At 63.6% G+C, this 114664-nt stretch carries 98 protein-coding genes, 1 tRNA gene and 2 other RNA genes (2 of these 101 only partly in view); 39 read left to right on the top strand and 62 right to left on the bottom strand.

Translation table 11 applies throughout. The features are described from left to right. The 4 genes from zwf to IF10I1_RS06970 all read left to right on the top strand — a co-directional run. On the top strand, window positions 1-844 hold the 3' portion of the coding sequence (gene zwf / locus IF10I1_RS06985) for a glucose-6-phosphate dehydrogenase (RefSeq protein WP_186392031.1). It extends 629 nt beyond the left edge of the window; only the last 844 of its 1473 coding nucleotides appear in the window; the start codon falls outside the window, past its left edge; the stop codon is at window positions 842-844. A gap of 193 nt (window positions 845-1037) precedes the next feature. Then, window positions 1038-2858 carry a phosphogluconate dehydratase gene (gene edd, locus IF10I1_RS06980; RefSeq protein WP_186392032.1) on the top strand — a complete coding sequence of 607 codons (1821 nt, stop codon included), beginning with the start codon at window positions 1038-1040 and terminating at the stop codon, window positions 2856-2858. A 27-nt stretch (window positions 2859-2885) separates the two neighbouring features. After that, complete coding sequence (locus IF10I1_RS06975) at window positions 2886-3524, top strand: 2-dehydro-3-deoxy-phosphogluconate aldolase (protein WP_050474179.1); 639 nt, start codon at window positions 2886-2888, stop codon at window positions 3522-3524. A 189-nt stretch (window positions 3525-3713) separates the two neighbouring features. Continuing rightward, window positions 3714-4661, top strand: coding sequence for a calcium/sodium antiporter (locus tag IF10I1_RS06970; RefSeq protein WP_186392033.1), 948 nt, complete (start codon window positions 3714-3716; stop codon window positions 4659-4661). 33 nt (window positions 4662-4694) lie between these two features. Here the strand turns inward: IF10I1_RS06970 and IF10I1_RS06965 are convergent, their stop codons facing one another. Next, window positions 4695-5102 carry a rhodanese-like domain-containing protein gene (locus tag IF10I1_RS06965; RefSeq protein WP_050474278.1) on the bottom strand — a complete coding sequence of 136 codons (408 nt, stop codon included), beginning with the start codon at window positions 5100-5102 and terminating at the stop codon, window positions 4695-4697. Between the two features lie 206 nt (window positions 5103-5308). Between IF10I1_RS06965 and pgi the strand changes: the two genes are divergently transcribed. The 3 genes from pgi (at window position 5309) to IF10I1_RS06950 (ending at window position 7737) form a co-directional block, all read left to right on the top strand. Continuing rightward, complete coding sequence (gene pgi / locus IF10I1_RS06960; protein ID WP_186392034.1) at window positions 5309-6934, top strand: glucose-6-phosphate isomerase; 1626 nt, start codon at window positions 5309-5311, stop codon at window positions 6932-6934. Window positions 6935-7106: 172 nt separating this feature from the next. Further along, window positions 7107-7376, top strand: a complete 270-nt coding sequence (locus IF10I1_RS06955) for a glycine zipper domain-containing protein (RefSeq protein WP_019964496.1) — start codon at window positions 7107-7109, stop codon at window positions 7374-7376. Between the two features lie 76 nt (window positions 7377-7452). Next, the gene (locus IF10I1_RS06950; RefSeq protein WP_050474181.1) at window positions 7453-7737 is read left to right on the top strand and encodes a hypothetical protein; all 285 of its coding nucleotides are present in this window, start codon (window positions 7453-7455) and stop codon (window positions 7735-7737) included. A 56-nt stretch (window positions 7738-7793) separates the two neighbouring features. Here IF10I1_RS06950 and ald read toward each other — a convergent pair whose 3' ends face one another. Continuing rightward, window positions 7794-8912 carry an alanine dehydrogenase gene (gene ald, locus IF10I1_RS06945; protein ID WP_186392035.1) on the bottom strand — a complete coding sequence of 373 codons (1119 nt, stop codon included), beginning with the start codon at window positions 8910-8912 and terminating at the stop codon, window positions 7794-7796. A gap of 144 nt (window positions 8913-9056) precedes the next feature. Here ald and IF10I1_RS06940 point away from each other — a divergent pair, with 144 nt between their 5' ends. Together IF10I1_RS06940 and IF10I1_RS06935 are read left to right on the top strand one after the other, a co-directional pair. Then, window positions 9057-9539 carry an Lrp/AsnC family transcriptional regulator gene (locus IF10I1_RS06940; protein WP_050474183.1) on the top strand — a complete coding sequence of 161 codons (483 nt, stop codon included), beginning with the start codon at window positions 9057-9059 and terminating at the stop codon, window positions 9537-9539. Between the two features lie 78 nt (window positions 9540-9617). Then, window positions 9618-10496 (top strand): SMP-30/gluconolactonase/LRE family protein, encoded by an 879-nt coding sequence (locus IF10I1_RS06935; protein WP_186392036.1) that lies wholly within the window; start codon window positions 9618-9620, stop codon window positions 10494-10496. A gap of 312 nt (window positions 10497-10808) precedes the next feature. Here IF10I1_RS06935 and IF10I1_RS06930 read toward each other — a convergent pair whose 3' ends face one another. The 11 genes from IF10I1_RS06930 to IF10I1_RS06880 all read right to left on the bottom strand — a co-directional run bounded on the left by IF10I1_RS06930 (window position 10809) and on the right by IF10I1_RS06880 (window position 18253). Next, the gene (locus tag IF10I1_RS06930; RefSeq protein ID WP_186392037.1) at window positions 10809-11600 is read right to left on the bottom strand and encodes a rhodanese-related sulfurtransferase; all 792 of its coding nucleotides are present in this window, start codon (window positions 11598-11600) and stop codon (window positions 10809-10811) included. Window positions 11601-11760: 160 nt separating this feature from the next. Further along, entirely contained in the window at window positions 11761-12090 is a 330-nt protein-coding gene (locus tag IF10I1_RS06925) for a RebB family R body protein (RefSeq protein WP_050474185.1), read from the bottom strand. A 185-nt stretch (window positions 12091-12275) separates the two neighbouring features. Continuing rightward, window positions 12276-12608, bottom strand: coding sequence for a RebB family R body protein (locus tag IF10I1_RS06920; protein ID WP_050474187.1), 333 nt, complete (start codon window positions 12606-12608; stop codon window positions 12276-12278). A 178-nt stretch (window positions 12609-12786) separates the two neighbouring features. Beyond that, window positions 12787-13107: a RebB family R body protein gene (locus tag IF10I1_RS06915; RefSeq protein ID WP_050474281.1), complete on the bottom strand. Its 321-nt coding sequence runs from the start codon at window positions 13105-13107 to the stop codon at window positions 12787-12789. A 180-nt stretch (window positions 13108-13287) separates the two neighbouring features. Further along, entirely contained in the window at window positions 13288-14163 is an 876-nt protein-coding gene (locus IF10I1_RS06910) for a hypothetical protein (protein WP_186392038.1), read from the bottom strand. Beyond that, window positions 14132-14560 carry a hypothetical protein gene (locus IF10I1_RS06905; RefSeq protein ID WP_186392039.1) on the bottom strand — a complete coding sequence of 143 codons (429 nt, stop codon included), beginning with the start codon at window positions 14558-14560 and terminating at the stop codon, window positions 14132-14134. Before IF10I1_RS06905 ends, IF10I1_RS06910 begins: the two co-directional genes overlap by 32 nt. Window positions 14561-14649: 89 nt before the next feature. Next, window positions 14650-15054, bottom strand: a complete 405-nt coding sequence (locus IF10I1_RS06900; protein ID WP_055453924.1) for a hypothetical protein — start codon at window positions 15052-15054, stop codon at window positions 14650-14652. Window positions 15055-15673: 619 nt separating this feature from the next. Further along, window positions 15674-15901, bottom strand: coding sequence for a RebB family R body protein (locus tag IF10I1_RS06895; protein WP_019964483.1), 228 nt, complete (start codon window positions 15899-15901; stop codon window positions 15674-15676). A 48-nt stretch (window positions 15902-15949) separates the two neighbouring features. Beyond that, entirely contained in the window at window positions 15950-16561 is a 612-nt protein-coding gene (locus tag IF10I1_RS06890; protein ID WP_208975481.1) for an RNA polymerase sigma factor, read from the bottom strand. A gap of 442 nt (window positions 16562-17003) precedes the next feature. Beyond that, on the bottom strand, window positions 17004-17987 hold the full coding sequence (locus IF10I1_RS06885) for a hypothetical protein (RefSeq protein ID WP_186392040.1): 984 nt from the start codon (window positions 17985-17987) through the stop codon (window positions 17004-17006). A gap of 190 nt (window positions 17988-18177) precedes the next feature. Next, window positions 18178-18253, bottom strand: a tRNA-Lys gene (locus IF10I1_RS06880). Window positions 18254-18811: 558 nt separating this feature from the next. Here IF10I1_RS06880 and IF10I1_RS06875 point away from each other — a divergent pair. From IF10I1_RS06875 to IF10I1_RS06860, 4 genes are all read left to right on the top strand, one after another. Next, a complete protein-coding gene (locus tag IF10I1_RS06875; protein ID WP_058899385.1) occupies window positions 18812-20587 on the top strand; it encodes an acetolactate synthase 3 large subunit in 1776 nt (591 codons plus the stop codon). A gap of 14 nt (window positions 20588-20601) precedes the next feature. Further along, complete coding sequence (ilvN, locus tag IF10I1_RS06870; RefSeq protein ID WP_019964478.1) at window positions 20602-21174, top strand: acetolactate synthase small subunit; 573 nt, start codon at window positions 20602-20604, stop codon at window positions 21172-21174. A gap of 159 nt (window positions 21175-21333) precedes the next feature. After that, window positions 21334-22578 carry a phosphoglycerate dehydrogenase gene (serA, locus tag IF10I1_RS06865; RefSeq protein WP_186392041.1) on the top strand — a complete coding sequence of 415 codons (1245 nt, stop codon included), beginning with the start codon at window positions 21334-21336 and terminating at the stop codon, window positions 22576-22578. Window positions 22579-22905: 327 nt separating this feature from the next. After that, entirely contained in the window at window positions 22906-23652 is a 747-nt protein-coding gene (locus tag IF10I1_RS06860) for a pyridoxine 5'-phosphate synthase (protein ID WP_186391056.1), read from the top strand. 58 nt (window positions 23653-23710) lie between these two features. Here IF10I1_RS06860 and IF10I1_RS06855 read toward each other — a convergent pair whose 3' ends face one another. The 3 genes from IF10I1_RS06855 to IF10I1_RS06845 form a co-directional block, all read right to left on the bottom strand. Beyond that, complete coding sequence (locus IF10I1_RS06855; RefSeq protein WP_050474198.1) at window positions 23711-24451, bottom strand: carbonic anhydrase; 741 nt, start codon at window positions 24449-24451, stop codon at window positions 23711-23713. Between the two features lie 193 nt (window positions 24452-24644). Then, complete coding sequence (locus tag IF10I1_RS06850; protein WP_186391057.1) at window positions 24645-25025, bottom strand: DUF4087 domain-containing protein; 381 nt, start codon at window positions 25023-25025, stop codon at window positions 24645-24647. Window positions 25026-25150: 125 nt separating this feature from the next. Continuing rightward, complete coding sequence (locus IF10I1_RS06845; RefSeq protein ID WP_152967575.1) at window positions 25151-25600, bottom strand: hypothetical protein; 450 nt, start codon at window positions 25598-25600, stop codon at window positions 25151-25153. A 201-nt stretch (window positions 25601-25801) separates the two neighbouring features. Between IF10I1_RS06845 and IF10I1_RS06840 the strand changes: the two genes are divergently transcribed. The 3 genes from IF10I1_RS06840 (at window position 25802) to ilvC (ending at window position 29597) form a co-directional block, all read left to right on the top strand. Beyond that, on the top strand, window positions 25802-27721 hold the full coding sequence (locus IF10I1_RS06840; RefSeq protein ID WP_371341214.1) for a potassium transporter Kup: 1920 nt from the start codon (window positions 25802-25804) through the stop codon (window positions 27719-27721). Between the two features lie 137 nt (window positions 27722-27858). After that, on the top strand, window positions 27859-28500 hold the full coding sequence (locus IF10I1_RS06835; RefSeq protein WP_082439926.1) for a TetR/AcrR family transcriptional regulator: 642 nt from the start codon (window positions 27859-27861) through the stop codon (window positions 28498-28500). A gap of 77 nt (window positions 28501-28577) precedes the next feature. Beyond that, on the top strand, window positions 28578-29597 hold the full coding sequence (gene ilvC, locus IF10I1_RS06830; RefSeq protein WP_050474202.1) for a ketol-acid reductoisomerase: 1020 nt from the start codon (window positions 28578-28580) through the stop codon (window positions 29595-29597). Between the two features lie 289 nt (window positions 29598-29886). On the opposite strand, the gene IF10I1_RS06825 is transcribed toward ilvC, so the two are convergent. The 3 genes from IF10I1_RS06825 to IF10I1_RS06815 are packed head-to-tail and all read right to left on the bottom strand — an operon-like array spanning window position 29887 to window position 32558. After that, a complete protein-coding gene (locus tag IF10I1_RS06825; RefSeq protein WP_244284546.1) occupies window positions 29887-30843 on the bottom strand; it encodes a D-alanyl-D-alanine carboxypeptidase family protein in 957 nt (318 codons plus the stop codon). Between the two features lie 30 nt (window positions 30844-30873). Then, entirely contained in the window at window positions 30874-31635 is a 762-nt protein-coding gene (locus IF10I1_RS06820) for an ABC transporter permease (RefSeq protein ID WP_186391059.1), read from the bottom strand. Next, window positions 31632-32558, bottom strand: coding sequence for an ABC transporter ATP-binding protein (locus IF10I1_RS06815; protein WP_058899378.1), 927 nt, complete (start codon window positions 32556-32558; stop codon window positions 31632-31634). Before IF10I1_RS06815 ends, IF10I1_RS06820 begins: the two co-directional genes overlap by 4 nt. Before the next feature lie 216 nt (window positions 32559-32774). Here IF10I1_RS06815 and IF10I1_RS06810 point away from each other — a divergent pair, with 216 nt between their 5' ends. From IF10I1_RS06810 to IF10I1_RS06790, 5 genes are all read left to right on the top strand, one after another. Further along, a complete protein-coding gene (locus tag IF10I1_RS06810) occupies window positions 32775-33680 on the top strand; it encodes a pirin family protein (protein ID WP_055453937.1) in 906 nt (301 codons plus the stop codon). Between the two features lie 147 nt (window positions 33681-33827). Continuing rightward, window positions 33828-34991 (top strand): GNAT family N-acetyltransferase, encoded by a 1164-nt coding sequence (locus IF10I1_RS06805; protein ID WP_186391060.1) that lies wholly within the window; start codon window positions 33828-33830, stop codon window positions 34989-34991. Between the two features lie 120 nt (window positions 34992-35111). Further along, the gene (locus IF10I1_RS06800; RefSeq protein WP_050474206.1) at window positions 35112-36023 is read left to right on the top strand and encodes a PhzF family phenazine biosynthesis protein; all 912 of its coding nucleotides are present in this window, start codon (window positions 35112-35114) and stop codon (window positions 36021-36023) included. Window positions 36024-36373: 350 nt separating this feature from the next. Beyond that, a complete protein-coding gene (locus IF10I1_RS06795; RefSeq protein WP_186391061.1) occupies window positions 36374-37930 on the top strand; it encodes a 2-isopropylmalate synthase in 1557 nt (518 codons plus the stop codon). A gap of 166 nt (window positions 37931-38096) precedes the next feature. Then, the gene (locus tag IF10I1_RS06790) at window positions 38097-38441 is read left to right on the top strand and encodes an antibiotic biosynthesis monooxygenase (RefSeq protein ID WP_186391062.1); all 345 of its coding nucleotides are present in this window, start codon (window positions 38097-38099) and stop codon (window positions 38439-38441) included. 106 nt (window positions 38442-38547) lie between these two features. On the opposite strand, the gene IF10I1_RS06785 is transcribed toward IF10I1_RS06790, so the two are convergent. Further along, window positions 38548-39096: a GNAT family N-acetyltransferase gene (locus tag IF10I1_RS06785; RefSeq protein WP_186391063.1), complete on the bottom strand. Its 549-nt coding sequence runs from the start codon at window positions 39094-39096 to the stop codon at window positions 38548-38550. A gap of 123 nt (window positions 39097-39219) precedes the next feature. Next, the gene (gene miaA, locus IF10I1_RS06780; protein ID WP_186424410.1) at window positions 39220-40149 is read right to left on the bottom strand and encodes a tRNA (adenosine(37)-N6)-dimethylallyltransferase MiaA; all 930 of its coding nucleotides are present in this window, start codon (window positions 40147-40149) and stop codon (window positions 39220-39222) included. 37 nt (window positions 40150-40186) lie between these two features. On the opposite strand from miaA, the gene serB reads away from it, so the two are divergent. Continuing rightward, window positions 40187-41080, top strand: a complete 894-nt coding sequence (serB, locus tag IF10I1_RS06775; RefSeq protein WP_186391065.1) for a phosphoserine phosphatase SerB — start codon at window positions 40187-40189, stop codon at window positions 41078-41080. Between the two features lie 27 nt (window positions 41081-41107). Here the strand turns inward: serB and IF10I1_RS06770 are convergent, their stop codons facing one another. Further along, window positions 41108-43999 (bottom strand): bifunctional diguanylate cyclase/phosphodiesterase, encoded by a 2892-nt coding sequence (locus tag IF10I1_RS06770; protein WP_186415092.1) that lies wholly within the window; start codon window positions 43997-43999, stop codon window positions 41108-41110. A gap of 3 nt (window positions 44000-44002) precedes the next feature. Here IF10I1_RS06770 and IF10I1_RS23080 point away from each other — a divergent pair, with 3 nt between their 5' ends. Further along, a complete protein-coding gene (locus IF10I1_RS23080; protein ID WP_256387630.1) occupies window positions 44003-44137 on the top strand; it encodes a hypothetical protein in 135 nt (44 codons plus the stop codon). A gap of 299 nt (window positions 44138-44436) precedes the next feature. Here the strand turns inward: IF10I1_RS23080 and IF10I1_RS06765 are convergent, their stop codons facing one another. The 8 genes from IF10I1_RS06765 to IF10I1_RS06730 form a co-directional block, all read right to left on the bottom strand. Then, window positions 44437-45939, bottom strand: coding sequence for a Do family serine endopeptidase (locus IF10I1_RS06765; RefSeq protein ID WP_186391067.1), 1503 nt, complete (start codon window positions 45937-45939; stop codon window positions 44437-44439). A gap of 135 nt (window positions 45940-46074) precedes the next feature. After that, complete coding sequence (locus IF10I1_RS06760; protein ID WP_019964455.1) at window positions 46075-46260, bottom strand: DUF2065 domain-containing protein; 186 nt, start codon at window positions 46258-46260, stop codon at window positions 46075-46077. After that, window positions 46257-47198: a protease modulator HflC gene (gene hflC, locus IF10I1_RS06755; protein ID WP_058899368.1), complete on the bottom strand. Its 942-nt coding sequence runs from the start codon at window positions 47196-47198 to the stop codon at window positions 46257-46259. The genes IF10I1_RS06760 and hflC overlap by 4 nt, the downstream gene beginning before the upstream one ends. Further along, a complete protein-coding gene (gene hflK, locus IF10I1_RS06750; RefSeq protein ID WP_050474215.1) occupies window positions 47198-48397 on the bottom strand; it encodes an FtsH protease activity modulator HflK in 1200 nt (399 codons plus the stop codon). The genes hflC and hflK overlap by 1 nt, the downstream gene beginning before the upstream one ends. Before the next feature lie 194 nt (window positions 48398-48591). Then, window positions 48592-49086, bottom strand: a complete 495-nt coding sequence (locus IF10I1_RS06745) for a GNAT family N-acetyltransferase (protein ID WP_186391068.1) — start codon at window positions 49084-49086, stop codon at window positions 48592-48594. Next, the gene (locus IF10I1_RS06740) at window positions 49083-49619 is read right to left on the bottom strand and encodes a dihydrofolate reductase (RefSeq protein WP_186391069.1); all 537 of its coding nucleotides are present in this window, start codon (window positions 49617-49619) and stop codon (window positions 49083-49085) included. The genes IF10I1_RS06745 and IF10I1_RS06740 overlap by 4 nt, the downstream gene beginning before the upstream one ends. 4 nt (window positions 49620-49623) lie before the next feature. After that, window positions 49624-50634: a glycerophosphodiester phosphodiesterase gene (gene glpQ / locus IF10I1_RS06735; RefSeq protein WP_186391070.1), complete on the bottom strand. Its 1011-nt coding sequence runs from the start codon at window positions 50632-50634 to the stop codon at window positions 49624-49626. Between the two features lie 49 nt (window positions 50635-50683). Continuing rightward, window positions 50684-51478 (bottom strand): thymidylate synthase, encoded by a 795-nt coding sequence (locus IF10I1_RS06730; protein WP_186391071.1) that lies wholly within the window; start codon window positions 51476-51478, stop codon window positions 50684-50686. Window positions 51479-51602: 124 nt separating this feature from the next. On the opposite strand from IF10I1_RS06730, the gene ssrA reads away from it, so the two are divergent. From ssrA to IF10I1_RS06710, 4 genes are all read left to right on the top strand, one after another. Then, window positions 51603-51959, top strand: a transfer-messenger RNA (tmRNA) gene (gene ssrA / locus IF10I1_RS06725). A 277-nt stretch (window positions 51960-52236) separates the two neighbouring features. Continuing rightward, complete coding sequence (locus IF10I1_RS06720) at window positions 52237-52845, top strand: SspB family protein (protein ID WP_186391072.1); 609 nt, start codon at window positions 52237-52239, stop codon at window positions 52843-52845. A 77-nt stretch (window positions 52846-52922) separates the two neighbouring features. Then, window positions 52923-53147, top strand: coding sequence for a DUF4169 family protein (locus IF10I1_RS06715; RefSeq protein WP_186391073.1), 225 nt, complete (start codon window positions 52923-52925; stop codon window positions 53145-53147). Further along, complete coding sequence (locus tag IF10I1_RS06710) at window positions 53144-53368, top strand: ribbon-helix-helix domain-containing protein (RefSeq protein WP_186391074.1); 225 nt, start codon at window positions 53144-53146, stop codon at window positions 53366-53368. The genes IF10I1_RS06715 and IF10I1_RS06710 overlap by 4 nt, the downstream gene beginning before the upstream one ends. Window positions 53369-54092: 724 nt before the next feature. Here IF10I1_RS06710 and IF10I1_RS06705 read toward each other — a convergent pair. Beyond that, window positions 54093-58076, bottom strand: coding sequence for an AsmA family protein (locus tag IF10I1_RS06705; protein ID WP_186424409.1), 3984 nt, complete (start codon window positions 58074-58076; stop codon window positions 54093-54095). Between the two features lie 41 nt (window positions 58077-58117). Next, window positions 58118-59530: an FAD-binding oxidoreductase gene (locus IF10I1_RS06700; protein WP_050474223.1), complete on the bottom strand. Its 1413-nt coding sequence runs from the start codon at window positions 59528-59530 to the stop codon at window positions 58118-58120. A gap of 248 nt (window positions 59531-59778) precedes the next feature. Here IF10I1_RS06700 and IF10I1_RS06695 point away from each other — a divergent pair, with 248 nt between their 5' ends. Then, complete coding sequence (locus IF10I1_RS06695; RefSeq protein WP_186391077.1) at window positions 59779-61443, top strand: chloride channel protein; 1665 nt, start codon at window positions 59779-59781, stop codon at window positions 61441-61443. Between the two features lie 296 nt (window positions 61444-61739). Here the strand turns inward: IF10I1_RS06695 and IF10I1_RS06690 are convergent, their stop codons facing one another. Next, on the bottom strand, window positions 61740-63554 hold the full coding sequence (locus tag IF10I1_RS06690) for an aminopeptidase P family protein (RefSeq protein ID WP_186391078.1): 1815 nt from the start codon (window positions 63552-63554) through the stop codon (window positions 61740-61742). A 234-nt stretch (window positions 63555-63788) separates the two neighbouring features. On the opposite strand from IF10I1_RS06690, the gene IF10I1_RS06685 reads away from it, so the two are divergent. Next, window positions 63789-64010 carry a hypothetical protein gene (locus tag IF10I1_RS06685; protein ID WP_244269971.1) on the top strand — a complete coding sequence of 74 codons (222 nt, stop codon included), beginning with the start codon at window positions 63789-63791 and terminating at the stop codon, window positions 64008-64010. 457 nt (window positions 64011-64467) lie between these two features. Here the strand turns inward: IF10I1_RS06685 and IF10I1_RS06680 are convergent, their stop codons facing one another. The 3 genes from IF10I1_RS06680 to IF10I1_RS06670 form a co-directional block, all read right to left on the bottom strand. Then, window positions 64468-65352 carry a 50S ribosomal protein L11 methyltransferase gene (locus IF10I1_RS06680; RefSeq protein ID WP_050474226.1) on the bottom strand — a complete coding sequence of 295 codons (885 nt, stop codon included), beginning with the start codon at window positions 65350-65352 and terminating at the stop codon, window positions 64468-64470. Between the two features lie 63 nt (window positions 65353-65415). Then, window positions 65416-66753 (bottom strand): ATP-binding protein, encoded by a 1338-nt coding sequence (locus tag IF10I1_RS06675; protein ID WP_186415093.1) that lies wholly within the window; start codon window positions 66751-66753, stop codon window positions 65416-65418. A gap of 56 nt (window positions 66754-66809) precedes the next feature. Beyond that, entirely contained in the window at window positions 66810-67526 is a 717-nt protein-coding gene (locus tag IF10I1_RS06670; RefSeq protein ID WP_050474228.1) for a response regulator, read from the bottom strand. A 178-nt stretch (window positions 67527-67704) separates the two neighbouring features. Here IF10I1_RS06670 and IF10I1_RS06665 point away from each other — a divergent pair, with 178 nt between their 5' ends. Beyond that, complete coding sequence (locus IF10I1_RS06665) at window positions 67705-68178, top strand: hypothetical protein (RefSeq protein WP_058899355.1); 474 nt, start codon at window positions 67705-67707, stop codon at window positions 68176-68178. Window positions 68179-68315: 137 nt separating this feature from the next. Here IF10I1_RS06665 and IF10I1_RS06660 read toward each other — a convergent pair whose 3' ends face one another. The 3 genes from IF10I1_RS06660 to ligA form a co-directional block, all read right to left on the bottom strand. After that, window positions 68316-70796, bottom strand: coding sequence for an ATP-dependent helicase (locus tag IF10I1_RS06660; RefSeq protein ID WP_186391080.1), 2481 nt, complete (start codon window positions 70794-70796; stop codon window positions 68316-68318). Window positions 70797-71040: 244 nt separating this feature from the next. Beyond that, on the bottom strand, window positions 71041-71337 hold the full coding sequence (locus IF10I1_RS06655; RefSeq protein ID WP_186415094.1) for a GIY-YIG nuclease family protein: 297 nt from the start codon (window positions 71335-71337) through the stop codon (window positions 71041-71043). Between the two features lie 4 nt (window positions 71338-71341). Continuing rightward, window positions 71342-73501: an NAD-dependent DNA ligase LigA gene (ligA, locus tag IF10I1_RS06650; protein ID WP_186391081.1), complete on the bottom strand. Its 2160-nt coding sequence runs from the start codon at window positions 73499-73501 to the stop codon at window positions 71342-71344. A 202-nt stretch (window positions 73502-73703) separates the two neighbouring features. Between ligA and IF10I1_RS06645 the strand changes: the two genes are divergently transcribed. Further along, the gene (locus IF10I1_RS06645; protein WP_050474234.1) at window positions 73704-73937 is read left to right on the top strand and encodes a hypothetical protein; all 234 of its coding nucleotides are present in this window, start codon (window positions 73704-73706) and stop codon (window positions 73935-73937) included. A 92-nt stretch (window positions 73938-74029) separates the two neighbouring features. Here the strand turns inward: IF10I1_RS06645 and recN are convergent, their stop codons facing one another. From recN to IF10I1_RS06535, 22 genes are all read right to left on the bottom strand, one after another. Further along, a complete protein-coding gene (gene recN / locus IF10I1_RS06640; RefSeq protein ID WP_186415095.1) occupies window positions 74030-75700 on the bottom strand; it encodes a DNA repair protein RecN in 1671 nt (556 codons plus the stop codon). Between the two features lie 36 nt (window positions 75701-75736). Then, window positions 75737-76588, bottom strand: coding sequence for an outer membrane protein assembly factor BamD (locus IF10I1_RS06635; RefSeq protein WP_094463249.1), 852 nt, complete (start codon window positions 76586-76588; stop codon window positions 75737-75739). Between the two features lie 219 nt (window positions 76589-76807). Next, window positions 76808-77761, bottom strand: a complete 954-nt coding sequence (gene lpxC / locus IF10I1_RS06630) for a UDP-3-O-acyl-N-acetylglucosamine deacetylase (protein ID WP_186415096.1) — start codon at window positions 77759-77761, stop codon at window positions 76808-76810. Window positions 77762-78021: 260 nt separating this feature from the next. Continuing rightward, a complete protein-coding gene (gene ftsZ / locus IF10I1_RS06625) occupies window positions 78022-79821 on the bottom strand; it encodes a cell division protein FtsZ (RefSeq protein ID WP_186415097.1) in 1800 nt (599 codons plus the stop codon). A 103-nt stretch (window positions 79822-79924) separates the two neighbouring features. Next, window positions 79925-81241 carry a cell division protein FtsA gene (gene ftsA, locus IF10I1_RS06620; protein ID WP_050474239.1) on the bottom strand — a complete coding sequence of 439 codons (1317 nt, stop codon included), beginning with the start codon at window positions 81239-81241 and terminating at the stop codon, window positions 79925-79927. Next, complete coding sequence (locus IF10I1_RS06615; protein ID WP_174235472.1) at window positions 81238-82125, bottom strand: cell division protein FtsQ/DivIB; 888 nt, start codon at window positions 82123-82125, stop codon at window positions 81238-81240. The genes ftsA and IF10I1_RS06615 overlap by 4 nt, the downstream gene beginning before the upstream one ends. A gap of 14 nt (window positions 82126-82139) precedes the next feature. Beyond that, window positions 82140-83066, bottom strand: a complete 927-nt coding sequence (locus IF10I1_RS06610; RefSeq protein ID WP_186391084.1) for a D-alanine--D-alanine ligase — start codon at window positions 83064-83066, stop codon at window positions 82140-82142. 329 nt (window positions 83067-83395) lie between these two features. Continuing rightward, window positions 83396-84349, bottom strand: coding sequence for a UDP-N-acetylmuramate dehydrogenase (gene murB, locus IF10I1_RS06605; protein ID WP_186424408.1), 954 nt, complete (start codon window positions 84347-84349; stop codon window positions 83396-83398). Further along, complete coding sequence (gene murC / locus IF10I1_RS06600) at window positions 84346-85764, bottom strand: UDP-N-acetylmuramate--L-alanine ligase (RefSeq protein WP_122520478.1); 1419 nt, start codon at window positions 85762-85764, stop codon at window positions 84346-84348. Before murC ends, murB begins: the two co-directional genes overlap by 4 nt. After that, entirely contained in the window at window positions 85761-86879 is a 1119-nt protein-coding gene (gene murG / locus IF10I1_RS06595) for an undecaprenyldiphospho-muramoylpentapeptide beta-N-acetylglucosaminyltransferase (RefSeq protein ID WP_186424407.1), read from the bottom strand. The genes murC and murG overlap by 4 nt, the downstream gene beginning before the upstream one ends. Beyond that, the gene (ftsW, locus tag IF10I1_RS06590; RefSeq protein ID WP_186424406.1) at window positions 86876-88048 is read right to left on the bottom strand and encodes a putative lipid II flippase FtsW; all 1173 of its coding nucleotides are present in this window, start codon (window positions 88046-88048) and stop codon (window positions 86876-86878) included. Before ftsW ends, murG begins: the two co-directional genes overlap by 4 nt. Then, window positions 88048-89448, bottom strand: a complete 1401-nt coding sequence (gene murD, locus IF10I1_RS06585; RefSeq protein WP_186391088.1) for a UDP-N-acetylmuramoyl-L-alanine--D-glutamate ligase — start codon at window positions 89446-89448, stop codon at window positions 88048-88050. Before murD ends, ftsW begins: the two co-directional genes overlap by 1 nt. Window positions 89449-89455: 7 nt before the next feature. Beyond that, window positions 89456-90541 (bottom strand): phospho-N-acetylmuramoyl-pentapeptide-transferase, encoded by a 1086-nt coding sequence (mraY, locus tag IF10I1_RS06580; RefSeq protein ID WP_094463243.1) that lies wholly within the window; start codon window positions 90539-90541, stop codon window positions 89456-89458. A gap of 9 nt (window positions 90542-90550) precedes the next feature. After that, on the bottom strand, window positions 90551-91981 hold the full coding sequence (locus tag IF10I1_RS06575; protein ID WP_186391089.1) for a UDP-N-acetylmuramoylalanyl-D-glutamyl-2,6-diaminopimelate--D-alanyl-D-alanine ligase: 1431 nt from the start codon (window positions 91979-91981) through the stop codon (window positions 90551-90553). After that, a complete protein-coding gene (locus IF10I1_RS06570; RefSeq protein ID WP_186391090.1) occupies window positions 91978-93447 on the bottom strand; it encodes a UDP-N-acetylmuramoyl-L-alanyl-D-glutamate--2,6-diaminopimelate ligase in 1470 nt (489 codons plus the stop codon). Before IF10I1_RS06570 ends, IF10I1_RS06575 begins: the two co-directional genes overlap by 4 nt. A 95-nt stretch (window positions 93448-93542) precedes the next feature. Beyond that, window positions 93543-95273: a penicillin-binding protein 2 gene (locus tag IF10I1_RS06565; RefSeq protein ID WP_094463241.1), complete on the bottom strand. Its 1731-nt coding sequence runs from the start codon at window positions 95271-95273 to the stop codon at window positions 93543-93545. Window positions 95274-95283: 10 nt separating this feature from the next. Further along, entirely contained in the window at window positions 95284-95661 is a 378-nt protein-coding gene (locus IF10I1_RS06560; RefSeq protein ID WP_019964115.1) for a hypothetical protein, read from the bottom strand. A gap of 3 nt (window positions 95662-95664) precedes the next feature. Further along, the gene (rsmH, locus tag IF10I1_RS06555; protein WP_050474248.1) at window positions 95665-96708 is read right to left on the bottom strand and encodes a 16S rRNA (cytosine(1402)-N(4))-methyltransferase RsmH; all 1044 of its coding nucleotides are present in this window, start codon (window positions 96706-96708) and stop codon (window positions 95665-95667) included. After that, a complete protein-coding gene (locus tag IF10I1_RS06550) occupies window positions 96705-97172 on the bottom strand; it encodes a division/cell wall cluster transcriptional repressor MraZ (RefSeq protein WP_019964113.1) in 468 nt (155 codons plus the stop codon). Before IF10I1_RS06550 ends, rsmH begins: the two co-directional genes overlap by 4 nt. Before the next feature lie 322 nt (window positions 97173-97494). Then, window positions 97495-97895: RNase P RNA component class A (rnpB, locus tag IF10I1_RS06545), an RNA gene on the bottom strand. Between the two features lie 58 nt (window positions 97896-97953). After that, window positions 97954-100830 carry a DUF2339 domain-containing protein gene (locus tag IF10I1_RS06540; RefSeq protein ID WP_186391091.1) on the bottom strand — a complete coding sequence of 959 codons (2877 nt, stop codon included), beginning with the start codon at window positions 100828-100830 and terminating at the stop codon, window positions 97954-97956. Between the two features lie 144 nt (window positions 100831-100974). Beyond that, the gene (locus IF10I1_RS06535) at window positions 100975-103050 is read right to left on the bottom strand and encodes a bifunctional diguanylate cyclase/phosphodiesterase (RefSeq protein WP_186391092.1); all 2076 of its coding nucleotides are present in this window, start codon (window positions 103048-103050) and stop codon (window positions 100975-100977) included. Between the two features lie 216 nt (window positions 103051-103266). Here IF10I1_RS06535 and IF10I1_RS06530 point away from each other — a divergent pair, with 216 nt between their 5' ends. The 3 genes from IF10I1_RS06530 to IF10I1_RS06520 all read left to right on the top strand — a co-directional run bounded on the left by IF10I1_RS06530 (window position 103267) and on the right by IF10I1_RS06520 (window position 105800). Then, the gene (locus IF10I1_RS06530; RefSeq protein ID WP_123195727.1) at window positions 103267-103971 is read left to right on the top strand and encodes a DnaJ family molecular chaperone; all 705 of its coding nucleotides are present in this window, start codon (window positions 103267-103269) and stop codon (window positions 103969-103971) included. Beyond that, window positions 103968-104726 (top strand): N-acetylmuramoyl-L-alanine amidase, encoded by a 759-nt coding sequence (locus IF10I1_RS06525; RefSeq protein ID WP_186391093.1) that lies wholly within the window; start codon window positions 103968-103970, stop codon window positions 104724-104726. The genes IF10I1_RS06530 and IF10I1_RS06525 overlap by 4 nt, the downstream gene beginning before the upstream one ends. Window positions 104727-105251: 525 nt before the next feature. Beyond that, window positions 105252-105800, top strand: a complete 549-nt coding sequence (locus IF10I1_RS06520) for a lytic transglycosylase domain-containing protein (protein WP_208977245.1) — start codon at window positions 105252-105254, stop codon at window positions 105798-105800. Window positions 105801-105867: 67 nt separating this feature from the next. On the opposite strand, the gene IF10I1_RS06515 is transcribed toward IF10I1_RS06520, so the two are convergent. Next, on the bottom strand, window positions 105868-106404 hold the full coding sequence (locus IF10I1_RS06515) for a winged helix DNA-binding protein (RefSeq protein ID WP_050474254.1): 537 nt from the start codon (window positions 106402-106404) through the stop codon (window positions 105868-105870). Window positions 106405-106762: 358 nt separating this feature from the next. On the opposite strand from IF10I1_RS06515, the gene IF10I1_RS06510 reads away from it, so the two are divergent. The 5 genes from IF10I1_RS06510 to IF10I1_RS06490 all read left to right on the top strand — a co-directional run. After that, window positions 106763-108010 carry an FAD-binding oxidoreductase gene (locus IF10I1_RS06510; RefSeq protein ID WP_186391094.1) on the top strand — a complete coding sequence of 416 codons (1248 nt, stop codon included), beginning with the start codon at window positions 106763-106765 and terminating at the stop codon, window positions 108008-108010. A gap of 80 nt (window positions 108011-108090) precedes the next feature. Next, a complete protein-coding gene (locus IF10I1_RS06505) occupies window positions 108091-109071 on the top strand; it encodes a TRAP transporter substrate-binding protein (protein WP_082206073.1) in 981 nt (326 codons plus the stop codon). Window positions 109072-109335: 264 nt separating this feature from the next. After that, window positions 109336-109872, top strand: a complete 537-nt coding sequence (locus IF10I1_RS06500) for a TRAP transporter small permease (RefSeq protein ID WP_050474256.1) — start codon at window positions 109336-109338, stop codon at window positions 109870-109872. 5 nt (window positions 109873-109877) lie between these two features. Next, complete coding sequence (locus IF10I1_RS06495) at window positions 109878-111185, top strand: TRAP transporter large permease (protein ID WP_050474257.1); 1308 nt, start codon at window positions 109878-109880, stop codon at window positions 111183-111185. Between the two features lie 149 nt (window positions 111186-111334). Beyond that, window positions 111335-114664 carry the 5' portion of a hydantoinase B/oxoprolinase family protein gene (locus IF10I1_RS06490; RefSeq protein WP_186391095.1) on the top strand. 258 nt of this gene lie beyond the right edge of the window, so the window shows 3330 of its 3588 coding nt (coding positions 1-3330); the start codon lies at window positions 111335-111337; its stop codon lies beyond the right edge, outside the window.

Genomic DNA, 114664 nt, shown 5'->3' with positions numbered 1-114664 from the left:
GCAGATCACCGTGGCCGAGTCGCTCGGCGTCGGCGGGCGCGCCGGATACTATGATACGGCCGGCGCCCTGCGCGACATGGTGCAGAACCACATTCTCCAGCTGCTGTGCCTCGTCGCCATGGAGCCGCCCGCCTCGATGGATGCGGACAGCGTGCGCGATGAAAAGCTCAAAGTGCTGAAGGCGCTGGCGCCCTTCACCCCGGAACTGGTGGAAAAGCACATCGTGCGCGGCCAGTACAAGGCTGGCGCCTCCTCCGGCGGTGCCGTGCCGGGCTATCTGGAGGAGCTGGGCCGGGATGACAGCGTCACGGAAACCTTCGTCGCCATCAAGGCAGAGATTGCCAACTGGCGCTGGTCCGGCGTGCCGTTCTACCTGCGTACGGGCAAGCGCCTTGCCACCCGCGTGTCGGAAATCGTCGTGCAGTTCCGCCCGATTCCCCACTCCATCTTCGGCGCGGAAGCCGGTGTCATCACTGACAACCGCCTCGTCATCCGCCTTCAGCCGGATGAGGGCGTGAAGATGGAAATCATGATCAAGGACCCGGGCCCCGGCGGCATGCGCCTGCGCCGTGTGCCGCTGGACATGAGCTTTGCCGACGCCTTCAAGGTGCGCAATCCGGATGCCTATGAGCGGTTGATCATGGACGTGATCCGCGGCAACCAGACCCTGTTCATGCGCCGCGACGAAGTGGATGCAGCCTGGCAGTGGATCGACCCGATCCTCGAGACCTGGTCCACCGCCAAGGATCAGCCCAAGGGCTACACCGCCGGAACATGGGGCCCCTCCGCCTCGATCGCCCTGATCGAGCGCGATGGCCGCACCTGGTCGGAAGAAAACGCCTGATCCAGCCCGCATATGGGCAACCGTGCCGCCCGCCTTCGGCTGGCGGCACGGTGACCGGGATCGAAAAATGACATGCCGGAAGCAGTTGCCGCTTCGGCTTAAATCGATTAAATCCGCAGGGCGGCGGGATTGTGATCTGCTCTGGACGCCTGATGCGCCCCTCCCGCCCCGGAACTGAGGGAGAGAAAGTTCCATGACCGTGCATGCCCGCATCGCAGAGGTGACCGAGCGCATCGTCAAGCGCAGCCACGACAACCGTTCCCGCTATCTCGACCGCATCCGGGCCGATGGCGAGAAGGGGCCGCGCCGCTCCACTCTGGCCTGCGGCAACCTCGCCCACGGCTTTGCCGCCTGCACCGTTTCCGACAAGGCCGCGCTCGCAGGCGATGTGGTGCCGAACCTCGGCATCATCACCGCCTATAACGACATGCTCTCGGCCCATCAGCCCTACGAGACCTACCCGGAGCTGATCCGGCAGGCCGCGCGGGATGCCGGTGCCGTTGCCCAGGTGGCAGGCGGCGTTCCGGCCATGTGCGATGGCGTGACGCAGGGCCAGTCGGGCATGGAACTGTCGCTCTTCTCCCGCGACATCATCGCCATGTCCACAGCCATCGGCCTCTCCCATGCCATGTTCGATGCCGCCGTCTATCTCGGCATCTGCGACAAGATCGTTCCGGGCCTCGTCATCGGCGCCCTCTCCTTCGGCCATCTGCCTGCGGTCTTCATCCCGGCCGGGCCGATGACTTCCGGCATCACCAATGACGAGAAGGCCAAGACGCGCCAGCTCTATGCCGAAGGCAAGGTCGGCCGGGCAGAATTGCTGGAGTCGGAATCGAAGTCCTATCATGGCCCCGGCACCTGCACCTTCTACGGCACGGCCAACTCCAACCAGATGCTGATGGAGATCATGGGCCTGCATATGCCGGGCGCGTCCTTCATCAATCCGGGCACGCCGCTGCGTGAGGCTCTGACCCGCGAAGCGGCCAAGCGCGCGCTGGCGATTACCGCCCTCGGCAACGAATACACCCCCATCGGCGAAGTGCTGGACGAGCGCGCCATCGTCAACGGCGTCGTCGGCCTGCACGCCACCGGCGGCTCCACCAATCACACCATGCACCTTGTCGCCATGGCCAATGCGGCCGGCATCAAGCTGACCTGGGATGACATTTCCGAGCTGTCGGACGTGGTGCCGCTGCTCGCCCGCGTCTATCCGAACGGCAAGGCGGATGTGAACCACTTCCAGGCTGCAGGCGGCATGGGCTTCCTCATCCGCGAGCTTCTGTCCGCCGGACTGCTGCACAAGGACGTGCGCACCGTCAACGGCACCGGCCTTGACGGCTACACCGTCGAAGCCAAGCTGAACGGGGAAGGCGCTGTCCGCCGCGATCCTGCGCCTGCCGTGTCGGGCGATGAAAAAGTGCTGGCGCCGATGCCCAAGGCCTTCCAGGCCAACGGCGGACTGAAGGTGCTGGATGGCAACATGGGCCGCGCCGTCATCAAAATTTCCGCCGTGGCCGCAGAGCGTCACATCATCGAGGCTCCTGCCCGCGTCTTCAATTCTCAGGACGACCTTCAGGCGGCCTTCAAGCGCGGCGAGCTGACCGGCGACGTGGTGGCCGTGGTGCGCTTCCAGGGCCCCAAGGCCTGCGGGATGCCCGAACTGCACAAGCTGACGCCCGCCCTCGGCATTCTTCAGGACAAGGGCCTGAAGGTGGCGCTGGTCACCGATGGCCGCATGTCCGGCGCCTCCGGCAAGGTGCCGGCCGCCATTCACGTCACGCCAGAGGCTTGCGACGGCGGCCCCATCGCCCGTATTCAGGATGGCGATGTGATCCGCGTCGATGCCGTCAAGGGTACGCTCGAAGTGCTGGTGGATGCAGCGGAGTTCAACGCCCGCCCGCTCGCCACCTATGATCTCTCGGCCAACCAGACCGGCACGGGCCGTGATCTCTTTGCCCCCTTCCGTGCCCTCGTCGGCACGGCAGACACGGGCGCGCATGTTTTCGGCAGCTGATGCTGCCTCTACCGGAAGGACCAAGGAATGCCGCAGGATACCGCCCGTATTGAAGCTGTCATGACCGCTGCGCCGGTCATCCCCGTTCTCATCGTCGAGGACCCTGCGGCAGCCGTTCCCATGGCTCAGGCCCTGGTGCGCGGCGGCCTCCCGGCCATCGAGATCACCCTGCGCACCCCGCGCGCGCTGGAGGCCATCAAGGCCGTTGCCGACAACGTGGAAGGCGCCATTCCGGGGGCAGGCACCGTGCTGGATGCCGCCCAGTATGAAGCCGCCGTCAAGGCGGGCGCCAAGTTCATCGTCTCCCCCGGCGCCACGCCGAAGCTGCTGGATGCGGCGGAAAACTTCGACGTGCCGCTGCTGCCGGGCGCAGCTACCTCTTCGGAAGTGATGGCCCTGATCGAGCGCGGCTATCTCCGCCTCAAGTTCTTCCCCGCAGAACAGGCGGGCGGAGCTTCCTATCTGAAGTCCCTGTCCTCGCCTCTGGCACAGGTGAAGTTCTGCCCGACCGGCGGCATCACCCTGGAGAAGGCTCCGAGCTACCTGTCCCTGCCGAACGTGCTATGCGTCGGCGGCTCCTGGATTGCCGATGCCAAGGCCATTGCCTCGGGCGACTGGGCCGGGATCGAGGCCCGCGCCCGCGAAGCGGCAGCCATCAAAGGCTGATACACACAAATATTCTGTATTTTACGGACGCAACGAACCGGCGGGCTTGAAAAACCCGCCGGTTCTTCTTAAGTGCGCCGGGATTTTCCGGACTGTTTTCCAGACAGTTGTGACTTTGGTTCCGCTCGTCTCTTGCGGCAGAGCGAACATGGCCGGCCGATCCGGCACCTGACAGAAGGAAGTGGTTTTATGGCATTGGATCTGACGTATCTTGCAGCCGGTCTCGTCCTTCTGTTCATCGGCGGTGAAGCGCTGGTGAGAGGCGCGGTCTCCATCGCAGCGCGATTTGGCATGCCACCACTGATCATCGGCCTGACGATCGTTGGCTTCGGCACCTCCATGCCGGAACTGCTTGTATCGCTGAAGGCGGCCTTTGACGGCGCGCCCGACATTGCCGTCGGCAATGTGGTCGGCTCCAACACAGCCAACATCCTGCTCATCCTCGGCGTTGCTGCCGTGATCTGCCCGATCCCGACCGCCATTCCCGGCATCCGCCGGGACCTCGCCATGGTCACCCTTGTCGCCGCCTTCACGCTGGTGCTGGGCTATCTCGGCCATGTCTCGCGCCTGATGGGCGCGGCGATGTTCGTCACCCTCTGCGCCTATCTTTTCTATGCCGCCGTCTACGGCAAGAAGGAGGAAGCAGAGGAGGACGACGAGCACGCGCCTGTGCCGATGCCGCTCTGGATGCAGCTTGCCTATATCGCCGGCGGCCTTGCGGGCCTTGTCATCGGAGCGGATCTGCTGGTGCGCGGCGCCACATCCATCGCCCGCGGCTATGGCATCTCCGAAGCGGTGATCGGCCTCACCATTGTTGCAGTCGGCACCAGCCTGCCGGAACTTGCCACCTCCGCCATCGCCGCCTTCCGCCGCCATTCGGAAATCGCCATCGGCAACGTGCTGGGCTCGAACATCTTCAACATCATCGGCATTCTGGGCGCGACCGCCGTGTTCCATCCGGTCGCAATCGCCCCCAGCATCGCCAGCTTCGACATTCCGCTGATGCTGGGCGTCACCGTACTGCTGGCGCTGATGCTGCTGGGGCTGAAGTCGATCAACCGGCTGGCTGGCGCCGTCTTCCTGGTGTTTTACACGGGCTACTGCGGCTATCTCTTCACCCAGATGCCGGGCGTCTGAGGTTCGGGCACATCGCAGCAGGACGCGCCGGGTTCAGGCGCGTCTTGCCATTTGCTCGACGGCACCGCCTGCCGTGGCCCAGGCCGCAAACCCGCCCTCAAGGTGAACGACCGTTTCCAGACCCATCTCGATGGCCGTCCGCGCCGCAAGTGCAGAGCGCCAGCCTGCCGCGCAGAAGAACACAAAGGTCGCATCGCTGGCGAAAACCGGCTTGTGATAGGGACTCGCCGGATCGATCCAGAATTCCAGCATGCCGCGCGGGCAGGAAAAGGCGCCGGGAATGGCCCCTTCCCTCTGGATCTCGCGCACGTCGCGCAAGTCAACGAAGACATAACCATCACGGCCAAGCAGCAGCTTCGCCTCTTCGGCGGAAATCACGCTGACCAGTTCTGCCGCCTCTGCCAGAAGCACATCGATACCGCGCGATATTCTGTGAGCCATGCCAAAGCCTCCCGAGAAACCGGACGGGCCAATCATGCCACTGTCCGCCGCAGAAGGCGACCCATCAATGGCACAACAAGATTTCACGCCGTCATTCTGCTACCCGGAAACTGGGGCATGGCACTGTCATGCCCGCGTGCTATACCATTGCCATGATTTGCAGTATGCCTGCGCAGTCAGGATTTTAAATCGATTAAGGAGCTTTCATGTTCACTCCGGACCACTGGCAGTCGCTGAAGTCTCACGCCAATGACCTGAAGGCCACCAGCCTGCGCAATCTGTTCGCGGCAGACCCCAAGCGGTTCGACAAGCTGAGCGTGCGCGACGGTGACCTGCTGATCGATTTCTCCAAGTCGCTGCTGACGGCCGAGACTGTTTTCCTGCTGTGCCGCTTTGCCCGCGAAGCCGGGCTTGAGACACAGCGTGCCGCCATGTTTGCGGGCGAAAAGATCAACGGCACGGAAAAGCGCGCCGTGCTGCACACCGCCCTGCGCAACCAGTCGGACGAACCGGTGCTGGTGGATGGCGTCGATGTGATGCCGGATGTTCGCGAAGTTCTCGCAGACATGGGCGAGTTTGCCGAGGGTATCCGCTCGGGCGACATCGCCAGCGCCTCCGGCGCGCCTTTCACCGATGTGATCAACATCGGCATCGGCGGCTCGGACCTTGGCCCGGTGATGACGACGCTGGCGCTCGCCCCCTATCACGACGGCCCGCGCCTGCACTACGTGTCCAACGTGGACGGCGCCCATATCGCCGACACGCTGAAGGACCTGGACCCGGCCACGACGCTGGTGATCGTCGCCTCCAAGACCTTCACCACCATCGAAACCATGACCAACGCCCGCACGGCCCGCGCCTGGATCGCCGAAGCGCTGGGTGAGGCTGCCGTTGGCGCGCATTTCTGCGCCGTCTCCACCGCGCTGGACAAGGTGGCTGCCTTCGGCATCGGGGAAGACCGCGTGTTCGGCTTCTGGGACTGGGTTGGCGGGCGCTATTCCGTCTGGTCGGCCATCGGCCTGCCGCTGATGATCGCCATCGGTCCGGATGCCTTTGCCGAATTCCTCGAAGGCGCCCATGCCATGGACGAGCATTTCCGCACCGCCCCGCTGGAGCAGAACCTGCCGGTGCTGCTGGGCCTCACCGGCGTGTGGAACCGCAATGCCATGGGCTACGCCGCCCGCGCCGTGCTGCCCTACGACCAGCGCCTGTCGCGCCTGCCCGCCTATCTGCAGCAGCTTGACATGGAATCAAACGGCAAGCGCGTGACACTGGATGGCACCACGGTGGAAACCGAGACCGGCCCGCTGGTCTGGGGCGAACCCGGCACCAATGGCCAGCACGCCTTCTATCAGCTGCTGCATCAGGGCACGACGGTGATCCCGTGCGAGTTCATCGTCGCTGCAAAAGGCCATGAACCGGAGCTGGCGCATCATCACGAGATGCTGGTGGCCAACTGCCTGGCCCAGTCCGAAGCCCTGATGCTGGGCAAGACGCTGGACGAGGCGAAAGCGCAGCTCGCCGCAAGCGGCATGGCGGCAGACGAAGTGGAGCGGCTGGCTCCGCACAAGGTGTTCCCCGGCAACCGGCCGTCCATCACCATTGTCCATGACCAGCTGACGCCCTTTGCGCTCGGCCGCCTGATCGCGCTCTACGAGCACAGGGTGTTTGTCGAAGGCGTCATCTGGGGCATCAACTCCTTCGACCAGTGGGGCGTAGAGCTTGGCAAGGAGCTGGCAACGGCCCTGCTGCCGATGGTCAAGGGCGAGGCACCGGCCGATGCCAAGGACGCGTCCACACGCGGTTTGCTGGCCGCATTACGTAGCGCTTGACGGAACTTGGCTGCGAAGTCACCTTGTCAGGCGGACGGTGCGATTTATTGGAACCAAATCAGCGCTGATGGGTTACAAAAGTGACATGGATCACCGCAATCTCGTCACTTTGGACTAATATCGGTGGCGGTCTTGGTTGCGGAATCATATCCGCAATTTCGGGAGAAATCAGATGAAGAGATTCGTTGTTCTTGCTGCGGCCGGTCTGCTGCTCGCAGCCTGCCAGTCCGACAGCCAGCGTGACCGCGCCCTGGTCGGCGGTGGTCTTGGTGCTGCAACCGGCGCCGTGATTGGTGCTGCGGCGACGGGCGACGTCGGCGGTGCCCTCGTGGGCGGCGTCATCGGCGGTGCCGGTGGTGCGATCGTCGGTTCGGCAACCACGCCGAAAAACTGCGTGGCCTATGACCGTTACGGCCGTCCGTACCGGGTTGTCTGCCCGTAAGCTTCAGGCTTGACTTGACAGGCAAGGCCTTCCCCATCCATCGGTGGGGGAGGCCTTCTTATTTTGTGAGAGATCCGTGCCACAGTTCCCCTTCCCCGCCGCAGCGCTGCTGCTTGCATCCGGGCTTGCACTTGCCGCCTGCAATTCGGCAAGCCAGACCGAGCGGGCCGTCGCGGGGGCAGCTGTTGGCGGAGCGGCAGGCACAGGCGCAGGCTGGCTGCTGGGCGGCAATCCGGGCGCAGCCGTGGCCGGCGGCGTGGTGGGCGCGGCGGGCGGCGGCCTGATTGGCGCCCTCACTCCCGGCAAATGCGTCAAGCGCGGGCCGGACGGCATCTATTACCGCATCCCCTGCCCCGAATGACAAGACCCCCGGCGCCTTGTGGCACCGGGGTTCATGTCATTCAGTCCGTGAAAGCCTTAGGCCGTCAGCGCGGCTTCCGGTGCGACATAGTCGTAGCCCAGAGCCTCGGCAACGGCCTGACAGGTCACCTTGCCCTTGTAGACATTGAGGCCCGGCAGGAAGGCCGGATTGGCCAGCAGCGCAGCCTTGGCGCCCTGATCGGCCAGCGCCAGCGTGTAGGGCAGCGTCACATTGTTGAGGGCGAAGGTCGAGGTGCGCGGCACGGCGCCCGGCATGTTGGCGACGCAGTAATGCACCACACCGTCAACGATATAGGTCGGCTCGGCATGGGTGGTGGCGCGGGAGGTCTCGAAGCAGCCGCCCTGGTCGATGGCAACGTCCACGACGACAGAGCCATTCTTCATGCGGCGGATCATGTCAGCGGTCACCAGCTTCGGCGCGGCAGCACCGGCCACCAGCACGGCACCCACGACGATATCCGCATCCAGCACATACTGCTCAAGCGCAGCCTTGGTGGAATAGACCGTCCGCAGGCCCGATCCGAAGGTGCGCGACAGGCCGGCCAGCACATCGACGTTGCGGTCCAGCACGGTCACATCGGCGCCGAGGCCCAGCGCCATGGTGATGGCATGGGCACCAACGACACCGCCGCCGATGACAACGACCTTGGCAGGCGCCACACCCGGCACGCCGCCAACGAGAATGCCGGAACCGCCAGCAGCCTTCTGCAGGGCATTGGCACCAGCGGTGATCGACAGACGGCCGGCAACCTGGGACATCGGCGCCAGCAGCGGCAGGCCGCCACGGCCATCGGTCACGGTTTCATAGGCAATGCAGGTCGCGCCGGACTTGACGAGGTCTGCGGTCTGCTCCGGATCCGGAGCCAGGTGCAGGTAGGTGAAAAGCGTGTGATCGGGGCGCAGCATGGCGCGCTCAACGGCCTGCGGCTCCTTCACCTTGACGATCATTTCGGCGACATCGAAGACTTCCTTTGCCGTTGCACAGATCTTGGCACCGGCTGCCACGTAGGCGGCATCTGCAGCGCCAATACCGGCACCTGCATTCGTCTCGACATAAACTTCATGACCATGAGCCACAACTTCCATGACGCTATCCGGTGTCAGACCAACACGGTATTCATGGTTCTTTATTTCTTTTGGCACACCAATGCGCATCGTTTATTCCTCTCTGGTAAGGATTTATGCGATGACACTAGAGGAGATGTGATCGAATAGGCTTGCGTTCTTTGCAGCGTAAGCGGCATTTTTGCATTACAATGCGAATTTGAGCGGTATAATCCGCATATTCTGCGAGGCGCGATGAAATTAGACCGGATCGACAAGCGTATTCTCACCCTGCTCCAGCAGGACGGGAGGATGCCAAACGCCGATCTGGCACAAAAAGTCGGCCTCTCACAATCTGCCTGCCTGCGCCGCGTGCGGGCGCTTGAGGATTGCGGCATCATCAGCCGCTATGCCGCCCTGCTTGATCAGCGCAAGCTTGGGCGGCGCATGGATGTTTTCGTCGAAATCTCCCTGACGGGCCAGTCCAACGAGGTCCTTCTCGCCTTCGAGCAGGCCGTGGGGCAGTCCCCCGAGATCATGGAATGCTACCTTATGGCCGGCGATGCGGACTATCTGCTCCGGCTTGCGGCGGAGGACCCCAACGACTTCGAGCGGCTGCACCGCGAAACCCTGGCACGGCTGCCCGGCGTTTCGCGGATGAAATCCTCCTTCGCCATCCGGCCCATCGTCCGCAAGACCGCCTTTCCACTGGACAGTACCCACCGAAGCACCGACTGACCACAGCAAGGTCGACGCCCGCAGCTCCTTCCGCCTATAGTGCGCGCAAACGACGCATCCACGGATCTGGAGCCTTTCTTGACTGCCGAAATCACCTGCCTGCTCGATGGCCGCTTCGCGCTGGCCGAATGTCCCACCTGGGATGAGCGCCGCCAGAAGCTTTTCTTCACCAATATCAAGGGCAAGACCGTTCACGCTCTCGACTGGCAGAGCCGTGAGCTGGAAACCTGGACCTTCGCCAATGAAGTCGGCTCCTTCGCCCTGTGCGAGGATGGACGGCTGATCGTGGCCGTCTGGGATCAGGTGATCCTGTTCGATCCGCAAACCGGCGCGCAGCAAACCATCGCCAGCATCGAGGCTGACAATCCGCACACGCGCCTCAACGACGGCAAGGCCGGGCCGGACGGCGCCTTCTGGGTCGGCACCATGGACAACCGTTCGCCGCGCCAGCCGGTTGCGGGGCTCTACAGGGTGGCTCCCGATGGCAAGGTGACGCAGATCCTCGACGGTGTACATGTCTCCAACGGCCTCGCCTGGTCGCCGGACGGCACGGCCATGTATCACGCCGACAGTTCCCCGGGCTGGGTGGACCGCTGGCGCTTTGATCCGGCAACCGGCGCCGTGTCGGAGCGCACCCGCTTTGCCCAGCTCACCAACGAGACGGGCCGCCCGGATGGTGCCACGGTCGATTCTTCGGGGAATTACTGGAGTGCAGGCGTTTCGGCCGGCGTGCTGAACTGCTTCTCGCCGGCAGGCGCGCTTCTGGCGAAATTCACCCTGCCCGTGCCCCGCCCGACCATGCCCTGCTTCTGCGGGCCGGAGCTGGCCGATCTCGTCATCACCAGCCTGCGCCCGGATGATGCTGCCAGCATCGAAGCCGCGCCCCAGTCCGGCAGCCTCTTCCACCTGCGCCCCGGCCTGACAGGCCTGCCGTCTTACCGGTTTGATGTGATTTGAGTAATTTCAAGGCGCGATGCCTCAGCACCCCAGCGCCTTGGTAGAAGATGCCTTTCATCAGAGACAGAGAGAGAGCTACACACCGGCGGGATGTTGTCTCAGGTCTGCGCTGAGAGGCACTGTGTCACCCCGGCCAAGCGTAGCGCGAGCCGGGGCCTACTCGTTTGCAGAGAAGTGCCGTTGTCCTGAGTGCTGCGGCGGCGGGATTTTGCGCAAGCCTGTCCGCCAGCTTCGGCCTCACCGCTCTGGAAACGAGTGGTCCCCGGATCTGCGCTCCGCTTCGTCCGGGGCGACGCAGAGTGTGTGGCGCGGCTATGCCTCTGTTTCGGCCTTCGTCTCCACGTCCGGCTTGCGGACGAAGTCCTTGGCCTCTTCGGGGATGTTGCGCCCCCAGGTGGCCTTGAGGCTGTGGTCGACGGCGATGCGCTCGTCAAAGACGAAGCATTCGCCGGACCACAGGCTGTTCTCTTCCGGCATCTTTTCCAGATAGTTCAGGATGCCGCCATCGAGGTGGAAGACATCCTCGAAGCCCATGTCCAGCAGCAGCGAGGTGGCCTTTTCGCAGCGGATACCGCCGGTGCAGAACATCGCGACCTTTGGCTTGCCCTCCAGCGCCTGCTGCGCCTTCAGCCACTGCGGAAACTCGCGGAAGGAGCGGGTCTTGGGATTGAGCGCCCCCTCGAAGGTGCCGAAGGCGAACTCGTAATCATTGCGGGTGTCGATCACGAGCACGTCCGGGCTGGAAATGAGGGCGTTCCAGTCCTCCGGCGCCACATAGGAGCCGACAAGCTTGCGCGGATCGACGGTCTCAACGCCCAGCGTAACGATCTCCTTCTTCAGCCGCACCTTCATGCGCTGGAAGGGCTTGCGCTCGGCCCAGGATTCCTTGTGGTTCAGATCGGCAAGGCGCGGATCCTGACGGATGACACCGAGCACATGGCGCAGGTTCTCCTCCGCTCCGGCGATGGTGCCGTTGATCCCTTCGTCCGCCAGCAGCAGGCTGCCGCAGATTTCATGTTTTTCGCACAGTTCCAGCAGCTGGCCGCGCAGATCGCGGAAATCTTCCAGAGGAACAAACTTGTAAAGGGCGGCGACGAGATACATGCGGCAAACCTGGCTGATCCGGCGCGCAATTGCCGCCGTCGTGTTTTCTGAAGCGCCTTATAAACCCGCCCGGTGCCAAAACGCAAAAGGGAGCGCAGCCCTTCCCGCAAGAGAAGGACAGCGCTCCAGTGATCCCGGCTCCTCAGGTCCGGGAAAGGGCTCAGCGGCCGCCGCTGAAAGCGTTCAGAACGGTCAGCAGGCTGGTCAGGTTGTCGGCAACACCGGTCTGGGCCACCTTTTCGGTCGCACCGGCCGCTGCGGTCGTGTCCAGCGTGTAGATCTGCATGATGCCCTGGTTCGCGGCGGCCTGCGCCAGCGAGTTCTGCTGCTGCTGGGCGGCAACGGCATTCTCGAACAGGATGCCGGTCGAATGCACCATCGACTGATAGAGGGTGCTGATGGCGACAGCCGGAGCTTCGCCGACAACCTTCACGTTCGACTGCGTGACGGCATCGGTGATCATCGGATTCACGGTGGTAGGATCAGCCATGTAATTCACTCCTTCAAGCAGGCCTTCGAAGCTTCAGGCCCGTTACACCCCTTAGGACGCCATCCCGCCGCCAGTGTGAGGTAGAGCGGGAATTTTTCAATCAATGGCTGCGTGCAGCCGGGGTGTAAAAACAAAGGCCGGATGGTGCCGGCCCCTGTCTTCGCTGACACACGGCATGATGCAGGTCAGCGGCCGGTCCCGCCCAGCGCGCCGAGAATGGTCAAGAGGCTGGTGAGATTGTCGGATACGCCCGTCTGCGCCACCTTTTCCGTCGCGCTTGCCGCAGCCGTGGAGTTGACGGAATAGATCTGCATGATGCCCTGGTTGGCTGCCGCCTGGGACAGGGTGTACTGCTGCTGCTGGGCGGCAACCGCATTCTCGAACAGAATGCCGAGCGAATGGGCCTGCGATTGGTACAGCGTGCTGAGCGCCACGGCAGGTGCATCGCCAACGACCTGCACATTGGACTGGGTTACCGCATCGGTGATCATCGGGCTCACGGTGGTGGGATCGGCCATCTCTTTTTACTCCTTGAGGCGGGCCAGCACCGCATGCGGCCCTTCACATCTCATAGGACGTCAATCCCAGACGCCCGTGAGGGAGCGTGCCGGCATTTCGCAGGTCCGCACATGACAAAAGGGCCGGCATGAAGCCGGCCCCAATCTGGTCTGATCTGTGCGTCCCTGCGGTCTGCGGTCAGCTGAAGGACTGCAGCACCGTCAGAAGGCTGGTCAGATTGTCGGACACGCCCGTCTGGGCCACCTTCTCGGAAGCACCGGCAGCGGCCGTCGTGTCGACGGAATAGATCTGCATGATGCCCTGGTTGGTCGCGGCCTGGGCCAGCGAGTTCTGCTGCTGCTGGGCGGCGACCGCATTCTGGAACATGATGCCGGTCGAGTGGGACATGGACTGATAGAGCGTGCTCAGCGCGATCGCCGGCGACTCGGCAACAACCTTGACGTTGGACTGGGTCACGGCATCAGTGATCATCGGGCTCACGGTAGTGGGTGCGGCCATATTCATCTCCTTGATCTGCGGCTTGGCCGGAATCAGCCAATCACCTGCACAAGAAAAGACGCCAACCACCACCCCGCGTGACAGATTTCATGAAATTAAAGAACACACGTGAAATATAAAGCGCAAAGCCTCCGCGATTTCATCGCGAAGGCGCAAGTTCTTCATGATGTTCAGCTTCAATCAGCGCGATGAGCCGGTGAGATGCTGCTTCATCTGTTCGATCTGATACTGAAGCCCCTGCCGCACGGTCGGGTTCGACAGTCCCGCCTTCTGGGTCGCCAGATTGTGGCCGATCTGCTCCATGACGCTCAGGGCCTTCACCGCATCCTGCGGCAGCTTCACCAGTTCCTCGTTGTTGGCGAGCAGCTTGGCCAGCGTCTCCTGCTCTCCCTGGATCGAACTGGAAAGGTTTTTCGCCGCGTCACGGGCACTGCTCAGCACCTTCACCGCAACTGCCAGCCCCTCTTCATAGGCCTGATCTGCGGCTTTCTTGCGCTGTCCGGCCTCAATGCCGGCCGCCAGCACTTTCGGCAGGGCCTGGGTCACCTGGGCATAGCCCGACTGCAGAGCTGCGACCTTCAGATGCTCGATGAGCAGCTGGCGCAGCAGCTGCGCCCCCGTGGCGGCCCCTCCGGCGCCGGCGTCCTTGCCACCTCCACCGCTGCCGGCAAGATCGCGGACGAACTCGCCGGTGGCGGCAGCGGAAGACTGATCCGCCGCACCGGCCTCATCCCCTCCGCGCCCCGCACCACGGCCTTCGCCCCGCCCGGCGTCACGCCCTTCCCCCCGAACACTCCCGGCGCTGGCAGCGGCGGCAGAAGAGGGTTGAGCCGCCGGCGCCGTCATCACCGGAACCGCGATTTCAGGTACGGGCACTTCGGGCACTGGCATTTCGGGCACCGGCACTTCGGGCACTGGCACCTTCGGCACATCAACCTGCGGCGCCGGAACAGCCGGAATCTCTCCAGCACTCTGCGCCGGGGGCTGGGCGGCGGCCTGCGCGGACGCCGTTTCAGCCTTGGGCTCAACTCCGGTACCGGTCTCTACGTCCGTCATTTTCGCTCTCCTTACGGGTCTTGGCCGAACGGCTGGTGCTGCGCATGGACTGGCTGATGAAGGCAAGCGCATCGCGCATCAGGCTGTCGGAACTGCTGTCCGGGACCGGAGCACAGCATGAAGCTGCCCCTGCCCCATCCGCTTCGAACACGGCCGCCATCTCGCAGGTGGTGACGGCTGTCACCTCTCCGGTGCTGGACAGCTGCAGCAACTCACCCGCCTGCCCCAGCGCGGTGCGCGCCCAGGACAGCTGCGTGATGACCTGAGGATAGACGTTGAAGAGCCTGCTCTCTCCCGGCGCACCGCAGGTCTGGCCGATTTCCTCGGCCCAGTTTTCAAGAAAGCACTGGATCAGCACATCCAGATCGCGGCACAAGCCATCCGTACTCAGTTCCATGACACACCTTCCCAACGGCCGGAGTTGATCCAGCCTCTGCGACACCCTTGCCGTGCCTGTTCTTCAGGATTTCATCAGCCCGCGGCCCCTCAGGACACGGCCGTCTTCAGATCACCGATCACCGTGGAGGCCGAAGTTCCGGCGGTGGTGCTGACACTGCCATAGACAGCGACGGCGGCCTGCACCATGGCCTGGATTTCCGCCATCAGCGGCACGGCGATCAACTCGCCCGCAGGCCCCTGCGCCGCCTTCTTGATGGCCACCGCCTGCCCGGCCACCGCAATCTGCATGATGGCGTTCATGTAGCTTTCGGCATCCTGCACCGCGATGGCGGTCGTCTGGCCGACGCTCATTTCCGGCGGCGTAATGACCATGGCGGGCGCATTCGCCAGGTTCTGATAGTTGGTGAAGTTCACCGCCTGCACGATCTGCTTGTTCAGCGCCGAAGTGTCAGGCGGTGTCGCGCCCACCGGGGCAGTCGGATCTCCAGGCATTCTTTTCTCCTTTGACAGGTCTTTCTCAAGCTGCGGGGCAAAGGCCGCCTCAAGGTTTACCGGCCTGCCGTTGACGGGGCGTCCGTTCACCGGACGCAAGGTCTGGGGCGAGGACTGAGGCAAGCCCCCTGCCCGCCCGGACGGGCTCGTGTTAACGTTAACGGAGCCCGGCGAACCTTCACCGGCACTCCCGGCCGCCCGCCCCCCTGCCGGAACAGGCCGCGAAATGGCAGCACCCCCGGGATCAGGCGCCCTTGCGGACAGGCGGGAAGCCGGTTTGGCCGTGGCCGGAGCTGTGGCGGGCACATGTCCGGCCACCGAAGGCTTTGCCTCAATGGGCGCCGCTCTGCCTTGCAGGCTGACCTCCGGCGCATCCGGCTGCCCCTTCCCGCCTGCCACCGGCTTTCCGCCGTGGATCCAGTCGGACAGCCAGCCATCCCGCCAGGCTCTTTGCTTGCCCGTCCCCTCCGCTCCGCTGACGGCGGCGGAGACGTATTGGCGCAGGCGGTCCAGAAACGTTTTCGTGGCCATGGCACCACTCCCTCATCGCACCCCGGCCGGACCGGAGCACCCCTGAGCACGTCAGGACGGACTGGAAAGAAAACCCGCCGCCCTGATGTTACTGGCCCACTTCCATGATCAGCTGCACCGCCTTGGAGACGACCGCCGTCATGACCTGGTTGAGCGCCTGCTGGCTGTGAACCGCATTCTGGATCGACAGGCCCGTCGCATGGCTGCTGACCTGATAGAGGCTCGCGATGGCCTGGGACGGCGCTTCGGCCACCACCTTCACATTGGTCTGGGTGACCGCATCGGTGATCTGGGAATTTACAAGCTGATCGGCCATTTCCTGTTCCTGTTCGGTTTGCGATGACCCGACATAAATCTGGACGCGTCAGGCTTTCGTCCGTGAGGGCCGCGAGGGGGCGGTTTTTGTGGCCCGCTCTTGTGGCTGGTTCCAGTGCTCCTGCCCGGTTTCGCCAAGGGCCGCCCTCAGCGTCTGGCGCAGGGTCTGCACGCGCTTGCGCGCCAGCGCCTCGGAAATGCCCAGCACATCGGCGATGTCCCGGTAGCTCTGCTCCTCGCAGAAGCGCAGCTCGAAGATCCGCCGGTGCTCTGCGGACAGGGAATTCATGACCGCCATCACCCGGCGCAGGATTTCCTGCTGCCAGAGCAGGTGCTCCTGGGAGGGGCGCACATCCGCAAAACCCGTGTCGTTGTCCTCATAGATGTCAGCCGAGAAATCCCGCACCTGACGTTCCGAGTTCTTGCGGCGCAACCTGCTGATGTACTCGTTCTTGAGCGCAAAGAGCAGGAAGGCACGCGGTTCACGGATATGGGTCTCTGCACGCTCCACGTGTGAAATCGCCTTGATCAGGGTGGAGGACAGCAGATCCTCCGCCTCCTCCCTGTCCCCTTTCGTCAGGCGCAAAGCCCGGCGCCGCAGAACAGGCGCGTCATCGATCCAGCTGGTCCACAATCCGTTTGCAGGCAAAACACTCGTCATTGCGCGATTCCCGGTTTCAACCATGAAAGTCTTCGACGCAGACCCTCTCACCCCATGGGCTTGTCTGGATAGACGCAGAAGAAATTCCTTCGTGACAACCTTAGCGGGATTTTTTATAGCCACAAATTAATAATTTAATACTTCACTAACCACGATATTTTTGTGTATTAAGTCTTTAACCTTGAATTCAGAAGAACGTCTTCGGGCAGACCGGAAAACGGAATCAGCCTGAACGCCTTGCACGCATAAGATGAAGTGAGTGAGCACACCGCGCATGCAACCTTGAATACGCAAAGCTGCGGCGGGCATGGGCACCCTCCGCATGCGCAAGATCTTTGCAACCAGATACAACCGAGGATTTAATTCACAGCTGCAGCAAAAATTACGCCCGGACAGGCGGGCCTGACCGGGCAGAAGGAATGTCATTGATCGTAAATCGGGCCTACCAGCGGCTCTCGCAGACGCAGGAAGGCACGTCATCATGGCGCACGGTGATCTTCACGCCGTCCAGATGGGGCAGCACGGCCTCAAGGGTCACCGGCCCCAGCGTGGCCAGAGGCGCAAAATCCAGCGTCGAAATCCCCTTCGCCGAGCTGACATTCACATGCATCAGACCGGCGGGATGGGGAACGGATGCAATGATGGAGGCCAATGCCTTGCGGCTGTCCTGATCCACCAGCTGATCCGGCAGCCCCTCAACCTGTCTGGTCAGCATCTGCTTTGCGGCCTCCACCGCGCTTTCGGGCGTATCGCCGTAGGCGGGATAAAGGAATGCGATCCAGACCGCCGACATGGATTCAAAGAAGCCGCCGTTCTCGATCTTGACGTCCAGCTCATGCAGCCGGATCTGCGCCACCTTGTCCATCTGCGCCGGCTCGGCCAGCAGCGCCGGAAGATCAAACGCCTCAAGCCGCGCCGCCGTTCGCATCCGGGTGCCGCCGCCCATGTCGATTTCCAGCCGGTTCAGCGCCAGCTGCTTGCGCTCCGGGTCCAGCTCATAGTCGAGATGAACGCTGCCGGGGTTCCTCTCCCCAATCAGCCGCATCTGATAGATCGACTCCGGCATGCCCTCGAACATCGGAATGTTGCGCGCGCCGGTCATCTCCAGCACGAGTTTCTGCGGCGCGATCTCCCGGCCGCCCTCGCCCCATTGCGCGGTCCAGGCCACCTCATCCGCCTCGATCGTGTAGCTGACCATCCCTTCGGTCAAAGGCAGGGAAACATCCCGCAGAATGCAGCGGCCATTCTCCTCGACCGGCGTCATCGCCGAAAGCGCCGCGCCGGCGCGCTCAGTCGCGGCCTTTTCGAGAACGGAAGCGGCATAGGCCACATCGGCAGCGCAGTCAGTTTCCGCAGCCTGCGCACTGCCGGCAGCAGAAACGCAGCCCGCAAGGATCAGGGCGCCAGTGGCGAACAGCGATTTCATGGGAGCTCCACATGCGTGTCATCAGAACCAGAATGCCGGAAAGCTCCGGCCTGCCCGGACAATGCACACCACCGCCCTGCAGATCCGTGATCTGCATCGCATTTTTTACGGATGGTATAGCGGAGACAAAAACAGCAAGAGACAAGCCGCAGGGCGGTTTCACTATTGCCTGATTTTCAAGGCAAGGAGATGGTGGGTGCACAAGGATTCGAACCTTGGACCGTCTGATTAAGAGTCAGATGCTCTACCAACTGAGCTATACACCCATCTCGTCGCGGCGGCGTCAGCGCCTGTCCGCTTCGGATGAGCGGCTTATACCCAGCACCTCCCGGACATGCAAGAGGGTTCGATGAAGTTTTTGTGGCGCCTGTGTAAAACTTTTCAGAGGCCGTGAAAATCCGCAGAAATCAGCCACTCCGGGAAGCCGTCCGGCCCCTTCCGCAACTTTCGGCAACGCAAACGGGCTTTTGCGAAATAATCAGAATTTCCGCTTGACCAACCCTCGGCACCAATACTAGTGTGCAGCGCAACTGCAGCAGCTGCCGAAGGTGGCCTGCGGGATTTGAACTTGTCATGACCGGCCTTTACAGCAAGACCGGCAGTCAGGAAGCGGGACGCCCGATGGCGAAGCAGATTTTCGCAGCTTCTCAGCTGCTTCTGGTAGTAGGAACGCGCGCGGCCTGAACGGTAGACCCGTTCGGAACAGGCTGGCGCGCAGCAAGGGCTCCTCGGGAGCCCTTTTTCGTTCCAGCCCTCCGGACACACTTCAAACATGGCAAGATCAAGAGATTTTGGATCAAGAAGCCAAGGCAAGGAAGCAGACGATGACACGGGAGATGACCGGAGCCGGCATGGTGCTCCAGGCGCTTAAAGACCAGGGTGTGAAACATATCTTCGGCTATCCCGGCGGCGCGGTACTGCCGATCTATGACGAGATCATCCAGCAGGACGACATCGAGCACATCCTTGTGCGCCACGAGCAGGGCGCGGGCCATGCGGCGGAGGGCTATGCCCGTTCCACCGGCCGTCCCGGCGTCGTTCTGGTCACCTCCGGCCCCGGCGCGACCAACATGGTCACGGCGCTGACCGATGCGATGCTCGATTCCATTCCGCTTGTCTGCATCACCGGCCAGGTTCCGACCCATCTCATCGGCACGGACGCCTTCCAGGAATGCGATACGGTCGGCATCACCCGCAACTGCACCAAGCACAACTGGCTGGTCCGCGATGTCAACGACCTGCCGCGCATCATCCATGAGGCCTTCTATGTTGCCACCTCCGGCCGCCCCGGCCCGGTCGTGATCGACATTCCCAAGGACGTCCAGTTCGCCACCGGCACCTATCAGGGCCCGACGGCCAACCCGGCAGCCGCCCACAAGAGCTACCGCCCACAGATCAAGGGCGACCTCAATGCCGTGCGCCAGGCCATCGAGCTGATGGCCAGCGCGAAGAAGCCGGTCTTCTACACCGGCGGCGGCGTCATCAACTCCGGCCCGCACGCAAGCCAGCTGCTGCGCGAGCTGGTCCAGCTCACCGGCTTCCCGGTCACCTCCACGCTCATGGGCCTTGGCGCCTATCCGGCGTCCGGCGCGAACTGGCTCGGCATGCTGGGCATGCACGGCACCTACGAAGCCAACATGACGATGCATGACTGCGACGTCATGATCTGCATCGGCGCGCGCTTCGATGACCGCATCACCGGCCGCATCGATGCCTTCGCCCCCAACGCCCGCAAGATCCACATCGACATTGACCCCTCCTCCATCAACAAGGTGGTCAAGGTGGATGTTCCGGTCATCGGCGATGTCGGCCACGTTCTGGAAGACATGGTCCGCCTGTGGCGTTCGTCCGGGGCCAAGGCCGATCCGGCCGCGCTCAAGGGCTGGTGGGCCCAGATCAACCAGTGGCGCGCGCGCAACTGCCTTGCCTACACGCCGAACAACGACATCATCATGCCGCAATATGCGCTGCAGCGGCTTGCCGAGCTGACCAAGGGCCGCGAGACCTATGTCTCCACCGAAGTTGGCCAGCACCAGATGTGGGCGGCGCAGTACATCGGCTTTGAATCGCCCAACCACTGGCTCACCTCCGGCGGCCTCGGCACCATGGGCTATGGCCTTCCCGCCTGCATCGGCGCACAGGTTGCCCACCGCGATGCGCTCAGCATCTGCGTGGCGGGCGATGCCTCCGTGCTGATGAACATGCAGGAAATGTCCACGGCGGTGCAGTTCAACCTGCCGGTCAAGATCTTCATCCTCAACAACCAGTACATGGGCATGGTGCGCCAGTGGCAGCAGTTGCTGCACGGCAACCGCATGTCCCATTCCTACATGGAAAGCCTGCCGGACTTCGTGAAGCTGGCCGAAGCCTATGGCGGCGTTGGTTTCCGCGTCGAAAAGCCGGGCGAGCTGGATGATGCCATCCGCGAGATGATCGCCGTCGACAGGCCGGTGCTGTTCGACTGCCGCGTGGCCAACCTTGCCAACTGCTTCCCGATGATTCCCTCGGGCAAGGCCCACAACGAAATGCTGCTTCCCGATGAAGCCAATGACGAGGCGGTGGCCAATGCCATCGGTTCGGCAGGCAAGGCACTGGTCTGAGGCAAGGAACCGTCATGAACGCACAGAACGTCAACGCACCTTCCGCCTATTTCATGGCCGAAGTCAGCGACAAGATCGAATCCCACACCCTATCGATCCTGGTGGACAACGAGCCGGGTGTGCTGGCCCGCGTCATCGGCCTGTTCTCGGGCCGTGGATACAACATCGACAGCCTCACCGTTTCGGAAACCGAGCATGAGGCGCATCTGTCGCGCATCACCATCGTCACCACCGGCACGCCGATGGTGATCGAGCAGATCCGCCACCAGCTGGACCGGCTGGTGCCGGTGCACCGGGTGACCGATCTGACCGTGCAGGCGCGCCTTGGCAGCAATGACAAGCCGCTGGAGCGGGAACTGGCGCTGGTGAAGGTGGCAGGCCATGGCGAAAAGCGTCTGGAGGCCCTGCGCCTTGCCGATGCCTTCCGCGCCACGGTGATCGACGCAACGACGGATCACTTCGTCTTCGAGATCACCGGCCGCACGTCCAAGATCGAGCAGTTCATCCAGATCATGAAGCCGCTCGGCCTCGTCGAAGTCTCCCGCACCGGCGTCGCCGCCGTCCAGCGCGGCGCCGAAGGGCTGTAAGCATCCCCCGAAAGGCCCTGTCAAACCCTGCAAGGCCATAGACGCACGCGCCGCAACGCAATATACGGTCACCGGCTCCGGCCGGTGACCGTTTTCCGTTCCGGCCCGCCCCTCTCGGATTGCTGACCGCAAGGTCCCACAAGGAAGGCTTAGAAGCCCATGAGCAACGGTTTGTCCCGGCCGAAGAATCAGATCCGCTGGCTGCTGCTGGAGGGCATTTCCCCCACGGCGAAGGCTGTGCTGGACGCCAGCGGCTATCACAATGTCGAAATGCTGCCGAAGGCGCTCGACAAGGAGGCGCTGATCGAGGCGCTCAAGGGTGTGCATGTGGTGGGCATCCGCTCGCGCACGCAGCTGACCCGTGAGGTGATCGAGGCCGCCGGAACGCTGGTCGCCATCGGCTGCTTCTCGGTGGGCACCAACCAGGTGGATCTGGCCGCCGCCCGCGAGCGCGGCATCCCGGTGTTCAACGCCCCCTTCTCCAACACCCGCTCCGTCGCCGAGCTGACCATTGCCGAAATCGTCATGCTGATGCGCGGCGTCTTCGAGAAGTCCACCGCAGCCCACGCCGGGCGCTGGATGAAGACGGCCACCGGCTCGCGCGAAGTGCGCGGCAAGACGCTGGGCATCGTCGGCTACGGCAACATCGGCACCCAGCTGGCCACGCTGGCCGAGGCCATGGGCCTCACGGTCATCTACTATGACAAGGTGGACAAGCTGCGCCACGGCAACGTGATGCCGGTGGACACGCTGGACGAGCTGCTGTCGCGCTCCGACATCGTGTCGCTGCATGTGCCGGACACGGCCGAAACGCGGAACATGATCCGCGCCGAAGAGCTGGCGAAGATGAAGCCCGGCAGCTTCCTCATCAACAATGCCCGCGGCAAGGTGGTGGATATCGACGCCCTCGCCGCCGCGCTGAAGAGCGGCCACATCGCCGGTGCGGCCATCGACGTGTTCCCCTCCGAGCCCAAGTCGAACAACGACGAGTTCCTCAGCCCGCTGCGCGGCTTCTCCAACGTGATCATGACGCCGCATGTGGGCGGCTCCACGGAAGAGGCGCAGGAGCGCATCGGCGAGGAAGTCTCCCGCCGCCTCGTCGAATATTCGGACGTGGGCTCCACCGTGGGTGCGGTCAACTTCCCGCAGGTGCAGCTGCCGCGCGGCACGGATGCCACCCGCTTCATCCAGGTGCACCGCAACGTGCCGGGCGCCATGCGCACGCTGAACGACCTGTTCGCCCGCAACAATCTCAACATCCACGCCCAGTTCATGCAGACAGTGGAAGAAACCGGCTATGTGGTGCTGGATGTGGACGGCAAGGTGGAGAACGCGGTCGACATCCTCGAGGCAATCCGCGCCCTCCCCGGCACCATCCGTGCCCGCCTGCTGAACCGGGTATGATGGTTCAGATCTGATGAGACACGAACGGCGTGGGGCACGGCCTCGCGCCGTTTGGTTTACAGGGGGGCGCTCCGTCCCTCCGTTGTCATCCCCACGCAGGTGGGGATCCAGTATCCCCGGCACCGGCTATCTCCTGAACCGGGTGTACTAGATCCCGGTCTTGCCGCTTTGCGCCAAACCGGGATGACAGTGGAGACGCTTTGCTCCCTCAGCAGCCCCAATAAATTCTTGTCACCGCAGCAATATCCGGTTTGACAGGACCGCCGTTTCGGCCAATTTTCTTCGTCCTGCGGCCTTGCCGCATCATTCAATTGCCGGAAGCCCGCCATGACTGCCTCCCGCCTTTCCGTGAATGTCAACGCCATCGCCATGCTGCGCAACCGGCGCGATCTGCCCTGGCCGAGCGTCACCGGCATGGCGGCGATCGCGATGGAGGCAGGCGCCAAGGGCATCACCGTGCATCCGCGCCCGGACGAGCGGCACATCCGCAAGAGCGATGTGTTCGATCTGGCAGAGCTGATCGAGGACCGGTTCCCCAACAAGGAACTGTGCCTTGAAGGCTATCCCACTCCGGAGTTTCTGGACCTGGTGGAAAAGGCCCGGCCCGATCAGGTGCTGTTCGTGCCCGACGCGCCGGAACAGACCACCTCGGACCACGGCTGGCAGTTCGGCGCGGACAAGGCGCTGCTGAAGGAAGCCATTACGGCGGCGCGCGAATGGGCGGTCACCGTCTCTCTGTTCCTTGATCCGGACCCGGCGCTGGCGCCTGAGGCTGCCGCCATCGGGGCGGAGCGGATCGAGATCTACACCGGCCCCTATGGCGCCTGCTACGACAGTCCGGAGCGGGCGAAGCTGGAGCTGGACAAGGTGGCAGCCACGGCGGAAGCGGCCCGTGCCGCAGGCCTCGGCGTCAATGCCGGACATGACCTGACGGTGGAGAACATTCCGGCGCTGATTAGCCGCGCCCCCTTCATCCGCGAAATGTCCATCGGCCACGGCTTCACCGCCGACGCCCTCATCCACGGCTTCGCCGGCAGCGTTCAGCGCTTCCGCAAGGCGATGGGGGAAGTATAACCATCCCCCCGACCCCTGAACCGGCCTCAGACAGCCGGTCCAGGCGCGGATCACCGGATCACTTTTCCAGAATGAACCTGCGGCCGATCGGCTGCAGCGGGCGGGCGTTGGCGGCGTAGATGGCTTCGAATTCCTTGATCGAGGCTTCGGACACCTTGATCGGCTCCTTCATCACCGTCCAGACCACGGTTTCCGAACAGGGCGGCGTCGTGAGGGAGCCTTCGTAGCGGAAGAAGTGCCGCGTGTCGGGCAGCATCTTTGCCGCATCCGCCGCGCCAACCTGCACTTCCTCACCGGCTTTGGCAGGCGCCTTGTCCATCACGGCCTTGAACAGGTCATTCTCCCCGCCCGGCTCGATCATCGCGCCGACGACCGCCAGCGTGCCATCTTCGGCCTGATGCACAAAGTGGGCTTCCATCGGCGCCTTCTTGCCATCGATGGCGTGTTCGGACGGCGTGTGGAAGTGGAACTGGCGCAGCACGTAGGACTTGCCATCCAGATCAATGGTGCCGCCATCATCGGTGTTGGCCTGAATGGTGTGGCCATTGTTGACCACGGTCCAATGGGCATCCTTGTTCCAGTGGAACATGATATCCGCAGGCTCGGCCTTGACCGCATGGGTCAGATCGACGGGGGACTGCTCGTACCCCGCTTCGCAGACCTCGAAATTCTTCGCAAGATCCGCCCAGTGGGCAGGCCCTTCGGCGCCCTCGTAGGTCCAGTGCGGCGAGCTGGCAGCAAATGCCGATGTTGAAATGAGGGCTGCAGCAGCAACTGCAATCAGAAAACGGCTTTTCATCCTGGTCTCCTTGACCACCTCTCAGTCAGCGCTGAGGTGACACTGGAGTAAACCCGAAGAGGAGCCGCGCAAAGTTACGGATAGGTCATGACAAAGATGTAATCCGCCGCCAATCAGAGCGCGCAGAGAGAGGCAAATGCTTCCCATGGGGCTTGCCGAACACCCGATGAAGCACGCCCATCGGGTGCTGGTTTCACTCCACCTTTGGCAGGGATTTGTCCTTGTCGCATTGCGCCAGTTTGAGCTGGCGGAAGGAATAGACGGCCGTGATGAACTGCGTTCCGTCCTCCTTTTCGGTTTCCACCTTCATGCAGCCGCAGGCATAGCCATAATTGCCGTTTACAGCGCGGTAATCGCCGGCGGAGATATCGCCGATATTCTCCATACCCAGCGCTTCCCGGTCCGAGCCCTGCGTGGCCAGAATCCAGTCTCCGTCCCGATCGGTCAGCCACCAGTTGCCCGGTGTCGGATTGACGATCCAGCCGCAGCGGTTCTCAGGTGCGGCAGAGGCGGGAGCCGCAAGCAGAGAGGCTGCAACAGCGCAAACACATGCATGCAAGGGTGCGATGCGCATTTCCTGTCTCCTGATACCAAGGCTTTCGATGCTGACGCATCACGCCTTGAAAATGCTCAAGCGCCGCAGGGGCTTAACCAATGCTCGATGAGGCAAGCTCATCGAGCATTGGTATAAACCGGGGATCAGTTGTTGATCGAGACAATCGCCCAGTAGCTCTTCGCGCAGGCATTGTCCTCGCACACCGGGCTGAGCCAGACGGCCCCATCGCCGATGGCGACGCCTTCGTCGGTCACCAGAAGATCCTCATAGGCGGCTTCCGCAACGACGGCCTTTGTCTCGTCGCTCACCAGCCGGGGGTAGGCAGCGATGAATTCCTCTGCCGTTTCAACCGAGTGGAACGTGCCATTGTTGTTGACCGGCAGGGGGAAGGCCGCAAGTGCGGCCACATCTTCTCCCGTGCCCGTCACCAGCGCACGGCGCACGTCTTCCAGAAACGGATCAAGCCCCTTGGCATCGCCGAGGATGGTCTCGACCCGTTCATAGACATCTTCCGCGCTCGCCGCCGCCGCGGGCATGGCGGTCAGAAGGGCAAGACACAGGGTAAGACACGGGGCAAGGACAGGCGTCTTCATCGGCAACTCCAGGGAACAACCGGGCTGAAGAATACCCGTTTCCGCATCTGTGCGCCTGACAAACTTTGGGCTAAATAATGGCCCTGACCGGAACCGGAAGCGCTTTCCCGCGTTTCCTGTTCCGCAAAGTCCGCTCTGCCGCTCATCCTGACGGCACGACACCAGCCGGTGGCGGACAAAACAGCAGGGGTAGTGTCAGCAATGACCCCAAGCGACGGCCCTCTAGAGGGCGAGGCAAGTCTTCCTCAACATCATCTCCCCAAATCCGGCCACGGCATGCTTATGCTGGGCGCGGCCGGTGTGGTCTATGGCGACATCGGCACCAGCCCGATCTATGCCCTGCGCGAGACGCTGCGGGCCGCGACGAATGGCGGAATCGTGCCCCCCACAAGCACCGAGATCATCGGCTCCCTGTCGATCATCGTCTGGGCGCTAACGGTGATCGTCACCCTCAAATATGCGCTCATCGTGCTGCGTGCGGGCAACAAGGGCGAAGGCGGCACCCTGTCACTCGCCATTCTCGCCCAGTCCGCCGCCGGACGGATGCGCCTTGTCGTCGTCTCCCTCGGCGTCATCGGCGCGGCGCTGTTCTTCGGTGATGCGGTGATCACGCCCGCCATCTCGGTTCTGTCCGCCGTCGAGGGCTTTGAACTCACCGTGCCTGCGGTCGAGGACTACATCATTCCGATCACCGCCGGCATTCTCATCGCGCTCTTCGCGGTCCAGCGTTACGGCACCGGGCGGGTGTCGGCCGTCTTTGGTCCGGTCATGCTGATCTGGTTCGCCTGCCTCGCCGCCGCTGGCGCGGGGCATGTCATGGATGATCCGGCCATCCTGCGCGCCCTCAATCCGCTGGAGGCCGTCGCCTTCGCGCAGGCTCATACCGGCGTTGCCCTGGCGGTGGCCGGTGCTGCCTTTCTGGCCGTGACGGGCGCCGAAGCGCTCTATGTTGATCTGGGCCACTTTGGCCGCAAGCCGATCATCCACACCTGGTTCGTGCTGGTGTTCCCCGCCCTTGTGATCAACTATCTGGGTCAGGGCGCCTATCTGCTCAAGACAGGCGGCTCCATCAGCCAGCCGCTGTTCGAGATGATGCCCGCCTGGGGCCAGACGCCGCTTGTGGTGCTGGCGACCGTGGCGACGGTCATCGCCAGCCAGGCGGTGATCTCCGGTGCCTTTTCGATGGCGCGGCAAGCCGCGCAACTGCATCTGCTGCCGCGCCTGACGGTGATCCACACCTCGGAAACCCAATCGGGCCAGATCTACCTGCCGCAGGTCAACTGGCTGCTGCTGGCCGGCGTGCTGGCGCTGGTGCTGGGCTTTGGCTCGTCGGACGCCATCGCGGCGGCCTATGGCATTGCCATCTCAGGCCAGATGCTGGTGACGACGCTGCTGCTGGCGCTCGTGATGCGCGGTGTCTGGGGCTGGCCGCTGCCGACGGTGCTGCTGGTGACACTGATCTTTGCCGCCATCGACGCCACGTTCCTCACCGCCAACATGCTGAAGTTCATGGATGGCGGCTGGGTATCGATCTTCATGGCGGCGGTGCTTCTGGCCGTGATGACCATCTGGACGCGCGGCAGCCGGAAGCTCTTCGAAAAGACGCGCCGGATGGAAATCCCGCTGGCAGACCTTGCCGCCTCGCTGGAGAAAAGCCCGCCGCACCGGGTGCCGGGCACCGCCATCTTCATGACGGGGGACCAGGAAAGCGCGCCAACCTCGCTGCTGCACAGCCTCAAGCACTACAAGGTGCTGCATCAGCAGAACCTGATCATGACCGTGAAGACGCAGCCGGTGCCGCATGTGGAGGAAGACGACCGGGTGGAGATCACACCGCTGAATGATGACTTCAAGCTGCTCACGGTCAACTTCGGCTACATGGAAGACCCCAACATTCCCAGGGCCCTCAAGGCCTGCCGGAAGCAGGGCATCAAGTTCGACATCATGTCGACCTCCTTCTTCCTGTCGCGGCGCACGCTCATTCCCGCCGCCGCCCCGCCCCTCACCAGCCTGACAAAGCGGGTCTTCATCCAGCTGGCCCGCAACGCTGCCGACACCACCAGCTTCTTCCGCCTGCCCACAGGCCGCGTCGTGGAAATCGGCACGCAGGTGGTGATCTGACCCTGGAGACGGGGCGGGCCGGAAAGGGCCCGCCCCGGTTTCCGCTCCCCTCCCCGTCTTCCCCTCTTGACGGCGCATTCCCGCTCGCCTAGAACCATGAACCGTACGGTACGGTACAGAAATTCCGGAGTGGTTCCTTGGCCAGTGCAGACCTTCACGACAGCTTGCCGGATGAGGCAGCCGCCTTTTCCCCGCGCCAGCAGGCCGTGCTGGAATGCGCGCTGAAGCTGCTGGTCGAAGGTGGCGAGAAGGCCCTGACGACCGCAGGCCTTGCCCGCAGCGCCAATTGCTCCAAGGAAAGCCTCTACAAGTGGTTCGGTGACCGCGATGGCCTGCTTGCCGCCGTCGTCGCCTATCAGGCCAGCAAGGTGCATTTTGCTTCCGAGGCCGCCGCCACTGATGCCACGACCTTCAAGGCCCATCTCACCGGTTTCGTGCGCGAGCTGCTGGAGGTTCTCTCCGGCGAGACGTCGCTGGCACTGAACCGGCTGGCCATCGGCCAGTCCAACCGGGATGATTCCCGGCTCGGCCGCCTGTTGCTGCTCAAGGGCAAGTATACCATTTCCGCCCGGGCCCGCAGCCTGCTGGAAGCAGGCCGGTTCCGCGGCTTCGTCAAGTTCGATGATGCCGAGGAGGCCTATCAGGTGCTCTACGGCCTTGCGCTGCGCGACCAGCATATCCGCCAGATGCTGGGTGATACACCGCGCCCGCGCGAGAAGGACATCGAGGCACAGGCCGCACTGGCCGTGGACAGGTTCTACCGGCTGTTCGGCGCCTGACGCTGACGGACGGAGAAAGCAAAACGCCGCAGCGGCTTACCGCCTGCGGCAGGGATAAACGGGAGAAAGGAAGACCCATGCGTGTTTATTACGATCGCGATGCCGATCTGAACCTCATCAAGTCCAAGAAGGTCGCCATCATCGGTTACGGCTCGCAGGGCCGCGCCCATGCGCTGAACCTGAAGGACAGCGGCTGCAAGGACATCGTTGTCGCCCTGCGCCCCGGCTCCACCACCGCCAAGAAGGTCGAGGCCGACGGCCTCAAGGTCATGAGCGTGGCTGAAGCTGCCGCCTGGGCCGACCTGATGATGATGGCGACCCCGGACGAGCTGCAGGCCGACATCTACAAGGACCACATCGAAGCCAACATCCGTGACGGCGCCGCCATTGCCTTCGCTCATGGCCTCAACGTCCACTTCGGCCTGATCGAGCCGAAGTCCACCGTTGACGTGCTGATGGTCGCGCCGAAGGGCCCGGGCCACACCGTGCGCGGCGAATACGAGAAGGGCGGCGGCGTGCCGTGCCTCGTGGCCGTTCACCAGAACGCTTCGGGCAATGCCCTTGACCTCGGCCTGTCCTACGCCTGCGGCGTTGGCGGCGGCCGTTCGGGCATCATCGAAACCACCTTCAAGGAAGAGTGCGAGACCGACCTGTTCGGCGAGCAGGCCGTTCTGTGCGGCGGCCTCGTCGAGCTGATCCGCGCCGGTTTCGAGACCCTGGTGGAAGCCGGCTACGCTCCGGAAATGGCCTATTTCGAGTGCCTGCACGAAGTGAAGCTCATCGTCGACCTCATCTATGAGGGCGGCATTGCCAACATGAACTACTCCATCTCCAACACCGCCGAGTGGGGCGAATATGTCACCGGCCCGCGCATCGTGACCGCCGAGACCAAGGCCGAGATGAAGCGCGTCCTCACCGACATCCAGACCGGCAAGTTCACCTCCGACTGGATGCAGGAGTACCGTGCAGGCGCCGCCAAGTTCAAGGCAACCCGCCGTCTGAACGACGCCCACCAGATCGAGGAAGTCGGCACCAAGCTGCGCGGCATGATGCCGTGGATCAAGAAGGGCGCGCTGGTCGACAAGACCCGCAACTGATCCTGAAGTCAGGCCATAGCGAACAAAATGATGGGCCCGTCACTGACGGGCCCATCAGACTGCTGCCCCCCCCTCGATCGTCATACCGGACGTAGCGAAGCGGAGATCCGGTACCGGTGGGTCAAGGCCTGCCGGCTCTACGAACCAACTTGCACCCCGGCTCACCGGTCCCGGCTCGCGCTACGCTTGGCCGGGATGACGCGGAGAGGTCGTGTGATTGTCATCAACCTCATGGGCCCGTCACTGACGGGCCCATTTGCGTTGCTGGCGTAAAGTCCGGCAACTGAGATCAGTTCATCAGGCTCGCAGTGCCAGAGGCGAAATACCGCTCGAACAGCGCGGTCACTTCCTGGTCGCGGGCAGCTTCCGTTGCCCCGCCGATGACCACGACCATCAACTGGCGGCCGTTGCGGCGGCCGGTGGCGACAAGATTGTAACCGGCCATGTCGATGTGGCCGGTCTTCAGGCCATCAACGCCCGGAACCTTGCCCAGCAGCTTGTTGGTTGCCTCGATGGTGCGGCCGCGGAACTGGAAGGACTGGGCGCTGAAGTAATGCATGTGCTGCGGGAAGCGGCGGCGCAGGGCCTGCCCCAGCGTAGCCATGTCGCGTGCTGTGGTCACCTGCCGGGTGTCGGGCAGGCCGGAAGCATTGACAAAGCGGGTGCGGCTCATGCCGAGTTGCAAGGCTTTGCGCGTCATCTCTGCGGCAAAGGCATCCTCACTGCCGGAAAGCTGTTCGGCCACCGCCACCGCCATGTCATTGGCTGAACGGATCGCCAGCGCCTGCACCGCCTCTTCCACCCTCAGCGAGCCACCGGCACCGACGCCCAGCTTGGCAGGCGGTCGGGAGGCGGCACGGGCAGAGACCGGAAGCTGACTGTCGAGGGAAATTTCGCCCCGGTCGATCGCCTCGAACAAGAGATACAGCGTCATCATCTTCGTCAGCGAGGCCGGATAACGCGGTGCGTCGGCGTTGAAACTGTCCAGCTCCTGCCCCGTTGCCATATCCACCACCAGCACCGACTTGCCGCGCACTTCGGCCTTGGCAGGCGCCAGTGACACCGCCAGCGGCGCCGGAGCTGCCGTGGCCTGCACTGCGGGCACGGCGGCAACAGCGGCCATGGCGGGCGGGCGCGAGGCCTGCTGCGCGCTCTGGCAGGCAGCCAATGCAAGGATGGCAAGGCCAGCCAGCCCGGCGCGCAGAACACGCAGGGCGGCCGTCGAATGGGAAACGGATGCAGTCACGCCGGGCACTCTCTCACCTTGTCAGCCGGATCATGACTTGAGGCGATAGCCGGTCCTGAAGATCCACGCAATCACCCCAAGGCAAAGCACCAGGAACAAAAGCGTCATCGCCAGCGACAGCTCCACCCCAACGTCCGCCTGACCGTAGAAGCTCCAGCGGAAGCCGGAGATGAGATAGACGACCGGATTGAACAGGGTCACCGTCTGCCAGAACTCCGGCAGCATGCGGATCGAATAGAAGCTGCCGCCGAGGAAGGCGAGCGGTGTGACGATCAGCAGTGGCACGAACTGCAACTGCTCGAAATTGCGCGCCCAGATGCCGATGATGAAGCCGAGCAGCGCGAAAGTGACGGATGTCAGCACGAAGAACAGCACCATCCAGACCGGATGCTGGATGTGCAGATCGACGAAAAGACTGGCCGTGATGAGGATGATCGCCCCCACCAGCATGGCCTTGGTGGCCGCCGCTCCCACATAGCCGATGACGATTTCCAGATAGGAGACCGGTGCCGACAGCACTTCGAACACCGTGCCGGTGAAGCGCGGGAAGAAGATGCCGAAGGAGGCGTTGGAAATGCTCTGCGTCAGCAGCGACAGCATCGTCAGCCCCGGCACGATGAAGGCACCGTAGCTGATGCCGTCCACCTCCTGAATGCGCGAGCCGATCGCCGCACCAAAAACGATGAAATAGAGCGAGGTGGAAATCACCGGCGAGACGATGCTCTGGAAGAGCGTCCGCAGGGTGCGGGCCATCTCGAACATGTAGATGGCCTGAATTGCACGAAGGTTCATTGGGACTGCCTCACCAGATTGACGAAGATTTTTTCAAGCGAATCCTGCCGGGTCTGCAGGTCGCGGAAGGCGATGCCGGCCTCCCGCAGGTCATTCATCAGGCTGGTGATGCCGGTCCGCTCACCCTGGGTGTCATAGGTATAGACCAGCTCCCTGCCCTCATCCTCCAGCGCCAGATCATGGGCAGACAGGCTTTCCGGGACCGCTGCCAGCGGCTCGTTCAGCTGCAGGCTCAGCTGCTTCTTGCCGAGCTTGCTCATCAGGGCGTTCTTTTCTTCCACGAGAACGATCTCGCCCTTGTTGATCACGCCCACCCGGTCGGCCATTTCCTCGGCCTCCTCGATGTAGTGGGTGGTGAGGATGATGGTGACGCCGGACTCCTTCAGCCGCCGCACCACCTGCCACATGTCGCGGCGCAGCTCCACGTCGACGCCTGCCGTCGGCTCGTCGAGGAACAGCACCTGCGGCTCATGCGCCAGCGCCTTGGCAATCAGCACGCGCCGCTTCATGCCGCCCGACAGGGTCATGATGCGGGAATCCTTCTTGTCCCACAGGGACAGGTCTTTCAGGATCTTTTCGATATGGCCCGGGTTCTTCGGCAGGCCGAAAAGCCCCCGGCTGAAGCTGACCGTCGCCCAGACCGTTTCGAAGGATTCGGTCGTCAGTTCCTGCGGCACCAGCCCGACCAGACGGCGGGCGGCGCGGAAGTCGGTGACCGTGTCATGGCCGTTGACCAGAACACGGCCGGATGACGCGCGCACAAGGCCGCAGACGATGGAGATGAGCGTCGTCTTGCCAGCCCCGTTGGGCCCAAGCAGGGCAAAAAGCTCCCCCTTTCCGATGGACAGATCGACTGACTTCAGCGCCTGAAAGCCGCTGTCATAAATCTTGGAAAGGGCTTCGATGGAAATGGCCGGTTGCATGGCGGGGTCCGTGCAGGAGGGAATGGCTGTGGCAGGATGACGCAGGATATGTGCACTTTGCACTCCTGTTTAAACCCCTTTGCCGCAATTTGCAGCACTCCACCGTTCACCGCGCCGTTCACCCAGACTGAACACTGTGTATGGATACGCGCCCTTGGCCCCTGCCCCGGCGCGGCCTATCTTCAGGACAACTTCACAAGATATCCGGAGGCTGCCATGTCCATCCGTCCCGTCCGCCAGATTTCTGGCACCACCCCTGCGCTGGAAGGCGCAGGCGTCCATCTGCACCGCGTGTTCGGCTTTCAGGACCCCGAGCTGACCGATCCGTTCCTGATGATGGACGACTTCCGCAATGAAAACCCGCGCGATTATCTCGCCGGCTTCCCCTGGCATCCGCATCGCGGCATCGAGACCATCACCTATGTGCTGGCCGGAACTGTTGACCATGGCGACAGCCTCGGCAACACCGGCACGCTTGGGGCTGGCGATGTGCAGTGGATGACCGCCGGGCGCGGCATCATGCATCAGGAAATGCCGAAAGGCGACGCCAAGGGCCGCATGCACGGCTTCCAGCTCTGGGCCAACCTGCCGTCGAACCTGAAGATGACCGCGCCGCGCTATCAGGATGTGGAATCCAAGGACATCCCCGTCATTCAGGACGATGACGGCACCATCGTGCGCGTTGTCTGCGGCGAGTTCTGGGGCCGCCGCGGGCCGGTGGACGGCATTGCCGCCGATCCGCAGTATCTCGACATCACCATTCCGCCGGGCCGCGCCAAGCGGCTGCCGGTCGATACCCGCCGTCAGGCCTTCGCCTATATCTTTGAAGGCGCAGGCCGCTTCGCCGATGCTTCCAAGCCCTTCGGCGTGCTAACGGAGAAGGAACTCGACAACGAGGAAATCTACATCCGCGACGAAACCGGCAACCGCACGCTGGTGATCTTCGGGGCGGGTGACGAGGTGGTGGTGCAGGCTGGCGAGGAAGGCATGCGCTTTCTGCTCGTCTCGGGCGCTCCGATCCGCGAGCCGATCGCCTGGCACGGCCCCATCGTCATGAACACCCGTGAGGAGCTGATCCAGGCGGTGACGGAACTGCGCAACGGCACATTCATCAAGCCGTAAGAGCGGGCATCAAGCCGTAACAGCGGGCATCAAGCCGCAAAGGCAGGCCGCCACTGACGGAAGAAACAGATCCCGCCCTTGCGGGACACAAAAGGGCACGCTAGCCATAGTGTGCCCTTTTATTCTTTTCATCCGTGGATTTTTCCAGTGTTTCCAAGCCTCAGCCTGCGCCGCGCCCGTTTGTCCGATGCTCCGGAACTGACGCAGATCCTGCACCGGGCCAAAGCCTCCTGGGGCTATCCGGCGGCGGTGATGGATGCCTTCCGCGCCGAGCAACGCATATCTCCGGCCACCATCACCTCGCAGCTTCTGATCGTTGCGGAGCGCGAGGGGCGCACGGCTGCCTTTGCGGGCGGAGAAATGCGGCAGGACCATTTCTATCTCGGCTTCCTTTTCGTTGCGCCGGAGCATCAGGGCCAGGGCCTTGGCCGCCTGCTGCTGTCGGCCATCGAGGATCTGTCGCGCGATCAGGAAATCTACCGCATCCTGCTGGAGAGCGACCCGCATGCGGCGCCCTTCTACCATCATCTGGGCTACAGGACCTTGAGCGAGCGCCCCTCCACCATGGTTCCGGATCAGCCCATTCCGATGATGGAGCGCAGCTTCGAGCCGCAGTACCTGCCGTTAAGCGGCATTGCCATGCATCTGTCGCGCGCGCAGGGCTGGTCCTTCGAAGCGAACGAAGCCAAAGCCATCGCCGCCCACTGGCAGAGCCTCACCAGCGCCAATCCGAACCTGTGGAACGGGCGCAAACTGCATACGCTGCAGGTGCAGCATGACAGGGGCACCCTCACCGCCCGCTGCGCTGAGGTGAATTACGCCTCCTTTCTGGCCTGGCGTGACTGGGGTGCTCCGGACCGGGAGGCCTACAACCTGTTCGGTGCGGCCATCGTGCGCAGCAGCGACGGCGCGCTTCTTTATGGCGTCATGGGGCCGAAGACCGCCAATCACGGGTCCTGCTATCCGCCAGCCGGCAATCTCGATCTGAATGACCTCAGGCCTGACGGCAGCGTCGATGTGGAAGGCTCCATCGCCCGTGAACTGCTGGAGGAGACGGGCCTGGACATCAACACGGCCCGGAAAGGCGCCCTCTTTGCCCTGTTCGACGGCCAGCGCATCTGCATCGGGCAGGAACTGACATTTGCTGCCACCGCGCAGGAACTGCGTGCACGGATGCTCGCCCATGCGGCCACAGACCCGGAGGAGGAGCTGGCCGATATCGTCATCCTGCGGATGGCGGGGGATCTCAAGGGGCTGAAAGTGCCCGGCTATGCCCGCGTCATTGCACGCCGCCTGTTGCCTCAATCGTAAATTTTCCATTCACCAAAGATGAAAAAGCCGGGCTGGCGAAGCTGCGGAAACCATGCAAAAGTCCGGCCTCATCTTGAACCGGCCTCTGCGCGCCGGGGGAACTTGCAGGAGACATTGCTGATGGGACGCCGTTACGCTGTGCTTGATGTGTTCACGAACAAGGCGCTTGCCGGAAATCCGCTGGCCGTGGTTCTGGACTCCGAAGGCCTCGAAACCGCGCAGATGCAGGTGATTGCCCGCGAGTTCAACCTGTCCGAAACCGTCTTCGTCTTCCCGCCGGAAAATCCCGGCCAGTCCGCCTCCATCCGGATCTTCACGCCCGAATCCGAACTGCCCTTCGCCGGACATCCGACTGTCGGCACGGCTGTCCTTCTTGCCATCGAACGCTTCGGCGAGGTGAAGGGCGAGCAGGATGCCGTGGTGGTGCTGAAGGAAAAGATCGGGCCGGTGCGCTGCGCCGTCATCCTGCGCGAGAACGCGGCCGCCTTTGCCGAATTTGACGTGCCGAAGCTGCCCGAGCCGGCCGGCCCGACCGTCAATCCGGAGCTGATCGCCGCCGCCCTGTCGCTGGACGTATCCGAGATCGGCTTCGAGAATCACACGCCCAGCCGCTTCAAGGTAGGCCCCGCCTTCACCTATGTGCCGGTGCGGGATCTGGAAGCGCTCGCCCGTTCCAAGCCGGACCAGAGCCGCTGGGCTGCCGCCTTCGGCCATGACGACCACAACAACGCCTATGTCTATTGCCGCGAGACCCGCTCGCAGGAAAGCGCCTTCCACGCCCGCATGTTTGCGCCGGGCATGGGGGTTCCGGAAGATCCGGCAACCGGCTCTGCGGCGGCTGCCTTTGCCGGTGTCGTGCAGTTCTACGACGCGCTTCCCAACGGCACCCACTTCATCCGCATCGAGCAGGGCTTCTTCATGGGCCGCCCGTCGCTGATCGATCTGGAGATCGACATTGCCGCGCGCAAGCTCCATGCCGTGCGCATCGGCGGGCAGGCCGTTCTGGTTGCAAGGGGCGAGCTTTTCGTTTGAGGGGAACTCCCCTCTTGCGTGAGGCGGCCCCATCCGCTACACAATTTCGCAATTAACGCATGTCCGGCGCCCTGCCGGCACGGGAAAGGCCCTGAATTTCATGATCGCCGCTTGCGACATGACTGGCTCCAAGACCACCGCGCTTCTGCGTGGCGGCCTTTCCGCGCGCGCCCTTCTGCTTGGCAAGCTGCTTCTGCTTAGATGCCCCTGAGCGTCGGCTGCCCCATGCGCGGGCGGGCTCTCAGGGGATAGCGAACTCACCCGATTACGTCTGATCGCTCCCGTCCGAGACCCCGCTACCAAGGGTATGACATCAGGGCTGGCGGGAGACACCAAGGGAAGGAACACCCATGACCACCACCGGCTCCAAGGACCAGGTCCTCATCTTCGATACCACCTTGCGCGATGGCGAACAGTCGCCGGGCGCGTCCATGACGCTGGAAGAAAAGCTCCAGGTGGCAGAGCTGCTCGACGACATGGGCGTCGACATCATCGAAGCCGGTTTCCCGATTGCCTCCAACGGTGACTTCGAGTCCGTGCGCGAGATTGCCAAGCGCTCCAAGCGTTCGGTCATCGCCGGTCTTGCCCGCGCGATCCACGCCGACATCGACCGCTGCGGCGAGGCCGTGCGCTTTGCCGAGCGCGGCCGCATCCACACCTTCGTCTCCACCTCGCCGATCCATCTGAAATACCAGATGAACAAGACCGAGGACGAGGTGCTGGCCATCATCAGCGACACGGTGGCCCGTGCCCGCAACCTCATCGACGATGTGGAATGGTCGGCCATGGACGCCACCCGCACGCCGATCGACTATCTCTGCCGCACGGTGGAAGCCGCCATCAAGGCTGGCGCGACCACCATCAACCTGCCCGATACGGTCGGCTATTCGACCCCGGACGAGTACCGCGACATGTTCGCCCAGATCCGCAACCGCGTGCCGAATGCGGACAAGGCGATCTTCTCCGTTCATTGCCACAACGACCTTGGCCTCGCTGTTGCCAACTCGCTGGCCGGTGTGGCTGGCGGCGCGCGCCAGATCGAATGCACCATCAACGGCCTCGGCGAGCGTGCCGGCAATGCGGCGCTGGAAGAGATCGTCATGGCGATCCGCACCCGTTCCGACATCTATCCCTATGGCTGCAACGTCGAGCCGAAGTTCCTCACCCGCGCCTCGAAGCTGGTGTCGGCCGTGTCGAACTTCCCCGTGCAATACAACAAGGCCATCGTCGGCAAGAATGCCTTTGCGCATGAGAGCGGCATCCACCAGGACGGCATGCTCAAGAACGCCGAAACCTACGAGATCATGCGCCCCGAGGACGTCGGCGTGAAGGCGACCTCGCTCGTCATGGGCAAGCATTCCGGCCGCCATGCCTTCAAGGACAAGCTGAAGGAACTCGGCTACGAGCTCGGCGACAACGCCCTGCAGGAGGCTTTCCGCCGCTTCAAGGACCTCGCCGACCGCAAGAAGAACGTCTATGACGAGGACATCGAGGCGCTGGTCGAGGATGAAATCTCCACCTCCGGCGAAGGCGCCAAGGTGATTGCGCTCACTGTGATTGCCGGCACCGGCGGTCCGCAGAAGGCCATCCTCACCATGGACATCAACGGCCGCCACGAGACCCGGGAAGCCACGGGCGACGGCCCGGTGGACGCGACCTTCAAGGCCATCCGCGCCATCTGCCCGCACAACGCCACCCTGTCGCTCTATCAGGTGCATGCGGTGACCGAGGGCACGGATGCGCAGGCGGAAGTCTCCGTCCGCCTCGAAGCCAATGGCCGCATCGCCACCGGCAAGGGCGCCGACACCGACACGCTGGTGGCCTCTGCCCGCGCCTATGTGGCGGCGATGAACCGCCTCAACCTGCGCCAGCAGTCCAGCAACCCGGGCGCGCTCAAGGCCAGCTGATCTGTTGCCAAGCCTGACTTTCTGAAAGCCCGGCGCCGCATCTGCGGTGCCGGGCTTTCCGTTTCATGCTCTCCCACAGGGAAAAACTGCTGTGCCCGTTCCAGCCTTGATCCGGCTGCAAACCGTGCCATGCTCGCAAGCCAGAGCCAGCCGGGAGGAGCCAGCCATGATTGCCGTAATCTTTGAAGTCGAACCGCATGCGGAGCATGTCTCCGCCTACTTTGATCTTGCGGGCGCACTGAAAAGCGAATTGTCAAAGATCGACGGCTTCATTTCGGTGGAGCGCTTTGAAAGCGTGACCACACCGGGCAAGTTTGTCTCCCTGTCCTTCTGGCGCGATGAGGAAGCCCTTGCCGAATGGCGCAGCCTTGCCAGCCACCGGGCCGCGCAAACCGCCGGGCGGACCCGCATGTTCGCGGGCTACCGCCTGCGCGTTGCCGCCGTCATTCGCGATTATGGCCTCGAAGACCGTACGCAAGCCCCCGAGGACAGCCGCGCCCTGCACGGGTGATGTCGCATACCAAGGCTTCCGATGCTGCCGCATCAGCCTTCAAATTGCTCAGGCGCCGCACGGGCTTGACCAACTCTCGATGAGGCGGGCTCATCGCGAGTTGGTATCATCCGTTCGCCACCAGCCGCCGCAGCGACGGGTTGAGGATCTGGTAAACGTCACAGGGCAGACCGCAGGACCAGCGGGTTTCCCGCCAGTTGAGCCCCGCCCGGTGCAACACCTTGCGCGCCGCCGCATTGCCCCGGGCGACGAGGCAGATCAGGTGGCTGTAATAGGTGTTGAGGAAGAACCAGTTCACCAGCGCCGGAGACAGCTCGCTGGCAAGGCCCTGCCCCCAGTGCGGACGGCCGATGACGATCTCCATGCTGATTTCGGAGGTCGGTTCATGCGGTTCGAAGCCGGCCCGGCCGATGAAGGTGCCGTCCTTGGCCAGAACCTTCCACACGCCGAAGCCCTGCAGCGCATGGCTGGTGACGTAATCCACCAGACGGCTCGCCAGCCAGATATCGTCCGGCACACGCCGGGAAAAGCGGCGGCTGATGTCGAGATGAGCGTTCACTTCCGGATCTGCATGAAGCGTTTTCAGCTCATCCAGATCGTCCGGCGTGAAGGGTACGAGGCGTAAACGGCGTGTCGCCAGTACGGTATCCTGCATTGCGCATTCTCCCTTCGTCCTCATCGTTATTTTTGACGGGACGAGGAGATAGAGAGCGATTGTGCGCTTTAAAGGGCTGTTTGACGACAATCCGGCGACAGTTCCCTGACAGTTTGACAACCATCAGAAATCATTGAGGATTTCACGCGCTAGCAAAGCCAGATCCTGAGCCTGCGGATCCCGGCGCGGCCAATCGGCCAGTTGCCCGCGGAAAAAGGTCTCCTGCCGCTTGGCATACCGGCGCGTCGCCACCGTCAGGGCGAAATGCGCCTCTTCCCGGCTGCATTCCCCGCGCAGCAGCGCGCCGATTTCGGCAATGCCGATGGCCCGCATGGCCGGCAGCGTATCCGGAAGCCCCAGCGCCAACAGCGCCTCCACTTCGGCAAGGCCTTCGGGGGCCAGCATCATCTGCGCGCGCAGCGCAATGCGCGCATGCAGCCAGGGGCGCGGCGGGGCGAGAACCACCTTCACCAGCCCTTCCGGCCCCAGCAGCGGCGTCCCATGCGCCTCGGCCTGCCAGTCTGCCAGCGTCCGGCCGGTGCCCAGCACCACCTCCAGCGCCCTTGTCAGGCGCTGCAGGTCCATCAGCCGCTCCGCGGCTTCTGCATCCAGCGGGGCAAGCTCTGAGCGAAGGGCTGAAATGCCGCCCTCCGTGGCAAGCCGCCGGCACTGCTCCCGAATGGCGGCAGGAATCGGCGGCACTTCGGCAAAGCCCTGGGTCAGCGCCCGGAAATAGAGCCCCGTGCCGCCAACCAGCACCGGCAGCTTGCCCGCCGCCCGGACAGCCTCAATCTCACCGCGCACCAGATCGAGATAGGCACCGGTGGAAAAGGCCTCGCTGGCAGGCAGGCAGCCGTAAAGCCGGTGCGGCACCAGTGCCTCGTCTTCGGCGGAGGGACGCGCCGTCACCAGCCGCAATTCACGGTAAAGCTGCATGGAATCGGCATTGATCACTACGCCATTGGCGGCACGGGCCAGCTCAATGGCCAATGCCGACTTGCCGCTGGCCGTCGGCCCGGCTATCAGGATCGCGGTTTTTGCTGTTCCGGCCATGTTGCTCCGGCCTTCTGCCCTTTCAAGAGGTTCCCCGATGCCGTCTCTGGTTGCCACGCTCGTTTCCAATCCGGCTTCCCCGGCCCTTGATGACACATTTCTGGCCGAAGCAGCCCGCCTGCTGAACAGTGCAGCTGCCCCTGCCCTTCTCTCTCCCGGCGTTGCCGCCGATCTCTCCGTGGGGCTGGACCTGCCCGCCCGTGACGTGGAAGCCCGCCTGCGCGCACTGACCGGCAACCGCCCGGTGGACGTCTTTGTGCAGCCTGCGGAAGGCCGGCGCAAGCGGCTGCTGATCGCCGACATGGATTCCACCATGATCGGACAGGAGTGTATCGACGAACTGGCGGCAGAACTCGGCCTGAAGGACCATATCGCCGCCATCACCGAGCGCGCCATGCGCGGCGAAATCGAGTTCGAACCCGCCCTGCGCGAGCGTGTCGGCCTGCTCAAGGGCTTGCCGGTCGCCGCCGTCGCCGATGTTCTGGACAAGCGCATCACCCTGATGCCCGGTGCTGTTTCGCTGGTGCGTACGATGAAGGCCAATGGCGCCTATTGCGCACTGGTCTCAGGCGGCTTCACCCTGTTTACCGGCCCGGTGGCCGAGCGCATCGGCTTTGACGAGAACCGCGCCAACATTCTGGAGCACGCGGAAGGCCAGCTGTCCGGCACGGTGCGCGAGCCGATCCTTGGCCGCGAAGCCAAGCGCGAGCGGCTTGAGCAACTGGTGGCGGAGAAGGGGCTTGCCTTCGGCGAGACCATGGCTGTGGGTGACGGTGCCAATGATCTGGCCATGATCGCCCGTGCCGGTGTGGGCGTTGCCTATCACGCCAAGCCGAAGGTGGCGGCGGAAGCGGACATGCGAGTCGATCACGGCGACCTGACGGCGCTGCTCTTCATTCAGGGATACCGCTTGCAGGACTTCGCCGCCTGAGGCGTATCTTGCTCAGGCGGGCCTTGTTCAGGCCGGGATACGCACCGGCATGCCGCTGGCCTGCTTTTGCGGCGTGTCACTCGTCTTGAGGAGTTGCAGGACATCGGCCGCAGGCATGGGGCGTCCAATGAAGAAGCCCTGTGCCTGCGAACAGCCTTCCCGGCGCAAGGCCTCCATCTGGGCTGCCGTCTCCACCCCTTCTGCAGTCGTTTCAATTCCGAGACTGGCGCAAAGGCTGGTAACGGCCCGCACCACGGCCCGCTTGTCTTCCCCCTCATGAATGTCCTGAACAAAGGCCCGGTCGATCTTCACCTTGTCAAAGCGGAACTTCTGCAAATAGCTGAGGCTCGAGTAGCCGGTGCCGAAGTCATCCATGACGATACGCACGCCAAGGCTCCGCAACTCTTCAAGGGTCGTAAGCGTCGCTTCCGTATCCTGCAGCAGCACACCTTCGGTGATTTCGATTTCCAGACGGCTCGCCGGAAGGCCCGATGCGCCAAGCGCCGCCAGGACATCGAGGACCAATGTGCGCGTGCGGAACTGCACCGGAGAAATATTGACGGCCACCCGCACGTCCGAGGGCCAGGATGAAGCCTCACGGCAGGCCTGTTTCAGGACCCAGGAGCCGATAGCGCTGATCAGCCCGGTTTCCTCGGCGATGGGAATGAACTCACAGGGCGGAATGTTGCCGCGTTCAGGGTGCGGCCAGCGGATCAGAGCTTCGAAACACGCAATCTGACCATGGTTGAGGCCATAAAGCGGCTGATAATGCAGCTGGAACTGGTCCTCCGCGAGGGCCGAGCGCAGGTCGAGCTCCAGTTCCCGGCGCTGCTGGATCTGGGCATCCATCGCCATCTCGAAGAAACGGTGGATGTTGCGCCCGTCCTGCTTGGCCCGGTACAGCGCCATATCCGCATGCATGAGAAGCGTGTCCGCGTCTTCCCCATCCTGCGGAGAGATGGCAATGCCGATGGAGACGCCGACAAAGATGCACTGCCCGCTGATATCGAAAGGCTGGCCGATGGCATCGATGATCCGGTCCGCCATGTCCGCTGCCTGCGCCGGACTGCGCCGGCCGTGCAGCACGATGGCGAATTCATCGCCGCCCAGCCGGGCAATCAGGTCCTCTTCGCCAATCGCCTGCCGCAGCCGCACGGCAACCTCGACCAGAAGCCGGTCGCCCACCGGATGCCCCAGTGTGTCGTTGACCGTCTTGAACTGGTCCAGATCGAGATAGAGCAGCGCCGTCGGCTGGCCGGTCGCAAGGCTGCTGGCAACATATTCCTCGGCCTTTTCCCGGAACAGGATGCGGTTGGCAAGGCCGGTCAAGGAGTCATGATGGGCAAGATGGGCAATGCGCTGCTCCTGCCGCTGGCGCTCCGTCACGTCTTCATAAACCGCGACTGACCCGCCTTCTTCCGTCCTGGCAATGGTGACCACGATGGTGCGTTCGTCCCGCACCTGAACGATACGCTTGCGCGTCACCTGCAGCCCGGCCGCCAGCCTTTGATCCTGCGGGCCTTCGTCGGCAATCACCTGCGCCCCCTGCCCGATGCAGGCTGAAACAACCCCGGCCCGGGTGGTGCCGGGCTGAACCGCCGCCTCGGACAGATCAAACAATGCACGGAAGTTGCCATTGGCAAGGATCACCCGGTCATCCGGCCCGCACATCAGGATCCCTTGCGGAATGCTCTCCACCGCCGAGGACAACCGGTCGAACTGCTGCTTCACCTCCTGGCGGGATGAGGCCAGCAGATCCTGCCGCGCAGCCTCCAGTGACTGCATCAGGCTGTCAAACGCCGCCCCCAGTTCTCCGATCTCGTCCGGGCGCCTGATCAGATCCTCCGGCACCGGATGGATGGCATCACCCGCATCCCGCAAGGCTCTGGCATGGCGCGTAAGCCGTTCGACCGGCCGCGCCACGGCAGCACCAAAGGCAAGCACGGCTCCGATACAGGCGAGGCAGGCAAAGGCTGCCACCGCGAGAATCGTGAACATCCCGGCATCGATGCGCCGGGTGATCATCGCCGTGGTATCCTCATTCTGCTCACGCGCCCAGATGGCAAGTTTTTGCACCGCCTTCGTCAGCCGGTATTCAGAAAGCCGCAGCAGGCGCATCACATCCGTCCGGGCCCGGTCGATGGTAATTGCCTGTTGCAGAACGGCCTCCAGCGGACCGCCAGCATCCACCTCGCTGGATACGGCGCGGATTGCATCGCGCAGCGGCCGTGTCCGGGGAAAAGAAGACTGAGCCTCCAGCCAGGGCATCAGCTGGCGGGAAATCGCTCCAATGCCCTGTGCTGCGAGATTCTGATTCTGGATCGCTTCGCCAAGATTGCGCGTGCCTGCCGCATACCAGTCCCCCAGAAGACTGGCATCGAACCGCTCCACTTCCTTGCGCAGGTCATAGGCAAGACGAATAACCGGCCAGTTCTCCACCATGGCTGAACCGAGCCGCGCCCTCTCTGCCTCAAGACCATCAGCTTTGCCGATCATCTCCCGCATGCTGCGCTCGTCAAGCGCGACTGCGCCATCCACCTGTTCCAGCAGCCTGTCCAGCGTCGCATTCATGCGCTTGAAGTTGAAGCGGATACGCTCCTCGACGCGCCTGCGCTCCTGAGAGTTCAGAATATGCTGGTCGCAGACGGCCAGAACCTCGCCCTGAATTCTCTTGAAATCATCCCGCGCCCGGATCGCGTCCTGGCCCAGCGTCTCGAGATTGCGCTGCCGGATCGACATATCAAGCGCATCAAGCTCGGAATAGTCGACTGACCGCAGATTGAAGGCTGCAAGCGCCGGATCTCCGCCCGTGCGGAAGAAACACTCATCAATCAATGTCCGCGACAGGCCGGCAATCTGCTGGACGCTGGCCGTTGCGCGAAGCGCATCCACATAGAGCGGGCCTGTCGCCTGGCTCATCAGATGCATGCCGCCGGACACCGCCTGCATCTGCCGGATGCTGACAAGACCGAGGCTCAGGATAAGGAGAACAAGGACGCCGCCGAAACCGGCAACAGCAATGCGCAGGCGCTGAAATCGCAGGAGCACAGGCAATGAAAACCAAAAGCGCATCCAGAACCTACCCCATCTGGAGTTCCTGCCTCAGACAAACAACACTCAAAACACCACCTGCGCCGCCCCAATCCATGGCAGCGGATAAAGCGAGCCCCTGACCAGGATAACACTCGTATAAATTGCTATACGTTTCGTAAAAAACATACGTCAAACAAGAAAGTAACGTAGCGTCATTAACAACACCCTTCCGGAACAGAGGCACTCAAAGGTTGCATATCAAAAGCAAGGGGCGCGGAACATGTCCGCGCCCCGATCAGGTAAGATAAGACAAGAGCCTGATTTTACTTCTGTTCCTCAATCCGCACCGGAATGAAGCGCAACTCTCCGTTCGGATTGGCCAGCAGCAGCAACGCCGACTTCCGGCCGCCCTTTTTCAGCTTCTCGACCTGGGCAGCAGCTTCTTCGGGCGTCTTGACCGGCTCCTGGGCGACTTCCTTGATGGTGTCGCCTGCCTGGATCCGCTTCTCTTCTGCGGAACTGCCAGCGATCACCTCGGTCACGACAACGCCCTCAACCTCGGCATTGATCTGGAATTTTTCGCGCAGGGCATCGTCGAGAACCGCCAGCTTCATGCCCAGCACTTCGCTGGTCTTCTGCTCTTCCTCTGCCGGCTTTTTCTCTTCCTCAGCCGCACCGGCTGCATCTGCCTCTTCAAGGCGGCCAAGCGTCACCTTCAGCGTCACCCGCTCGCCCTTGCGCAGCACGACAACATCCACTTCCTTGCCGATGGCCGTGTCGGCCACCATGCGCGGCAGGTCACGCATCGCCGGAACCGGCTTGCCGTCAAACTCAACGACCACGTCCCCTGGCAGGATCTTGGCGGCGGCTGCAGGGCCGTCATCGGATACACCGGCAACCAGCGCGCCCATGGCCTTGTCCATGCCCAGGCTTTCCGCAATCTCGTCGGTCACTTCCTGAATGCGCACACCCAGCCAGCCGCGGCGGGTCTCGCCGAACTCGCGCAGCTGCGCAATCACGGCGGTTGCCGTGTTGGAGGGAATCGCAAAGCCGATGCCGATCGAGCCGCCCGACGGGGAAATGATGGCCGTGTTGATGCCGATGACCTTGCCATTCATGTCGAACAGCGGGCCGCCCGAGTTGCCCCGGTTGATGGCAGCGTCCGTCTGGATAAAGTTGTCATAGGGGCCGGCATTGATATCGCGCTTGCGGGCGGAGACGATGCCGACGGTGACCGTGCCGCCGAGGCCGAAGGGATTGCCGATAGCCATCACCCAGTCGCCGACGCGGATCACCTCGCTGTCGCCGAATTCAACGGCTTTCAGCGGCTTTACCGGCGTCACCTTCAGCACGGCAATATCGGTTTTTTCGTCAACGCCGATGACTTCCGCCTTGAGCTTGGAGCCATCGTTGAAATTGGCGGTAATCTCGTCCGCATCCTCGATCACGTGGTTGTTCGTGATGATGATGCCTTCGGTGCCGTCAATGACAAAGCCGGAGCCCAGCGACTGAACCCGGCGCGGAGATCTGCCCCCCTCACCGCCTTCATCGTTGTTCTGGCGGTTGAAGAATTCGTCGAAGAACTCCTGGAAGGGAGAGCCTTCCGGAAGCTTCGGCATGGGGATCGACCGGCGGGCCTGAACGGTCTGCTCCGTCGAGATGTTCACCACCGCATCGGCAAGGCCTTCCGCCAGATCGGCGACGGAAGCTGGCCCCTGCGCGAGCGCGACATGGGCCGGCGACACTGCAACAAAGGCCGCCAGCATCGCGGCGGCTGCCGTCCGGGCTCCGCGGGAGAAGGTTTGAGCTTTGAAAATACGGGCCATCGGCCGCTTTCCTCCATACCATCGGGCGGGCAGATGCCCGGGTCACGAAATCACTCTAACGATATATGCAAACATGGCGCCAGTTCGACAGCAATCGGACTGGCGCCATGACATTTCCGAGAGGCAAAAAATCCTTCAGCCGCGAACCAGCCAGATGACGAAGACACCGGCAGCCAATGCGGCAAGGCCAACGCCGCGCAACACGCTGTCATCCATATCAAGCACGCTGCGCAGCATCGCTTTCATGCGCCCTGGCGCCAGCGCATAGAGGGTTCCCTCCAGCGCCAGCGCCAGGGCAATGGCTGTTATCAGATCGCTCATTGCCCCGCAGGTGCAGCACCGGCGGCCGGTGCCTGGAGCGGCATCTGCACAGGTGCAGCCGCTGCTGCCGCAGCCCCGGCCGGATCATTGAAATACCGGAAGAAGCTGGAGTCGGGCGACAGCACGAAGCTCGTCTGACCGGTTTTCAGACCTGCTTCATACGCCTGCATGGAGCGGTAGAAGGTGAAGAAGGACGGATCCTCGCTGAAGGCCTCGGCAAAGATGCGTCCGCGTTCTGCATCACCATCACCGCGCAGGATTTCTGCATCACGGCGGGCTTCGGCGATCAGAACCGTTGCATCACGATCGGCACGCGAACGGATGCGGCGGCCCTGCTCTTCACCCTGGGCGCGGATTTCGGTCGCTTCACGTTCACGCTCGGTCTGCATGCGCGAGAACACGGCCTGGCTGTTGGCTTCCGGCAGATCAGCTCGGCGGATCTTCACATCCACCACCTCAAGACCAAGATCAGCCGTTGCAGCCGACACGAGCGTGCGGATGCGGGTCATGATCTGCGAGCGGTTGTCACGCACAACGGCCGTGAAGGTCGAACGGCCGAGTTCGTCACGCAGCGCGCCCTGCAGCAGCGTCGAAAGGCGCTGGTTGGCGGCGTTGATGTTGTTGACGCGCTGATAGAACCGGACCGGATCGGAGATGCGGTAACGGGCAAACGCATCCACCACCAGACGCTTCTTGTCCGATGCGATGGCTTCCAGCGGCGGCATGTTGAAGTCCAGGATGCGGCGGTCGATGTAGACCACGTTCTGGACCAGCGGGATCTTGAAATGCAGGCCCGGCTGCTGGGTGGCGGAAACCACCTTGCCGAACTGAAGAACAAGCGCCTGCTGCGCCGGGTTGACGATGTAGATGGAGAGATAGAGGACGGTCAGCGCGAGTGCGATGATGACCCCGAGAAAACCGAGAACACCGTTCTTCATTACTGCTGTCCCCCGCCGTTACGCACTGCCGGCTGCTGCGGCTGGCTGGTTCCGCGGCCCAAGAGATCGTTGAGCGGCAGGTAAGGCACCATGCCCTCGCCCGCCTTCTGGTCGATGACGATCTTGGCATTGCTGCCAAGCACCCGCTCCATCGTTTCCAGATAGAGGCGTTCACGCGTCACATCCGGCGCCTTGCGGTACTCTTCATAGATCTTGGTGAAACGCTGGGCCTGACCGGTCGCCTCGGCGATGACCTGATCGCGGTAAGCGTTCGCCGCTTCAATGACACGGGCCGATTCACCGCGCGCTTCCGGCACGATGCGGTTGGCATAGGTCTGCGCTTCGTTCTGGATACGCTCCTGGTCGGCACGGGCGGCCTGAACGTCGCGGAAGGCATCAATGACCTGCTGCGGCGGGTCAACCTTCTGCATCTGCACGCTGACGATGTCGATACCCGCCTGATAGTCATCAAGCGTCGTCTGCATCAGGTTCTGAACGGCAACCTGGATCGGGGCGCGGTTTTCCGTGAGGATGGCGTCGATGTCCGAGCCGCCCACAACTTCACGCATCGCGCTTTCGGCAACCGCCTTCACGGTGCCTTCGGGATCCTGGATGTTGAACAGATAGTTGGCCACACCCTCGGTCGTCGTCTTGATGCGCCACTGCACCTTGAAGTCAGCGTCGACGATGTTTTCATCACCGGTCAGCATCAGGCTTTCTTCCGGCACGTCCACCGTGCGCAGCGTGCCGCCGGAGACGCGTTCCTGCATGCCGATCGTCATTTCCTGCAGGCGCAGGACTTCCGGCTTGTAAACCTCACCGACCGGATAGGGCCAGTTGTAGTTGAGGCCCGGCTGGGTCTGGCCCGAGACCTTGCCCAGCACCAGTTCCACGCCCACCTGATCCGGTGCCACGCTGTAGAAGCCCGTCAGCATCCAGCCGCCGACGAGCACGACGCCTGCCAGCAGGATGCCCTTGACGCCGAAGTTGCCGCCACCGCCCGGCAGAACCGTCTTCATCCGGTCCTGCGTCCGGCGCAGCAGTTCTTCAAGATCGGGAGGATTGCCGCCACCACTGCGATTGGGGCCGGAACCCCACGGTCCGCCGTTATTGCCGCCACCGCCGCCGCCCCAGGGACCGCCGTTTCCGCCGCCCCCCTTCCAGCCGCCACCGCCACCGCTCTGGTTGCTCCAAGGCATCAAGACATCCTTCTTCGGGGGGCAGGTTTCCTGTCCCCTGGTTGAACTTGTTGTATCTGACCTGCTGGGGGTTATAGGAAGGTTAGCGGCCGCTGACAACGCGCAGCCTCCGGTGCCTCCCAAACTCAGCCGGATTCAGGTTTATCACCCGGGACATGGGTTCCATGACCCGGATTTTCAAGGCTTTGCGACGCCTAAGGTTGCGCCGCGGGCGCGGCAGGGCGACGCATATCCACATGCGGAATTCCATCTTCCAGATAGATTTCGCCGATAGGCTCAAAACCGTGGCTGCCATAGAAGCGCAGCAGATGCGCCTGGGCAGAAAGTTCCACGTCCGCTTGCGGATACAGATCCCAGGCCCAGGCAAGCCCAGCAGACATCAGATGATCGCCCAGCCGCAGCCCCCTGGCATGCGGGGCAACGACAATGCGCCCCAGCCGCGCGAAAGGCTCTTCCGCAGAAGGCGCAAAGGCGCGCAGATAAGCAGCAAGACGCCCCTCAGCGTCCTTCAAAAGATAGTGAAGTGCCTCGGGGTCGCGGCCGTCGATCTCCGGATAGGGGCAGTTCTGCTCCACCACGAACACGTCAACGCGCAGCTTCAGCACCTCATAGAGGTCCACAAGCGGCACGTCCTTGAAGGCGAACCAGCGGCAGGACCAGCCCGCCGGCAACGCCCGTGCCGCCGTCATGCTGCGGTCCTCCGGCGGTAAGTCTGGAAGGTCACATTCGCGCTGTCCTTGTCACTGCGCTCTGCGGCCCGCTCTGCCACGAGCTCCCACTGGCCGGTGCTGAATGCCGGGAACACCGTATCCCCCTCCGGCGTGGCGTGAACGCGGGTCAGCTCCAGCCGGTCTGCATGGGCCATGGCCTGCGCATAGATCTGGCCGCCGCCGATCACCATCACTTCTTCCGCCCCGCTCTCTGCCGCCAGCTTGCCGGCAAGTTCCAGCGCCGCTTCAAGGCTCTGCACCAGATGCACGCCTTCCGGCAGTTCAAGCGCCTGCCGGGAAATCACCACATGCGGGCGTCCCGGCAGCGGCTTGCCGAGGCTTTCAAAGGTCTTGCGGCCCATCACCACCGGCTTGCCAAGCGTCAGCGCCTTGAAGTGCTTCAGATCAGACGGCAGACGCCAGGGCATGGCATTGTCGGCACCGATCACCCCGTTCTCCGCCACCGCCGAGACAATCACCGTTTCCAGCATTTTCCCGCCTGCGCTGATCATGGCTTCACCGCCCCAATGCCTTCAGGCCGAGATCCGGCTGATCGGTGAAGAACCCATCCGCCCCGGCCTCCGTCACCGTCAAGCGCACCAGCTCCCCAAAGCTCGACGCAAAGGGCGGCAATCGGTCGGCGCGCAGGGTATAGGGATGAACTGCAAGGCCAAAGGCCTTGGCATCGCGCACCAGCGGCGTCACTTCGGCCACGCCGTCCTTGTTTTCATCCGTCAGAACCTGCGTCAGCGACGGCCCGATCCCATCCGCCACTTCGGCAATGGCTGCCAGCCCTTCCGGCGTTTTCAGCCAGTCGTAATCCGTGCCCGGCGCCATGTTCCAGCTGTTTTCCCCCAGCAGCTGCACCAGCTTGCCCTTGTAGCCAAGCTCCTGCCGGACGCGGCGGATCTCATTGAAATCAAAGGACTGGAGATAGACCTTGGCATCGGCCCCGGCGAGATCATGCGCCTCCAGCACGGCAATCACCGCCTTGGCGAGATCCTGGCCTTCGTCCCGGTGGAAGGCAGGAGACTTCAGCTCCGGATAAATGCCCAACACCCAGCCGCTTGTCTGCGCAAGGCCCTTCAGGAAGACGATCTCTTCCTCCAGGGTTGGCACCGTCAGGCCCATCTTCACCCGGGGAAACCGGCCAGGGAAGGCAAGGCCGCCGGTGCGCCCGGCCCGTTCCAGCACCTGCAGCCGGCGGATTTCCTCAAGAGTGAAGTCGATGGCATAATGCAGGCCATCAGCCCGCGCCCGGCCCGCGAACACCTCGGCCACATCCGTCGTCGCATCCAGCGTGATGTCATGCAGCACGATGGGCACGCCATCCTTCGTCAGCACCACATCCTGTTCGATGTAGTCTGCCCCCATGCCCACGGCCAGCGCCTTGGCGGCCAGCGTGTGTTCCGGCAGATAGCCGGAGGCGCCGCGATGGGCGATGACAAGCGGTTCTGCCATGGCAGTGCCCGTCATCAGGACGAGGCCGAGCAGGGAGGCAGGCAGAAACTGGCAAGGACGGCGCATGGCGTCTCCTTTTGTGTGGCTGGCAGAACGTGGGCAAGCCGCCGTCCGGTCAGACGGCAATCGGTGCCTTGATCGCGGGATGCGGATCATAGCCCGAAAGCTGGAAATCCTCATAGCGGAAGGCGAAAAGATCGGTCACGGCCGGATTGAGCACCATCACCGGCAAGGGCCGCAACTCACGGCTCAGCTGCTCGCGCGCCTGATCGAAGTGATTGGCGTAAAGATGCGCATCCCCCAGCGTGTGGACGAAATCGCCCGGCTTCAGCCCGCAGACCTGCGCCACCATCATGGTCAGCAGCGCATAGGAGGCGATGTTGAACGGCACCCCGAGGAACACATCCGCCGAGCGCTGGTACAGCTGGCAGGACAGGCGCCCACCGGCCACATAGAACTGGAACATGGTGTGGCACGGCGGCAGGGCCATCTCGTCCACCAGCGCCGGGTTCCAGGCGGAGACGATCAGGCGGCGCGATTCCGGGTTCTTGCGGATCATCGCCAGCACATTGGCAATCTGATCGATGGACCGGCCATCGGACGCAGGCCAGGAGCGCCACTGCGCGCCATAGACAGGCCCCAGGTCGCCATTTTCATCGGCCCATTCATCCCAGATGCTGACGCCATTGGCCTTCAGGTAGCCGATGTTGGTGTCACCGGCGAGGAACCACAGAAGCTCATGGATGATCGACTTCAGATGCAGCTTCTTCGTCGTGACGACCGGGAAGCCCTCTTCCAGATTGAAGCGCATCTGGTGGCCGAAGACCGAGCGCGTTCCGGTGCCCGTCCGGTCGCCCCGGTCGATGCCCTCATCCAGAATGCGCCGCATCAGATCATGATATTGCTGCACGTGGTTGCCCGTCCGCTGTCCTGTTCCGGCTGTCTGCCTGTTCTGGCCCGCTGAGGGCTTGGGCGCAAGGATTCATTGCCGGTGCGCGGCTCCTGACGGCCACTCCATCCACAGGCGCCCTGCCCCCCTTTCAATCGGCAAGCGAAATGCCTATATTCCAACTGCCGGTTCACCGGCTACGGCGATAAATTGACTGTGTAATAAGCCTATCGGACCCGGGGGCGGTACCCGGCGCCTCCACCCAAGCCCACCCCAGCGGTGGGTTTCGGCGGGGGCGAAATAGGATCGACGAGGGTGTAAAGACTGCTCTTTCGCTCGGCATGGTACCACCGATATCGGACCAAATCTGTAGTTGCAAACGACAACTATGCTCAGGACGTCGCTCTCGCCGCGTAATGCGGTGCGAGTTGTCCACCTAAAGCCCTGACGGGTAGCACTGTCAGGCGGGGTTCGGAGGCACCTGGCAACAGAAGCCTCCACTTAAACTCCCAAAGCAATCCAGAGATTTCCGCTGTTTTTCAGCGCCGCCAAGGCATTGCCCCTGCGTCATGCTCTTGCCACAGCGCCGCAGCATGCCCATTATTTCCCGCATGCGCCCTTTCCGGCATCCGGAGCGGAAGCGGCGTGGAGGACGGGTCTGCGAAAAGCCGGGATTACGAGCCTTTCAACAGGGCGATATGTGACGCGAGGGGCTTTTCTTTTGACCGGCAAAGGGTCAAGGTGCCCGAAATTGATTTGATTCCGGCGGACAATAAAGAATGGCAGAAGACCTGCTCCGTTATGACATCATCGTGCAGGACGCCCTGCGGGCGGCGGTGAAGAAGATCCTTGCCGAAGTTGCCCGGACGGGCCTTCCCGGCGAGCACCATTTCTACATCGCCTTCGACACCAATGCTCCCGGCGTGCGGATTTCCTCGCGCCTGAAGGAGCGGTATCCGACCGAGATGACCATCGTTCTCCAGCACCAGTTCTGGGATCTGGCCATCGGCGAGCACGCCTTTGAAGTGGGCCTGTCCTTCGGCGGCATTCCGGAGAAGCTGCTGATCCCCTTCAGTGCCATCAAGGGCTTCTTCGACCCTTCCGTTCAGTTCGCGCTGGAGTTCGAGCCGGGCAAGACCGCAGAACCCATTCCGGACGATCTGGTGGAAGCCGTCGGCGAACTCGCCAATCTGGAAGCTGCCGCTGCCAAGTCCCTCGAGGACAAGAACGTCAAGCCGGCCACGCGCAAGACGGCGGCAAGCGCCGGCAAAGCCGAGAAGGCTGAAAAGACCGCCAAGGCGGACGCAGCAGAAGAGGGCTCCAAGGACGACAAGCCGGCCGAAGGCGGTGAAGTCGTCTCGCTGGATGCCTTCCGCAAGAAGCCGTAAGATCCAGATCTGCGGAGGATCCGGCCGCAACGTCCGGGCCTCCCTGTTGGATCAGGTATCAGGGTGGAGGCTGAGGCATGGGCGCCGACATCATCAACCTGCGGCAGGCGCGCAAGGCCCGCGACCGGAAGGCGCGGGAGAGCGAGGCCGAAACCAACCGCCGCCTCCACGGCCGCACCAAGGCGGAGCGCAAGCTCAAGGACGCGCTCGACAGCAAGGCGCAGCAGACGCTGGATGCCCATCAGCTGGAACGCAAGGCCTCTGATAAAACCGAAGATCCGGACCAGGATGGTCAGGCGTGACCTTCGTCAAGCGCTCGCTCAGCCTCAAGGGGCACCGCACCAGCCTGGCGCTTGAGCCCGATTTCTGGGCCGAACTCGACCGCATCGCCGCAGAGCGCCCCCTCTCCCTCGCCGCCCTCATCGGCATGATCGACGCCGAGCGCGCACCTGATCAGCCCCTCTCCTCTGCCGCCAGAGTGTTCGTGCTGAGAGCCCTCAGGTCTGTGCCGGAGCAAGGGTGACGTCCCCTCCTGCTCGAGTTCAACTCTAATACAGGACACGTCCTTACTGGCGAACGCCACCATTCCTCCGTCATGCCATGACTTGATCATGGCATCCATGCCGCTCCAGTTCACATCCGAAGCAGGAGCTCCGGCAATTTGCATCTCTTTCCGCAACCACCGCCACGGAATGGATGCCATGGTCGAGCCATGGCATGACGAAACGGTTGAGGTCTCCCGAGATGCGGGGCGTGCCCTCATTTGCGGGCAGCATCCGGGCCGGCATTTCGAACATGGCCAGTCCCCCACCATTCCGCCGCCACTCCTCCGTCATGCCATGACTTGATCATGGCATCCATGCCGTTCCAGTTCACATCCGAAGCAGGAGGTCCGGAAATTTGCATTTGTTTCCGCAACGACCGCCACGGAATGGATGCCATGGCCGAGCCATGGCATGACGAAACGGTTGAGGTCTCCCGAGATGCGGGGCGTGCCCTCATTTGCGGGCAGCATCCGGGCCGGCATTTCGAACATGGCCAGTCCGCCGCCAGTCCGCCGCCGCTCCTCCGTCATGCCATGACTTGATCATGGCATCCATGCCGCTCCAGTTCGCCTCCGAAGCAGGAGTTCCGGAAATTTGCATCTGTTTCCGCAACGACCGCCACGGAATGGATGCCATGGGCGAGCCATGGCATGACGAAACGGCTGGGGTCTCTCAAGATGCAGGGGCTCTTACTCGGAGATGTCAGTTGCCGGGTGCCGGATAGGTGACCACGAGGCCGCTGGGCATGGTGACCAGCACCGGTTGTGCCGGCTTGTTGGCCGGGATGCCGTCAGCCGGCCTTCCTGCCCCTGCATCAGAGCGCTGACCCTGCACACGCGGGGCAGCGGGAATTTCCTTCGCGGGCTCCAGCGGCGGCAAGGGGGCGACGCTGCCGGTCGCCTCCGGATCACGGCCTGCGGCACCGCTGCGTCCGGCGTTTCCAATGGCAGACTGGATCTTTTCCTCGAAGGTCAGAAAATCGCCGATGGCATCCCCATTGGCGGGCTGCGGCGCCGTCTGGGCGCGCTCATTCTGGGATGGCGCGGTGCTCTGTGCATTTCCGCGCTGGTCGGGCGCGGGAGCGGTTTCAGGGGCCTTTTCCGGCTCACGGCCTGACGCGCTCCCGGCCGCGGCTTTTTCTGCGGCAGCCTTTTCCGCAGCCGCCTTTTCCGCAGCCGCTTTCTCTGCAGCCGCCTTCTCGGCAGCGGCCTTTTCGGCCGTCCTATGCTGATCTTCCGCCTCGCGGAAATATTTCATCTCGCGGGCCAGCCGGTCACGGTCGAGGATATCGGCCTGCAGGCGCTCCACCCGCTCCACTTCCTTCTCGAAGGCACGCAAGGTGAGGAAGGCCATCAGCGGGCCAGTGTCGATCCGCCGTTCCGGGTTGCCCAGAGGGCCGGAGAAGATCACGCCCGCCTGCGGCTCGGCCCCGGCAACCGCGTCCTCGCCCGCATCGGCTTTCAGCGAAAGGTCGGCCTGCACGGTCCAGTCATTCAGATTGATCTGGCCGGAGCCGAGCAGAGCCGCCGCGGTTCCCTCAGCACTGAGATTGCGCAGACTGACCCGGCCGGCCGCCATCGACAGGGAGCCTTCGAGAGACGCGAAGGGCAGCGTGCCCGCATCCAGCTGGCTGGCAAACAGGCTGCGGATCTTGTCTTCCTCCAGCTGCAGGCCGGAATCGGCTGCGCGGATGATGAGGCCGAAAGCTTCCGGGTTCAGCGCCCGCAGCTCACCATCCTTCAGAGCCACCGTACCGCCGCCGCTGAGCCCTGCGGCCAGGGCAGCGATGGACCGGCCGCTCGTTTCAAACTGCGCATTCACATCCAGCGTGCCGGTTGCCACGGCCCGGCCAGAGCGCTGCCAGACAAGGTTCTCGGCCTGCGCGCCGGTCAGTTGCAGCGTTCCGGAGAAGCCCGCCTCGCCCGCATTGCGGGTCAGGGCCACCTGCCCGCTCAAGCTGCCGCCGCCATAGCGGGCCTCAAGTCCCTCCAGCCGCAGGCTGTCCGGCACGATCCGCAGCTTCGCGGAAACCGTCTCAACGGCCGTCAGATCATCCAGCCACAGTTTTCCAGCCTTGAGATCGAGACCCAGATCCATGTGCCCGGCGAAGGGCGTTCCAAGCGCCTGCCCCGGCCAGACGCCGTTCCCCTCGGCAAGCGCCCATTGATCGGCGCCCAGCATGACTTCCGACAGCAGGCGGGCGTCAAGGGCCGAAAGGTCCAGCGCGCCGGAGATCCGGTAAAGGCCAGATCCTGCGGCAGGTGTCAGATCCCCCGTCAGGCGTCCGGCCACGGTCACACCGGCCATGGCGCCCTTAAGGTCGCTCAAGGTGAGCTTGCCGCCTTCACCCAGCAGATCAAACCGCAGGTCAGCCGTCAGATCCCCCGCCAGTGCAGGCAGGACCTGACCGGTCATCAGCACCGCAGGAGAAAGGTCCTGCGATTTCAGCGTCACCCCGGCGGTGTAGCGCAGCGGCACGCCATCGCGCGGCAGTTCCATGTCGCCGACGGCTTCCAGGCGGCTCGTTCCCGCCTTCGCATCGAGGCTGAGGGCAAGGCTGTCGCCCGGTTGCCCGTTCAGCTTCAGCGCCAGTTCCGCCGCGCCAAGCCCCTCTTCCGAGGCAACGTCAAAGCCGAGCTGGCGCAGCAGAAGCGCGCCTTCCGGCCCGGACATGTTCAGCGTCAAGGCCGCATCGCCATCGCGCCAGGCATCCATCCGCCCGGCGAAGCGGCTGTCGAGGCCAATCTTGTTGCCGTTGACCTCGCCCGACAGCACCAGCCGCATCTCGCTGCCATTGCCGGAGGGCTTGGCCTCGATGCGCCCGTCCAGCCTGGCCGGCACCAGATAGTCACCGCCGGTCTGCAAGCGCCGGGTCAATTCACTGTCCGGCGCGGCATTCTCGATGAGGGCATAAAGCCCGGCCAGAGAGCTTGCCTCCAGCGTTGCGTTGAGCGAGCCCGAGGGAACGGTCGTCAGATCCCGGATGGTGCCGAGGGCGTCGATGCGCGCACCGGCCAGATCATTGGCGGAAAGTTTCGAGATCTTCAGCTGCTCGCCGTCATATCCGGCTTCCACCGTCAGGGCCTTGCCCTTGATGCCCCGGATCGACACCTCCCGGGCGTGAAGCTTCACGTCAATCTCGGCCCCGGCGAGCATTCCGCCCAGCGCATCAGCGCCAAAGGCCGGAGCCAGGCCGGACACAAGATCCAGATCCAGCTTTTCTGCCTCAAGGCCCAGCGCGAACACGGACTTGCCATTGCGCTCATGGGTGTAGGCGATGGACCCGGCAGCCTTCGCCCCGTCAATATCAAGGCGCGAGACGGCAAAGCTCACGCCGCCGCTGCCGGCATCCAGCTTGCCTTCAAGCGCAACCCGCAGGCCGGTGAAGACAAGCCCGTTGTGCCCCTGCAGCCAGCCCGTCAGCAGGCCCGGCTGCGCAGAATTGAGAACCAGCGTTCCGCTGTAGGACGGCGCGCCTTGCAGGGACAGGTCCCCTTGCGTGGTCACCTGCGTGCGGCCCGGCAGGCGGCTTGCAAGCCGCAGCACTTTCCAGCCGCCCGCTGCCGTTTCAAGGTCCAGGCGCGTGCCCTGAATGATCTCGCCGCCAGCCACAATGGCCGGAAGGTCAAGCGAGACCTCGCCCTTGAGCGTGTCTGGCGCCAGCGCCGCAAGACCGGAAAGAAGGCTTTGCCCTGCCGTGCGGATGGCCACAGGCTGCTGCGGGCCCTGCCCCAGCATCCGGTCCAGATCCAGCTGCCGCGCACCGGCCTTGATGAGGAACCGGCGCGAATCCGCCAGATCAAGATTGCCCTCGCCCGTCAGCGTCACATGCCGCTCGTCCGGGCCATAGCGAAGTTCAAAGGAAGGCACGGCGATCGCGGCCGGGCCGGCCTTCACGTCACCCTGCACCCGCCACTCCTGCATGGAGGGATCATCGGAGGCAACGGAGGCGAGCGTGAACCGGCCGTCAAGCTCCGGCGCACCGGCCTTGTCGCTCAAAAGCGCATCAACGCTCAGCTGGGCGGGCGTCAGCGCCGGGGTCAGGTCTGCCTTGACGCGGATGCCGCCGCCGGGCTGGCGCTCACCCGTGGCAAGGCGCAGGGACATGGGCTCGCCATTGCTGGAGAGACTTCCGTCCACCTTGAACGGGCCGTTGAGCGAGCGGGCGCTCACCACCACATTCACATTCTCGATCTTGCGCGAGCCGCCATCGCGGGCATCGGACAGCGTCACACTGCCGTTGTTCACCTCGATCTGGTCAAAGGCGACGTTCTTCGGGTCCACCCGGGCAAGGCCCGCCTCGCTGCGCTCCATCAGCCAGTCAAGGCGGCCATCCTCATCGAGCGCAAGGTTCACCTGCGGCCGGTCCAGCCGCATTTCCACGACGCGGATCTCGCCTTTCAGCAGGGACGGCAGTTCGACGCGCATCTGAAAACGGGAGACGGACAGCAGCGGATTTTCCGCATCTCCCACCCGCACATCGGTGAAGGTGAGCGCCGGGGCGGGCAGAAGGCTCATGTCGGCCTTGCCCAGCACCGTCACCTTGTGGCCCAGCGCCTCGCCGGCATAGCGCTCGAAGGTCGAACGGTACGCTGTCCAGTCGACAAAGAGGGGCCCGACCAGCGCCGCCAGCAGCGCCAGGATGATAGCCACACCCGCCGTGATATAGACCGAATTCAGCGTCATTCTCCTGTTGCTCCGGCGCCTGCTGCGTACAGCCCCTGCCGTTACACGAGCACGATCTTGCCCGGATTCATGATGTTATCCGGATCGAGGGCAATTTTAAGGGTACGCATCACATCCAGTGCGTCTCCATGCTCTTTTTTCAGATATTTCATCTTGCCCTGCCCCACGCCATGCTCGCCGGTGCAAGTGCCGCCCATTTCGATGGCGCGCCAGTTCATCTGTTCGATGAAGGCCTCGCTCTCCGCCAGTTCCTTCGGATCGTTGACATCCACCAGCACCAGCGTGTGGAAATTGCCGTCGCCCACATGGCCGACGATCGGCGCCAGCAACCCGCGCCGCTCGATATCAGCCACCGTCTCGGCCACGCATTCGGCAAGGCGGGAGATGGGGACGCATACATCCGTCGACACCGCCTTGGAGCCGGGGCGCAGGCCCTGCGCCGCAAAATAGGCGTTGTGGCGCGCCGTCCAGAGCTTTGTGCGCTCTTCTGCCAGCGCAGACCAGAGGAAAGTACCGCCGCCACAATCAGCTGCAATCGCCTCGAACAGTTCCGCCTGCTCCTTAACGCCCGAAGCCGTGCCATGAAATTCGAGGAACAGCGTCGGCGTTTCCTCAAGATCCAGCTTGGAATAGGCGTTGCAGGCGCGCACCTGCATCTTGTCGAGAAGCTCGATCCGCGCCACCGGAATGCCGGACTGGATGGTCATGATCACGGCGTTGCAGGCCGATTCCACATCCGGGAAGGGGCAGACGCCGCCGGAAATGGCTTCCGGCTGGCCGAAGAGCCGGAGCGTGACTTCCGTGATCACGCCCAGCGTGCCTTCCGAACCGACAAACAGCCGGGTCAGATCATAGCCGGCAGAGGATTTGCGCGCCCGGCCGCCCGTGCGGATGATGCGGCCATCCGCCGTCACCACGGTCAGCCCCAGCACCACATCCTTCATGGTGCCGTAGCGCACCGCGTTGGTACCCGAAGCACGGGTTGCCGTCATGCCGCCGATGCTGGCATCCGCGCCCGGATCAATGGGGAAGAACAGACCCGTGTCGCGGATGTAGGCATTCAGCTGCGAGCGCGTCACACCGGCCTGCACCACGCAGTCGAGATCTTCCGCATTCACTTCCAGAATGCTGTTCATGCGGCTGAGATCGATGGAGACGCCTCCGCCGGGGGCATTCACGTGGCCCTCCAGTGACGAGCCGGTGCCAAAGGGGATGACCGGCACCTTGTGCTGGGCACAGAGCCGGACAATCTCCGCCACCTCTTCCGTCGTCTGCGCAAACACCACAACATCCGGCGCCTGATTCGGCAGCCATGTGGTGGTGTGGCCATGCTGCTCGCAAACGGCTGCGGAGGTGAGGCACCGCTCGCCAAAACCGGCAGAAAGTGCAGCCTTCACGGCGGCGATGCCGTCCTCGTTGCGTTTCACCTGAACCTGCATGGCCGCCAGAGACATGGCGCATCTCCTCATCCTGTCATGAGGGCCTTGGTTTCCGGCCCTCTTGTGCTGGCGCACACTATCAAAGATGCCCCGCCACCCAAAGCTGTCTTGTGGGGCAAATCCCGGTTCTGTTGTCTCACCTGTTTCCTCCCGGCAAAAAGCCGTTGAAACGGGTCCAGTTCTGACCGGGATTGCGGTAAGAAGGAACACGCGTGGCCAGCGGCCGCAGCATTTGCGTTCCCGGATGTGGAGAGCATCACGCCATGGCCAAAGGCCCCTCCCCGCTGTTTCCCCTCAAGATTCCCGTCAAGGCCGGGATTACGGCCATCGCCGCCGAGTTGCGGCTCAACGTCCGGCATTTCCGCCACAGCAAGGCACCGCTCATCTGGGTGCTCGCCCTGTTCATCGGCGCCATCGTCTCCTGGGCGGCCATTTTCTTCCGCGAGCTGATCGGCCTCGTCCAGATGCTCTGGCTCGGCACCTCCAGCGAGGCGGTGGTGACGGCCGTTGCACAGGTGCCCTGGTATGTGGTGATGCTGGCCCCTGCAGCCGGCGGGCTGGTGGTGGGGCTGCTCCTGCATTTCGTCCAGCCCATGCAGCGGGCCTCCAGCGTGGCCGACGTGATCGAGGCCCGTGCCAGCGCCGGGCGCAGCCTGCGCTTCTGGCCGGGCATGTCCTCCGCACTGATTGCCGCCCTGTCGCTCGGCTCGGGCGCCAGCGCCGGGCGCGAGGGGCCGATGGTGCATCTGGGCGCGACCATCGCCACCAGCCTGGGCCGCCTGTTCAGCCTGCCGGATTCCTCCCGCCGCATGCTGCTGGCCTGCGGTGTCGCCAGCGCGGTTTCCGCCTCCTTCAATGCCCCCATCGCGGGCGTGCTCTTTGCCCATGAGGTGATCCTCGGGCATTACGCCCTCTCCGCCCTGCCCCCTGTCGCCATCGCCGCCGTCACCGGCACCGTGTTCTCCCGGCTGTGGTTCGGCGATGTGGCGGCCTTCATCATCCCCGCCTATCAGATCACCTCCTACTGGGAGTTTCCCGCCTTCGCGCTTCTGGGACTTGCCTGCGCCATCGTCTCCATCCTGTTCCAGTTCGCCTTGACCGGCACGGACTGGGTGGCGCGCAACATTCCCCTGCCGCTGTGGCTGCGCCCGGTCACGGGCGGGCTGGCGGTCGGGGCCATCGGACTGATGTTCCCCCATGTACTGGGCGTTGGCTACGAGGCGACCGATGAAGCACTGAAGAACCAGTTGCCCCTGACGCTTCTGCTGGCCCTGCTGGTGGCCAAGACGGCGGCAACTGCCATCACCCTTGCCTCCCGCTTTGGTGGCGGCGTGTTCTCGCCTGCGCTCTATCTGGGCGCCATGACGGGCGGGGCCTTCGGCATCATCGCCGCCGCCGCCGTGCCGGACATGGCCTCCAGCGGCGGGCTCTATGCCATTCTCGGCATGGGGGCGGTCGCCGCTTCCGTGCTGGGCGCCCCTGTCTCGACCACCATGATCGTCTTTGAGCTGACCGGCGGCTACGGCCTGTCCATGGCGCTGCTGCTCTGCGTTTCCATCGCCACCGGTATCACCCAGGCGGTGCATGGACGCTCCTTCTTCCAGTGGCAGCTGGAAATGCGCGGCGTGCCGCTCAAGGACGGGCTGCACCGCATGCTGGTGCGGGAAGTGCGGGTGGATGATTTCATGACCCCGCTGGCGCCCGGGGACACCGGAGAGGCCGGCCCGCTGACGCCGGACATGCCCGTGCTCTTCACGGACGAAACCCTCGACAAGGCCTTGAGACGATTCGATGAAACCGGCCAGACGCGGCTTCCCGTGGTGCGCCGCTCAGCCCCGCTGGTGCCCGTCGCCACGGCCTTCCACGTGCATGCACTGGCACATTACAACGCCGTCCTGATCAAAGCGGCGGAAGAAGAGCACCGGTAAATTCTATATTTTTCAGTGCGTTAACCGGAAAGCCGGAATCAAGTCGCAAGGCAGGGACAGCACCATCTCAGCGGCTTGAATCAATGTGTGAAGAACCGCCTCATCCGCAGACCAGGTCTCTCCCTCGTCATCCCGGACGAGAGCGAAGCGAAGATCCGGGACCGGTGAGCCCCGGCCTGCCGGCTCTATTGACCAGTTGAACCAACCTGCACCCCGGCTCACCGGTCCCGGATCGCGCAGGGCGCGTCCGGGATGACGATGGAGGGACGGCAGGCCCGTAAAGCCCCAAAACCGGATCAAACCGGCTCCGTTGCCTGCTCCAGCCAGATGCGCGTCTTGCCGTCGAGGTGCGGGCCGACTTCATGGCGGACGCGGGCGTGGTAGGCGTTGAGCCAGTTGCGCTCGGCCACCGTCAGCAGATCCACATCCACCAGCCGCCGGTCGATGGGCGCCAGCGTCAACGGCTCGAAGCCCAGCATGGGCCGCTCGCCACCGGGAATGTCCCGCGCTTCCGTCACCAGTTCCAGATTCTCGATGCGGATGCCGTATTCCCCGGCCGGATAATAGCCCGGCTCATTGGAGAGGATCATCCCCGGCTTCAGCGGCTGGCTGCCCGTCTTGGCAATGCGCTGCGGCCCTTCGTGGACGGACAGATACGCCCCCACCCCGTGGCCGGTGCCGTGGTCATAATCAAGGCCCGCCTGCCACAGGGCGATGCGCGCCAGCGTATCAAGTTGCGCACCCGTCGTGCCCTCCGGGAAGCGGGCCGTAGCGATGGCGATATGCCCCTTCAGCACCAGCGTGAAGTGGCGCTTCATCTCCGCCGTCATCTCCCCCACCGCGATGGTGCGGGTGATATCGGTGGTGCCGTCCTCATACTGGGCGCCGGAATCGATCAGGAACGGGCGGTTCAGCGGGACCGGCAGATTGCTCTCCCGGTTCACCCGGTAATGGCAGATCGCCCCGTTCGGCCCGGCGCCCGAAATGGTGTCGAAGGAGATATCTTTCAGCACACCCGTCGCGGCACGGAAGGCTTCCAGCTTTTCCGCCGCGCCAATTTCGTCCAGCGTGCCCTTGGGCGCTTCCTCGTCCAGCCAGCACAGGAACCGGCAATAGGCCGCCGCATCGCGCAGATGCGCCGCTTTGGCCCCTGCAATCTCGGCTGCATTCTTGATGGCCTTGGGCAGCAGCACAGGGTCAGCCGCCTCCACCAGCTTGCCGCCGGCCTCCGTGATCTTCGTGGCGATGGCTTCACCGGCAAGGTCCGGGTCCACCATCACCGTCAGCCCCTCCTTGCCGAGGCTTTCCAGCGCGGGCAGGAACTGATGCGGCTCGGCAATATCGGCATAGGCCGAAAGCTCGCTGCGGACCTCGTTGGAGAGCTTGCGCCCGTCGATGAACAGCACGGATGGCTGCGCCGCCTTGAGCACGGCAAAGGACAGCGGCAGCGGCGTGTGGGACACGTCAGACCCGCGGATGTTGAAGAGCCAGGCAATCGAATCGGGCTGGGTGATCACCACCGCATCGGCGCCGCGCTCCACGACAGAGGCCATGATGCGTGCGGCTTTGTCCGCAACGGCCTCTCCTGCCAGTTCCAGCGGATAGAGCGAAACCGCGCCCAGCGGCGCCTCGGGACGGTCTTCCCAGACCGCATCAACCGGGTTCGTCTCGACTGCCACCAGTTCAGAGCCTGCCTTGGCGCAGACTTCGCGCAGGCGGCGGGTTGCGTTGAGCGTATGCAGCATCGGGTCAAAGCCCAGCTTCATGCCCTTGGAAAGATTCGCCTCGATCCACTTCAGCGGTGGCTCGTTGATGAGATGCAGCGGGGTGAAAACCTCGCAATCCACCTGCTCGCGCACCTGCAGCGTATAGCGGCCGTCCACAAAGATCGCCGCCTTGCCGCCCAGCACGGCGGCCACCCCCGCCGAGCCGCCGAAACCGGTCAGCCATTGCAGGCGGCAATCGCAGGGCGGCACATATTCGCCCTGATGCGCATCGGCGCGGGGGATGAGGAAACCGTCGAGGCCACGGCGGGCAAGCTCTGCCAGAAGGGCCTTAAGCCGGGGACGGCCAACGGAAGGATCGGTGGGGGTGTCAAAAGTCTGGAACATGGAGCGGAGCCTAAACCCGCCGCCCCGGCCATACAATCTCAAAGGCAGCGCCCGTCCACATGCAGCAAGGTTAAAAAGCCGTTTCCTTTCGCACTGCGGCATAGTCTTTTCGCACATGCAATAAACGCAAGGCAGTCATGCGGTTCCATGTCTTTTCGGAATGGCCGGATGAGGCCATATTCAACCCGTGACGAGGGAGGAACCTAGCCACACTGAATTTATGGAGAAATCCAAATGGCACTTTCGACTGTTACCTCCACGATGATCGCCGCTGATCGCCGTTCGTCCCGCAGCATCATCCGCCGCGCTTTCGATCACATGATCGCCGCGCGTGAAAAGCAGGCCCTGCGTTATGTCAACGGCTACCTGCTGTCGCTGGACGATGCCACGCTGGCAGCTTACGGCTACGATCGCGAAGAACTGCGCCGCCAGGGCTCGCTCACCAGCGCGATCTGAGACGGAAACCATATCGCAGCCGCGGCGGAGTGATCCGCCGCCCGGACTGCGGGATGACAAGGCTCCTTCGGGAGCCTTTTTCCGTTTCTGGGCAATGGTTTATGGCGCAAGGCGGAATCAGGCGGGCAGCGGGTTGAACGCGCCATACGTCAAGACGGTCAGCAGTGGATGGCCGCATGGCCTTGCCGTTCTCTGACGCGGTCATCCCGGGCCGAACACAGTGAGGACCCGGGGACCACTCGCTTGCAGAGAATTGCAGATGTCCTGAAGCTTCGCGGCAAGTTCCTGTCCGAAACCTGATGCGCCACCGTAGCCAAGTCTTTCCGTTCTGGAAGTGAGTAGCCCCCGGGCCTGCGCTTCGCTCCGCCCGGGGTGACCGCCCTGGGAGCGCCTCGCTCTGACACCAACCCATGCAAAAGGCGGGCACAGGGCCGCCTCATCCTCATCCGATCTGCCCTCAGCCGCGCCCGCGCGTCAGGGTAAGCGTGATCCAGCCGTTCTTTTCAAAGCGCCGCACAAGGCGGAAGCCCTGCGTGCCATAGGCGAAGAGGATGCGCGGGCCGTCCTCGATTCGCAGGCCCGAAAGCACCAGTGTGGCATCGCCGGTCATGCGGGCGGAGATGCTTTTGGCCATCTGCATCAGCGGACGGGCCAGAATGTTGGCAATCACCAGATCAAACGGACCGTACTCGGCAAAGCGCCGGTCTTCCACGCCAGCCGCCGTAAAGGTGCGCACGAAATTGCCCACACCGTTCAGCACAGCGTTTTCAGCGGCCGTCTGCGTTGCCACCGGATCAATGTCGCTGGCGATCACCTGCTGGCGGGACAGCTTGGCCGCCGCAATGGCCAGAACGCCGGTGCCGGTGCCGATATCGAGAATCTTGTCGAACCGCCAGTGGCTGAGCAGACGGCTGATTTCGCGCAGGCAGCCTTCCGTGGTGGCATGGTGCCCGGTGCCGAACGCAAGCGCGGCTTCAATCTCGATGCCGATGCTGCCCGCAGGCACCGTGCCCCGGTCATGGCTGCCGTGGATGAGAAAACGCCCGGCTGGCACGGGAGCCAGCCCTTCGAGGCTCTTCTCCACCCAGTTCAGGTCTTCAAGCACCTCGGCTTCCACCGGCGCGGCAAAGGCGTCAGCGCCCAGCCGGTCCTTCAGCTCATCGGCAGCCTCGTCCGGCTCCATGCCGAACATGAGGATTTCGACCGCCCAGACCGAGCCGTCCGGCACGAATTCATAGACCGTGACCGGATTGCCATCGTCCTCATAGGCCTGTTCCACGATCCCGTAGATACGCTTGGCTTCCAGTTCGGCGGCACAGATCCGCACTCTCACAGTCTGCATGAAATCCTCGGCAGCTTGGCAATGACGTGGCCGATATAACGCCAGCGGCCCCAAACAGCCAGCCTATTCGGGCGCCGCTGGAGCGAGCGGCAGCGTTATGCGGGCCGTGAGCCCCCCACCGGGCGTATCAAGCAGCTCAAGCTGCCCGCCGTGGGCTTCCACGATGGAGAGCGTGGTCGACAACCCGAGGCCAAATCCGGTCCCCGCCTCAGAACCGATGGACCGGGCACTGTCCCCTCTCACGAAGGGCAGGAGCATGCGCTCCTTCTCGGAAGAGGAAATGCCTGGTCCATGATCGATGACGTCGATGACGGCCCTGCCATCCCTGGAAGTGAGCATCACCGTCACTTCGCCCTGTCCGTCAGCCGCATAGCGCAAGGCGTTGCCGGCCAGGTTTTCGACAGCCCTGACAAGCTCGCTGGGCCGGGCCAGAACCTTGATGTCACCCTCTGCCTCAAGCCCGATCACATGGCCTGCATCCTCATATTCATCCCGAATGCCTTGCAGCAAGCTGGGAACATCAATGCAGACGGAGGCTTCGCCGGTGCGGCCCTGCCGCAGAAACGTCAGCGCGCCGTCGATCTGGGCTTCCATCACCTTGAGATCAGCAAGACTGCGGCGGCGCTGGTCTTCATTCTCGATCAGTTCGAGCCGCAGGCGCAGACGGGTCAAAGGCGTGCGCAGGTCATGGCTGATTGCGGCCAGCATCTGGGTGCGGCGCTCGATCAGGTCGTGGATCCGCTGCTGCATCCGGTTGAAGGCAAGTGCCGCATCCCGCACTTCCTGCGGCCCGCGCGCGGCGAGCGGCGCCAGGATTGTGGTGTTCTCGCCAAAGCTGGTCACCGCCTTTGACAGGTCGGACAAGGGCCGCACCAGAGTGCGCAGGGCCCAGATCAGCAGCATGGAAACACTGATGATCAGGAAGATGAGCAACTGGAAAAGGGGATCACCCAGGATCGGTGGCCTGTCCCTCGGCAGCATGTCACTTTCCACCAGCGTGCCGTTGGACAAGCGGAAAACCAGTTGCGGAACCCGGCTGTCATTGGCCTGATCATCCGGTCTCCCGCCGGATCCGTCCGCCCCGTCCCCATGCAGCAGGACACCGAGAAATTCGACCCCCTTTGTCACAGCTCCGGGTGCGAGCGGCCAGAAAGGCGGCAGCCGCTCCGTCATCTGATCGATCTCTGCCGAAGCAGAGATCGTCAGCTTCAGCTCCGGATAGTCAGCCCGAACGTCCTCCAGAATAGCTTGCCGGGCAGCCGGATCAGCCTCATCAAGACGGACGGCCGCCGCCGCAGCGCGCATGGCATGCAGCGACAATTTCGCATTCGGCCCCTGAGGCCGGATCAGAGTGATCGCAGCGACTGCAAATATGACAAGAACCGCAAGAGATGAGATCATCACCAGCAGCATCTGCGGGGCAATGCGCTTCGGCCATAACCATGCCAGGGCCCGTATCAAGCTGGCTTCACCTCTCCAACGAACTCGTAGCCACCGGCACGGACAGTCCTGATAAACTGCATCCGCGCGCCCGCCGCATCCATCTTGCTGCGCAGTCGGCTCACCAGAATGTCAATGTTGCGGCCCGTCATGCTGACGTTGATGCCCTGCGTCAGTTCCACCAGCTGTTCGCGGCTCAGGACACGGCCATGGCGCTCGCACAGCACCTGTAACAGATCAAACTCGGCCGGCGTCAGGCTGACCAGCGCGCCCTTGGGGTTGAACAGATGGCGCGTCTCGCAGTCAAGCACCCAGCCATCAAAGCCCAGCTTCTTGCCGGAGACAGCCGGGGTCGCCGCCCCCATTTCAACGCGGCGGAACATCGCCCGGATACGGGCAATCAGTTCGCGCGGGTTGAACGGCTTGGGCAGATAGTCATCCGCCCCGACTTCCAGACCGATCACACGGTCAAAGTCATCGGCCTTGGCCGAAACGATGATGATCGGAATACTGCTGGTGCCTCTCAGGCGGCGGCAGATGCTCAGGCCATCCTCGCCGGGCAGCATGAGGTCCAGCACGACGAGATCGATCCGCGCGCTGTGCAGCACACGCTCCATCTCGCCTGCATGGCGCGCGAGGCTCACCTTCCAGCCCTGACCCGTCAGATGCTGGTCAATCAGTTCGCCGATTTCGGGGTCGTCCTCGACAACGAGGATATGTTCAGTCTGTTTCATGAGCCGCAATATGACTCAACTGCGCCGCATTTCAATTATTTTTCGTCGGTTATTTCTTTTGATTTCCGTAGTTTCCTTAGAAAAATAAAGAAAAGAACGAGAAATAATTCATTAATTTCGCATTAACCTTTGCCATTCACTGTTCATTATATTGCAAGCAAAAGGAAAGGCTGCAATCATGATGTCCATTGGTGCATCGGGCATTCAGTCTCCCCAGCAGTATTTTCAGTCCAAGCTGACGGAGCAGGTAAGTTCCGGAGAAATCACGTCCAGCGACATGGACGCAATGCTCTCCGCGCTGGAAGCTATTGATGGAGAAATGGGGCCTGGCGGCTCCGCGCCATCAGCTCCGCCCAGCCAGGAAGAGATGCAGGCAAAGCTTGAGAGCCTGCTGTCTGAACAGGTGGAAGCCGGCACGCTGACACAGGACCAGGCGGACGAACTGGCGTCCCTGTTCGAAAGCGGTGAAATGGCCCCTCCCCCGCCTCCGGGCGGCAGCGGCGGCATGCCGCCCATGACCGAAGATGATGACACCACTGAGGACATTCTGGCGAAACTGCTGGAAGAGCTTCAGACAAAGACCGGCTATTCAGCGTCCGGAACAAACACGGTAGCGTCTTCCACATCCCTTATCGTCGACTATACCGCCTGAAACTCAGCATGCGGCGTCAATAACAGGGGCAGGGTTAGGCCAGCGCATGACAGAGCGCTGGCCTTTTTTCTGCTGATCCGGCGTGCGGCGCCTGAGCCATGACAAGGCGCGATTCGCCGGCATCGAAAAACTTGGCGTCAATGCCGCTCGACGAAGCTGTCGATCACCCGCTTCTCGCCGGCCTTCTCGAAGTCGATGGTCAGCTTGTTGCCCTCGATGGCCCGGATCGCGCCATAGCCGAACTTGATGTGGAACACCCGTTCGCCAATCTCGAACTCCGAGGGCTTGTCCGCCACGGAGCGGGCGACCAGCTCGCCCTCGATGGTCAGCGGACCTTGCGCCCGGCTGCGGGCAGAGCGCATGTCGCCACGCCGCCCGTAATCCTCGCCGCCCGCCCGCGCCTTCTGCGCCCGCTGCCAGCCCGGCGTCGAATAGGTGTTCTGGAAGGCATCACGGCTGTCGAAGCGTGACACGCCGTAGCTGCCGCCCCCGCCATAGCCACCGCCGCTGTAGCCGCCATAACGGCTGGAGCTTTCGACCACCTCCACATGATCCTCCGGCAGCTCATCGAGAAACCGCGAGGGAATGCTCGACTGCCAGGAGCCATGGATGCGCCGGTTGGAGGCGAACCAGATCTTGGCCCGCTGCCGTGCCCGGGTGATTCCCACATAGGCAAGCCGCCGCTCTTCCTCCAGCCCGGCCCGGCCGCCGTCGTCCAGTGCCCGCTGATGCGGGAAGAGCCCCTCTTCCCAGCCCGGCAGGAACACCGTGTCGAACTCCAGCCCCTTGGCCGAATGCAGCGTCATGATGGAGACGGCATCGGCCGCGTCGGCCGAATCCCGGTCCATGACGAGGGCGATATGCTCGAGGAACCCCGGCAGGGATTCGAACTCCTCCATGGAGCGGATGAGTTCCTTGAGGTTGTCGAGCCGGCCCGGCGCCTCTGCGGACTTGTCCTGCCGCCACATCGCCGTGTAGCCGCTTTCGTCCAGAATGATCTCCGCCAGTTCGGAATGCTTGACGCGGGTGAGCTGCGCCCGCCAGCGGTCGAGATCAGCCAGCAAATCCGTGAGCGCCTTGCGCGCCTTGGGCTTGATTTCTTCCGTGCGGCACAGCTGCGTTGCCGCCTCGATCAGCGGAATGCGCTGCGCCCGGGCCAGTTCATGCACGATCTTCAGCGTCGCCTCGCCAAGGCCGCGCTTGGGCGTATTGACGATGCGCTCGAACGCCAGATCATCGGCCGGCTGCACCACGCAGCGGAAATAGGCCATGGCATCGCGGATTTCGAGCCGCTCATAGAAGCGCGGGCCGCCGATGACCCGGTAATTCAGCCCCAGCGTGATGAAGCGGTCTTCAAACTCACGCATCTGGAAGGACGCGCGCACCAGAATGGCGATCTGGTTGAGCGAATGCCCCTTGCCCTGCAGCGCCTCGATTTCATCGCCGATGGAGCGGGCTTCTTCCTCCGAATCCCAGGCGGAAGCGACCGTAACGGCTTCAGCTTCCGGATCCTTGTCATCGGTGAAGAGCGTCTTGCCAAGCCGCCCCTCGTTGTGGGCGATCAGATGCGAGGCCGCGCCGAGAATATGCGCCGTGGAGCGGTAGTTCCGCTCCAGCCGGATGACGAGCGCGCCGGGAAAATCGTGCTCGAAGCGCAGGATGTTGTCCACCTCCGCCCCGCGCCAGCCATAGATCGACTGGTCGTCGTCACCCACGCAGCAGATATTGGCATTGCCCTGCGCCAGCAGCCGCAGCCACAGATACTGGGCGACGTTGGTGTCCTGATACTCATCCACCAGCATGTAGCGGAAGCGGCGCTGGAAATCCTTCAGCACATCCGGCTGGGTCTTGAACAGGGTGATGCAGTGGAGCAGCAGGTCGCCGAAATCCGCAGCATTGAGCACGGACAGCCGGTCTTGATACTCCTCGTAAAGCTTGCGCCCCTTGCCATTGCCGAAGGAGCGTGCCTCGCCTTCCGGAATGTCCTTCGGCGTCAGGCCGCGGTTCTTCCAGCTGTCCACCTGCGCGGCAAACATGCGCGCGGTCCAGCGCTTCTCATCCAGCCCCTCGGCCTGGATCACCTGTTTCATCAGGCGCAGCTGATCGTCGGTGTCGAGGATGGTGAAGCTGCTCTTGAGGCCCACCAGCTCCGCATGGCGGCGCAGGATCTTCACGCAGATGGAGTGGAACGTGCCGAGCCACGCCATGCCCTCCACGCCTTCGCCCACGTAACGGGCGATGCGCTCCTTCATCTCGCGCGCCGCCTTGTTGGTGAAGGTCACCGCAAGGATCTGCGAGGGATAGGCCCGGCCGCTTGCCAGAATATGCGCGATGCGGGTGGTCAGAACCCGGGTCTTGCCCGTGCCTGCCCCTGCCAGCACCAGAACCGGCCCGTCGGCGCTTTCGACTGCCAGCCGCTGTTCCGGGTTGAGGCCTTCGAAATACTCCGGCGCCCCGCCCTGCTGGCCAGCCCCCTGCCGCGCCGCCAGAGCCCGCGCCGCAATGCCGCCGCCCTGCGGCCTGTGGGCTGCAACAGGCGCAGATCCCGGCCCAAACCCGGCATCATACTCAGCGTCAATATCGCTCCAGTCGTCGGAAAAACCGGGAGGCACAGTCATTCATCCAGCCAGGGTTCGGGTGCATTTCATGGAGAACAATATAGCAACAATCACGGCAAGAGCGAGGCTTTGAGGGGAATATAATGGGGAAAGGAGATCAGAGAACTGCGGTTGGCCACCTATGCCACTGTCATCCCCGCGCAAGCGGGGATCCAGTAGCCCCGGTGTTTGATATCTCATGCGCCGGGGCTACTAGATCCCGGTCTTGCCGCTGCGCGCCAAACCGGGATGACAACGGAGAGGCTTACATGAGGCCGGGGAAGAGATCGTGCCAATGCGGATTCTGTTCTTCGATCAGTCTGATCTTCCAGGACCGGTTCCAGCGTTTGAGTTGCTTCTCCCGCAAGATGGCCTGCTCAACGTCATCAAAAGGCTCATAGTAGACAAGCCTGTGCACGCCATAACGCGATGTGAACCCTGCTCCGATGCCCTCTCGATGCTCCGAAATGCGGCGGAGAAGATCATTGGTCACACCGATGTAAAGCGTGCCGCCAATCTGGCAGGCGAGGACATAGACGAAATAATAGCCTCTCTCTCCCAACCCCTCACCCGCCAACCAGATCGAACCAGCCGTCTTCCGTGATCACCTCGATGCCCAGATCCTGGGCCGTCTTGAGTTTGGAGCCTGCACCCGGACCGGCCACCACGAGGTCGGTTTTTTTCGACACGGAGCCGGCCACCTTGGCGCCGAGCCGCTCCGCCATGGCTTTTGCCTCGTCGCGGGTCATGCGCTCCAAGGAACCGGTGAAGACGACCGTCTTGCCAGCAACCGGCGAGCCTTCGGCGCTGATCTTCTCGGCGTCCTGTGGTGTCACTTCGGCCAGAAGCGCGGCAAGGGCCTCGCGGTTGTGATCTTCGCCAAAGAACTGCACCACCGCCTCGGCCACGGTTTCGCCGATGCCGTCGATGGCGTTGAGTTCGGCCCAGGCCTCGCTGCTGCGGTCCTGCGCGGCTTCCATGGCTGCGGAAAAGGCAGAGAAGGAACCATAGGCGCGGGCAAGAAGCTTGGCGTTGCCCTCGCCCACATGACGGATGCCGAGGGCAAAGATGAAGCGGTTGAGATCAATGCGGCGGCGGGCGTTGATCGCCTCGAACAGGTTCTTCGCCGAAACTGCGCCCCAGCCTTCGCGGTTGCGCAGCTTGGTGAGTGCCTGCTTGTCACGCGCTTCCAGCGTGAAGATCTCCGCCGGGCTGCGCACCAGCCCTTCGGCGAAGAAGGCGTCGACCTGCTTGTCGCCAAGCCCCTCGATGTCAAAGGCGTTGCGCGAGACGAAGTGCTTCAGCTTTTCGGAAGCCTGCGCCGGACAGATGAGGCCGCCGGTACAGCGGCGCACAGCATCCGGACGACCCGTCTTGCTGTTGATCTCCCGCACCGCGTGGCTGCCGCAGGCGGGGCATACGTCCGGGAAGGCAAAGGGCGCGGCATCCGCCGGGCGGCGCTCCAGATCAACCGCAATCACCTGCGGGATCACGTCGCCCGCGCGCTGGATCTGCACCGTGTCACCGATGCGCAGGTCCACCCCGCCACGGATCGGCTCGCCATCGGTGCCGATACCCTTGATGTAATCCTCGTTGTGCAGCGTTGCATTGGAGACGACCACGCCGCCCACCGTCACCGGCTCAAGCTTGGCGACAGGCGTCAGCGCGCCCGTGCGGCCGACCTGGATCTCGATATCGCGCAGGATCGTATAGGCCTTCTCGGCCGGGAATTTGTGCGCAATCGCCCAGCGGGGCGAGCGGGAGACGAAGCCGAGCCGCTGCTGCAGGTCCAGCCGGTCCACCTTGTAGACGACACCATCGATGTCATAGCCAAGGCTGGCGCGGTCTTCCTCGATACCGTGATAGACGGCCAGAAGCTCCTCGACGCTGGTGCAGCGGACCATGCGCGGGTTGGTGACGAAGCCCCAATCATTGAAGCGGCGGACCATACCGAACTGGGTGTCACAGGGCACCTCGCTCATCTGCCCCCAGGCATAGGCAAAGAAGCGCAAGGGGCGCGAGGCGGTGATCTCCGGGTTGAGCTGGCGCAGCGAACCGGCCGCCGCATTGCGCGGATTGGCGAAGACCTTGCCGCCGTTGCCGGCCATGCGCGCGTTCAGTGACGCAAAATCGGCATGGGACATGTAGACTTCACCACGCACCTCCACCACCTCCGGCACACCGGCAGGCAGCGCATGCGGGATATCGGCGATGGTGCGGGCATTGGCGGTGACATTCTCGCCCACGGCACCGTCACCACGGGTGGCAGCGCTGACGAGGACGCCCTTCTCATAGCGCAGCGACAGGGACAGCCCGTCAATCTTCGGCTCGGCCGTGACGGCAAGCTCGCCCATCAGCGGATCGAACTTCAGGAAGCGGCGGACGCGGCCCACGAAATCGCGCACATCCTCATCGGCAAAGGCATTGTCGAGAGAGAGCATCGGCACCGCATGGGTGACCTTGCCGAAGCCATCGGCCGGCGCAGCCCCCACCCGCTCGGACGGGCTGTCCGAGCGCATCAGCTCGGGAAAGCGCGCCTCGATGGCGGCGTTGCGCTGACGCAGGGCATCATAATCCGCATCGGAAATGACCGGCGCATCCTCGCCGTGATAGCGCGCATCGTGGAAGGCGATCTCACCGGCGAGCCGCTGCAATTCGGCTGCGGCCTGCTCGAGCGTCAGAGCCTCGACGGCGGTGTTGGCGTTGGAGCTGTCAGTCCCGGTCATGGCTGTCATCCGCAATGCAGCGGTCCGGCCTCAGCCGCAGGACCGCAAAAAAATCAGAGCCGGGACGGAACCGGAAGCAGGGCTGCCGAGTTCTTCTCCCGAACAGACCAGCCAAGCCCCACGGGGGTCTGAGTGGTCTGAAGGCCGGATGCGCGAGCATCGCAGCGCCTTGGTATTAAAGCCAGAAGAAGGAGAGGCCAAGATGCCCGCAGACAACAATTCAGCAAAGCTTCGTCCCGGTAGCAATGCAGGTTGGTTTGTGGCAGGCGCCCTCGCCGTGGCTCTGGTCGGCGTCGCGCTTTATGCGGCGGAAGGCGGTTTCGCCAAGCAGGACAAGGCCGTGATCGAGCTGAATATCCCGAATGTGGGTGATGGCAAGATCGAGCTGCCCAAGCCTCAGGAAGGCCCGATGACAACGCCGACGACGCGGGAGTAACCCCGTACAAGGCAGAGACGAGACACTCCAAGTCAGGTGAAATCCCCCCGCACCTGACCGTCATGGCCCACGCTCCACGCAAGCCCCCCAACTCAGCCCGGAGCGTGGGCCATGAGCTTTTCAGCCGCCGCACGGGCTTCATCGGTGATGACGCTGCCAGCCAGCATCCGGGCGATTTCCTCACGCCGGTGCGCATCATCAATCGGGGTGATACGGGTCGCCACCCGGTCCTCGGCGACCGCTTCCTTCGAAATCAGGAAATGACCATTGGCGCGGGCCGCCACTTGCGGCGCATGCGTCACCGTCAGCACCTGCACGGAGCGGGCAAGCCGCGCCAGACGCAGGCCAATCGCCTCGGCAACGGCACCGCCCACGCCCGTATCAATCTCGTCGAACACCAGCGCCGGAACGGAACCGCTGTCCGCCAGGGACACCTTGAGCGCCAGCAGAAAGCGGGACAGTTCGCCGCCTGAGGCAACCTTCATCATCGGGCCGGGGCGCGTGCCGGGGTTGGTCTGCACCCAGAATTCCACCGTATCGACACCGCTTGCCGACCGGTTCTCCGGGTCACTGGTCATCTCGACGATAAACCGCGCCCGCTCCAGCTTCAGGGCCGGAAGCTCGGCAGCAACAGCTGCCTCCAGCGCACGGGCCGCCGTGGCACGGCGGGCGGAAAGATTTGCCGCAAGGCCATCAAAGGCCTTGCGCGCCGTTTCAGCGGCCGCCGCCAGCGCGTCCAGCTTTTCCTCGCCTGCATCCAGATCATTGAGGTCTGCCGCCATTTTCTGGCGCAGGGCCGGCAGCTCATCCACCTGAACGGAGAACTTGCGGGCCGCAGCGCGCAACGCAAACAGCCGCTCCTCGGCAGATTCCAGTTCACGCGGATCAAAATCCGTCTCGCGGATGGCAGCTTCGAGACCGGAACGCGCTTCCTCGAGGTTGTCGAGAGCCGTTGCCAGAGCCGCCACCGGGCTTGAGAGCAGCTTCGGTGCCTGATCGGCCTTGCGCTCCAGACGGCGCAGCAGGCTGGATAATTCCGGGATTGGCGACGCACCGCCGTTCAGCGTTTCATAGGCCTCGTTGAGGTCGGTGGCGATCTTCTCCACCTGCATCATCTCGGCCCGGCGAAGCGCCAGCGCCTCTTCCTCACCCTGCTTCGGATCGAGGGTCTTCAACTCATCCACGGCCGAGCGCAGAAAATCGGCTTCGCGGCGGGCAGCCTCAATGCGGGCCTTGTGGTCGCGCAGCGCCTTCTCCGCCTTGCGATAAGCGGAATAGGCAGCTTCAACCGCCGTCAGTTCGCCCTGCAGCACGCCAAAGGCGTCCAGCAACAGGCGGTGGCTTTCAGGATCTACGAGCGCCCGCTCGTCGTGCTGGCCATGCACCTCGACCAGCATCTGCCCCGCCTGCCGGAGAAGGCCGACGCTGACGGGCTGGTCGTTGATGAAGGCCCGGCTGCGGCCATCGGCCGTCTGGATGCGGCGCAGGATGACATCGCCATCGTCGGGCACGTCGTTTTCGCGCAGCAAAGCACGAACGGGATGGGCGCCCGCGACATCGAAGACGGCGACCACCTGCCCCTGCGCCTCACCGTGGCGCACAAGGCCGGCATCACCCCGCCCGCCAAGGGCAAGGGTCAGCGCGTCGAGAAGGATGGACTTGCCCGCACCGGTTTCACCGGTCAGCACAGTCATGCCGCCGGAAAACTCGATGTCGAGCCGGTCGATGAGGACGATATCGCGAATGGACAGCGTCGCCAGCATGTGAAATTGCCCCGCCCTGATGACCCGGAATCCGGATCAGAACACACTCACCCCCTGGAAGGCGCGGCTAATCCAGCTCGACTTGTTCTCGGAGGGCTCATATCCGCCCTTCTGCAACAGCGAGAAAGCGTCCTTGTACCACTGGCTGTCAGGATAATTGTGACCGAGGATGGCCGCAGCGGTCTGCGCCTCGTTCACCACACCCAGCGCATAATAGCCTTCGGTCAGACGGAAGAGGGCTTCCTCGACGTGGCGGGTGGTCTGATAATTGATCACAACCGTCTTAAAGCGGTTGATCGCCGCGATGTAGTTGCGCCGCTCCAGATAGTAGCGGCCAACCTGCATTTCCTTGCCCGCCAGCTGATCTTCCGCCATCAGCAGCTTGGCCTTGGCGTCCGGCGTGTACTCGCTGTTGGGATAGCGCTGGATCAGTTCGCTGAAGGTCTGAGCGGCCTGCTCGGTGATCTTCTGGTCGCGGGTGATGTCCGGGATCTGGCGCTGATAGGACTGGCCCTTCAGATACAGCGCATAGGCCGCATCTTCACTGCCCGGATAGAGCGTGATGAAGCGGTCGGCTGCATTGATCGTCTCGGCGTAGCGGCCCAGCGAGAAATTGATGTAGGCAAGGTTGATCAGCGACTTCCGGGCGTACTCGGAATAGGGGTAGGTCTTGTCGACCTCGGAGAACTTCTTGCCGGCATCGCTCAGGCGGCCTGCATTGCGCAGCGCCAGGCCCTCGTTGAACAGCACTTCGGCCGGGGTATCGTCCAGCGCCAGGTCGTCATCGTCCTTGGATGCGCAAGCCGACAGGGTCAGTGCACATACCAGCATGATCGAGCCAAGAAGGGCAGTCTTTCTGCCGGAACGCTTGCCAGCCTCTGTTGCCATGTTTCGCAGCACGCCTCACCACTCCTTGCCCGAGTTATGCATGAGCCCCCTGCCCAGGGGCCACAGTCCGGTTACCAAACACGTTCCACGCTAAGGCTTTTAGCGGAACCGGACGGCATTCGTCACGCCGTGTGTCGTCTTTTTTGAGCTTTTTTGTGACCGTAGACAAAGAGCGGGCGCCTCTCGGGCGCCCTCACTCGAATGACTTGTGCAAAAAACTCAGGAAACCTCAGGGCCGAAGGCCGCAGCCGCCAGGCCGGAACGCTCGACATTGCCATGTTCGCGCCAAGCCGGAGCCTCGACAATTTCGAACACATCCTGCCCGGTCTTGCTGAACAGTTCAGCCAGAATGGCCACATTCATGCGGTGACCCGCCTTGTAGGAGCGGTAGAGGCCGAGAATCGGCAGCCCGGCCAGTGCCAGATCACCAACCGCATCCAGCGTCTTGTGACGAACGAATTCGTCAGCCCAGCGGGTGCCTTCCGGGTTCAGCACCCGGTCGTCGGCAACGGCGACGGAATTCTCCAGCGACGAGCCACGGGCAAAGCCCATCGCCCACAGCTTCTCGACTTCCTTGACCTGCCCGAAGGTGCGGGCGCGCGACACTTCCTTGCGGAACACATCCGGGGTCATGTCGCTGGCAAAGGTCTGACGGCCGATCAGCGGCGTCTCGAATTCGATGGTCACCTCGAAACGGGTGCCGGAATAGGGCAGAAGCTCGCACCAGGCGCCATTCTGCTCAAAGCGGACCGGCTTCTTGATTCGCAGATAGCGGCGGCCGCGGTCGAGGCGCTTCAGGCCCACCTGGTCGATGGCTCCCACGAAGGCGGCCGCGCTGCCGTCCATGATCGGCATTTCCGGGCCGTCCATTTCGACGATGACATTGTCAACGCCGAGGCCGCGCAGGGCTGCCATCAGATGCTCGACCGTGGACACGCCGTTGCGGGCAGGATCGGCCATCACGGTGCAGAGCGCCGTCGCCGTCACATGATCCCAGCGGCCCGGAATGTCCGTCTGCAGATCGTCGCTCACGTCCGTGCGGTGGAAGACGATGCCCGTTCCAGCATCTGCGGGCAGAAGGGTCACCGAGGCCGGCGTGCCCGAATGGACGCCAATGCCTGTCAGTGTCACCTGATCCGCCACAGTGGTCTGGAAATCAAGACGGTTGGTCATTCGGGTCTGCCTATGCCGGTGCCACGGTCGGAGTGTCATTCCGAAAACTGAAATGACTTTAGCTACCGTGCGTTAACGCTTCTGGAACTGGCAGCACAATAGCCCCGGAGAGGCCAAGTCCGAAATAAAGCTTTATTACGGTTTGTAACGCGAATTACGGCATCAACATATTGAATTCGCTACGGAACCCTCCAGACACAAGGAAACGGCCTGACACATTCCGTGTCAGGCCGTCCAAGGGAAGAAGGGTCAGGGGAGACTCAGTTCGACTGACGGCGCAGGAACGCCGGAATCTCGAGCTGGTCTTCCTCGCTGTGCACCTGCGGACGCGCCGGAGCGCGGCCCTGCATGTCGAGCTGACCGGCAGCACCGGCCGGGCGGCCCTGCTGGGCGGGAGCCATCTGCGGCATGCGCGGAGCCGGACGCATCTGCGGCTGGGGAGCGGCAGCCGGAGCACGCGGGGTCATGACGGGAGCAGCCTCATGCGCGGCATGCTCTTCATGATCTTCGCGGCGGGACAGACCGCTGGCCAGACGGCGCAGCAGACCCATCGGGCGGCGGTCATCGCCATGCTCTTCCATGTCGAGCGCGGGCGCTGCCATCGGCTGCGGCGCGGGAGCATGAGCCGCCGGGGCAACAGCCTCGGGGCGCTGCGGCTGACGGGCCATCAGCTCACGCTGGGCGATCGGCGGGAAGTCTTCCACGCGCGGCATGCGCGGTGCAGCCATCGGCTGGTCGGCAGCCGGGGTCTCGAACGGAACGGCGGCCTGGACCGGCTGCTGAACCATCGGCTGCAGCGGAGCTGCCGGCATTTCGGCCTGGACCGGAGCGGGGATTACGGCTTCGGCTGCGGGACGAAAGGATTTGGCTTCCACAGCCTCGCTCACCTGAGCGGCCGGAGCCGGCTCGTTGATCGCCAGTTCACGCTCAAGGCTGGCCAGAGCGCGGGAAGCTGCATCCTGCTGGAAGCTGGTCACGGCCGGACGCTCAACGGGACGCTCGGGCTGACGCGGAGCGGTGTTGATGACCGGACGGGCGACGGGCTCGGTCTTCGGTGCCGGAATGGCATCGAATTCACCGTTTCCCATCAGCAGTTCCTTGTCGATGCCGGTGGCGACGACGGAAACGCGGATGATGCCGTCCATGCTTTCATCGAAGGTTGCGCCCAGGATGATGTTGGCGTCGGCGTCCACTTCCTCGCGGATGCGGGTGGCCGCTTCATCGACTTCGAACAGGGTCAGATCGTTACCGCCCGTGATCGAGATGAGCAGGCCCTTTGCGCCCTTCATCGAGGTCTCGTCGAGCAGCGGGTTGGCAATGGCAGCTTCGGCTGCCTGCTGGGCGCGGTTCTCGCCCGATGCCTCGCCGGTGCCCATCATCGCCTTGCCCATGCCGCGCATGATCGAGCGCACGTCGGCAAAGTCGAGGTTGATGAGACCTTCCTTGACCATCAGGTCGGTGATGCAGGCCACGCCCGAATAGAGCACCTGGTCAGCCATCGCGAAAGCGTCGGCGAAGGTGGTCTGGGCATTGGCGATGCGGAACAGGTTCTGGTTCGGAATGACGATCAGAGTATCGACATTGCGCTGCAGTTCCTGGATGCCGGCTTCGGCGATGCGCATGCGGCGCGCACCTTCGAACTGGAACGGTTTGGTCACCACACCTACCGTCAGTATACCCTGGGCGCGAGCCGCCCGGGCAATGACGGGGGCAGCGCCCGTACCGGTGCCACCGCCCATGCCGGCGGTGATGAACACCATGTGCGAGCCGGACAGGTGGTCATTGATTTCGTCGATGACCTCTTCAGCAGCAGCGCTGCCGACTTCCGGCTGGGAGCCGGCGCCGAGGCCTTCGGTCACAGCCACGCCCATCTGGATCAGGCGTTCTGCGTGGTTCATGGCAAGGGCCTGCGCATCCGTGTTGGCTACGACAAAGTCGCAGCCCTGCAGGCCGGCCGTGATCATGTTATTGACGGCGTTTCCGCCCGCGCCGCCGACGCCGAAAACCGTGATCCGCGGCTTCAGCTCCTGAATGTCGGGCATCTTCAGGTTGATGGTCATTCTATCCTCGCGACCCTAAAGGAGCACCCGGTTCTCGGGGGCTCCGCATTCTTCCCTTTGAAGTTCGCCGTTTCCGGCAGTTTCCCCTGACGCGGATGCCGCGTCAGAAGCTGTCCCTGATCCACTGGCCGACACGGGCCAGGTAACCCGTGCTGCCGCCCCATCCAGACCGCCTGTGTTTCGGTTGAAACTGTTCGATCTGGGAGACCTGCGGATAAATCAGCAACCCGACCGAGGCGGCGAATGCCGGCCCCTTGGCTGCATCCGGCAGTCCGGCCACCCCGAGTGGCCGTCCGAGCCGGACATTGCGGCCGATCACCCGGCGCGCAACTTCACTCAATCCCGTCAACTGGCTCGCCCCGCCCGTGAGGACGATCTGCTTGCCGACGCGCCCGGCAAAGCCGGAAGCGGTCAACCGGTCACGGACCAGCTCCAGGATTTCCTCTACCCGCGGACGCACGACCCGGATAAGGGCCGAGCGCGGGATCTGGTTCGGAAGGTCACCTTCCACCGGCGGGATCGTGAGCATCTCACGGTCATCCACGCTGGTCGGCAGGGCCGAACCATGAAGGGTCTTCAGACGCTCGGCGTCCGAAAGGCGCATGGCAAAGGCCCGCGCAATGTCAGTCGTCACATGCTGGCCGCCAACGGCAATGGCATCCAGATGCACCATCTGCCCCTCGACGAAGACGGACAGTGTCGTGGTGCCGCCGCCCATGTCGACGCAGGCAACGCCCAGTTCGGCTTCGTCATCCACGATGGTGGACAGGCCGCTGGCGTAAGGCGTCGCCACCAGCGTCTCCACATGCAGGTGGCCGCGGTTGATGCAAAGCTCGAGATTGCGGACCGGCGGCACTTCGGTGGTGACGACCTGCATGTCGACGCCCAGCTTCATGCCCAGCATGCCGCGCGGATCACGGATGCCGCGGTTGCCGTCCAGCGAATAGGAGATCGGCAGCGCGTGATTGACCGCCCGGCCTTCCATCACCGTATGCGAGGAACCGGCAACCAGCACACGCTGGATATCGGCTTCGCTCACCGCATCACCGGCCAGCGGCACGGTGGCGCTAAAGATCTCGCTCTGCAGACGGCCGCAGCTGACGTTGGCAATGACCGATTCCACCGTCACGCCGGCCATGCGCTCGGCTGCATCCACGGCCAGACGGATTGCCTGCTCGGCGGCATCCATGTCCACCACCACGCCAGACTTGATCCCGCGCGAGCGCTGGTAGCCGTAGCCCAGAACCTCGATGGCATGGGACCGGCCGGCCAGAACGGAACCTTCGGCACGCGGGGTCAGCTTGGCGATGAGGCAGCAGATCTTGGTGGAGCCGACGTCCAGCACGGACATGACAACGGCGCGGCGCCCCGGAAGGGGGCGCATGCGCGGCAGGTAGAGGGTGGAACCGGTGCGGCTCATGTGTTGGCACCCCCTCTTGCAACTTTCTTGTTTCCATCCAGCGCGTCGCGGCGGCGCTGCGCAGCCTCATCCGTCAGCCGCACCACCACACGGTCGGGCAGGCGCAGATCGATGGCGGCAATGTCGCGGGCCAGAATGGCGCTTTCCTTGTCCATCTTCACAAGGGCAGCCAGCGCCGTGGCCGGATCTTCTTCCGGCAGGCGGATGGTGATGCCGTTCTCAAGCATGAGATCCCAGCGGCGCTGGCCGATGAGATAAGCGGCGCGCACACGCGGGCGCAGTTCCGGCTCGCTCTCAAGGGCCTTGAGGATCTCACCTGCGCGGGTCTGAGCCCCGTAGTTCACCACGAGCAGCAGATTGGCATAGCGCCCATCCACATCGTCGGTGATCACTTCGCCCTGCTCGGTCACGATGGACACGGTATTGCCCCGCTGCCAGAGCGCGTAAGGCACCCACTCGTCGATCGTGACCTTCACCGTGTTCGGGTAAAGCTTCATGACCGAGGCGGACTTGACCCAGGGGTTCTGCTTCAGGCGCTCGCGCGCAGCATCCGCATCGAAGAGCACCAGCGAATCACCCTCTTCCAGCGCAAGAGCATCGAGGATCTGATATTCGGCCACTTCACGCTGCCCGGACAGCTTCACCGCCTCGACACCCAGACCGGCCGCGCTGATGAGAGACTGCGCCACCATGCGCCCATGACCGCCCAGAATGACACCATACGTGATGGTGGCAGCCAGGAAGGCCACGGCAGATACGGTGCCGGTCCAGCGGGGAAGATCGGCAAGCCAGCCCGCCTGCCGCCAGATGGGACGGCGCCGCAGCCGCGGGACACCACGCCCGCGCGGCGCCAGCTCCGCTTCCAGCGGATAAGCACTGACCATCCCGGCTTTGCGCCTCAGCGAGAGCAACTTGCGTCCTCCACCATCCAGGTGACGAGATCCCCGAAATCACGGCCAGCGTAGGCGGCAAGTTCCGGAACCAGCGAGGTTGGGGTCATTCCAGGTTGAGTGTTAACTTCCAGGCAGATCAGGGTACCCGACCCATCCGGACGCTCATCGAAGCGGAAATCCGCCCGCGAAACACCCCGGCAGCCGAGCGCACGATGCGCTGTTAAGGTAAGTTTCTGTACTTCTTGGTAAATAAAGGGTGAAATTTTCGCAGGAAGGATGTGAACAGAGCCACCTTCCGCATATTTCGCTTCAAAATCGTAGAAACCGTGCCCTTTTGGCACAATGTCGATAACTCCAAGCGCCTCATCTCCCATCACCGCGCAGGTCAGCTCGCGGCCAGGAATGTAGGTCTCGCACATCATTGTGTCCGGATATGGCCAGTCATCGCGCGTCAGCTCCTGCGGCGGATGCAACTGATCTTCCTTAACGATCAGCACGCCGAAGCTGGAGCCTTCGTTAATCGGCTTGATCACATAGGGCGGGCGCATCGGGTGCTCATGGCCCACATCCCGCCGGTTGATGATCAGATGTTCCGTGACAGGCACCCCATGCGCCGCCATCACGGCCTTGGCCTTCACCTTGTTCATGGCAAGGGCAGAGGCCATCACGCCGGAATGCGTGTAGGGAATGTTCAGGATTTCGAGCAGCCCCTGGATGCAGCCATCCTCGCCGAAGGGGCCATGCAGGGCATTGAAGGCCACATCCGGCTTCAGTTCGGCCAGACGGGCTGCGATGGAACGGTCAACATCGACGCGCGACACCCTGAAGCCGCGCGCTTCCAGCGCATCGGCGCAGGCATTGCCGGACGAAAGGCTCACCGGCCTCTCGTGCGCCCACCCGCCCATCAGTACCGCGACATGCTTACCCGTCATTTCCACCGACTCACTCAAACAAATGTGAGCCCCTAAGATGCTGCCCAAATTGGTAAGGAAACGTTAACCAAGCCGTTAAGGAATGCATTAACGTCTTGTGGCCTGCACAGTGTGATTCAAAAGCAACAGCGGCGGGGTCCGAGGCTGTGGAAATCCTGTCCGGAGCATGAACTGCGTGCGGATGGCCATGCGGGAGCGAGATTCTGCGCAAGCCTTTGCATTGCGTCTCACCCTCGCCGCTCTGCAAGCGAGTGGTTCCCGGATCTCAGCTTCGCTTCAGCCGGGACGACACCGAGTATGCGTTGGGCTTCGCCTCTATCCGCCCAACCTCAATCCAGGAACGGACTGATTTCTTCGCCGGGGAGGAACTGCCCGAGGCGTTTGATCTCCCATTCGAGTTCAACACCCGAATGCTCGCGCACGCGGCGGCGGACGGTTTCGCCCAGAAGCTCCAGATCGTGGCCGGTCGCCGTGCCGGTGTTGATCATGAAATTGCAGTGCATTTCCGACATCTGCGCCCCGCCCACGGTCAGCCCGCGGCATCCGGCAGCGTCGATCACCTTCCAGGCGGAATTGGCCGGAGGGTTCTTGAAGGTGGAGCCGCCGGTCTTCTCGCGGATCGGCTGGGCGCGTTCGCGGTGGGCCACGACCTCGGCCATCTCGGTACGGATCTTCGTTTCGTCCTCCAGCGGGCCTTCAAAGACCGCGCTGGTGAAGATCAAGCCGGGAGCAGCTGAACTGTGGCGGTAGCTGTAGCCCATGTCCGCATTGGTCAGCACATGGCGCGCGCCCTTGCGGTCAATCGCGGTCACTTCCACCAGACGGTTGCAGGTCTCGGTGCCATGGGCGCCAGCATTCATGCGCAGCGCGCCGCCGATGCCACCCGGAATACCGGTGTAGAAGGCAAAGCCGCCGATACCGGCTTCTGCTGCCGCTTCCGCCAACCGCTTGTCCGGCACCGCTGCGCCCGCACGGATGCGGCCACCGTCCAGCACTTCGACAGCTCCGAAGCCGCGCGCGCCAAGACGGATCACCACGCCTTCAATGCCCCCGTCCCGCACCAGCAGGTTGGAGCCGAGGCCGATGGTCAGAACCGGGATTTCTTCCGGCAGCACGGACAGGAACTGCGCCAGATCCTCTTCGTCCGCAGGCTGGAACAGAAGCTGCGCCGGTCCGCCTGCCCGCAGCCATGTGACGGCGGACAGCGGCTGATTGGCCGTCAGCTTGCCGCGCAGCCCCTCGAACCGGGAGCCGAGGCTTGCCAGAAGATCGGGGAAGCTCACGCCCCCTCTCCCTTGCCAAGGGCTTCCAGCTGGCCCGGCAGCGCATGCGCCCACTGGGTGATGTTGCCAGCACCGAGGCAGACAACGTAGTCACCCGGCTTGGCAAGACCCGCAATGACGCCCGCGAGCGCCTCCGGCCCCTCCAGCGCGATGGCCGAGCGGTGGCCATGGGTCTTGAGGTTGGAGACGAGACTGTCACGGTCGATGCCTGCGATGGGCTGTTCACCGGCCGCATAGACCGGAGCCACGATCACCGTGTCCGCGTCGTTGAAGCAGGTGGAGAAGTCCTCGAACAGGCTGGCGAGGCGGGAGTAGCGGTGCGGCTGCACCACGGCGATCACCCTGCCCTTCGCCGATTCACGCGCAGCCTTCAGTACGGCACGGATTTCCACCGGGTGGTGGCCATAGTCATCGAAGAACTCGGCGCCGTTCCAGGTTCCCGTGTGGGTGAAGCGGCGCTTGACGCCGCCGAACCCGGCCAGCCCCTTGCGGATGGCATCGGCGGAAATGCCCAGACGGTTCGCCACCGCAATGGCGGCCGTTGCGTTGGAGACATTGTGCAGCCCCGGCATGGGCAGCACCAGATTGTCCATGACCTCGCTCGTGCCGGATCTCCGGTTCTGCAGGATCACGCGGAAGCTCGACTTTCCGCCGGCCATCGACACATCGGCAAAGCGCACATCCGCCTGAGGATTGGCACCATAGGTGACGATGCGCTTGTCCTCGATCTGGCCGACGAGCGTCTGCACTTCCGGGTGGTCGAGGCACATCACGGCAAAGCCGTAGAAGGGCACGTTCTCGACGAAGTGGCGGAAGGCCGCGCGCACTCCGGCAAAGTCGCCATAGTGATCCAGATGCTCCGGATCGATGTTGGTGACGATGGCGATATCGGCAGGCAGCTTGACGAAGGTACCGTCGCTTTCGTCCGCTTCCACCACCATCCACTCACCGTCACCCATGCGGGCGTTGGTGCCATAGGCGTTGATGATGCCGCCGTTGATCACGGTCGGGTCCATGCCGCCCGCTTCCAGCAGCGCTGCCACCAGCGAGGTGGTCGTCGTCTTGCCGTGGGTGCCGCCGATGGCAATGGCCTGCTTGAAGCGCATCAGCTCAGCCAGCATTTCGGCACGGCGGACCACCGGGATCAGCTTCTCGCGGGCGGCAATCAGCTCCGGATTGTCGCGCTTGATGGCGGAGGAGACGACCAGAACTTCAGCACCGCCAAGGTTTTCCGCCTTGTGGCCGATGAAGACCGGAATGCCCTTCTCGCGCAGGCGCAGCACATTGGCGCTCTCGGACATGTCCGAGCCCTGAACAGTGTAGCCGAGCGTGTGCAGCACTTCGGCAATGCCGCTCATCCCGATGCCCCCGATGCCGACGAAATGCACCGGCCCCAATTCACGCGGCATCTTCATGCGCGGTCTCCTTTGTCTGTTGTGTTTGCGCCAGCAGTCTCTTCCACCAGATCGGCAAGGCGGGCAACCGCATCGGGCTTGCCCTGCCCGCGCGCGGCGGCGGCGGCGGCTTGAAGGGTGGATGGCTCATCCATGAGCCGGGTGAGTTCTGCGGCAAGGCGCTGCGGCGTCAGGTCCTTCTGCGCCACCGGCCAGGCCCCGCCCACGGCTTCCAGCACGCGGGCATTGTTGCTCTGGTCCTGATCCAGCGCATTCGGCAGCGGCACCAGGATCGACGGGCGGCCGATGACGGACAACTCGCTGACGGAGGACGCGCCGGAACGGCAGATGACAAGGTGCGAAGCGGCAATCCTCGCCGGCATGTCGCGGAAGAAGGGTGCAAGCTCAGCAGACAGCCCAAGCGCTTCGAAGGCGCTCTTCACCCGCTCCATGTCTTCCGGGCGGCACTGCTGCACCAGCTTCAACCGGGCGCGGTGTTCCGGGGAAAGAAGCTTCACCGCTTCCGGCATCACGTCCGAGAAGAACCGTGCGCCTTGCGAGCCGCCGAACACCAGCAGATGAAACGCGCCGCCTGCCTGTGGCACCGCATAGGGCACGCTGGCGGCGTCCACCACCTGCGGGCGCACCGGATTGCCGGTCTCGCGGATCTTCGGGGCGAGCGCTGCATCCGGATTGACCAGCGTCAGACTGGTGGCGACACGGGTGACGCCCTTGGCCAGCATCCGGTTGGCCCGGCCCATCACGGCATTGGCCTCGTGCAGGATCGACGGCACGCCCGTCAGCCGCGCTGCCATCATCGGCGGAAAGGTGGGATAGCCGCCGAAGCCGACTACAACGGCAGGCTTGATATTGCGAATGACGCGGCGGGCCTGCAGCGTGCCGCGCGCAAGGCTCAGAACCGTCTTGATCAGGGCAATGGGCAACTTCGAGCGCAGGGTTTCGGAGGCGATGATATGCACCTCCCGCGCCGGAAAGCTGGTGCCATAGCGGTCGGCCCGCTCGTCCGTCGCCAGATCCACGGTCCAGCCCCGCCGCACCAGCTCATGCGCCAGCGCTTCGGCAGGGAACAGGTGACCACCGGTGCCACCGGCCGTCAGGAGAATGGTCTTGCTCATTGAATACCCGGCTGAATGAGCTGTGACGGCGGCACACGGGCCACCGTCACGCTGTCACTGTGCAGCGGCCGCGGCTTGCGGCGCGACAGGGCCAGAATGAAGCCCGCCGTGAGCGCCGTCGAAAGCAGTGAGGAACCGCCGTAGGAAATGAAAGGCAGCGTCATGCCCTTGGCAGGCATGAGGTTGAGGTTCACCATCAGGTTGATGGTCGCCTGCAGGCCGAACATCAGCGTCAGCCCGGCCGTCGCCAGCCGCGAGAAGGCATCCTGGTCCCGGCCCGCATTGCGCAGGCCCCGCAGGATGATGAAGGCGAAAAGCGACACCAGCAGCATGCAGACGATGATGCCGAATTCCTCGGCCACCACAGCAAAGATGAAGTCCGTGTGGCTGTCCGGCAGCCCGCGCTTGACGATGCCCTCCCCCGGCCCCTTGCCGAACCAGCCGCCCGAGAGGAAGGCCTCGCGGGCGCGGTCGATCTGGTAGGTGTCACCGGAATCGGGATCAAGGAATCTGTTCACACGCGTGGTCACGTGCGGCAGCAGGAAGTAGGCCGAGGCAAGACCGGCAACGCCCACCCCGCCCAATCCGATGATGGCGACCCACGGCAGGCCGTTCATGAAGAACAAACCGCCCCAGACGAGGCCGATCAGCATGGTCTGGCCGAAGTCGGGCTGTGCTACCAGCAGCGCCGCGCACATGGCGAAAAGCAGGGCGGACAGAACCATGCCCGGCACTTCGCGGCGGCGTCCGCTTTCTGACAGCAGGAAGGCGACCAGCACGACGAAGGCAGGCTTCAGGAATTCGGAAGGCTGCACCGAGAAACCGGCAATGTTGATCCAGCGGCGGGCGCCCTTCACTTCGGCGCCAACGAAAAGCGTCGCAACCAGCAGCGCCAGCGACACGCAAAAGAGCAGCAAGGCCCCCCGGCGCACCATCCGCGGTGACATCAGCGAGACGCCGAACAGCACGACGACCGCCAGCGGCAGGAACATGGCCTGCCGCTTGACGAAGTAATAGCTTTCCACTCCGATGCGCTCGGCCACCGGGGGACTGGCCGCAAAGGACAGCACCACGCCGCCGATCATGAGCAGGACGAACAGCGCGAGAAGGATGTGGTCAACCGTCCACAGCCACTCAGCCAGCACACCACGATCAGCGCGAGAAACCATCAGGCATCCTCCGTCTTTTCCGGCACCGCCAGCAGGGCCCGGACGCTTTCGGCAAACGCATCACCACGCACTTCAAAATTCGGATACTGGTCGAACGAGGCACAGGCCGGGGACAGCATGATCACCTTCTCGGCCTGCGGATCGAGCGCCGCATCCGCCGCCGCCCGCTGCACCGCCACGTCCAGCGTGCCGCTGATCTCGTAGGGCACCTTGCCGTCCAGCGTACGGGCAAACTCCTCGGCCGCCTCGCCGATCAGATAGGCCCGGACAATGCGCGGGAAGAACTCGCCCAGCGGCTCGATGCCGCCCGACTTCGGCTTGCCGCCCGCGATCCAGTAAAGCCGGGGATAGCTCGCCAGCGCCCAGGCCGTGGCATCCGCGTTGGTCGCCTTGCTGTCATTGATGAACAGCGTGCCCTCATGGCGGGCGATGATCTGCATCCGGTGCTTGAGGCCGGGGAAGCTCTCGAGCCCTGCGGCGAGCTCCTGCGGCAAAACGCCAAGCGCCAGCAGTGCAGCACAGGCCGCCGCCGCGTTCTGGGCATTGTGCTGGCCGCGAAGCGACGGCGCGCGCGACAGATCGGCAATGACGGTTTCCGCGCCCTTGTCCGCGCAGATCAGCAGGCCATCACGGGCAAAGACGCCGTGGGTCTGCGTCTGATGGCCGGAGATGCGGCGCACATCGTGCCCGGCCGCTTCCAGCCGGTCTGCAATGGCAGCACTCATTTCGTCATCCACGCCGACGATGGCGGTACGGGCCGCAGCAACGAGCCGCTCCTTGATGCCGGCATAGTTCTCCATGGTCCCGTGCCGGTCGAGATGATCCGGCGACAGGTTCATGTGAATGCCGGCCGTGGGGGCGAGACCGGGGGCAAGGTCGATCTGATAGGACGAGCACTCGATGACATAATGCCGGTGCGGCGCCAGAGGGGCGAGGTCGAACACCGGCGTGCCGATGTTGCCGCCCATCTGCACATCCCGCCCCAGCGACTTCAGCAGATGCGTGGTCAGCGCCGTTGTGGTGGACTTGCCATTGGTGCCGGTGATGCAGATGACAGGGGCGTCCGGGCACACGAGCGCCCGTTCGCGCGAAAACAGCTCGATGTCGCCAATGACTTCGACGCCCGCCTCACGTGCGAGCTCCACCGTCCAGTGCGGCTCGGGATGGGTCAGCGGCACACCGGGTGACAGCACCAGCGCCGACAGGCCCTTCCAGTCGAGCTCGGCCAGATCGCGGGCCTCAAGACCTTTGGAGCGGGCAAGATCGTTGCGCGCAGGTGCATCGTCCCAGACGATGACATGCGCCCCGCCTTCCTTCAGCGCCAGCGCACTGGAAAGGCCCGAGCCGCCAAGCCCGAAGAGCGCTACCTTTTTTCCCTTGAAGCAGGTGACCGGGATCATGACCGCCTCACCTCAGCTTCAGGGTGGCAAGGCCGACAAGGGCGAGAACCACGGCGATGATCCAGAAGCGGATCACCACCTGGGACTCGGTCCAGCCCAGCTGCTCGAAATGATGATGGATCGGCGCCATGCGGAACACACGCTTGCCGGTCAGCTTGAAGGAGGCCACCTGCACGATGACGGACACCGCCTCCAGCACGAACAGCCCGCCAACGATGGCCAGCACGATCTCATGCTTGGTGACGACCGCAATCGCACCGATCATCCCGCCAAGGGAGAGCGAACCGGTGTCGCCCATGAAGATGGCGGCCGGAGGCGCGTTGAACCAGAGGAAGCCAAGCCCGGCGCCGATCACGGCGCCGCAGATGACGGCAAGTTCGCCCGTGCCGGGCACGTGGTGGATCTGCAGATACTCGGCAAAGACCGCGTTGCCCGACAGATAGGCGATGAGGGCGAAAGTGGCCGAAGCGATCATCACCGGCACGATGGCCAGCCCATCGAGCCCGTCCGTCAGGTTCACCGCATTGCCTGCGCCGACGATGACGAAGGCGGCGAAGGGAATGAAGAAGATGCCCAGATTAAGCAGCAGATCCTTCACGAAGGGGAAGGAGATGGAGGTGGCGAAGGTGCCCTTGTCCAGCATGGTCACCGCCAGCGCCGCCAGACCGGCAATCAGGAACTCGATGCCGAGGCGCGCCTTGCCGCTGAAGCCCTTGTGGGTGGCCTTCGTCACCTTCAGATAGTCATCATAAAAGCCGATGGCGCCGAAGCCGACGGTGACCCACAGCACGATCCAGACATAGGGATTGCGCAGATCCGCCCACAGCAGGGTGGAGACGATGAGGCCGGACAGGATCATCAGCCCGCCCATGGTCGGCGTGCCCTTCTTGGTCAGAAGGTGGCTCTGCGGCCCGTCTTCACGGATCGGCTGGCCCTTGCCCTGACGCAGGCGCAGGCCGGCAATGATGCGCGGCCCGAACAGGAACACGAAGAACAGCGCCGTCATGATGGCACCGCCCGTGCGGAACGTGATGTACTTGAAGACGTTCAGCGCAGAAACCTGGCCGGACAGTTCACCGAGAAGATAGAACATTTGGATTCCTCAGGCCGAAGCCATTTCATCCGCTGCGGGATATTCCTGCTTGAGCGCGTCCACAAGGGGGCCCATACGGCTCCCGAGAGACCCCTTGATCATGATGATGTCGCCAGGGCGCAGCTCATCCTTGAGGCGCTCGGTCAGCGCTTCGGAATGCTCGGCATAGACAGCGCGTTTCTCGCGCGGCAGCCGCTCCCACAAAGCGCGCATCAGCAGGCCGGAGCAATAGACCAGATCTGCGCCGCTGTCTTCGACGGGCCCAATCAGATCCGCATGCAACTGCCCGGCTGCATCGCCCAGTTCCAGCATGTCGCCAAGGACTGCAATCTTGCGGCCCGGCGCTGCGGCCTGCATGCCGCCAAGCACGCTGAGAGCCGCGCGCATGGAGGCCGGATTGGCGTTGTAGCTTTCATCGACCAGCACGGCCTCGCCGCCCGGAAGCTTCAGCCGCGTCTGGGCGCCGCGCCCCTTGGGTGCCGAAAGCCCGGCCAGAGCCAGACCGGCCAGCGCCAGATCCCCGCCCAGCTCGCAGACGGCCAGCAGCACGGCGAGGCTGTTGCGGACAAGGTGCTTGCCCGGCGCGCCGATCTTGTAGGTGATCTCCTGCCCCAGCACCCGCGCCTGAATGGAGGAGGACCCGGTCTGCACCGCATAGTTCTCAAGCAGCGCGTCGCTGCCTTCAGCTTCGCCGAAGGTCTGGATACGCTCGACACCAGCCGTCTTGGCAAGGAAAGTCAGCAGGTCGAACTGGTCATTGTCCTGATTGAGAATGGCAAGGCCGCCCGGCTCCAGCCCGAGGAAGATCTCGGCCTTGGCCTGCGCGATTTTCTCGACCGAGCCGAAAAACTCCAGATGCACCGCCTGCACGGTGGTGATGATCGCCGCATGTGGACGCACCATCTGCACCAGCGGCGTGATCTCGCCGGCATGGTTCATACCGATTTCGAAGACACCGAATTCGGTATCCTCCGGCATGCGCGCCAGCGTCAGCGGCACACCCCAGTGATTGTTGAAGGACGCAGCAGAGGCATGGACCTTGCCTGAGCGGCCAAGCGCGAGGCGCAGCGCCTCCTTGGTGCCGGTCTTGCCGACCGAGCCGGTGACCGCCACGATCCGGGCGCTGGTGCGCGCGCGGGCGGCACGTCCAAGATTGCGCAGGGCCTCAAGCGGATCATCCACCACCACGTAGCGGCCGTCCCTGGGCAGATCGACCAGCTTGTGCCGGGCAACCAGCGCCAGCGAAGCGCCAGCTTCGAGGGCCTTGGCCACATAATCATGCCCGTCCAGCCGGTCACCGACGATGGCGACGAAAGCCTCGCCCGGCAAGATGGTGCGGGTGTCGATGGAAATGCCGGTGATTTCAGCCTGCGGCTCTCCGCGGGCCTCGCCGCGCGTTGCGGCCAGAAAGGCATCGAGGGTCCAGAGCGGTGCGCTCATGACCGGGCTCCTTGTGCAAGCGCGGTGCGAACCGCATCATGATCCGAGAACGGGAGCACCGTCTTCCCGACGATTTGGCCCGTTTCGTGACCCTTTCCCGCAACACACAGCACATCCCCGCTTTCCAGCATGGAAACAGCCGTTGCGATGGCCTCCGCCCGGTCGCCGATCTCCAGCGCGCCCGGAGCGCCCGCCATGACGGCCTTGCGGATGAGTGCAGGATCTTCCGTCCGCGGGTTGTCGTCTGTGACGATGACCACATCGGCGCGGCGGCTGGCAGCTTCCCCCATCAGCGGGCGCTTGCCTGCATCCCGGTCGCCACCGGCCCCGACGACCACGATGAGGCGGCCGGTGGTGAAGGGACGCAGCGCAGCCAGCGCATTGTCCACGGCGTCGGGCTTGTGGGCATAGTCAACGAAGCACAGGGCGCCATTGTCCTTGCGGCCCACCAGTTCCAGACGCCCCGGCGCGCCTTCCAGCGCTTCCAGCGCCCGCATGACGGCCCCCGGCGCCTCGCCTGCGGCAATCGCAAGACCGGCGGCAACGAGCGCATTGGACACCTGAAAATGCCCGGCGAGCGGCAGGGAGACCTTGTATTCCCCGCGCGGTGTATCGATCGTCAGAACCTGGCTGAAACCGCTGAACTGGACATTGCGCAGGTGCAGATCCCTGCCCCGCTCGCCCACGGTCAGCACCTGCTGGCCGCGTTCTCCGGCAACGGCCAGCACACGGTCTGCCTTGTTCTGCGCCGGGTCCACGACCACCGTGCCACCGCTGGGCAGAAGCTCGCGGAACAGGCGCAGCTTGGCCTGCAGGTATTCCTCTTCGGTGGCGTGATAGTCCATGTGATCACGGCCAAGGTTGGTGAAACCGGCGGCCACCAGTTCCACCCCGTCCAGCCGATACTGATCGAGCCCATGGCTGGACGCTTCCATTGCGGCATGAGTGACACCGGCATCGGCCAGCTTTGCGAGTTCCGCATGCAGCGAAACCGGGTCCGGCGTCGTCAGCCCGCCATAGCTGGTGCCGGAGGCTGTTACGGTGCCAAGCGTGCCGAGGCTTGCCGCATTGTGACCGCAGCGCTGGAAGATCTGGCGGACGAAATAGGCAACGGAGGTCTTGCCGCTGGTGCCGGTGACGGCCACCATCGTTTCCGGCTGGCGCCCATGGAAGCGGGCTGCCATCTTCGCAAGGGCCAGACGCGGGTTCGCGGCAACGATGACCGGCACCGGCACGCCGCCCTCGGCCTCGATCAGCGCCGCGCCTTCCACATCCGTCAGAACAGCGGCCGCGCCCTGCTCCACCGCCTTTGCGGCAAAGCGTGCGCCATGGGCCTGTACGCCGCCAAGGGCAAAAAACAAAAAGCCCGGCCCAGCCGCCCGGCTGTCCGAGGTCAATCCCCCGATCACGAGGGTATCATCAGGAACGGCGATGCCTGTGCCCGCCGCAAGTGTTCCTAGCTGCATTGTCTGCCAAATCCGGTAGTGCGCCGTCACAAGCCGGTGCGGAACCCTTTTTCAGCTGCGACCCTGATGTCCCGCTCCGGCGCTTCGATCACGTCTCAATAAGATACTTCGATTGCCTTTGTCCCATCAGTCTGTTTCGGCATGACGCCCAGCATGGGGGCCGCGCGGCGGATGATGTTGCTCACCATCGGCGCCGTGTTGAGACCTGCCGTCGCAGCCATGCCCGGCTTTTCCGGCTTCGGCTCATCGAGCACGACCAGCACCACATACTGGGGATCATCCATCGGGAAGGCCGACAGGAACGAGTTGCGCCGCTTGTTGGGCGTATAGCGGCCGTTCTCGACTTTTTCAGCCGTGCCCGTCTTGCCGCCGACAATATATCCCGGCACTTCCGCCCGGCGGCCCGAGCCGCCCTGCTGCACCACGTTGAGGCGGAAGAGATAGCGCATCTTGCGGCTGGTCTCTTCGGAAATCACCTGCTTGCCCAGAGACTTGGCCGTTATTTCATCCCGCGGCAGGAAGGTCGGCGGGATGAGATAACCACCATTCACAAGAGCAGCTGCAGCCGTTGCCGTCTGCATCGGCGTCACCGAAATACCGTGACCGAACGACGCAGTGATGGCCGCCAGTTCACCCCAGCGGCGCGGCAGCAGCGGGGCCGCATTTTCGGGCAGCTCGTTGGACTGGCGCTCGGTCAGGCCGAGGCGTGCATAGAACTCGCGCTGATAGTCGACGCCGGTCGTCAGCATCATCTTGGCCGTGCCGATGTTGGACGAATAGATGAAGACTTCCGGCACCGAGAGGATGCGTCTTTTTCCGTGGAAATCGTTGATGGTGCGCCCACCGGCGCGGATCGGGCGGCTCGCATCGAAGCTGTCGTTCATGCCGACCCGGCCCGAATCGAAGGCGCTGGCGAAGGTGAAGGTCTTGAAGACGGAGCCCATCTCGAACACGCCGCCCGTGGCACGGTTCAAGCGGTCCTTGTCGAGGGCTTGCGCACGGTCATTCGGATCGTAGTCCGGATAGGACGACATGGCGACGACTTCGCCCGTGTGCACATCCAGAATGATGCCGACGCCGGCAATGGCGTGATAGCGCTCGACACCCTTGAGCAGCTCATCACGCACGACGAACTGCACACGGGAATCAAGCGCCAGCTTGACCGGCTCCAGCGACCGGTCCGTGGCAAAGCCAAGCTTCTGCAGTTCGGACAGCCATGAATCATCGAGATGCTTCTCAAGGCCGCCAATGCCCTGATTGTCGATATTGACCGATCCGATGATATGCGAGGCCAGCGGCCCGCCCGGATAAAAGCGCTGCTTCTCCCAGAGGAAGCCGATGCCCGGAATGCCGAGACGGTGAATGGCCTGGTGCTGGGCCGGCGTAACCTCACGCTTCAGCCAGATAAACCCGGCGCGGCTGCTCAGCCGCTTGCGCATGTTCTCGTTGTTCAGCTCCGGGAACACGCTGCCGATGCCCTCCAGCGCCTCATCCACGTCGATGATCTTGCGCGGCTCGGCATAGATGGAGGCTGTCTTGATGTCGGTCGCAAGAATTTCGCCGTTCCGGTCGATCAGATCCGGCCGGGAGGCCGCGATGGAATCCTGCGCCGAAATGAAGGCCGCATTCGGCGCCTCTTCCATCTGGGCGAGATGCACGAGCCGGGCGCCGATCACGGCATAGAGCATGGCGAAGGCAGCCATTGCAAAATAGATGCGGGTTCTGACGGTGCTGGTGGACACCGAGCCATAGGCCGGGCGCGCTGCCGCGCGGGGCTGGCTGCGCTGGAACTGCAGGAAGGAGGCGGGCTCGCTTGCCATTGTCATTGCAGCGCTCCTATCGGATCGAGGAGGTGGAGGCAGGTTCCCGCAGGGCCGCAAAGCCATCAAGCGGGGCCTCACCACCAACAGGGGGCAGCATGACGGGCCGCATCGGCAGATCCTGCAGCTGCACGATCTGCTTGCCCGGATCCATCTCCTGGAGCTTCAGAAATTCATCATAGCGCTCGGTCAGCCCCTGCAGGCGGGCAGGCTGATTGAGAACGCTCCATTCGGCACGCAACACCCGGATGGCTTCATGCTCTTCGTCGATCTTGACCTTGAGCGACGCGACATATTCGGACGTGTGCTCGGCCTCCATCTTCATGTCGTACACGACACCTGCGCCCGTCAGCACAGCAAGGACACAGACGATATTGAGATAACGGCTCACCATCGCTCAGCCTCCAAGTCCCTTGAATTCCGCCAGATGCGGAACGCCAATGGCGTGAATATCCAGATCGCGCGCCGGAGCATCTGTCCGCCGCCCTGCCCTGAGGCGGGCCGAGCGGGCACGCGGGTTGGCCTGCGTCTCGCTCTCGTCCGGCTCCTGACCGCCCTTGACCACCAGCTCGAAGGTCGCCGGCGGCACATCCTCTTCCGGCATATGCCGGGAACCGCCACCGCGCGTGCGCGTGCGGTCGGCAAAGAACTTCTTCACGATCCGGTCTTCGAGGCTGTGGAAGCTGACGACCACCAGCCGCCCGCCGGGACGCAGAACCTTTTCTGCCGCCCCCAGCACGGACGCCGCCTGATGCAGCTCGCCGTTCACATAGATGCGCAGCGCCTGAAACGTGCGCGTCGCCGGATGGATGTGCATCTTCTTCGGCGAGCGCCCCACGACCTTCTCGATCAGCGCGGCAAGATCACCGGTGCGGGTGAAGGGCTGTTCCTTGCTCCGCTGCTCGATGGCGCGTGCCACCTGCCCTGCCCGCTTTTCTTCACCCAGAAGACCGATGATCCGGGTCAGATCCCTGGCAGGAAGCGTATTCACCACATCGGCAGCCGACGGCCCGGCCTGCTCCATGCGCATGTCGAGCGGCCCGTCGCGCATGAAGGAGAAGCCGCGATCGGCTTCATCCAGCTGCATCGAGGAAACGCCCAGGTCCAGCACGACGCCGTCCACGGCCTCGACGCCGAGCGACGCCAGATGCGTCTCGATATCGGCAAAGCGCCCCGGCACCAGCGTCAGCGCGCCATTCGAGGCTTCCACCAGCGGCTGACCGCCCGCGATGGCATCCGGATCCCGGTCAACGCCGATGACCTTCGCACCCGCAGCCAGAAACGCGCGGGAATAGCCGCCAGCCCCGAAGGTGCCGTCCACGACAACTTCACCCGGCTTCACGGACAGCGCCGAAAGAACCCCGTCAAGGAGGACGGGCACGTGGCGGACCAGTCCGCCAGCGCCTTCAGTCTCGTGACCTTCTGCGCGACCCGCCGTCATGCCGGTCCTCCTGACGCAGCAGCCGGGCTCATGCCCGACAGCATCGCAAGCGCGCGCTTCTGGGCCTCTGCGCGATGCTCACGAAAACGCTCCGGCTCCCAGAGCTGAAACTTGTAGCCCAGCCCCGCGAAGGTGATCTGATCCGTCACGCCGGTCTGCTCGCGGATCATGTCGCTCAGGACAATGCGGCCATCGGAGTCGATCTTCGGCGTTTCACTGGCACCAAAGAGCGCAATGGCCAGCGCATCATGATCCGGCGACAGCTTGGCAAAGGCGGCAAGGCGCCCCTCGATCTCATTCACCAGCTCATTGCCGCCCGCATCAACCGCGGGCGCATGGGGAGAGGCAATGCAGTAAAGACCCTCAAATCCGTCGCGTGCCAGCACGGCCCGGAACGGCGCAGGGATCGAAACACGCCCCTTCGCGTCCAGCCGGTTGGTAAAATGCGACACAAAGCCGGCCATGATCCCCTTTCAACGCGCCATCCTGGCGCCTGCTGCACTGGCAAAGTCTGAAACTTGCAAAACGAAACCGAGCGTCCCGGCACTCACGGGACAGCCCCTGAAAACAGCCGCCTCGAACGGAACCGGAGGCAGCTTCATGGGTTGATATGGGATAGCATGGGAGAGCATGGGCGTCAATGGAATCAGGCGGATTCCACGGCTTGATGCCCTGTGCAATTGTCCCTTCCTCCACAAACATCAACATGGTTAATAAAATGCTGCCGGTGGCAGAAATGCCCCGGTTTCCGCGCAAGGCGGTGAACTTGATCCAAGGAGAGGAAAAGGTGTCAGCCGGCCTGTAAGCCGGGTTCTGTAAGGCACGGAAGCAAGCTTCCATACGCGACGGTCATTCATCTGGGACGCCTGTTGCCAGACGCCTCACGCAACCTACCCGGATGGCTGGCCAGGAAACCAACCCGGACCCGAAGGCCCTGTGCCATCCCTATTCGGTTTTGCTCCCGGTGGGGTTTACCGTGCCGCGTCCGTTACCGTCCGCGCGGTGGGCTCTTACCCCACCCTTTCACCCTTACCCCTTGCCCGAAGGCCGGGGCGGTTTGCTTTCTGTGGCACTTTCCCTGAGGTCGCCCTCGCCGGGCGTTACCCGGCACCGTGTTTCCATGGAGCCCGGACTTTCCTCCCCCGCGGCCTTTCGGCACTTGCGGCAGCGACCGTCCGGCCAGCTGACCGGCTCCCCTTACGGAGGAAACGGCAGCCGGTCAAGGACGCTTCTTGCAGGTCCTCTTCATGCAGAAGGCGGCTTGCGGGCAATCATGCGCTGGTAGAGGTAGCCGATGGCGATCAGAACCGCGCCCAGCCCCAGGAAGGACAAGGCCCTCAGCACGCCCTGCAGCGAGGACATGTCGAACAGGAAGACCTTGACCACCACCAGCGCAACAATGGCGCCCGCCACCTGCCGCAGGCGCAGGCTGTCGCGCCAGAGCCCCGCCACCACGCCCGCCACGCCCAGCACCAGCCAGACGATGGAATAGACGTAGTTTTCCAGTTCGCTCACGGGTTCCGTGGTGAGGATCAGCGGGCTGAAGGCATGGCGGATGGTCAGGTTGACGAAGAAGACGCCCATGAGGCCTGCAAAGACCGTCACCAGCCAGACATATCCGGCCGGACGCACCGGGCGCGCCGCATAGGCCAAGAGGGCATAGATCACGAAGGGAACGCCGTAACCGAGCGTGACCCAGTTCAGCACCGGCGTGTAACCGACAGGGGCGCCAGTCCAGAGCGGGTTTTCGCCCACGAGCGCCAGCCCGCCCGTCAGCATGCCGAGCACGCTGACCGTCATGGCTCCGCCGGAGAATACCAGGTTGCCCCTTGCCCCATCCGTGCCCGGCAGGATGCGGGTGAGGCCCAGAGACACCGAGCCGCCGGTGATCACCATCATGGCCGCCGCCTTGAACCGGCTGGCATCGGAATAGAACATGAAGGTGGGATCGATCGCATGCAGCGACAGCATGGCCAGCGTGATGCTGACACCCGCGATGGCCATCGCCTGCAGGATGCGGGCCCACAGGTCATCACGGGTGCGGGTCAGCGCCCATGCGGCCAGAACCAGACCCAGCGCCGGGATGCCGTAGCCGTAGAGCAACTGGTTGAACACCGGCGTGATGCTGAGCTGACCGCCCGCGATGAAGGGGTCCCACAGCAGACGGCAGACATACGGCAGGATGGCGACGGGTGCCAGAACACGCAAGCCATACACCGGATAGCGCAGATAGACGAACACGAAGGCAGGCACCAGAAGGCCCAGCGCCGTGGTCAGGAAGCTTCCCTCCAGAACGATGGCGATGGACAGGGCAAGGCCGCAGAGTGTTCCGGTGAACCAGGCCGCCACCGCTCCGGCACTGCCCGGATGCGTGTCCGCAACATCATCCCCGGCCTTCGGCCCGCGCACGGCAAAGAGCACGGCCAGCCGGTCGCCGAAGAGCAGGAAGGCCGCGGACAGGGCAAGTCCGGTCACGGCAAACAGCGGCGATGCGGCAAGGCCTTCCACCCGCCACCAGGCAGCGGCGAGCAGGGCAAGGCTGCCGGACGCCGCCAGCGAGGCGAGGACGGCACGGGAGGCGGATTTCAGGCTGCCTGCAATGCCAGAAGCCAGCAGAATGGCCCCGCTCACAAGCCCCAGCATGCCGAAGCGGGACAGCATGACCTGCGTCTCGGACGGTACCGGCGAAATCACCGGGCCGTAAGGGCCATCCACGCCCGCATAGGCGCCAAGGTCCCTGAGCGGCAGATCAAGGCTGGCATAGGCAATCACCTGCACCAGCAGCGGCACCACGGCGGCATAGCGCAGGGCGCTGCAGCCATAGGCGAGCGCCAGCGGCACGGCGGCAAGGAGCAGCGTCTCCAGAACGAAGAGCGAAGCACTGTCCGACAGGCTGACATGGGCGAGGAAGGGCAGCGCCAGCGCGCTGAGCGCGGCCGTGGCGTACCAGTCCGGTTTTTCGGCTCTGTTCGGTGCAAAGTCATGGAAGCGCCAGACAAAACCAGCCGCCGTGATGACATAGGCGCCTGCCAGATAAAGATCGAGCAGCAGCCGGTCTCCGGCATCGGCCGCCATTTCGAAAAGCAGCGCCCAGCCGAAGAGACCCGCCGCCGCAAGGCCCGCGAGCCACAGCCACAGCCGGATGCGCCCGACTGCCACCGCGGCAGCCGAAACGGCCAGCACATAGAGGACCGCCGGAAGGATCTGCGCACTGCCGGAAGACACAAGCATGGGCACCGCATAGCTGCCCGCAAGCCCGAGCGCGGCGAGCGCGGGCCCGTGCAGCAGGGCGGCAAACATGGTGAGGAGCGAGACGGCTCCCAGCAGCACGAAGGCGCCAGCCGGGCCGATCAGATCGTAGAGCGCATAGGCAGCGTAAACATCCGCAAACAGCGCCAGCGTGCCTGATGCGGTCAGAACTGCAGGAATATTGGCCGTGGCAAAGCCCGGCAGGGAGAAGGTGCCAGGCCGGCGGCGGGTCCACTCGCCAAGCCCCAGCAGGATCAGGCCCAGCGCCGCACCGGCCAGAATGCGGGCAAGCGGACCGAGGAGATCGTTCTCGACCGCAAACCGCACGAGGAACACGGCACCGGCGGCCAGGGCAATGCCACCGGTCCAGATGGTCCACTTGCCGCCGATCTGCTGTTCGCGGGCGGCGGCTGCGTCTCTGGCGTCCTGCGCCTCCTTTGCGTCATCCGGAGCCGCAGCCGCGCTGCGGCGGGCGGACGATGTGCGCGCGGCAGCCGCAAACGGGCCTGCGGGGCGTGCAGCTTCCCCGCTTTCGGGCTCTTCTGCGGGTCCGCTTTCCTCTGCCGGACCTGGGGTTTCCGGCTCATCCGCTTCTACAAAGAAATCATCAGCAGAAGGCTGTTGCGGGGCGGTTTCCGGCTGTTCGGGCACTGCCGATCCGGCATCCGTCTCCGGTGCGGCCCTTGCGGCAGCCTCATTCAGCTCCAGCCGCCGCTGCAGGCCGGTGACGATCTGCTGCAGGGCTAAAATCTCGCGTTTCTGCAGATCAATCTGCCGCTGCAGGCCGCCCGTCGTGCCATAGAGGATGAGCGGCAGAATGAAGCTGACGAACAGGAAGACCAGCGCGAAGCCGATCAGGAGCGTGAATTCCATATCCAAGGTTCGTCTCCGCAGACATGCAGATGCACAAAGTCAGCCTGCATCCTGACGCAGGCTCATCAGATTACCTAGTCTCATGTGCAAGGCTGACCTGTGACTTGCGCCACAGCCCGGAGCTTTTTGAGGACGCAGCCGCCCTCAGGCCGTCTGCTCTGCGGGTTCCCGGGCACCGGCCTCTTCCTCAGATACTGCCGGAAGGGTGCGCTCGTCGATGACTTCCGGGCCTTTGACGGCGCCGGGACGGCCAAAGAGATAGCCCTGCACCAGATCGCAACCGGCTGCGCGCAGCAGCACCACCTGGTCCTGGTTTTCGACGCCCTCCGCCGTGATCAGCACGTCGAGCGAGCGGCCAAGGCCGATGATCGACGTGACGACGGCATCGGTGCCCGCATCCTTGCCGAGGTTCTTGATGAAGCTGCGGTCGATCTTGATCTTGTTGAAGGGGAAACGGTTCAGGTAGCTCAGCGAGGAATAGCCCGTACCGAAGTCATCCATGGCGATGGTCACGCCCATGGCGCTGATGGCTTCCAGCGTTTCCACGACCGCTTCCGTGTCGGCGATCAGCAGGCTTTCGGTGATCTCGATCTCAAGCCGCTTCGGATCAAGGCCGGATTCCTCCAGCGCTCTGGCCACCTTGCGCTGGGTTTCCCCTGCCTTGAACTGGGCCGGGGAGAAGTTGACGGCCACGCGCAATGTCTTGTCATGCCACTCGGCCGCCTCACGGCAGGCCCGGCGCAGCACCCAGTCGCCAATGTCCTCGATGAGGCCGGTGTCCTCAGCCACCGAGATGAACACGTCCGGAGAGATGGTGCCCTTGGTCGGATGCTCCCAGCGGATCAGCGCCTCATAGCCCTTCAGCGTGTTGTCATGCAGCGAGAACTGCGGCTGGTAGAGCAGGTCGAACTGATCGTATTTCAGCGCCTTGATCAGCCCGGCTTCCACTTCCTTGCGCCGCTGCGCTTCCGCGTCCATCTCCGGCTGATACCAGAAGAAGGTGGAGCGGCCGGAGTGCTTGGCCCGGTACAGCGCCAGATCGGCGCAATGCAGCATGCGCGAGGAGCGCCAGTTGCCGTCATTGGCACGGGCAATACCCATGGACAGGGAGATCTGCAGCTCGATACCGTCAATGATGCAAGGCGGCTTGGTGGCCGCAATCATGTCGCTGGCGAGTTTGGTGATCCGCGCCACATCGGAGATGGATGTCACCATCACGGCGAATTCGTCACCCGACAGGCGCGCCACCAGATGTTCCCCGAAGACAGCACGCAGCCGGTCGGCGATCACCTGCAGGAAGATGTCCCCCGTACCGTGGCCATAGGTGTCGTTGACCGACTTGAACTTGTCCACATCGATCAGGATCACCGCCATGTTGCTGGCCTTGGCGTGGGTCACGCGCAGGGCTTCCGTCAGCTTGGCACTGAACAGCGCCCGGTTCGGCAGCGACGTCAGCGGATCATGATGGGCGAGAAATTCCATGTTGCGGCTGATGCGCACCACATCCCGGTAGCGGAACCAGAGCAGCAGGCCCACCGCAAGGGCGGAACTGACGGTGAGAACGGCAAGAAGGACCGTTGCCAGAAGAACCGTCCGGTTCGCCCCCGCCAGAACAGGGGCAATGTCGAGCGCCAGCAGATCAGCGGAGGTCACTGTGCTGCCATCGGCAACCGGAACAGTCACCAGCGCCACATCCTTCGCAGCGCCCCACCAGCTGTAGAATATGGTGACACGCGGCAGACCGCCGTCCTGGGCCAGTTCCAGCGCGCGGCGGACCGCCCCGCTGCCGACACCAGCCTCAACAAGGGCGGCAGGCACCTCCTGCGGCAGGATGCTGCCATTCTCATCCACCAGCGGCACCCTTGCATGGGCGCGCCTGGCAGACGACCCCAGATCCGCCGTCACGGCATCTGCAAAGCGCGTCAGTTCGAAGATATGCAGGGTGCCGTCATCAACCCCGGCAATATGCGGCACGAAGCTCTGGCTGAAGCTGCGCAGCCGCAACAGCGCGCTGGACAGATCTTCCGTTTCACGCCCCTGCCTTGCATCAAGGCGCAGGTCCGATTCGGTCCAGTTGCGCAGCGAGGATTCCAGCGCATCGCCCACCAGCCAGCTGGACAGCAGCCGATTGCTGACGAAAATGCCCAAAGACAGCGCAAACACGACAGCAAGCATGGTTGCTGCGGCCATCAGTTCCTGGCGGCTGATCGTGCGTTTCATAGCTGTCTGGACTACCCTGTTTACCAATGTCCCGGCAGCACCATACGCAGATGATGGTTTAGCCCAGGTGAATGAAAATCTGCCCTTACGTTATTTTGCCAACAGTGCGCCGGTAGGGGCTTGCGCGCCCCGTGCCGGTGCCTGTACTCGGGTGGGGAAGAAGCAGTGGTGCCCGCCTTTGGCCAGACGTGCACCCCGATCCCGGAGCCTGACGCGGTGAACATCTGGTCCAGCATTGGCGCCATCGTCACAGCCATCGGCTCGGCCATTGGTTCAGGCGGCGCGCAGCTGATCGACCGGCTGGTGCAGCTTGTCCTTGCCCGGCCGGAAGGAACATGCACGGTCGGCTTCACCGTCGCCATGATTGCCCTGTCTGCGAAGATGGCCAAGGCAGACGGCGTGGTGACGACCGACGAGGTCCTCGCCTTCCGCAAGCTGTTCGAGATCCCCGAAGGCGAGGAACGCAATGTCGCGCGCCTGTTTGATCTCGCCAAACAGGACATTGCCGGCTTCGATACCTATGCCAAGAAGCTGGCGGATCTCTTTCCCTATGACCGCAAGACCCTCTTCGACATTCTCGACGGCCTGTTCTTCATTGCCAAGGCCGACGGGCTGATCCACACGCAGGAGCTTGAGTTTCTGCGCGAGGTGGCACGGATTTTCGGCCTCGATGAGCGCGAGTTCAACAAGGTGGTTGCCCGCCATGTGCGCGATCGCAACGACCCCTATGCGGTTCTGGGCATCCATCCGGATGCATCAAACGAGGACGTGAAGGCGCATTACCGCCGCGAGGTGCGGGAAACCCACCCGGACGTGCTGATTGCCCGCGGCGTGCCCCAGGAATTCGTCCGTATCGCCAATGACCGAATGGCCGCCCTCAATGCGGCCTATGCCAAGATCAGTTCGGAGCGTGGCCTGTGAGTGTGAAGCCTGATTGCGGCGTGCCCGCCAGAGTGCACCCCTCCCCCAATCACAATGAACGCCGGGACGGCGCAGCGGTTGACATGATCATCCTGCATTACACCGGGATGCAGACCGCCGATGAAGCCCTGCAGCGCCTGTGCGACACGCGCGCGGAAGTCTCCACCCATTATTTCGTCCATGAGGATGGCCGGATCCTGCAATGCGTGCCGGAAGCCCGCCGCGCCTGGCATGCGGGCAAGTCCTTCTGGAAGGGCGAGACGGACATCAACTCCCGCTCCATCGGCATCGAAATCGTCAATCCCGGCCATGAGTGGGGCTACCGCCCCTTCCCCGAGGCACAGGTCGAAGCGGTTCTCCACCTGTGCCAGGACATCATGCTGCGCCACCAGATGAAGCCCTGGCGCGTGCTTGCTCATTCGGACGTCGCCCCCGGCCGCAAGGAAGATCCGGGCGAGCTGTTTCCATGGAACGTTCTGGCCGCCGGCGGCGTTGCCCATCATGTGGACCCGGTTCCCGTGACCAGCGGCCGGTTCTTCCAGGAGGGCGAAAGCGGCCAGCCCATCGAGGCGCTGCAGTCGATGCTGGCAATCTACGGCTATGACGTGCCGGTGCAGGGGGAGTTCGATGCCCGCACCAAGGCGGCCGTCACTGCCTTCCAGCGCCATTTCCGCCCCGAAAGGGTGGACGGTATCGCCGATGCCTCCACCATTGCCACGCTGCACAAGCTGCTCACGGCCCTGCCCGAACTCTGACCTGCAGCCGGCGGGCAGCGGCAATGGCCGGAAACAGCAAGCATCAACCGGCAAGGCACGCTATTGTGCACAGCAACATCCGGGGCAAATCCTGAGATAAAGACGGGCGCTTTGATGGCTGAACGCTTCTCACCAAACAAGCGCCCCGCTTTTGCCCAGATCTGCATGATTTACCTATAAAACGCTTAAATATTTAACGGGCTACCCTTAATTTCCGTAACATTTCGTGATGATAGCGGGCCGATTTTGGCCCAAGCTGGCGGTCATTTCTCCCCCATCGAACCGCGGCAAGCCGCATTGACCTCAGCCGCGGGCAGCCCCCGGAAGACACTCACGGAGCCACATCACATGACCCAGACGCGCACCTCCCTGCGCCGGGCTTTCTATTGCCTTTTTTCTGTTGCGCTGACCCTGACCATGATGCCCGGCGAAAGCCATGCCAAAAGCCGTGCAGCCGCTCCATCTCCCGAAGCCAGCGAAGCAGGCAGCGAAAACGCAAAACCCGAAATGCGCGAGGTCCTGGTCATGGTCGGAGGGCGTCTGACGCCTGCCCTCCGTCCCGTCACGGATGAAACGCCCGGTGGCCTGGTCGTCAAGCGGAGCAAGACCGCCGCAACCGAAGCCGGAACACAGGGTACCAGCGAAAGCGGCAAGGTGGCCGCTGCAAGCACTGCCGATGATGACAGCAGCGTTGCCGGACACAGCGCCTATGATCATCTGATCGCCGCTGCCGCCAAGCGTCATGGGGTTTCCGTGGAACTGGCCCACGCCGTGATCCGCGTGGAAAGCAACTACAACGCCCGCGCAAGGGGCCGCCATGGGGAGATCGGCCTCATGCAGATCAAGCCTGCCACCGCGCGTGGTCTCGGCTTCCGGGGCAAGGCGTCGGCACTCTATGATCCGGCAACCAATCTGGAATGGGGCATGCGCTATCTGGCCGGTGCTCAGGCCCGCGCTGGCGGCGACACCTGCGGCACGATCCTGCGCTACAACGCCGGCCATTTCGCCACCCGGATGAACGCCCGCAGCCGCCAGTATTGCGGCCAGGTGAAGCAGATCATCGCCTCGCTGTAACCGGATACGCAGAAGAAGGGCGGCCGGATGGAGATGAAAGCCTCCATCCGGCCGCCTCTTGCATTCATTACATGGCCGCAGCTGCCCGCGCCGCCTGATCGTAGGAGCCGGAGACAGAGCGCAGGATGGCCGCAAGGCGCGACAGTTCCTTCTCGTCAAAGCCGATGGCCTTGACCGGCTGCACCAGCAGCGCCTCGCGCAGGCGGCGGTATTCGAGACAGGCCTTTTCGCCTTCAGGCGTGATCGCCACCGTCTTCTCCTTGCCCCGCCGCCCCGAAACGATCAGCTTCGCGGCCTCCAGCTTCTTCAGCGCATAGGACACGGTGTAGGTATCCTCGATATTCAGCACGAGGCAGAGATCGGCCAGCGTCTTGGCCCTGCCCCGGTGATTGATCGAGTGCAGCACCTGGACGTCCAGCGGGCTCATGCCCGGCACACCAGCAGCAGCCATGCAGCGGACCATCCAGCGGTAATAGGCGTTGATCATCATCGTCACGCCGAACTCCACCTCCGACAGCGACGGCATGGCGCCAGAAGCCAGATGGGCGGCGGACACGACCGGACCAATCGGAGCCAGTTCCTGCGGTTCTTCTTTTTCTGTCATTGGTCCAGCACATCTCCCCGGTGCGAAATCCCACAATCAAACGCAGCTGCAAACTACCCGACAGATACGCGCCCCAGCAACAGACCCAAAGCCGGCCGCTTGCGCAGATACGACATGCACCTGCTGTTTTACCGGGCACTTTGCCGTCCCGATAATGCACCGGCATGAAAAGACCGCGCATTCCGGCGGCTTAACTGCAGATATTATGCTCGCAAATTCGTCAGGACAGCACCAGCCGAAACGGCGATGATTTATTGACATTTTATAGGCGTCAATTAACGTCCCGGCAGGGACTGTGAGTTGGGAGGCTTTGCAGCATGACAGGAAGATCGAGCAGGCCGTTTGAGGCCGTTGCTGCATGAGCGTTTCCGGCCCGATTGCCGTCATCGGGGCAGGCATTGCCGGTGTATCAACCGCCGTCTGGCTGGCCCGAGCAGGCGCCAATGTGATCCTGATCGACTGGCAGGAGCCGGGCGAGGCCACCTCCTTCGGCAATGGCGGCGTGCTTGCCGCCTGCGCCATCGTGCCGGTGACGGTGCCGGGCCTCATGCGCAAGGCGCCCGGCATGCTGATGGACCCGGACAGCCCCCTGTTCCTGCGCTGGCCCTATCTGCCGAAGCTGCTGCCCTTCCTCACCCGCTATCTTGCCAATTGCCGGGCCGACCGGGTGGAAGCGATTTCGCGCGGGCTGGCGCTGCTCAATGCCGACAGCCTCGCCCAGCATCAGGCGCTGGCCGGCGGCACGGAAGCCGAACGCTGGCTGGTGCCTTCCGATTATGTCTTCCGCTATCCGGACCGCGCCGCCTTCGAGGGCGACAGCTTCGGCTGGAACCTGCGCCGTCAGGCCGGTTTCGAGTGGGACGAGATCGAGGGGGCCGCGCTGACGGACTATGATCCTTTGTTCAGCCCGAAAAACAGCTTTGCCGTGCGGCTGAAGAACCATGGCCGGATCAGTGATCCCGGCCGCTATGTGAAGGCTCTCGCCGGGCATTTTCTCTCGCTTGGCGGAACCTTCCGGCGCGCAGAGATATTCGATTTCCGTATCGGTCCAGACGGTCTGGAAGGCCTTGAGACAAGCGATGGTTTCATCGCCTGCGGCAAGGCGGTTCTGGCCACCGGTGTCTGGTCGAAGCCGCTGATGGCAAAGCTGGGCCTTTCCGTGCCGCTGGAAAGCGAGCGCGGCTATCACCTCGAACTCATCGAGCCCAGCGCCATGCCGGCTGCCCCCACCATGATGACATCGGGCAAGTTCGTGGTAACGCCGATGGAAGGCCGCATCCGGCTGGCGGGCATCGTCGAGTTCGGCGGGCTGGACGCAGGCCCGAGCGAAGCGCCCTTCGCGCTGCTGGAGCGGCAGGCCCGTGCTGCCATGCCCGGCCTCGCCTGGCGCGAGACCAGCCGCTGGATGGGCCACCGTCCCGCCCCTTCCGACAGCCTGCCGCTGATCGGCGCGGTGCCCGGCTGCCGCGATGTGATCGCCGCCTTCGGCCATCATCACATCGGCCTGACCGCAGGCCCCAAGACGGGACGCTTCGTGTCTGGCATGCTGACGGGCCAGAAGACCAACTCCGATCTTTCCGCCTTCGATCCGGCACGGTTTGCCTGAAGGAAAAAGGCGCAAGACGCAAGAAGAACCAACCGGCCCAGGCAACGCATCCTGAGGCCAGAACCTGAGGGGAAGTAAGGATGACACGCATGATGAAGACCGCCATTCTGGCCAGCGTCTGCAGCGCAGCGCTGGCTCAGGCCGCCATGGCTGAAAAGTGGGACATGCCGCTGGCCTATCCGGCCAGCAACTACCACACCGAAAACGTTGTCGAATTCGCCGCCTGCGTGAAGGAAGCCACCGGCGGTGAGATCGATATCGTCGCCCACCCGAATGGTTCGCTCTTCGGCGGCGCCGACATCAAGCGCGCTGTCCAGACCGGTCAGGTGCCGATCGGCGAGCGTCTGCTTTCCGCCCATGCCAACGAGAACCCGCTGTTCGGCGTGGACAGCATTCCCTTCCTCGCAACCTCCTTTGAAGAGAGCGGCAAGCTGTGGGACGCGGCTGGCCCGGCCGTCGCCGAGGCGCTGGACGAACAGAACCTCGTCCTCATCTACACCGTGGCCTGGCCGCCGCAGGGCCTCTATTTCAAGAAGGAAGTGAACTCGGTTGCCGACATGAAGGGCACCAAGTTCCGCGCCTATAATGCCGCCACCTCCAAGATCGCCGAGTTGACCGGCATGGCGGCCGTGCAGATCGAGGCGGCCGAAGTGCCGCAGGCCTTTGCCACGGGCGTGACCGAATCCATGATGTCCTCCGGCGCAACCGGTTTCGACAGCAAGCTCTGGGAAAGCGGCGTCACCAACTTCTATGAAGTGAACGCCTGGCTGCCGCGCAACGCCGTCCTCGTCAACAAGGACAGCTACGCCGCCCTGACCGATGCCCAGAAGGCCGCCTTCACCGACTGCGGCGCCAAGGCAGAAGCCGCTGGCCTCGAAAAGGCCATTGCCTACACCACCAAGACGCTGGAAGGCCTCGCCGCCAACGGCATGAAGGTGGCCCCGCCCTCCGATCAGCTGAAGGCGGACCTGCAGGCCGTGGGCGAGACCATGACCAGCGACTGGCTGGCCGCAGCCGGCGACAAGGGCAAGGCCGTCATCGACGCCTACAAGGCGCAGTAATCCCTGAACCCAACCGGTCCGGACATACCCGGACAGGTCCATTCCCCCGCCTGTCCGGAGTTCTCTGGACAGGCCCAATCCCCCCCCGCCTGTCCGGATATATCCGGACAGGCCCATTCCCGAAGTCTTGCGACTGGCAGGTTCCCGCGCGCAAGGTTTCCGGCATGGTGCCTGAAGGGGCAAAAAGGCTGGCGCTGCAAGGTGCCGGAAAGCCGGACCCTTTCAAAAAGGAAGGGCAGGCACCATGGCGAAGAGGGGAACCTGATGCTTGAAAGATCCGGACATGCGCTGCTGCGCGTCCTTGATGGCCTGTACCGGGCCGGAGCCGTGCTTGCGGCAATCAGCCTGGTGATGATCCTTGTCATCATCGTTGCACAGATGGGCGCCCGCTGGCTGGGCATCACCTTTCCAGGAGCCGCCAATTATGCCGGTTATGCCATGGCCTCCGCGTCTTTCCTTGCCTTTGCCCATGCGCTGAAAAGCGGCACGCATATCCGTGTCGGACTGCTGCTGAACCTTGCCGGGCGGCATGTGCGCTGGGTTGAGGCCTGGTGTCTTGCCATCGGCTCGGCGCTTGGCTGGTATCTGACCTGGTATGCGGTGAAAGCCGTCTACTGGTCCCGCAAGCTGCATGACATCAGCCAGGGGCAGGACCAGACGCCGCTCTGGATTCCCCAGTCGGCCATGGCCGCAGGCGCTGCCCTGCTTGCCATCGCTCTCACTGAAAGCTTCTTCCGGGTGCTCGTCACCGGCCGCACCGGCATTGCTGCCGGCACCGGCGAACAGTCCCACGCGGAGTAAGCCCGATGGAAGCCATTGCTCCGATTGTCATTTTTCTCTTCGTCCTGTTCCTGCTGCTGGGCACCGGCGTGTGGGTGGGTCTTGCCCTGCTGGGCGTCGCCTATGTCGGTATGGAACTCTTCACCTCGCGCCCGGCCGGTGACGCGATGATCACCGTCATCTGGGCGGCCTCATCCTCCTGGACGCTGACGGCCCTGCCGCTGTTCATCTGGATGGGCGAGATCCTCTACCGCACCCGCCTGTCGCAGGACATGTTCCGCGGCCTTGCCCCCTGGATGGGCGGTCTGCCCGGCGGGCTGATGCACACCAATGTTGCGGGCTGCACCGTCTTTGCCGCCGTCTCCGGCTCCTCTGCCGCAACGCTCACGACCGTCGGCAAGATGACCATTCCGGAACTGCGCAAGCGCGGCTATCCGGAAAAGACCATCATCGGCACGCTGGCAGGCTCCGCCACGCTCGGCCTGATGATCCCGCCATCGCTGACGCTGATCGTCTATGGCGTGACGACGAATGAATCCATCACCCGCCTGTTCATGGCCGGCGTCATTCCCGGCCTCGTGCTGGCCGCCCTGTTCATGGGCTATATCGCCGTCTATTCCAAGGTTTCGAAGGACTATAATCCAAAGCCCGAACCGGTAATGTCCTTCGGCGAGAAATTCAGGAACTCCCGCTTCCTGCTCCCCGTCCTGGCGCTCATCGTGGTGGTCATCGGCTCCATGTACGCAGGCCTTGCCACGGCAACGGAAGCGGCCGCCCTCGGCGTCATCGGATCGCTGCTTCTGGCGCTGGCGCAAGGCTCGCTGACGTGGAAATCCTTCGGCGAAAGCCTGATGGGCGCCACCCGCACTTCGGCCATGGTGGCCCTCATTCTGGCCGGTGCCGCCTTCCTGTCGCTCTCCATGGGCTTCACCGGCCTGCCGCGCGCGCTGGCGGGATGGATCGGCGGCATGGAGCTTTCCAAGTTCCAGCTGCTGCTGGCGCTGCTGGTGTTCTACATCGTCATCGGCTGCTTCCTGGATGGCATTTCCTCCGTGGTGCTGACCATGGCGGTGGTGGAGCCGATGATCCGCCAGGCCGGCATAGACGTGCTGTGGTTCGGCATCTTTATCGTGGTGGTGGTCGAAATGGCACAGATCACGCCGCCTATTGGCTTCAACCTGTTCGTCTTGCAGGGCATGACCAGCCATCCGATGTCCTACATCGCCCGTGCCGCCCTGCCGATGTTCTGCATCATGGTGGTGATGGTGATGCTGCTGATCGTGTTCCCCGAACTGGCCACCTGGCTGCCCATGAATATGGCGAACAGAGGGTAAGCCCTTCGGGCCGCGATGCGTCAGCGTCGAAGGGCCCGGGGCGAAGGACAAACGGCAAGCTGATTTCAAAAAATAATTTATCGACAAAATGTCGATAAAAACATAACTTGAAATCCAGCCATGGAAGAACCGTACCCAGAGGGACGAAAATGAACGGTCAGTGGGATTTCTGGATTGATCGCGGCGGCACCTTCACCGACATCGTCGGCCGCACGCCCGATGGGACAATCCGCGCGCACAAGGTGCTTTCGGAAAACCCGGAAGCCTACCGGGACGCCGCCGTGCAGGGCATCCGCGAATTGATGGGCCTGGCCGCAGGGGACCCGATCCCCTCCGGCGCCATCGCCACGGTGAAGATGGGCACGACGGTCGCAACCAACGCCCTGCTGGAGCGCAAGGGCGAGCGCACGGCGCTGATCACCACCAAGGGCTTCCGCGATGCGCTGGCCATCGGCTATCAGGCCCGGCCGGACATTTTCGCCAAGGAAATCATCAAGCCGGAACTGCTCTATGAGAGCGTCCACGAGGTGAGCGAGCGCCTGCGCGCCGATGGCACGCTGGAAACGCCGCTGGACGAAGCGGAAGCCCGCGCCGCACTGGAAGCGGCCTGGAACGCCGGCATCCGCTCCGTCGCCATCGTCTTCATGCACGCCTATGCCTATCCCGACCACGAGAAGCGCGTTGCGGCCATCGCCCGCGAGGTGGGCTTCCCGCAGATCTCCGTCAGCCATGAGGTCTCGCCACTGATGAAGCTGGTCGGGCGCGGCGACACCACGGTGGTGGATGCCTATCTCTCGCCGATCCTGCGCCGCTATGTGCGGCAGGTGCAGGAAGAGCTGGGCGAAGGCCCGCGCCTGATGTTCATGCAGTCCTCCGGCGGCCTGACGGCGGCGGACCTGTTCCAGGGCAAGGACGCGATCCTCTCCGGCCCGGCGGGCGGTGTTGTCGGCGCGGTCGAGACCTCGCGGCTTGCAGGCTTCGAAAAGGTCATCGGCTTCGACATGGGCGGCACCTCAACGGATGTCTGCCATTTCGACGGCACCTATGAGCGTGCCTTCGAAACGGAAGTGGCCGGCGTGCGCATGCGTGCGCCGATGATGATGATCCACACGGTCGCCGCCGGCGGCGGTTCGATCCTGCATTACCGGGACGGGCGCTTTCAGGTCGGCCCGGATTCGGCAGGCGCCAACCCCGGCCCGAAGTGCTACCGGCGTGGCGGCCCGCTGGCCGTCACCGATGCCAATGTCATGACCGGCAAGCTGATCCCGGATTTCTTCCCGAAGATCTTCGGCCCGAACCGGGACGAGGCGCTGGACGCAGATGCCGTGAAGACGGCCTTTGCCGAACTGGCGCACAAGATCGGCGGCGGGCGCAAGCCGGAGGAAGTGGCCGACGGCTTCCTGCGCATTGCCGTCGAGAACATGGCCAATGCCATCAAGAAGATCTCCGTGCAGCGCGGCTATGACGTGACGGGCTATGCTCTCACCTGCTTTGGCGGCGCAGGCGGCCAGTCCGGCTGCATGGTGGCCGACAGCCTCGGCATGGAAACGGTGATCCTGCATCCCTTCTCCGGCATTCTCTCCGCCTATGGCATGGGCCTTGCCGACATCCGCGCCAGCCGCCAGCAGGCGGTGATCAAGCGGCTGGAAGAGGCACTAATGCCCGCGCTCGACACGCTGCGCGCAGAGCTTGCCGCCCAGACCGAGGCCGAGCTGAAGGCACAGGGTGTGACGGGCGATGATTGCGAAACCCTCGCCCGTGCCCATCTGCGCTACGAGGGCACCGACACGCCCCTGCCCGTTCTGCTGGCCAGCCCGGCAGAAATGATGGCCGCCTTCGAGGACGCCCACCGCAAGCAGTTCGGCTTTGCCTATGAAAACAAGCCGGTGGTGGTGGAAGCCCTCGAGGTGGAAAGCTCCGGCGGCGGCGCCGGCATCACCGAGCCGGATCATCCGCTCACCGAAGGCACGCCGGAGCCCGCCCGCACCACCCGCGTCTATGCGTCCGGCCAGTGGCATGAGGCAGGCGTCTATCTGCGTGCGGGGCTGAAGCCCGGCATGAAGGTGCCCGGCCCTGCACTTGTCATCGAGCCGCATGCCACAATCGTCGTGGAACCGGGCTGGCAGGCGGAAATCAACGTCAAGGACCACGTGATCCTGCGCCGCGTCGTGCCGCTGGAACGCTCCGCCGCCATCGGCACCCATGCCGACCCGGTCATGCTGGAAGTGTTCAATAACCTCTTCATGTCCATAGCCGAGCAGATGGGCCTGACCCTGCAGAACACCGCCTATTCGGTGAACATCAAGGAGCGTCTGGACTTCTCCTGCGCCGTGTTCGACCGCAACGGCGCGCTGGTGGCCAATGCGCCGCACATGCCGGTGCATCTGGGCTCCATGGACCGGTCCGTCGAAACGGTGATCAAGCTCAACCATGGCCAGATCCGCCCCGGCGACGTCTTCGCCCTCAACGCCCCCTACAACGGCGGCACCCACCTGCCGGATATCACCGTCGTGTCGCCGGTGTTTGACGATGCGGGCGAGGAGATCCTGTTCTGGTCCGCCAGCCGCGGCCACCATGCGGATGTGGGCGGCTCGGCCCCCGGCTCCATGACCCCGCTCGCCACCACGGTGGACGAGGAAGGCGTGCTGATCGACAACTTCAAGCTTGTCGATCAGGGCCGGTTCCGCGAGGCGGAACTGATCGAACTGCTGACTTCCCATCCTTATCCCGTGCGCAACGTCCACCAGAACGTTGCCGACCTGAAGGCGCAGATCGCAGCCAACGAGAAGGGCATTCAGGAACTGCGCAAGATGGTCGCCCACTTCGGCCTCGACGTGGTGCAGGCCTATATGGGCCATGTGCAGGACAATGCCGAGGAAAGTGTGCGCCGGGTGATCTCGGCCCTGAAGGACAGCGCCTGCGACTACCCGACCGATCAGGGCTCGGTGATCAAGGTGAAGATCACCGTCGACAAGGACAAGCGCGAGGCAACCGTTGACTTCACCGGCACCAGCCCGGTGGCGGCCAACAACTTCAACGCACCGGAGCCGGTGACCCGCGCGGCCGTGCTCTACTGCTTCCGCGTCATGGTGGACGGCCACATTCCGATGAATGCGGGCTGCCTCAGGCCCATCCGCATCATCCTGCCCGATGGCTGCATGCTGAAGCCGGAATATCCGGCGGCCGTTGTGGCGGGCAATGTGGAGACCTCGCAGCACGTCACCAATGCGCTGTTCGCGGCACTGGGGGCGATGGCCAACAGTCAGGGTTCCATGAACAACCTGACCTTCGGCAACAACACCTACCAGTACTATGAGACCATCTGCTCCGGCTCCCCCGCCGGTCCCGGCTTCAACGGCACGGACGGGGTGCATGTGCACATGACCAACTCGCGCCTGACCGATCCCGAAGTGCTGGAATTCCGCTTCCCCGTGCTGCTGGAAGACTTCCACATCCGCAAGGGCTCGGGCGGCAAGGGC

The organism is Pannonibacter sp. I15F10I1 (assembly GCF_900185665.1).
Classification (GTDB): Bacteria; Pseudomonadota; Alphaproteobacteria; order Rhizobiales; family Stappiaceae; genus Pannonibacter; species Pannonibacter indicus.
The sequence above is the reverse complement of the archived record's forward strand: the minus strand, read 5'-3'. Positions and strand labels throughout refer to the sequence as shown.

Bases quoted from the DNA above. Each gene is read 5' to 3' on its own strand.
- hflK (WP_050474215.1), bottom strand. From the start codon at position 48,397: ATGCCTTGGAGCAACCAGAGCGGTGGCGGTGGCGGCTGGAAGGGGGGC.
- IF10I1_RS06635 (WP_094463249.1), bottom strand. From the start codon at position 76,588: ATGGCAACAGAGGCTGGCAAGCGTTCCGGCAGAAAGACTGCCCTTCTT.
- IF10I1_RS06845 (WP_152967575.1), bottom strand. From the start codon at position 25,600: ATGAAGACGCCTGTCCTTGCCCCGTGTCTTACCCTGTGTCTTGCCCTT.
- IF10I1_RS23080 (WP_256387630.1), top strand. From the start codon at position 44,003: ATGCATGCCGCCGGACACCGCCTGCATCTGCCGGATGCTGACAAGACC.
- IF10I1_RS06920 (WP_050474187.1), bottom strand. From the start codon at position 12,608: ATGGCCGATCCCACCACCGTGAGCCCGATGATCACCGATGCGGTAACC.
- IF10I1_RS06855 (WP_050474198.1), bottom strand. From the start codon at position 24,451: ATGAAAAGCCGTTTTCTGATTGCAGTTGCTGCTGCAGCCCTCATTTCA.
- IF10I1_RS06965 (WP_050474278.1), bottom strand. From the start codon at position 5,102: ATGGCTCACAGAATATCGCGCGGTATCGATGTGCTTCTGGCAGAGGCG.
- IF10I1_RS06560 (WP_019964115.1), bottom strand. From the start codon at position 95,661: ATGGTGAGCCGTTATCTCAATATCGTCTGTGTCCTTGCTGTGCTGACG.
- ilvC (WP_050474202.1), top strand. From the start codon at position 28,578: ATGCGTGTTTATTACGATCGCGATGCCGATCTGAACCTCATCAAGTCC.
- recN (WP_186415095.1), bottom strand. From the start codon at position 75,700: ATGCTGGCGACGCTGTCCATTCGCGATATCGTCCTCATCGACCGGCTC.
- IF10I1_RS06535 (WP_186391092.1), bottom strand. From the start codon at position 103,050: ATGAAACGCACGATCAGCCGCCAGGAACTGATGGCCGCAGCAACCATG.
- IF10I1_RS06925 (WP_050474185.1), bottom strand. From the start codon at position 12,090: ATGGCTGATCCTACCACCGTGAATCCGATGATCACCGATGCCGTCACG.
- IF10I1_RS06740 (WP_186391069.1), bottom strand. From the start codon at position 49,619: ATGATCAGCGCAGGCGGGAAAATGCTGGAAACGGTGATTGTCTCGGCG.
- IF10I1_RS06860 (WP_186391056.1), top strand. From the start codon at position 22,906: ATGACTGCCTCCCGCCTTTCCGTGAATGTCAACGCCATCGCCATGCTG.
- IF10I1_RS06770 (WP_186415092.1), bottom strand. From the start codon at position 43,999: ATGAGCCAGGCGACAGGCCCGCTCTATGTGGATGCGCTTCGCGCAACG.
- IF10I1_RS06955 (WP_019964496.1), top strand. From the start codon at position 7,107: ATGAAGAGATTCGTTGTTCTTGCTGCGGCCGGTCTGCTGCTCGCAGCC.
- IF10I1_RS06800 (WP_050474206.1), top strand. From the start codon at position 35,112: ATGGGACGCCGTTACGCTGTGCTTGATGTGTTCACGAACAAGGCGCTT.
- IF10I1_RS06840 (WP_371341214.1), top strand. From the start codon at position 25,802: ATGACCCCAAGCGACGGCCCTCTAGAGGGCGAGGCAAGTCTTCCTCAA.
- IF10I1_RS06540 (WP_186391091.1), bottom strand. From the start codon at position 100,830: ATGGAATTCACGCTCCTGATCGGCTTCGCGCTGGTCTTCCTGTTCGTC.
- IF10I1_RS06570 (WP_186391090.1), bottom strand. From the start codon at position 93,447: ATGCAGCTAGGAACACTTGCGGCGGGCACAGGCATCGCCGTTCCTGAT.
- IF10I1_RS06915 (WP_050474281.1), bottom strand. From the start codon at position 13,107: ATGGCCGCACCCACTACCGTGAGCCCGATGATCACTGATGCCGTGACC.
- murD (WP_186391088.1), bottom strand. From the start codon at position 89,448: ATGATCCCGGTCACCTGCTTCAAGGGAAAAAAGGTAGCGCTCTTCGGG.
- ilvN (WP_019964478.1), top strand. From the start codon at position 20,602: ATGAACGCACAGAACGTCAACGCACCTTCCGCCTATTTCATGGCCGAA.
- IF10I1_RS06705 (WP_186424409.1), bottom strand. From the start codon at position 58,076: ATGACGCTGAATTCGGTCTATATCACGGCGGGTGTGGCTATCATCCTG.
- IF10I1_RS06795 (WP_186391061.1), top strand. From the start codon at position 36,374: ATGACCACCACCGGCTCCAAGGACCAGGTCCTCATCTTCGATACCACC.
- pgi (WP_186392034.1), top strand. From the start codon at position 5,309: ATGTTCACTCCGGACCACTGGCAGTCGCTGAAGTCTCACGCCAATGAC.
- IF10I1_RS06700 (WP_050474223.1), bottom strand. From the start codon at position 59,530: ATGTCTCTGGCGGCCATGCAGGTTCAGGTGAAACGCAACGAGGACGGC.
- IF10I1_RS06660 (WP_186391080.1), bottom strand. From the start codon at position 70,796: ATGACTGTGCCTCCCGGTTTTTCCGACGACTGGAGCGATATTGACGCT.
- IF10I1_RS06680 (WP_050474226.1), bottom strand. From the start codon at position 65,352: ATGCAGACTGTGAGAGTGCGGATCTGTGCCGCCGAACTGGAAGCCAAG.
- IF10I1_RS06790 (WP_186391062.1), top strand. From the start codon at position 38,097: ATGATTGCCGTAATCTTTGAAGTCGAACCGCATGCGGAGCATGTCTCC.
- IF10I1_RS06930 (WP_186392037.1), bottom strand. From the start codon at position 11,600: ATGTATCTCGTCGCCGCCCTTTACAAGTTTGTTCCTCTGGAAGATTTC.
- IF10I1_RS06765 (WP_186391067.1), bottom strand. From the start codon at position 45,939: ATGGCCCGTATTTTCAAAGCTCAAACCTTCTCCCGCGGAGCCCGGACG.
- IF10I1_RS06675 (WP_186415093.1), bottom strand. From the start codon at position 66,753: ATGATCTCATCTCTTGCGGTTCTTGTCATATTTGCAGTCGCTGCGATC.
- IF10I1_RS06505 (WP_082206073.1), top strand. From the start codon at position 108,091: ATGACACGCATGATGAAGACCGCCATTCTGGCCAGCGTCTGCAGCGCA.
- IF10I1_RS06610 (WP_186391084.1), bottom strand. From the start codon at position 83,066: ATGACGGGTAAGCATGTCGCGGTACTGATGGGCGGGTGGGCGCACGAG.
- IF10I1_RS06745 (WP_186391068.1), bottom strand. From the start codon at position 49,086: ATGACGGCGGCACGGGCGTTGCCGGCGGGCTGGTCCTGCCGCTGGTTC.
- IF10I1_RS06695 (WP_186391077.1), top strand. From the start codon at position 59,779: ATGGCCAAAGGCCCCTCCCCGCTGTTTCCCCTCAAGATTCCCGTCAAG.
- IF10I1_RS06550 (WP_019964113.1), bottom strand. From the start codon at position 97,172: ATGGCCGGCTTTGTGTCGCATTTTACCAACCGGCTGGACGCGAAGGGG.
- IF10I1_RS06760 (WP_019964455.1), bottom strand. From the start codon at position 46,260: ATGAGCGATCTGATAACAGCCATTGCCCTGGCGCTGGCGCTGGAGGGA.
- serA (WP_186392041.1), top strand. From the start codon at position 21,334: ATGAGCAACGGTTTGTCCCGGCCGAAGAATCAGATCCGCTGGCTGCTG.
- hflC (WP_058899368.1), bottom strand. From the start codon at position 47,198: ATGAAGAACGGTGTTCTCGGTTTTCTCGGGGTCATCATCGCACTCGCG.
- IF10I1_RS06890 (WP_208975481.1), bottom strand. From the start codon at position 16,561: ATGACGAGTGTTTTGCCTGCAAACGGATTGTGGACCAGCTGGATCGAT.
- ftsW (WP_186424406.1), bottom strand. From the start codon at position 88,048: ATGGTTTCTCGCGCTGATCGTGGTGTGCTGGCTGAGTGGCTGTGGACG.
- IF10I1_RS06905 (WP_186392039.1), bottom strand. From the start codon at position 14,560: ATGGAACTGAGTACGGATGGCTTGTGCCGCGATCTGGATGTGCTGATC.
- ftsZ (WP_186415097.1), bottom strand. From the start codon at position 79,821: ATGACCATCAACCTGAAGATGCCCGACATTCAGGAGCTGAAGCCGCGG.
- miaA (WP_186424410.1), bottom strand. From the start codon at position 40,149: ATGGCCGGAACAGCAAAAACCGCGATCCTGATAGCCGGGCCGACGGCC.
- IF10I1_RS06665 (WP_058899355.1), top strand. From the start codon at position 67,705: ATGATGTCCATTGGTGCATCGGGCATTCAGTCTCCCCAGCAGTATTTT.
- IF10I1_RS06500 (WP_050474256.1), top strand. From the start codon at position 109,336: ATGCTTGAAAGATCCGGACATGCGCTGCTGCGCGTCCTTGATGGCCTG.
- IF10I1_RS06495 (WP_050474257.1), top strand. From the start codon at position 109,878: ATGGAAGCCATTGCTCCGATTGTCATTTTTCTCTTCGTCCTGTTCCTG.
- ligA (WP_186391081.1), bottom strand. From the start codon at position 73,501: ATGACCGGGACTGACAGCTCCAACGCCAACACCGCCGTCGAGGCTCTG.
- murG (WP_186424407.1), bottom strand. From the start codon at position 86,879: ATGAGCAAGACCATTCTCCTGACGGCCGGTGGCACCGGTGGTCACCTG.
- rsmH (WP_050474248.1), bottom strand. From the start codon at position 96,708: ATGACGGCGGGTCGCGCAGAAGGTCACGAGACTGAAGGCGCTGGCGGA.
- lpxC (WP_186415096.1), bottom strand. From the start codon at position 77,761: ATGACCAACCGTCTTGATTTCCAGACCACTGTGGCGGATCAGGTGACA.
- IF10I1_RS06715 (WP_186391073.1), top strand. From the start codon at position 52,923: ATGGGCGCCGACATCATCAACCTGCGGCAGGCGCGCAAGGCCCGCGAC.
- IF10I1_RS06645 (WP_050474234.1), top strand. From the start codon at position 73,704: ATGCCCGCAGACAACAATTCAGCAAAGCTTCGTCCCGGTAGCAATGCA.
- IF10I1_RS06685 (WP_244269971.1), top strand. From the start codon at position 63,789: ATGGCACTTTCGACTGTTACCTCCACGATGATCGCCGCTGATCGCCGT.
- IF10I1_RS06670 (WP_050474228.1), bottom strand. From the start codon at position 67,526: ATGAAACAGACTGAACATATCCTCGTTGTCGAGGACGACCCCGAAATC.
- IF10I1_RS06690 (WP_186391078.1), bottom strand. From the start codon at position 63,554: ATGTTCCAGACTTTTGACACCCCCACCGATCCTTCCGTTGGCCGTCCC.
- IF10I1_RS06615 (WP_174235472.1), bottom strand. From the start codon at position 82,125: ATGGTCAGTGCTTATCCGCTGGAAGCGGAGCTGGCGCCGCGCGGGCGT.
- IF10I1_RS06575 (WP_186391089.1), bottom strand. From the start codon at position 91,981: ATGAGCGCACCGCTCTGGACCCTCGATGCCTTTCTGGCCGCAACGCGC.
- IF10I1_RS06975 (WP_050474179.1), top strand. From the start codon at position 2,886: ATGCCGCAGGATACCGCCCGTATTGAAGCTGTCATGACCGCTGCGCCG.
- IF10I1_RS06940 (WP_050474183.1), top strand. From the start codon at position 9,057: ATGAAATTAGACCGGATCGACAAGCGTATTCTCACCCTGCTCCAGCAG.
- edd (WP_186392032.1), top strand. From the start codon at position 1,038: ATGACCGTGCATGCCCGCATCGCAGAGGTGACCGAGCGCATCGTCAAG.
- IF10I1_RS06720 (WP_186391072.1), top strand. From the start codon at position 52,237: ATGGCAGAAGACCTGCTCCGTTATGACATCATCGTGCAGGACGCCCTG.
- IF10I1_RS06820 (WP_186391059.1), bottom strand. From the start codon at position 31,635: ATGAACCTTCGTGCAATTCAGGCCATCTACATGTTCGAGATGGCCCGC.
- IF10I1_RS06850 (WP_186391057.1), bottom strand. From the start codon at position 25,025: ATGCGCATCGCACCCTTGCATGCATGTGTTTGCGCTGTTGCAGCCTCT.
- ald (WP_186392035.1), bottom strand. From the start codon at position 8,912: ATGCGCATTGGTGTGCCAAAAGAAATAAAGAACCATGAATACCGTGTT.
- IF10I1_RS06565 (WP_094463241.1), bottom strand. From the start codon at position 95,273: ATGACAATGGCAAGCGAGCCCGCCTCCTTCCTGCAGTTCCAGCGCAGC.
- IF10I1_RS06900 (WP_055453924.1), bottom strand. From the start codon at position 15,054: ATGCCTGGAGATCCGACTGCCCCGGTGGGCGCGACACCGCCTGACACT.
- IF10I1_RS06510 (WP_186391094.1), top strand. From the start codon at position 106,763: ATGAGCGTTTCCGGCCCGATTGCCGTCATCGGGGCAGGCATTGCCGGT.
- IF10I1_RS06515 (WP_050474254.1), bottom strand. From the start codon at position 106,404: ATGACAGAAAAAGAAGAACCGCAGGAACTGGCTCCGATTGGTCCGGTC.
- murC (WP_122520478.1), bottom strand. From the start codon at position 85,764: ATGAAGATGCCGCGTGAATTGGGGCCGGTGCATTTCGTCGGCATCGGG.
- IF10I1_RS06970 (WP_186392033.1), top strand. From the start codon at position 3,714: ATGGCATTGGATCTGACGTATCTTGCAGCCGGTCTCGTCCTTCTGTTC.
- ftsA (WP_050474239.1), bottom strand. From the start codon at position 81,241: ATGAGCCGCACCGGTTCCACCCTCTACCTGCCGCGCATGCGCCCCCTT.
- IF10I1_RS06810 (WP_055453937.1), top strand. From the start codon at position 32,775: ATGTCCATCCGTCCCGTCCGCCAGATTTCTGGCACCACCCCTGCGCTG.
- mraY (WP_094463243.1), bottom strand. From the start codon at position 90,541: ATGTTCTATCTTCTCGGTGAACTGTCCGGCCAGGTTTCTGCGCTGAAC.
- glpQ (WP_186391070.1), bottom strand. From the start codon at position 50,634: ATGCGCCGTCCTTGCCAGTTTCTGCCTGCCTCCCTGCTCGGCCTCGTC.
- IF10I1_RS06815 (WP_058899378.1), bottom strand. From the start codon at position 32,558: ATGCAACCGGCCATTTCCATCGAAGCCCTTTCCAAGATTTATGACAGC.
- IF10I1_RS06885 (WP_186392040.1), bottom strand. From the start codon at position 17,987: ATGAAATCGCTGTTCGCCACTGGCGCCCTGATCCTTGCGGGCTGCGTT.
- IF10I1_RS06520 (WP_208977245.1), top strand. From the start codon at position 105,252: ATGGTCGGAGGGCGTCTGACGCCTGCCCTCCGTCCCGTCACGGATGAA.
- IF10I1_RS06910 (WP_186392038.1), bottom strand. From the start codon at position 14,163: ATGACGGACGTAGAGACCGGTACCGGAGTTGAGCCCAAGGCTGAAACG.
- serB (WP_186391065.1), top strand. From the start codon at position 40,187: ATGCCGTCTCTGGTTGCCACGCTCGTTTCCAATCCGGCTTCCCCGGCC.
- IF10I1_RS06875 (WP_058899385.1), top strand. From the start codon at position 18,812: ATGACACGGGAGATGACCGGAGCCGGCATGGTGCTCCAGGCGCTTAAA.
- IF10I1_RS06895 (WP_019964483.1), bottom strand. From the start codon at position 15,901: ATGGCCGATCAGCTTGTAAATTCCCAGATCACCGATGCGGTCACCCAG.
- IF10I1_RS06785 (WP_186391063.1), bottom strand. From the start codon at position 39,096: ATGCAGGATACCGTACTGGCGACACGCCGTTTACGCCTCGTACCCTTC.